The organism is Amycolatopsis bartoniae (genome assembly GCF_014191255.1).
Taxonomy (GTDB): domain Bacteria; phylum Actinomycetota; class Actinomycetes; order Mycobacteriales; family Pseudonocardiaceae; genus Amycolatopsis_E; species Amycolatopsis_E bartoniae.
On sequence record NZ_JACHWH010000001.1, the window covers coordinates 280897 to 392615 of the forward strand.

The window sequence follows — 111719 nt, forward strand, 5'->3', positions numbered from 1 at the left end:
CCGCCGACCGACCCCTGGTACGAGGACCTGTCGAACTACTACCCGTTCCGTCCCGACGAGGCGAAGGCGCTGCTCGCGCAGGCCGGCCGGCCGAACCTGTCGCTGCGGCTGCGGATTCCGAACCTGCCGTACGCGGTCTCGGCCGCACAGGTGGTCGCGTCGGACCTCGCGGACATCGGGGTCGAGGTGAGCATCGAGCCGCTGGACTTCCCCGCGGTGTGGCTCAAGCAGGTGTTCACCGACCACGACTACGACATGTCGATCGTGCAGCACGTGGAGGCCCGTGACATCACGACGTTCGGCAGCCCGAAGTACTACTGGGGCTACGACAACCCCGAAGTCCAGCGCCTGCTGGCAGAGGCCGACGCCGGCACGCCGCAGCAGCAGGTCGACGACATGAAGACCGTCGCCCGCACGATCACCGGCGACGCGGCGGCGGACTGGCTGTTCCTGGCGCCGAACGTGGTGGTGGCCAAGAAGAAGGTGACGGGTCTGGCACGCAACCAGGTCAGCGAGTCGTTCGACCTGACCGGATTGGGGCGCGCATGACCGCGCTCGTGCGCCGCACGGCGATCCTGGTCGTGAGCGTGTTCGTGGCGTCGATCGTGGTGTTCGCGTTCCTCGCCGTGCTGCCGGGCGATCCCGCGCAGGTCGCGCTGGGCGTCAACGCCACGCCGGAGCTGCTCGCGCAGACGCGGCACGCGTTCGGCCTCGACCGGCCGCTGGTCACGCAGTACTTCAGCTGGCTGGGCGGCGTGCTGCACGGCGACTTCGGCCGGTCGTACGTGACGGGCGAGGCCATCGGCCCCCAGCTGGTCGACCGGCTCGGCGTGACGCTGTGGCTCGTCGGCGCCGGGATGGTGGTGGCGCTGGTGCTGGCGATCCCGTTCGGCACGCTGGCCGCGACGTGGCACCGCCGCGCGTCGGGCGCCGCGATTTCCGGGTTGTCGCAGCTGGGCGTGGCCGTGCCCGCGTTCCTCGCCGGAATCCTGCTGGTGCAGGTGTTTGCGGTGCGGCTGCGGTGGTTGCCATCGGGCGGCTGGACCCCGCCGGACCAGGACTTCGGCGAGTTCCTGCGTGGGCTCGTGCTTCCGGCGCTGTCGCTCGGCGTCGTGCAGGGCGCGGTGCTCACGCGTTACGTCCGCTCGGCCGTGCTGGACACGCTCGGCCAGGACTACCTGCGCACGGCGCGGGCGAAGGGGCTGCGGCCGTATCCCGCCTTGCTGCGGCACGGGTTGCGCAACGCCGCGGTACCGGTGGTGACGGTACTGGGTCTGCAGCTGACGACCCTGCTGATCGGCGCCGTCGTGGTGGAGCGGGTGTTCGTGCTGCCGGGGCTCGGGAGCATGTTGCTGGACGCGGTGTCGTCGCGGGACCTGCTGACCGCGCAGGGGATCGTGCTGGTTCTGGTGGTGGCGGTGCTGCTGGTGAACTACCTGGTGGACGTGCTGTACGTGCTGATCGACCCCAGATTGCGGGTGGGGCGGTGAACCGGAACCTGTGGGCCGGCTCGGTGCTCGTGGGGCTGGTCGTCCTCGCGGCGCTGGTGTCGTTCGTGTGGACGCCACACGACCCGTTGAAGGTCGACGCCGCCGTACGGTTGAGCGGGCCCAGCGCGCAGTTCTGGCTCGGTACCGACAAGTTCGGCCGCGACGTGTTCTCGCAGATCCTGGTCGGGGCGCGGACGACGTTGTACGTCGGGGTGATCGCGGTCGGCGTCGCGGCGGTCGTCGGCACGCCGCTGGGCATCCTCGCCGGGATGTCGAAGCGGTGGCTCGGCGAACTGGTGATGCGCGTGAACGACCTGGTGCTCGCGTTTCCCGCGCTGCTGCTGGCGATCATGTTCGGCGCGGTGTTCGGGGCGAGCACGCTGACCGCGATGCTCGCGATCGGCATCGCGACGATCCCGTCGTTCGCGCGGATCGCGCGCTCCGGAACGCTGCAGGTGATGAGCACGGAATACGTGCTCGCGGCCCGGTCCGGCGGCCGGTCGCGGCCGTTCATCGCGCGGCGGCACGTGCTGCCGAACATCGCGGGGCTGGTGATCGTGCAGTCCTCGGTGTCGTTCGCGATCGCGGTGCTGGCCGAGGCCGCGCTGTCGTTCCTCGGGTTCGGCACGCGCCCGCCGACGCCGTCGTGGGGGCGGATGCTCCAGGAGTCGCAGGAGCTGCTGACCGTGCAGCCGCGGCTGGCACTGGTGCCGGGTGTCGCGATCGCGGTCGCCGTGCTGGGGTTCAACCTCCTCGGCGACGGGCTGCGGGACCGGTTCGACCCACGACTGGAGCGCCGATGATCACCGTCGCAGGACTTTCCGTGTTCGCCGGCGACCGAGCGCTGGTGCGGAACGTGTCGTTCGAGATCGGCGACGGCGAGCGTGTGGGGCTGATCGGCGAGTCGGGCTCGGGCAAGTCACTCACTGCGTTGACGGTGCTGGGCCTGCTGCCCGAGGAGCTGCGGGCGACCGGTTCGGTCCTGTTCCACGGGAAACAATTGCTGTCCGCAAGCGAGCGCGAGCTGTCCCGGCTGCGGGGAAACGCCCTGGCCATGGTGTTCCAGGAGCCGATGTCGGCGTTGAACCCGCTGATGCGCGTGGGACGACAAGTCGCGGAGTCGACAAGACTGCACGGCACCCGCTCCCGGCGGAAGGCGAACGAGAAGGCACAGCGGTTGCTGGAGTCGGTCGGCCTGCCCGATGTCTTCCGGGCCTATCCGCACCAGCTCTCGGGCGGCCAGCGGCAGCGCGTGGTCCTGGCGATCGCGCTGGCGAACGACCCCGCGCTGCTGATCTGCGACGAACCCACCACCGCGCTCGACGTCACCGTGCAGGCCCAGGTGCTGGACCTGATCCTCGGCGGCGTCGCGGAGCGGTCGAGCGCGCTGCTGTTCATCACGCACGATCTCGCCGTCGTCGCCCGCGTCTGCGACCGGCTGCTGGTCATGCTCGACGGCGAGATCGTCGAGCAGGGCAGCACGCGCGAGGTGCTCACGGCGCCCCGGCACGAGTACACGCGGAAGCTGCTGGCGGCGAGTGACCTGGAGGCGGCGTGATCGAGCTGCGGGACGTGCACCGGCGGTACGACCGGGTGCACGCGTTGCGCGGGATCTCGCTCGACGTCGAGGCGGGGCAGCGGTTCGGCATCGTCGGCGAGTCCGGTTCCGGCAAGTCGACGCTGGTACGGCTGCTCGCCGGGCTCGACCGGCCCACGTCCGGCGAAATCTCCTTCCAGGGCCAGCGGATCGACGGGCTGCCCGAACGAAAGCTGGGTTTCCTGCGCTCGGCGTTGCAGGTCGTGTTCCAGGACCCGATGGGCTCGCTCGACCCGCGGATGCGCGTGCGCGACATCATCTGCGAGCCCCTGGGCCGCACCGACCGCGAGCGGGCCGCCGAACTGCTGGCCGCGGTCGGGCTGCCCGCCGACAGCGGCGACCGCTATCCACACCAGTTCTCCGGCGGGCAGCGGCAGCGGATCTCCATCGCCCGCGCGCTCGCGCCGCGGCCGAGCGTGCTCGTCGCCGACGAGCCGGTCAGCGCGCTCGACGTGTCCGTCCGCAAGCAGATCCTCGACCTGCTCGCCGACCTCGTCGACCGCTTCGATCTCACGCTCGTGTTCGTCTCCCACGACCTCGGCGTGGTACGACGGGTCTGCGACACGGTCGCGGTGATGCGACGCGGTGAGATCGTGGAGCGGGGCGAGGTCGCCGAGGTCTACGACGCGCCGCGGCACCCGTACACGCGGGAGCTGATCGCGGCGGCGCCGAACCTGCGGGCCGAGCTCGCCCGGCTGAGAGGAGGAGCGTGAACTACGAGCAGTTGTTCCGCCTCGACGGCAGGCGCGCGGTGGTGCTCGGCGCGGGCAGCGGGATCGGGCGCGAGGCCGCCCGGGCGTTGCTGGCGCACGGCGCGGAGGTCGTCAGCGCGGACCGGGATCTGGCCGCGGCAAAGGAGACCGGCGGGCAGGCGTACGAGCTCGACCTGCTGGAGCCCGGTGCCGTCGAACGGGCGGCGCGGGAGCTGGGCGAGGTCGATGTCGTCGTGCTCACCGCCGCGGTGAACGTGCGAAAGCGCTTGCTGGACTACTCGCGCGCCGAGTTTGACCGGGTCGTGGAGCTGAACCTCGGCGCCGCGTTCGAGGTGGTGCGGGCGTTCGGCGCGGGCATGGTCGAGCGGCGGCGGGGCAGCATCATCGGGTTCTCCTCGATCCGCGGCACCACCGTCGAACCCGGGCAGGGGCCGTACGCGGCGACGAAGGCCGGGCTCGTCCAGCTGCTGCGGACGGCCGCCGCGGAGTTCGGTCCCGCGGGCGTGCGCGTCAACGCGATCGCGCCCGGAGTCGTCGAAACCCCGTTGACGGCGCCGATCAAGGCGAGCCCGGAGTGGTACGACGCGTACGCGGGCAAGAGCGCGCTCGGCCGCTGGGCGCGGCCGGAGGAGATCGCCGGTGCCGTGGTGTTCCTGGCGTCGGACGCGGCCAGTTTCGTCACCGGTTCCGTGCTCACCGTCGACGGCGGCTGGACCGCGGTCGACGGCCGCTACGCCCCACCGGAGTAGGAGGGTTTCGTGTTCGAGAGCGCCACCGAACTGCTGGCGGGCTACCGGAACGGAACGCGGTCGCCGGTCGAGGTGACCGCCGCCGTGCTGGACCGGATCGACCGGCTCGAACCCCGGCTGCACGCCCTCTACGCCTACGACCCGGAACAGGCGCGAGCGGCGGCGAAGGCGTCCGAGCAGCGGTGGCGGTCCGGACGGGCTGGCGGGCTCGACGGAATTCCCTTGACGCTCAAGGAGAACATCGCGACTCGCGGCACCCCGGTGCCGCTCGGCACCGCGGCCACCGAGCTCGTGCCCGCCGCCGCGGACGCGCCGGCCGCCGCACGGGTCCGCGAGGCCGGTGGCGTGCTGCTGGCGAAGACCACGATGCCCGACTACGGGATGCTCACCTCCGGCCTGTCGAGCTTCCACCCCGCCACCCGCAACCCCTGGGACCTCGCGCGCACGCCCGGCGGGTCGAGCGCGGGAGCGGCGGCGGCCGCCGCGGCGGGGTACGGCCCGCTGCACGTCGGCACGGACATCGGCGGTTCGATCCGGCTGCCCGCGGGCTGGTGCGGGCTCGTCGGGTTCAAGCCGAGCTTCGGCCGCGTGCCGGTGGACCCGCCGTTCCTCGGCCGGGTCGCGGGGCCGCTCACCCGCACGGTCGCGGACGCCGCGTTGCTGATGAGCGTGCTGTCCCAGCCTGACTCGCGGGACCACCTGTGCCTGCCGCCGCAGGAGCTGCCGTGGCTGGACCTGGACTCCACCGTGCGCGGACTGCGGATCGGGCTGCAACTGGAAGCGGGGGTGGGCCTCGCCGTGGAGCCGGAGATCCGCGACGCGGTCGTGGCGGCGGCACGGCTGCTGGAGTCCGCGGGAGCGGTCGTCGAACCGGTCGAACCGTTCCTGACCCGCGAAATGCTCGACGGGCTCGACACCTTCTGGCGCGTGCGGGCCTGGTGCGACATCAGCGCGTTGCCGGAGGAACGGCAGGCGAAGGTGCTGCCGTACATCGCCGAGTGGGCCCGCGGCGGCGCGGACGTCTCCGGTGCCGCGACCTACCGCGGCTTCTCGCAGATCGATGCGATGAGCGTCGCCGCGCTGCGGGCCATCGAGCCGTTCGACTTCGTGTTGTCCCCGACTTGTCCGGTTTCGCCGCCGCCCGCGGACTGGGCGTCTCCGACGAACGACCCGAACCGGCCGTTCGAGCACATCGCGTTCACCGTGCCGTACAACATGTCCGGTCAGCCCGCGTTGTCCCTGAACTGCGGTTACACCTCCGAGGGCCTGCCGATCGGGCTGCAGGTCGCGGGCCGGCGCTTCGACGACCCCGGCGTGCTGCGCCTCGCTGCAGCATTCGAAGGAATTCGGAATCCGCAGCGGACGCCTGAGGTGTAATCGGCCGCGGAAATTGAGACCATCGACCCATGCGCATGGTCTACACCGGAGCGGACGAAGAGGACTTCATCGACGCTCGCCGGCGCCTGCTCGTCGAGCTCGACGCGTGGTCGGAGATGCGGCAACGCGTGGTCGACCCCGTGGTCGCCGGCGCGCTGCTCGACTACCGGTTCGAGCGGGACGGGCTGCTGGGCCGGTGGACACGCGAGGTGCTGCGAGGTGCGCTGCTGACGTGGTTCCCGCGCAAGGTCGTGCTGCTGGACCCCCACTCGTCGGCGGTGCTGTCCACCGTCGAGGCGCTGCTGGACTTCTTCGACGACGCCGACCTGTTCGACGACCGCAGCGAGCCGCCCGGCGTGCTGCGGACGTTCGTGCGCGGCGTCGCGGACCGCTTCGACGAGGCGATGCGGGAGCCGTCGAACTTCGGGCTCGCCAAGTTCTGGGCGGTCGCGATGGCCGAGCACGGCGTCGACCCGCTCGACGAGTTCGAGGCGCAGGAGTTCCTCGACCGCGTGCAGGAGGGCGAGGTCGAGGTCGACCAGGAGCTGTTGCAGGACATCGCCTACCGGCACTACGAGGGCGACACCGAGGTGGAGCCGCTGGAGCCGACGCCGGTGTTCGCGCTGGCCTCGGACCAGGAGCTGACCGGCGACGCGGCGGAGACCAGGGTGGTGCGGCGGCTGCGGCGGTTCGTCGACTGGGTGGGCGACGGGCGGGAGCTGGCGGCCAAGGGCAGGCTCGCGGAGTCCGACGCGCGCGACCTGGCCGACCGGCTCGACGAGCCGGACCCGACGGAGCTGGTGTCGCTCGCGAAGACGGCGGGCGTGGTGCGCGTGCTGAAGGGCAGGCTGGTCCGGGTCAAGCGGGCCGCGCCGCTGCTGGAGGACCCGCTGGCCCTGTGGCGGGTGGCGGTCCCGCACGTGGTCGCGGACTGCCGGGAGCCGCTGCGCCGCTCGGCCGAACGGCAGCTGGCGTACGAGCTGCTGGAGTCGATCCAGGCGGACAACGACTGCGCCACCATCCCGATGCTCATCGAGATCCTGGACGACCTCGGCGACCTGAACTGGCGCTGCGCCGACGCGACGCCGGTGCTGCGGGTGCTCGGCAGGCTCGCGGACTTCGGGCTGGTGGAGCTGTTCCCGGCCACCGAGGAGCACTACGAGGACCTGCTCGACTTCGCGGGCGTGGACTCGGTGGACGACGTGCCCGAGGAGGAACGGCAGGTCGTGCGCATGCGCCCGCTCGGCACGCGCGTGATGTACGACGCGAGGGTCCAGGCCGGAATCCCGACGCTGACCCTCGGCGACCTCGCGGGCGAGACCGCGGAGGTGTTCCTGGCGCGCGTCGGCCCACTGCCGCAGGAGGCGTTCGAGGAGGGCGCGCGGCTGTGGCTACGGGCGCGGCACCCCGAGCGGGCGATCGCGGAGCTGTCGGAGGTGGCCAGGCGCACGGACGACTTCGAGCACCGCATGCTGGCGTTCCAGCTGCTCGCCGAGTACGGGGAGCAGGGCGTCTCGGCAATTTCCGAGCTGCGTGATCACTCGGCCGCTGGTCCCGCCGCGTTGAGCTGGCTGTTGGACGCGGGGCTGATCGATCCCAGCGAGGTTCGGGGGCGGGAGCGGACGTACGGGATGGTTGACGTGCTCGCTGCCGGAATCCGGTCAGCGGGGCGGAAGAAGGCAATGGAGGAGTTCGCCGCGCAGCCACGTCAGGCGCAGTTGTTGTTCCTGGCGGATGCGACCATTTGCGGGCATCCGCATACTCGGGAGGTTTTGGAGTCGATGGTTTTGGCCCATCCGGACCGGGCGGTGTCGAACGCGGCTCGGAAGGCTTTGGACTGGCTGCACGAGCCGGAGGGCTAACCGCCCAGCGTCTCTGCCAGTGCCAGCACCCTGCGGGCTTCTTCCACGTGCAGGTTTTCGATCATCCTGCCGTCCACCGTCACCACGCCCTGGCCTGCTTGCTCGAAAGCCGTGATCACCTTGCGGGCGTGCTCGATCTCCTCCGCCGAGGGGGCGAAGATGCGGTTGCACGGGTCGATTTGGCTCGGGTGGATCAGCGTTTTGCCGTCGAAGCCGAACTGCCTGCCCTGACGGCATTCCGCCTCGAAGCCTTCCACGTCCTTCACGTCGTTGTAGACGCCGTCGAGGATGACTTTTCCCGTGGCGCGGGCGGCGAGCAGACAAAGCGACAGGCCGCCGAGCAGTGGGGCCCGGCCTGGCACGAACTCCGCGTGCAGCTCCTTCGCCAGGTCGTTCGTGCCCATCACGAGCACCGTCAGGCGGTCGCTCGCCGCCGCGATTTCTTCCGCGTGCAGCATCGCCACCGGCGTCTCGACCATCGCCCAGATCTTCGTCGACTCCGGTGCTCCGCCCAGCTCCAGTGCGCGCTCGATGTTGTGTACGTCGCGGGCCGAGTTCACCTTGGGGACGACCACCGCCGCCGGGGCGGCCTGGGCCGCTGCGCGCAGGTCCGCGTCGTGCCACTCGGTGTCCAGGCCGTTCACCCGGATCGCCACCTCGCGCGAGCCGTAGTCGCCCGAGGAGGCCGCCGCGCACACCCGGTCCCGGGCGGCTTCCTTCGCGTCCGGCGCGACGGCGTCCTCCAGGTCCAGGATCAGTGCGTCCGCGGGCAGCGTCTTCGCCTTCTCCAGCGCACGTTCGTTCGCGCCGGGCATGTACAACACGGACCGCCGTGGCTTCAGCTCGGTCACGCCAGCGCCTCCTTCGTCGCTTCGTCGTAAGCCGCCCTCAGGTCCGGGTCACGTTCGGCCAGCTTGTCCGCCAGCTCCGCCACCACCCGGCACTGCTTGAACGACGCGTCGTCCTGCATCTTCCCGTCGATCATGACCGCACCGGTGCCGTCCCCCATCGCGGCGATCACCCGGCGCGCCCACGCGACGTCCTCCGGCGCGGGCGAGAACACGCGCTTCGCGATGTCGATCTGCACCGGGTGCAGCGACCAGGTCCCGACGCAGCCGAGCAGGAACGCGTTGCGGAACTGGTCCTCGCACGCCACCACGTCGCGGATGTCCCCGAACGGCCCGTAGTACGGCAGGATCCCGTGCAGCACGCACGCGTCCACCATGCGCGCGATCGTGTAGTGCCACAGGTCCTGCTGCGAGGTGGTGCGGCCCTCGTGCAGGTCCTCGCCCACCGGGTCGGTGCGCACGAGGTAGCCCGGATGCCCGCCGCCGACGCGGGTGGTCTTCATGCGGCGGCTTGCCGCGAGGTCCGCGGGGCCGAGCGAGATGCCCTGCATGCGCGGACTCGCCCCGGCGATCTCCTCGACGTTCGCCACACCGCTCGCCGTCTCCAGGATCGCGTGCACCAGCAACGGTTTCCGCAGTCCGGCGCGGGCTTCCAGCTGCGCGAGCAACCGGTCGACGTAGTGGATGTCCTGCGCGCCCTCGACCTTCGGCACCATGATCACGTCGAGCTTGTCACCGATCTCCGTGACCAGCGTGAGCAGGTCGTCGAGCACCCACGGCGAGTCGAGGCTGTTGACGCGCGTCCACAGCTGCGTCGAGCCGAAGTCGTTGGCTTTCGCGATGTCCACGAGCCCCTGGCGCGCGGCCTCCTTGCGGTCGGCGCGCACCGCGTCTTCGAGGTTGCCGAGCAGGACGTCGACCTTCTTCGCGAGGTCGGGGACCTTCGCGGCCATCTTCTCGTTGCTCGGGTCGAAGAAGTGGATCATCCGCGACGGCAGTGCGGGAATCTCCCGGACCGGGTCCGGGGCCCCGACCGCGAGCGGCGCGAAGAAGTCCTTCGGCGAGCGCATCGATCCTCCAAGCAGTGGTAACGGGGAGCAACCCTAGCTCCCGGCTAAGCCGCTGTGCTGCGGTGAAGCTCACGCCCCGGCGTCTACCTGCGGTTCCGGAATCCGGTTGCTCCGTTCGGCGGTACGGAAATCCGCTCAGTAGCACCGTTCGACTGGCCGTCACCCGTTCGGTCGCAGGGTCGGACTGAAGTCCGATTACCGCTCATCGACCGGTCACCGACCGTCGGGCGCCGCCGATCGCAGCCGGTCTCCCAACCCGAAGACCCGCGGCGCGCGCACTGGTACTCAATTCATGTGCCCGTTTTCACGAGGGGGAACGGCACGCAAGACGCAGGCAGGGCAAGAAGGAGGCGGACTCGTGGCGGTTACACCAGGGCACACCGGCGACGCGGTGGTGGCCGGCGGAACCCGGTCATTTCCCACCCGGGTGGTGCCGCCAGTCGAGCTCCCGGCGAGCACGTCCTACCTGGCCGCCGCCGCGGCCGCGCAGCTGGGCTGGAAGGGCGTAGTGCTGCCCGAGGTGACGATGCTCGGCCGCCGCGTGTGCGTGGTGGCGCGGCTGCGCACCGACGTGCACGCCGAGCGGATCGCGTGCGGCATCGGCCCGGTCGCCGACCGCACGACGGTCTCCACGTGGATGTGGCCCGAGTTCGCGCCGACCGCCCCGGCGCCGGCGGCGGAGATCGTGGGCGTGCTGTCCGTCGCCCGCCACTGGCGCACCGGCATGGCCGCCACCGTCCCGTTCGCCCGCTACGGCGAGGCCGCCATGGTGCTGCCGACGCCGGCGGTGCTGAGCAAGGACTACGTCGACAACTGCCTGCCGCGCGCCCGGTCCTACGGCCTGTCCGTCGTGTCCGCCGACAGCGACGCCTCGGTCGCGCTGGACGTGTCCGACCGCCGCGAGCGCACCCTGCTGCCGCAGGACGCGGTGTCGCGCTGGATGAACGAGATGGTCTACGAGCAGCTGCTCGCGTCCTACGACCTGCCGGTGGCCTGAGCCCCGCCTAAAGTCCAAGCATGCGAGTAGTCATCGCCGGAGGGCACGGAAAGATCGCGTTGCGCCTGGAGCGGCAGCTGGCCGCGAACGGCGACCAGGCGGTGGGCATCATCCGGAACCCGGAGCACGCGGCGGACCTGCGGGACTCCAGCGCCGAGCCCGCGGTGCTCGACCTGGAGAGCGCGTCCGTCGAAGAGGTCGCCGAGGTGCTGAAGGGCGCCGACGCCGCGGTGTTCGCCGCCGGCGCGGGCCCGGGCAGCGGGGTCGAGCGCAAGGACACTGTGGATCGTGGTGCGGCGGCGCTCTTCGGCGCTGCCGCGGAGCTCGCGGGCGTCCGCAGGCACGTGCAGATCGGTTCGATGGGCGTGGGCCGCCCGCCGCGCCCGGGGACGGACGAGGTGTTCGCCGCGTACCTGAAGGCGAAGGAAGCCGCGGAGGACGACCTGCGCGGGCGAGATCTGGACTGGACCATCATCCGTCCCGGCCGCCTCACCGACGATCCGCCGACGGGCGAGATCCACCTGGCCGACGAGGTCGACTACGGCGAGATCTCCCGCGACGACGTGGCCGCGGTGATCATCGCGCTCCTCGAAGAGGGCCGCACCTTCCGCCGCACGCTCGAACTGGTCGGCGGTCACACGCCGATCGCGGAGGCCATCGCCCGCGTCTAACCCAGGACGCGGTCCAGGTACGGGTTGCTGAACACCCGCGCGGAATCCACCTCGTCCCGCACGCGGACGAAGTCGTCGAAGTGCGGGTACAGCTTCCGCAGCGCCGGGGCGTCGAGGTCGTGCATCTTGCCCCAGTGCGGGCGGCCGCCGACCTCGGCGACGATCGCCGCGAAACCCGCGAAGTACTCGCGGTACGGCATGCCGACGAACTGGTGGATCGCGACGTACGCCGAGTCGCGGCCGTATGCGGTGGACAGCCAGATGTCGTCCGCCGCCGCGACCCGCACTTCCACCGGGAACGCCACCGGGTCCCGCAACCGGGGCACGAGCGCACGCAGCTCGGTGAGCACGTGGTGCAGCGACTCCCGCGGCACGGCGAACTCGGACTCGACGAACCGCACGCCGCGGTGCGTCACGAACACCCGGTGCGAGTGGTCGGCGTACTCCCGCGTCGAGAGGGCCGCCGAGGCGAACCGCCCGAGCGGCTGCGTCAGCTTCGGCACCGCGCGGCCCACCCGGCACAGCGTGCCGAACGCGACGTTCTCCATCACCTGGTAGTCGTAGAACTGCCGGAACCGGCTCAGCGGCCGGTGTTCGTCGGTCCGGTTGTTGCGCTTGACCAGCGCGTTCTTCCCGTACGGGAACCAGTAGAACTCGAAGTGGTCGTTCTCCTCGGCGAACGAGTCGAAGCCCTCCAGCACCTGCTCCAGCGGTTCGGGCCGTTCCTGCGCGGAGAGCACGAACGACGGTTCGCACTGCAGCGTCACGCTGGTGATCACGCCGAGCGCACCGAGGCCGACACGCGCGGCGGCGAACAGTTCGGGCCGCTCGTCCGCCGAGCACCGGACCAGCGAACCGTCGGCGAGCACCAGTTCCAGCGCGACGATCTGCGTGGCCAGGCCCCCGAGCCGCGCGCCGGTGCCGTGCGTTCCCGTCGACACCGCGCCCGCGATGGTCTGAGCATCGATATCACCGAGGTTGGTCATCGCGAGCCCGAGCCGGTCGAGCTCCGCGTTGAGGCGTTTCAGGGTGGTGCCCGAACGGACGGTGACCTGGAAGGCACCCGCGTCGAGGGCCTCGACGCCGGTCCACTCGTTCAGGTCAATCGCGTCGGACTCGGCGACGGCGATCGGCGTGAACGAATGACCGCTGCCGCGCGGCCGGACGCGGCGGCCCGCGGTGGCCGCACTCGCCACGACCTCGGCGATCTCGGCCACGCTGCGCGGGGTGTGCACGCGCTGCGGGGCGGCGGTCGCGGTTCCCGCCCAGTTGGTCCACCGGTTCATGGGTTGCCCGTTCGTGTCGAAGTGGGGAAAACTTAAGTGAAAGAAATTCGCTTTTCAAGTCCTGCTGTCGTACCGTAACTTGCATGACCTCGCCGGACGCGGCTATCTACGACCAGGCCACGAAGGACCTCGACCCGCCCTTCGCGGTCATCGATCTCGCCGCGTTCGACGACAATGCCGACGATCTCGTCCGCCGCGCGAACGGCACGCCCATCCGACTGGTGAGCAAGTCCGTCCGCTGCCGCTACCTGCTGGAACGCGCCCTCGCGAAGCCCGGGTTCGCCGGGCTGATGTGCTACTCCCTCGCCGAAGCGCTGTGGCACGTCGAGCAGGGCACCAGTGACGACATCCTGGTCGCGTACCCGACTGTCGACCACGGTGCGCTGCGCCGGCTCGTCGCCGACGACCGTGCCCGCGAGATCGTCACGATCATGGTCGACTCGGTCGAGCACCTCGACGTCGTCGACGCCGCGGTCGGGCACGCGCACGGTGACGTGCGGGTCTGCCTGGAGCTGGACGCGTCGTGGCGGCCGCTCGGCCTGGTGCACGTCGGCACCCGCCGGTCGCCGGTGTTCACCGTGCGCCAAGCCGCCGAACTCGCGCGGAAAGTCGTGACTCGCAAGGGTTTCCGGCTCGTCGGGCTGATGGCCTACGAGGGGCAGATCGCCGGGTTCCCCGACGCGACCGGCTCGCGGACCGACAGCGCGGTGCGGTGGATGCAGCGGAAGTCGGCACGCGAGCTCGCGCGCCGCCGGGCGGCGACGGTGCGGGCCGTGCGCGCGGTGGCGGACCTGGAGTTCGTGAACGGCGGCGGATCGGGCAGCCTCGAAACGACCGGCGCGGAACGCGTCGTGACCGAGGTGGCCGCGGGCTCCGGACTGATCGGCTCGACCCTTTTCGACAGCTACACGCGGTTCCGGCCGCGGCCCGCCGCGCTCTTCGCGCTGCCAGTTGTCCACAAGCCGACGAACAACATCGCCACGCTGTTCTCGGGCGGTTACATCGCGTCGGGACCGCCCTCGGCGTCCCGGCAGCCGTCGCCGTACCTGCCCTCCGGGCTGAAGCTCCTGTCGCTCGAAGGAGCGGGCGAGGTGCAGACGCCCGTACGCGGAAAAGCGGCCCGTGACCTGCGGCTGGGCGATCGGGTGTGGCTCCGGCACGCCAAGGCGGGGGAGCTCGCGGAGCGGTTCACGCACTACCACGTGGTGGTGGACGGCCGGGTGGAGCGGACCGTGCCCACCTACCGTGGGGAACACCAGAACTTCGGGTAGTGACCGGAGCAGTTGTCCACAGGGGTGTGGACTACTCGCCGAGCCGGTCGGCGAGGTACAGCTTGATCACGTGCTTGGTCTCGTCGACGATCTCCTGGTCGCCCTGTGGGTCGCGCGCGAAGGCGAACTTCAGCAGCGCGTCCGCCATCTCGATCGCCACCGCGACCGCGAGGGCCAGCCGGTCGCCGGGCGTCTCGATGTAGTTGCGCACCAGCTCGGTCAGCGAGTCCGCGATGACCTTGTTGTTGTCGCGGCTGTCGTCGAGCAGCTGCCGGTCGACCACGTCGCCGAAGTGCACCTTGGCGAAGCCCGGCACGGCGCGGTGCATGTCGAGGTAGATGTCCAGGATCGAGTCGACCACGTCCCACCAGTGCGACGGGTCCTCGCGGGCGAGGCGTTCGCTGACCGCGACCATGAACCGGTCGAGGTTGCGCTGGGTCAGCGCCTGCACCACGGCGCGTTTGTCCGGGAAGAACTGGTAGAGCGAACCGACCGCGACCCCGGCCCGTTTCGCGATCAGCGTGGTGGTGAGGGCGTCGTAGCCGACCTCGTCGATCAGCTGGGCGCTGGCGTCCAGCATCTGCTCGACCCGTTTCGCGCTGCGCTGCTGCACGGGCTGCCTGCGCAGTGGGGTCGCCTGGGTGTCCGCCACGGTTCGCTCCTCCTGGTGCTCTGAACTGCGACTTTAGCGTGCTGAAACGCTTCCCCCCGGTCGAGGGAACGGGCTATCGTATGAGAAGTTTTCACGTTTGCTCGGCGAAGGGGTCGCGCGGCAGTGGAAGACCTGATCTTTCCGGCGGAGTTCCTCTGGGGCGTGTCCACCTCAGCGTTCCAGATCGAGGGGGCTCCGCGCGAGGACGGGCGTGGACCGTCCATTTGGGACGATTTCGGCGAGGTGCCCGCCGGCGCCGCGACCGACCACTACCACCGCTACCTCGACGACATCGCGTTGATGGCTGACCTGGGCGTCGGCGCCTACCGGATGTCCTTCGCCTGGCCGCGGATCCAGCCCGGTGGTTCGGGGAAAATCAACCCCCGTGGTCTGGACTTCTACGACCGGCTGCTCGACGGGGTGTGCGCGGTCGGCATCGCGCCGGTCGGCACGCTCTACCACTGGGACCTGCCGCTCGAACTGGAGGAAGCGGGCGGCTGGCTGAACCGGGACACCGCGCTGCGGTTCGCCGAGTACGCCGCGGTCGTGGGCGAAGCCTTCGCCGATCGGGTGAAGATGTGGATTCCGCTCAACGAGCCGATGGTCACGACCGTCTACGGCTATGCGATCGGTGAATACGCGCCCGGTCGCACACTGCTGCTCGACGCGTTGCCGACCGCCCACCACCAGAACCTGGCCCACGGTCTCGCCGCGCGGGCACTGCGCGAGGTGGGGGCGACGAACATCGGCACGGCCAACCACCACTCGCCCGTGTGGCCCGCGAGCGACGGCGAAGCCGATCGGGCGGCCGCCTGCTGGCTGGACGCGCTGCTCAACGGCCTGTTCGCCGATCCCGTGCTGCTCGGGCGGTATCCGGACGAGATGCTGCCGTTCCTGCCCGCGGACGCCGTCGACGACCTGCCGGTGATCGCGCAGCCGCTCGACTTCTACGGGGTCAACTACTACGAGCCGCAGGGGGCCGCGGCCCCGAGCGAGGGCAACCCGCTGCCGTTCGAACTACGCCCGATCGAGGGTTTTCCGCGCACGACGAACGACTCGCCGATCGTGCCCGACGGGCTGCGGGAGTTGCTCGTCAGCTTCGCCGAGCGCTACGACCTGCCGCCGGTGTACATCACCGAGAACGGCTGCAGCTTCGACGGGATCTGCGACCGGCAGCGGATCGACTTCCTGGCACGGCACCTCGCGGCGCTGCGGTCGGCGATGGACGCGGGGGTCGACGTGCGCGGGTTCTTCGTGTGGTCGTTGCTCGACAACTTCGAGTGGTCGAAGGGTTACGCTCCCCGTTTCGGCCTGGTGCACGTGGACTACCGCACGCAGCGCCGCACACCGAAGGACTCCTTCGCCTGGTACCGGGAACTGGTGAGCCGATGACCGACACGGACCTGCCCGCGGCGCTCGCCGAACCGGTCACGCGGGTGCGCCCGGGCTGGACGAGCCTGCTGTTCCTCGCGAACATCGGCCTCTGGCTGGGGATCTACGCGCCGATCCAGGTCCTGCTGCCGGAGCAGGCCGAGCTGCTGGACGCGGCGGACAAGGAGCTGGTGTTCGGCATCGTCACGGGGGTCGGCGCGGTGGTCTCGCTGTTCGCGAACCCCCTGGTCGGGCTGGCGTCGGACCGCACCCGTTCACGGTTCGGCCGCCGTCACCCGTGGACGCTGCTCGGTGCGCTGGTCGGCGCCGCGGGTCTGGTGGTGCTGGCGCTCGCGGCCAACGTGTTCGTGATGACGGTCGGCTGGTGCGTCGTGCAGGCGGGGCTGAACGGGATGCTGGCGACGCTGACGTCGGCGGTGCCGGACCGGGTGCCGGTGGAGCAACGCGCGCAGATCGGCGGCCTGGTCGGGATCAGCCAGATGCTGGGCACGGTCCTCGGTGCGGTGCTGGTGACGGTGCTGGTCACGAGCCTGCCGGGCGGGTACGTCGCGTGTGCGGGTCTGGTGGTGCTGGGCGCGGCGGTGTTCGTGCTGCGGACGCCGGACCTCGCGCTGCCCCGTGGCTGGCGACCAGCACACGGCTGGCGCGAGGTGCTGGCCGAGCTGTGGGTCTCGCCGCGTGCGCATCCGGATTTCGCGTGGGCCTGGAGTTGTCACTTCCTGATCAACCTCGGCAACGCGCTCGGCACGTTCTTCCTGCTGTTCTTCCTCAAGGACGCCGTGCACTACCCGGATCCGGACACCGGCCTGCTGATCATGATGGGCCTGTACGGCGCAGCTCTGGTGGTGGGCGGCCTGACGGTGGGCTGGCTGTCGGACCGCAGCGGCCGGCGTAAGCCGTACGTGTGGCTTTCGGTGCTGGTGATGGCCGCCGCGGCGTTCACGCTGACTATCTGGCAGACCTGGCCGGCCGCACTCGCCGCGTCCCCACTGCTGGGCGTGGGCTTCGGCGCGTACTGGGCGGTGGCGCTGGCGATCCTCACCCAGGTGCTCCCGGCCGCGCAGGACCGCGCCAAGGACCTGGGGGTCATCAACATCGCGAACCTGCTGCCGCAGGTCATCGCCCCCCTGCTGGCCACGGTGATCCTGTCGAACCTGGGCGGCTACCCGGCGCTCTTCGCAGCAGCCGGAGTGGCAACGCTGGCCGCGGGCGCCGCGGTGGCGAGGGTCAAGAGCGTGAAGTGACGGGTTTTGCGACTGAGCAAGTGGAACCGCGGGCCGGTGCCGGTCGGGGGAGGGGAGTGCAACGGCACCGGCCCGCGGAGTTCTAGGGGGTCACCGCAAGTGCGATCTGCAAATTCGCACCGGGCGACCATGATGATCAACATAGCGGCGGAGGGGACTGTCCGCCAGGGGTCTTGAGCTAGTTTTTACGATTAATCGACGAACGGTCAGTGCGCTGCGACCTGCGGTATAAGCGCGTGACGGCCCGTCGTCTCGACCTGGGTGGGCTTGGGGGCGCGGCTCTGGTTCGGCACCGTCGCGCGGGTCCGGCGCGAGGAGCGGCGCAGGTCCTGCTGCGGGGCGAGGCCGCCGGCGACCAGGTGCTCGTGCGCCACCTGCCACACCGAGCACGGCGCCTTGCAGCGGTGCCAGCGGGTCGAGCAGGTGGGGCAGTCGCCGCGCTCGTCGGGCTCGTGCGCCGACAGCATGGCGCGCCAGCCTTCGGTCAGGCGGGGCAGCTCCGAACGGGCCACCGAGACGAGTGAGTCCGTGTCCGCGCGGGTGGCGAGGTCGGCGAGCATGTCGAGGCGCTCCCACACCGCGTTGCGGAGCACCTGCCCAAGAATCTGGTCCACTTCAGAACTACCTTTCCGTCAGCTTCGCAGCTTCGTTGAGCGCCGCCCGCAGCTGGCCGAGCTGGCCCGCCGTCAGTCGCGCTGTCTCTCCCGGTGGCCCCACCAGCACCACCTGGTCGTCCTGGACGAGCACGGTCACACAACGCTCCCGGTTGATCATGTCGCCGCACTGCACGCGCCACACCAGCTGACCGCTCTCGTACCGGCGCACCTGCGCCGCACGGGGGTCCGTCACGGCCGGCACCGCGGAGCGGGGCACCGTCCGCACCGGCCCGTGGTGGTGAGCCTGGGCGGCCGCACGTGCTGCCGGGATCGAGTCCATGAACTCCACCACGTCAACTCCGCTCTGTCGATCTCGGGTCTGTCGTGTCTTCCGTCGCTCTGTGTGATCGCGGGGTGTGCCCGCTCGCTCACGGAGAACTGAGAACTAGATTGCGATGAACCGGACCCGAAGAGAAGCCGAACCGGCAGCACAGCGGCGACCGGCTCGGGGTACACGGTGAACGGTCAGGAGAGTTCGGCCGGGCTGATCAGACTCGGCAAACAGCGTTTCGCAGGGTTGAATGAGAATGCCTACGCTGCGAATCGACGCCCGAGGTGAACGGTGAGGGGGCGCAATGGACGCCAGTAGCGCTGCGGAGGCCCGGCAGGGCCACCCGATCAGCTCTGATGTCTGGGAGAAGCGCGAGATGCGGGAAGCGCTGGCCGCACGAGAGATCAGTGCGGTCTACCGCAACCTCCGCAAGGAGGGCATCTCCCAGCGCCAGATCGCCGCACTCACCGGCCAGTCACAGTCCGAGGTCTCGGAGATCCTCAAGGGACGGCAGGTCATGGCCTATGACGTGCTCGCCAGGATCGCGGACGGCTTGGGCGTCCCCCGTGGATACATGGGCCTCGCCTACGACGAGGCCACCGAGATTCAGGTCGTCGGCGCGGCCGACGAGCAGCAGGCTGAGGAGGACGAGTCCGTGAAACGGCGGAACTTCCTCGCGCATGCCGCCCAGGTCACGATGGGGGCGGCGGTCTTCGGATCGTCCCCGCAGGCATGGGGGGCTTCTCCCGCGAGGACGCCGGCACCGGGGCACATCGGGATGACCGACGTGCGCCAGGTGGAGGCAGCGACGAGAGCGCTGCGGGCACTCGATTACCAGTACGGCGGCGGTTTCTGCCGCGACGCGGTGGTGGCGCAGCTGTCGTGGGGGCAGCAGATGCTGGACTCCTCCGCGACCACCCCGGTCAAGTCCAGGCTCTTCGTGGCGCTGGCGGACCTGCACAGCCTGGCGGGCTGGACGTCGTTCGACACCGGCCTGATGGACTCCGCGCGCGGCCACTTCGCGAACGCGCTGGAGCTGGCCAAGCAGGGCGACAACAACCCGCTGGTGGCGAACATCCTGTACCGGATGGGCCGCGTCTACCTGCACCAGGACGCCCCCAACGACGCGCTGAAACTGTTCCAGCTGGGCCAGATCGCGGCGCAGGAGTCCGGTTCGGAGCTGGCCATCTCCGTGCTCGCCGCCAACCAGGCGTGGGCCTACGCGATGATGGAGAACGAGGACCAGGCGCTCAAGCTGCTGGGGCTGGCCAAGGACGAGTTCGCGCGGGCGAACCTCGCCGAGGCCGAGGACTGGGTCAAGTTCTTCAACGAGACCGACGTGTACGCGATGATCGGCACCGTCCACACGGTGCTCGCGCGCAACGTGGACCTCAAGCACACGACGTATGCGATACCGGCGCTGACCAGGGCCGTCGACGCCTACGGCGAGGACATGCAGCGCAGCAAGACCTTCAACCTGAGCGCGTTGGCCACGAACCACCTGCTCGAAGGCGACATCGACCACGGTGCCCGGGTTGGGCGAGCCGCGCTCGAAGCGGCCGAGGGCCTGAAATCGGCCCGCGTGAAGGACCGGATGAAACCCCTCAGGGAAGAGGCGGAGAAGCGTAAGAACAACCCGGACGCGCGGGATCTCGCCGAGCGTCTCGGCACCTTCTTCGCCGCCTGAGCCTGCCGCGAAAGGTGGGTGCACCATGCCTGCCGCGACTCTCGATGGCCGTTTCACCAGGGAAAAGCTCGCCGAGGCGCTGACCGCGGCCGCCGGGCTGCTCGGGCTCGACCCGCGCGGCGCCCGGCTGCTGCGGTTCACCAACAACGCCGTCTACCGGCTGGCGAGCGCGCCCGTCGTGCTGCGCATCGTCGGGTCGCGCAAGCTACGCCACCGCGCGGACCGCGTGGTGGCCGTGGCCCGGCACTTCGAGCGGCACGGCGTGCCGGCGATCCGGTTGCTGCCGGGCGTCGAGCAGCCGATCCACGTCGGTGAGCACGTCGTCACGGCGTGGGAGTACGTCCGGCCGACCGGTCGTCGCGCCACCGCGAAGGACCTGGCGCGGCTGCTGCGGCGCGTGCACGAGCTGCCCGTGCCCGACGGCGTCGGCGAGTGGGACCCCCTCGCGGACGTGCGGGCGCGGGTGGCCGACGCCGAGGAGCTCGACGCGGGCGACCGGCGGTTCCTGCTGCGGCGCTGCGCCGAGGTGCAGGCCGCGCTGCGCGAGCTGGAGTTCCCGCTGCCCAGAGGTCTGATCCACGGCGACGCGCATCCCGGCAACGTGATCGTGGGCCCGGACGGGCCGGTGCTGTGCGACTTCGACTCGTCCTGCGCCGGTCCGCCGGAGTGGGACCTGACGCCGCTCGCGGTCGGGCGTGAGCGGTTCGCCGACCCCGCGGGCAGGTACCGGATGCTCGCCGACAGCTACGGCTTCGACGTGACGGCCTGGGACGGTTTCCCGGTGCTGCGGGCCGCGCGGGAGCTGAAGCTGACCACCAGCGTGCTGCCGATCCTGCGCAGTCACCCACAGGTGCGAGACGAGCTGCGCCGCCGCCTGACGGACCTGCGGGACGGCGGCAGCGATGGCCCATGGGTGCGTTACCGCTGACCACGGAACGACGGCGTTCGCCGACGACAGGTGTCCGCTCGTCGTTTCCCGGATGCACGTGCATCCGGTCACAAATTCGGCTCGGCTAGTCACCCCGAACGGTCCAGTCGCTACTCCCGTGTTGCAAGTTGCGACTACCCGGTGTTAGGAGACCGGCGCGCGCGTCAGGACGACGGCGAAACCGAAGGCCAGACCCATCACGGTGAGTTCCAGGCTCGCCCACACGGCGAGCGCGGTCCGCTCGTGCTTGGAGATGCGCGGCATCAGCCGCCAGCGCACGTTCGCGCCGAGCACGCCGATGGCCGCCACGCACAGCACCTTCAGCAGCACCAGCCGACCGTAGGGGGTGGTGAACAGCGCGGACCAGAACCCGATCGTGGGGTTGAGCGCGATCTCGATGACCGCGTTGAACACGCCGGTGACCACCGACAGCGCCAGGCACAGCGTCGCGAGCTTGGAGAACCGGGGCAGCGCGTGCGCCAGCAGCGTCCGGTTACCGACGAGCAGCACCGCCATCGCACCAAGCCCGCCCGTCCACGCGACGGCGCTCAGAACGTGCAGCTCCATCGAGACCATCGTGTAGTCGTGGTAGTTCCAGTTGGACGCGTGACCGGTGACGGGCAGCGGCAGCAGCGCGAACAGGCCGAGCCCCACGCGCACCTCGGCGGGCACCTTCTCGCCGTGCCGCAACGCGAGCACGCCGAGCCCGGCGTGGGCCAGCGCGAGGACGGCGACGACGAGCAGCGCCTTGCCCGCGCCGATCTGCGCGACGTAGGCCCCGATGTCGGCGAACGACACGGTGGACGCCTGGGGGCGGAACTCCGCGGTCTGCAGGACGAGGGTCACCAGCGCCGCGGCGGCCCACACCAGTGCGCTCGCCACCGCGGCCGGCCGGGCCAGCGCGAGCACCGGTTCGGTGAGCTTCGGCCGGTCGTAGCCGACCAGCACCGACAGCAGGCCGAGCCCGACGGTGGTCACGGCCGCGAGGTCGAGCAGCACCCGCACGACCGGGATCGCGACCGAGACCACCTCGCTGACGTCCGCCACCCCCGGCACCGGGGTCGTGGCGGTCAGCGCGACGCCGACCAGCACACCGGCCAGCGCCGCGACGACCGTGGCGGCGAGGGTGGAGTAACGCGGCGAGGCGGTCTCGGTCTTGCTCACTCGGTCTTCTCCCGGCCCGTCCGCAAGGCCAGCGTCAGCCCGATCGCCAGCAGGACGACCGCGCCGAGGACCCACACCCACACCGGAACGCCACCGCCCGAGGAGTTCCCGGAGTCGGCGGCGACGCCCTTCGCCGCCCCGGCCGTGGCCGGGGTGCCGTTGCCCGCCTTGGTGAGGGTGAACGAGTACTCACCCTCCACCGGGTGCCCGTCCGCGGACAGGATCCGATAGCCGACCGTGTAGGTCCCGGCGGGGCCGAGCGGTCGCACCGGTGCGCTGATCTTGTTGCTCTCGATGTCGACCGTGCCCTCGGCCCACTGCGACTTGTCCGGTCCGAGGACGGAGACCTGGTTGATGTCCCCGCCCTGGATCGGCGCGTCGAAGGTGAGTGTGATGCGGGCCGGACCGGTGTCGAGCCGGGCGTCCTTCGCCGGATCGGTCGAGATCAGCACGTTGTGGGCGAGCGCCGGGGTGGCGGTGGCGAGCAGAGCCGCCACCGCCACGCCCAGCACGGTCAGGACCTTGCGCATCACTTGGCCGCCCTGCGGCCGCGCAGCACCGCGCCCGCTCCGGCGCCGAGGCCCAGCGCGCCGACGACGAGCCCGGCGCCGCCGAGCCACCGCGCGGTGTCGTCGGTCGAGTCGGTGCTCGCGGTGCCCCCGCCGGTGGACATGCTCGCGTGCTCGTCCGAGCCGCTGCTCGCGGCGGCCAGCTGCACGGTGGGCGCGGGGTGCTCGGGCTCGGTGTCGCCGGTCTGCACCTGGTCCCAGTTCACGACCTGGCCGTCGTCGTAGGTCTGGATCGCGGGCAGCACCAGCTCGTCCACGTTGGACGGCAGGGTGGACGCGGTGATTTCGAACTCCTGCAGCTCGGTGTCGCCCTTGGCGATGCCGCCGCCGGGCTGCGCGGTGAACACGATCTTCGTGACGGGGTCGGTCACGTCGAGGTTCTTCCCGTTCTTGACGGGGCTGGGCAGCGTGGTCTTGGTGACCTCCGCGGTCCAGCCGGGCACCGGCTTGTACCGCACGGAGCTGATCGCGTACTCCGGCTTGAAGTCGATCTCGACCTTGACGGTGCCGGCGTTCTCCTCCTCGTTGGGCACGCGGAAGACGATGGCGGCGTTGCCGCCCTTCTGCGGCTGGCTGCCGTAGATGTTGGCGGTGACGTGGGCGGACGCGACGCCCGCTCCGAGGAGTCCGGCCGCCCCGAAGGTGGCGGCCAGCACGGTCGCGCGCAGGGCGCGGTTGTTCGACATGGGGTTTCTGCTCCTGAACAGGGGAAAGTGGACCGGACGGCTGAGGCGCCCGGCTGGGGAGTCGTCGGTTCAGGAGAAGGCCGGGGGACCGCGCCGCCCGTGTACCCGGCGAAGGAGCACCGAAACGAGTGACGTGGCCGGGTCGGTGCTGGGCAGGACGGGCGCGGGAGCGGCGGCGACCGGCGCGGGCCGCCACACCACGGGCAGCAGCAGCCACAGCCGCGCGACCGCGACCCGGATCATCGCTTCCGCGTGCCAGAGCAGCCCGGCGGTGAGCGCGGTCGCGACCCCATGCGCCAGGAACATCCCGGCCGCCGGGGCGGCGTGCCCCATCAGCTCGGTGAGCACGAGGTGCATGGCGAGCTGCGCCGTGCCGAGGACGGCGAACACGCCGAGCGGGCCGCGGGTCCGCTCCGCGAGGGCAGCGCCCGTCCAGCCGACCAGCGCGGTGAGCAGGAGGGTGAGCGCGGTGTCGGGCAGGCCACCGTCGGCGAGGGCGTGCGCGGTGATCCCGAGCCCGGCGGAGCAGAGGGCGAGCAGCGCGCCACGAACGGCGCGTGACGCACCGTGACTTCGTGGCCGCCTGTTCACCGCCCCAGCGTAGGAGACCGGACACCCGGCCCGGCAGGGCGTCTCGTGTGGTGAACACGACGTTCACGAGAAACCCGAAAATATGTGTACAAACGTTGTCTTCCCTGGTCAGGTGCCATCCAGTTGGGTGATCTCCACCCTCCGCCGCCCGGGCGAAAGTTGCTGATCACGAAAGAATGCGGAACGGTGGCTACGCCGAGTACCGGCTTCTTCGTTCATCCGAACGAGTGATCCGACCGGAGGGAGGCCGCCCCGCGTGAACCTGTTCGACTACATCGCGGATCGGTGGAGCAGGCTGTCGCTGCAGGCGTGGTTGCACGTCAGCGAAGTCGTGCAGGCCACCGTCATCGCCGCGGTGATCGGTGTGCTCATCGGCGTCGCGGTGTACCGCAGCCCCATCGGCTCGGCACTCGCCACCGCGCTGGCCAGCACGATCCTCACGATCCCGTCCTTCGCGCTGATCGGCCTGCTCATCCCGATCGTGGGCCTCGGCGTCGCGCCGAGCGTCATCCCGCTCGTGGTCTACGCCCTGCTGCCGATCGTGCGGAACACGATCGTCGGGCTGTCCGGCGTCGATCCCGCGATCACGGACGCCGCCCGCGGCATCGGGATGAACCGGCTGCGCGTGCTCACCCGCGTCGAGCTGCGGCTGGCCTGGCCCGCGATCCTCGCCGGGATGCGGGTCGCGACCCAGATGCTGATGGGCATCGCGGTGATCGCCGCCTACGCGAAGGGGCCCGGCCTCGGTTCCGAGGTGTTCTCCGGGCTCACCCGCGCGGGCAGCGCGAACGCGACGAACCAGGCGCTCACCGGCACCATCGGGGTGGTCGTCCTCGCGCTGATCCTCGACGGCATCTACGTCCTCATCGCCCGTTTCACCGTTCCGAGGGGTGTCCGTGTCTGAAACGATCGCAACTGCATCCGCCACCGCGGCCGACGGCGCCGTCTCCGGCGTCGAGATCCAGCTGGAGCACGTGACGAAGCGGTACCCGGGCACGCGGCAGCCCGCGGTCGAGGACGTCACGATGACGATCCCCGCCGGGAAGATCGTCATCCTGGTCGGCCCGTCGGGCTGCGGCAAGACCACCACGATGCGGATGATCAACCGGCTGATCGAGCCGACGTCGGGGAAGATCACCATCGGCGGCGAGGACGCGTTGAAGATCGACCCGGACCGCTTGCGCCGCAAGGTCGGCTACGCGATCCAGCAGGCCGGGCTGTTCCCGCACTTCACCGTCGCGCAGAACATCGCCGTCGTGCCGGGGCTGCTGGGCTGGAACAAGAAGAAGGTCGCCGCGCGCGTCGAGGAGATGCTCGACCTCGTCGGCCTGGACCCGGAGCAGTTCCACGACCGCTACCCGCGCCAGCTGTCCGGTGGGCAGCAGCAGCGCGTCGGCGTGGCACGGGCGCTCGCCGCCGACCCGCCGGTGCTGCTGATGGACGAACCGTTCGGCGCGGTCGACCCGATCACCCGCGGCAACCTGCAGGACGAGCTGCTGCGCCTGCAGTCCGAACTGCACAAGACGATCGTGTTCGTGACGCACGACTTCGACGAGGCCGTCAAGCTCGGCGACAAGATCGCGGTGCTCGGCCCCCAGTCGTCGATCCTGCAGTACGACACGCCGGACGCGATCCTCGCCAACCCGGCCGACGACACGGTGGCGGGCTTCGTCGGCGCCGGCGCCTCGCTGAAGCAGCTGACGCTGCAGCGGGTCCGCGACGTCGAGCTCAGTCAGAAGACCGTCACCGCGTCGGCGGACGACACGGTCGAGGCGGTGCGGCAGAAGCTCGCCGAGCGCAAGGCGAACTACGCGCTGATCCTCGACGCGCGGCGGCGCCCGGTCCGCTGGGTGCACGCCCGCGAGCTGCGGTCGGCCTCGTCGCTGGCCGGGCTGGGCAAGCCGCTCACCGACTCGGTCAGCCTCCAGTCGACCCTGCAGGACGCGCTCGAGGCGATGCTCGTCGAGGGCGGTGGCGTCCCGGTCACCGGTCAGCGTGGCGAGTTCGCCGGGATGATCGAGATGGACACGGTGATGGCGACCATCCAGCGACTGCGGGAGGAGCACACCGAGTCATGACGACCACGGTAGAAAGCGGTTTCTCCACCCGTTCCGGTTCACGCCGGGCCGAACGCGGCCGGTTCATCGCACAGCCCGTCGCGGTCGTCCTCATCGTCGGGGCCGTGCTGATCTGGGCGCTCACGCGCGACAACGACGCGATCGAGGCCGAGAACCTCAACATCAGCACGCTGCTGTCCGACACCTGGGCGCACCTGCTGATCACCATCGCGGTCGCGGTGATCGTCGTGCTGGTCGCGGTGCCGCTGGGCATGCTGCTCACCCGCCGGTGGGCGCGCCGCGTCGCACCGGTGTTCCTGACCATCGCGAACATCGGCCAGGCCGCGCCCGCGCTCGGCATGATCGTGCTGTTCTTCCTCTGGACCAGCTGGGAAGGCTTCTGGTGCGCGGTGCTGCCGCTCGCCTTCTACTCACTGCTCCCGGTGCTGCGCAACACGATCGTGGGTATCGAAGCGGTCGACCCGGCGCTCACCGACGCCGGCCGCGGCATCGGGATGTCGGGCGCCGGGGTGCTGTGGCGGATCGAGATGCCGCTCGCGGTGCCGCTGATCCTGGCCGGCCTGCGGACGTCGCTCGTGCTGGCCGTCGGTACCGCGACGCTCGCGTTCTTCGTCAACGGCGGCGGGCTCGGCGAGCTGATCGACACGGGGTACAAGCTCAACCGCGTGCCCGTGCTCATCACCGGCGCCGTGCTCGCGGTCGGCCTGGCACTGCTCGTCGACTGGGTCGGCGCGGTGCTCGAACAGGTTTTCGGACCGAGGGGGCTCAAGTGAAGCACCGGTTGAAGGCACTGCTCGGCACCGTCCTGCTGGCCTCGTCGCTGACCGCCTGCGGGCTGAACGTCAACGCGGCGCTGCCCTACGACGTGCAGCCCGGCTCGATCCGGCCCGTGCCCAGCCTCGAGGGAATGACGGTGACGGTCGGGTCGAAGGACTTCACCGAGAACATCATCCTCGGGTACATGGCGGAGCTCGCGTTGTCGGCGGCCGGGGCGCACGTCATCGACCTGACCAACATCAGCGGCTCGAACAGCGCCCGGCAGGCGCTGCTCAACGGGCAGATCGACCTGTCGTGGGAGTACACCGGCACCGGCTGGATCTCCTACCAGGGCAACACCGAGCCGATCCCGGACGAGCAGCGCCAGTACGACGCGGTGAAGGCGGCCGACGAGAAGCAGTACGGCATCACCTGGCTGGACTACTCGCCGCTGAACGACACCTACGCGTTCGGCGTCCGCGAGTCCTACGCCGCCGAGCACAACCTCAAGACCAATTCGGACATGACGGCGTTCCTGAAGGAACACCCGGACCAGGCCGTGTTCTGCGTCGAGACGGAGTTCGCGAGCAGGCAGGACGGGATGCCCGGCGTGGAGAAGACGTACGGCTTCTCGCCGACGCAGCTCAAGACCTTCGGCACCGGCGCGATCTACACGGCGGTCGCGAACAACACCTGCAACTTCGGCGAGATCTTCACGACCGACGGCCGCATCGCCGGGCTGAACCTGCGCGTGCTGGACGACGACAAGAAGTTCTTCCCGCAGTACAACGCGGCGGTCACGCTCAAGCAGTCGTTCCTGCAGGCGCACCCGGCGCTCGCCGACGTGCTCGTGCCGGTCGGCAAGGCGATGGACAACAAGCAGATGGTCGAGCTGTGCAAGGAGGTCGACGTCGACGGCCGCGACGCCGGTGAGGTCGCCCGCGACTGGATGGTGTCGAAGGGCTTCATCAAGTAGTGCGTCAGACGCCGAGGCGGCGCAGGATCTCCGTTTCGAGGCGCTCCAGCTCCCTGGCCACGGCCTGGTGCGCGGCGCGGCGGCGGGACGACGGCATGCGTTCCGCCGCGCGGACCGCCGCGGTGAGCTGCTGCAGGGTCGCCCGGGCGTCGGCCCCGAACTTGATGGTCTCGTTGTCGGCGCGCGGGGCCTCGATCAGCTCCGTCACCGCCTCGGACACCCCGGCGATGCGGGCGAGCAGCCCCGCGCCGCGCCCGGTGAACTCGGACAGCCGCTCGACGGGCACGCCCAGCTTGCGGGCCTGGTACCGGTCGTAGGCCTCGCGCGCGGCACCCGCCGCCTTGATGGCGACCGGCGCGAGCACCGGCGCCACCGCCGGCACCACGACCTTGGCCACGGAGACGGCGTTGCGGGCCTTCTTCGGGGTGAGGCCCTTTTCGGCGGGCTTCTTGCGTGCCATGCGCAAGAACTTACTGGTCCGGTCGGGTGCAGGCACACCGGACGCGCGCGATTTCTGTCGGTGGGTGCTTCTAAAGTGGTTCACGTGGAAACAGAGGTGCTGTTGGACGCCGGAGCGGTGAGCCGCTGCCGGCGCCGCGTGCACCTCGAAGCCGACCCGGCGATGCGCGCGGTTCCGCTGGCTCCGCCCGATCCGGCGTCCGAGCAGCGGATGGCCGACGCGGCGGGGCACCGGGAGGAGATCCGCCGCCGATTGGTCGAGGCCATTCCGGGGGTCTGGGCCACGGTGCCGCGCGAGCTGCCGCCGGACGAGCGCGTCCGGCTCACCGAGCAGGCGCTGGCGGCGGGAGTTTCGTACGTCTGGGGGGCGTTGCTGCCGCCGGATGTCGAGGGCCACCGGCGTGGCGGCGCGGAGCTGCTGGTCCGATCGGGCGAGGGTTACCTGCCGGTGCTGGTTGTGCGCCACCGCATCACCGACCCGGGCACGGGCGCGGTCACCACGGCGCCCATCGATCTCGACCCGGCCCACGCGGTGGTCGACGAGGAGCGGAAGGTCCGTTCGCACGCGCGTGACCAGCTGCGCCTGGCGCACCTGCGCCGGATGCTGGAGGCGCTGGGTCTTGGCGCGGCCCGCCCGCTCGGCGGGGTCATCGGGCTGGACGCGGACGTGGTGCTGTGGCACGACCTGGCCGCGCCCACGTGGCCGGGCGGCCGCAGCGCGCTGGCCGAGTACGACAGCCGGTTCGCCGACAGGGTGGCGGTCGCGCTGGCCGCGGCACGGGGGGAGCCCGCGCTGGCCGAGCCGTCGCGCGTCCTGGAGTGCCGCACGTGCCCGTGGTGGCCCAACTGCGAGGCGGAGCTGCGCGCGGTGCGGGACGTGAGCCTGGTGGTCCGCGGCGAGGACGCGATGGAGCTGCGGCGCGCCGGAGTCTCCACTGTGGACAAGCTGGCGGCGCTGGACCCGGCCGACGAGCCGCCGATCGTGTGGACGTCCGGCACGTTCCCCGACGCCGTCGCGCTGGCCAGGGCGTGGCTCGCGGACCTGACGGTGGTGCGCCGCGTGCCCGAGGTGACGGTGCCGAGGGCCGACGTCGAGGTCGACGTGGACATGGAGAGTTTCGGCGAGTCCGGCGCGTACCTGTGGGGCTGCCTGCTGACGGGGGCGGACATCGGGCTGGCGCACGGGTACCGGGCGTTCGTCACGTGGGACCCGCTGCCCACAGTGGACGAGGCGCGGTCGTTCGCGGAGTTCTGGGCGTGGCTGCGGGAGGTCCGGCAGCGCACGGCCGCGGCGGGTCTGACGTTCCGCGCGTACTGCTACAACGCACTGGCCGAGAACCGCTGGCTGTTCGGCTCGGTGGAGCGCTTCGCAGGGCGCCCGGGCATCCCGGAGCGCCGCGAGGTGCAGTCCTTTGTGGACTCCGACGAGTGGGTGGACCTGTTCCGCGGGGTGTCCGACCAGTTCCTGTGCGCGCGGGGCAAGGGGCTGAAGGTGGTGGCCCCGGTCGCGGGCTTCACGTGGCGCGACGCGGAAGCCGGCGGCGAGGCGTCGATGCGCTGGTACCGGGACGCGGTGGGCATGAACGGCACACCCCCGGACCGGGGCCAGCGCGAACGCCTCCTCCGCTACAACGAGGACGACGTCCGCGCCACCCAGGTCCTGCGCGAATGGATGTCCGGCCCGGCGAACGACATCCCCTACATGGGAGACCTGTAGCCCCAGGTCAGGAAGCGGTAGTGCAGTCCGGTCGCGGACTCCTGCCACTCCCCGGCGGAGTCCGGTTCGCGCGCCACGTCCGGCGCCTGCGTGTCGCCGTCGAAGTGCTCCCGGATCTCGGTGACCACGATCCGGTCCGCGAACGGCAGCGCCGCCCGGTACACCGCGGCCCCGCCGATCACCCAGACGTCCCCGTCCACCGCGGCGAGCGCCGCGGGTAGGTCGGGGAACGTCTCCACGTCCTCCTGCGGCGTACGTGACAGCACGAGGTTGCGCCTGCCCGGCAGCGGCCGGAACCGCGGAGGCAGCGACTCCCACGTGCGGCGGCCCATGAGCACCGTGCCGCCCGCGGTCAGCGCGCGGAAGTGCTTCAGGTCCTCCGGTAGGTGCCAGGGCAGCGCGCCGTCGCGGCCGATGACCCCGTTCGCCGACTGGGCCCAGACCAGCCCGATCACACCGCCACCGGCGCCTTGATGGCGGGATGCGGGTCGTAGCCCTCGATCGTGACGTCCTCGTAGGTGTAGTCGAACAGGCTGTCCGCGGGCATCAGGCGCAAGGTGGGAAACGGCCGCGCTTCGCGAGCGAGCTGCTTGCGTACCTGGTCGACGTGGTTGTCGTAGATGTGGCAATCGCCGCCGGTCCAGACGAAGTCACCCACGCGCAGACCCACCTGCGCGGCGAGCATGTGCGTCAGCAGCGCGTAGCTCGCGATGTTGAATGGCACGCCGAGGAACAGGTCGGCGCTGCGCTGGTACAGCTGGCAGGACAACGAGCCGTCGGCGACGTAGAACTGGAAGAGCGCGTGGCACGGCGGCAGTGCCATCCGCGGGATGTCCGCGACGTTCCACGCGGACACGATGATCCGCCGCGAGTCCGGGTCCTCGCGCAGCGTGCGCAGCACCTCGGCGATCTGGTCGACGTGGCCGCCGCCGGGGGTGGGCCACGAGCGCCACTGCACCCCGTAGACCGGGCCGAGCTCCCCGTCGGGAGCGGCCCACTCGTCCCAGATCGTGACGCCGTTCTCCCGCAGCCAGCCCACGTTCGAATCGCCGCGCAGGAACCACAGCAGTTCGTACGCGACCGACCGGAAGTGGACCTTCTTGGTCGTGATCAGCGGGAAGCCGTCGGACAGCCGGTAGCGGAGCTGGTGGCCGAAGACCGACCGCGTGCCCGTACCGGTGCGGTCCGCCTTGCGGGCGCCCGCGTCGAGCACGCGGCGGAGCAGGTCTTCGTACTGCGTGTCCGGCATGTCCGCGAGCGTAACTAGCGAGGCGCCATCCGGAGGGAGCCATCCATGCGGATGACCTCGCCGTTGAGGTAGTCGTGCTCGATGATGTCCAGTGCGAGCTGTGCGTACTCGTCCGGGCGGGCCAGGCGCTTCGGGAACGGCACGCCCGCCGCCAGTCCGGCGCGGAACTCGTCGCTCACCGTCGCCAGCATCGGCGTGTCCACGATGCCCGGCGCGATGGTCATCACCCGGATCCCCTGCGACGCGAGGTCCCGCGCCGCCGGCAGGGTCAGGCCGACGACACCGCCCTTGGACGCCGAGTACGCCACCTGTCCGATCTGCCCGTCGAACGCCGCGACCGACGCCGTGCTGATGATGACGCCCCGCGCGTCGTCCGCCAGCGGCTCCGTCTTCGCGATCGCCTCGGCGGCCAGCGTCATCACGTTGAACGTGCCGATCAGGTTGACCTCGATGACCTTCTTGAACAGCCCGAGGTCGTGCGTGCCCTTGCGCGACAGGATGCGCGCCGACGGGCCGATGCCCGCGCAGTTCACCACGGTCCGCAGCGGCACCCCGGCGCCCGCGGCCTGCTCGACGGCGGCCCGGACCTGCTCGGGGTCGGTCACGTCGGTGCCGACGTACGTCACGCCGGACACCTCGGGCGCCTTCTCGATGCCGGCCGGGAGGTCGAACGCGAAGACCCGCGCACCCTTCTCCGCCAACGCCCGCGCTGTCGCCCCGCCGAGCCCGGAAGCCCCACCGGTGACGATCGCCGCCGTGTCCGCAATACGCATTTCGTCCCCTTATCGTCGCCACACTGCCGATGTCAGGTTAACGTTCGTTCGCACGCGCTCCCGGTGGTGCTCCTCACCGTCGCGCGGAGTACCCGGCGGCGACCACTGGCGTTAGCACGGCCGTCAACTCCGGCTGTCACCTTCGCAGCATGGGCTCAGCTCGGATCGTCGTCATCGGCACCGGATACGTCGGCCTCACCACGGGCGCCTGCCTCGCGAGTCTCGGCCACCGCGTCACCTGCGTGGACGTGGACTCGCTCAAGGTCGCCAGACTCGCGGCCGGCCAGGTGGACATCCTCGAACCGGGGCTGGAGGAGCTGGTCTCCCGCGGCCTCGCGACCGGCAGGCTCGACTTCGTCGTCGGGTCGCGGCAGGCCGTCGTGGACGCCGAGGCCGTGTTCCTCTGCGTGCCGACCCCCATGGGCGCGGGCGGCGCGGCCGACCTGCGTGCGGTCGAGGCGGTGATCGACGAGGTCGCGGGCGCGTTGCCGCCGGGCTGCGCCGTGATCACCAAGTCGACCGTTCCCGTCGGCACCGCGCAGCGCATCCGCGGCCTGCTCGGCCGCACCGACGTGCCCGTGGTGGCGAACCCGGAGTTCCTGCGCGAGGGCACCGCGGTCGGTGACTTCCTCAACCCCGACCGGATCGTCGTCGGCTCCGACGACCAGCCCGCCGCCCACTGGGTGGCCGGGCTCTACGCCGACCTCGCCGCGCCGAGCGTGGTCACCGACGCGGCGAGCGCGGAGCTGGTCAAGTACGCCGCCAACTGCTTCCTCGCGATGAAGCTGTCCTACGTGAACGCGGTCGCCGAGCTGTGCGAGCGCCTCGGCGCGGACATCGAGTCGGTCACCGAGGGCATGGGTTACGACCGGCGCATCGGCCGCTCGTTCCTCAAGCCCGGGCCCGGCTGGGGCGGTTCGTGCCTGCCGAAGGACACGCACGCGCTCGTGCAGGTCGCCGAGTCCGTCGGGTTCGACTTCTCGCTGCTGTCCGCCGCGATCCAGGAGAACATCGCGCAGCGGGACCGGATCGTCGCGAAGATCGCCGGTGCCGTCGGCGGCAGCCTCGCCGGGGCGCGCGTCGGCGTCCTCGGCCTGGCGTTCAAGGCCGGGACCAACGACCTGCGTGACTCGCCCGCGCTGTCGGTGACCGCGATGCTCGCCGCCCACGGCGCCGAGGTGACCGCCTACGACCCCGCGGTCGGCGGCGAGCAGCCCGGCATGCGCATCGTCGACGACCCGTACCAGACCGCGAAGGGCGCCGACGCGATCGTGGTGCTGACCGAGTGGGACGAGTTCCGCAGGCTGGACTGGACCTACGTCGCCGAGCTGATGCACGGCGACGCGGTGGTGGACACCCGCAACCTGCTCGACCCGCAGTCGGTCCTTTCGGCGGGCCTGTCCTGGCTCGGCCTCGGCCGCCCGCGGGCGCGCGTGCTCGCTCCTTAGGGCTGCCAGAGCCAGAACTCGATGCCCTGGTTGTCCACGCACTCGGCGGACAGGCCGTACGGCTGTCGTTCGACGTCGCCGGCCTGACCGCCGAGTTCGCGCACCCGCGCCAGCGCCGCGTCGAGGTCGTCGACCGCGTACATGACCTTCCAGCCGACCTGCCGTCCCGGCCCGCCCCACAGGCCGCCGAACAGGCCGTTGCCCTCGATGCCCCAGCCGTGTTCGACGTGGCCCGGCGAGAACTGCCAGCCGAGCACCCCGCCGTAGAACTCCTTGGCGGCTTCGTCGTCCGGGACCTGGAAGGTGAAGTACCCGGCTTCGCCGTGCCGGGGAGCTTTCCCGGCCGAGGTCCGCGGCGGGGCCTGCGCGACCAGCCACCGCTGCCCGAACGGGTCGCGGACGGCCCCGCTCAGCCCGTGCCCGGTGTCGGCGACGGGGCGCAGCAGCTCCGCGCCGCGAGCCACCGCCCGGCGCACCGCTCCTTCCACGTCGGGCACCTCGATCCGCACCGACGCGCCACCCGGGGCGGCGACGTGGCCGACGTCCTCGGACTCCTCGGCCAGCATCAGCACCGAGTCGCCGACCGCCAGTTCGGCGTGCCCGATCCTGCCGTCGGACATGACGATCGGATCGCCGCGGCGGGTCGCGCCGAACACCTCGACGTAGAAATCGAGCGCGCGGCGCGCGTCGGACACGGCGAGGTACGGGGTCAAGGAGTGCAGTTCGGCCCGTGCGGGCGCTTCGGTGGTGGTCATCTCTCCTCCGTTCAGGATGGCGAGCTGCAGCTTCTGGCGTAGTTCGGCGGCGAACCGCGGATCGGGATCGGCGGGGCGCGAGGGTTCGCGGAGGGCGTCGAACGGGTCAGTCATGGCAGCCCTCCTTTCCCCGGTACGCGGTGCGGAACGCGGCTTTCGCCCGCACCAGCAGGGCTTCCGTGGCGTGCACGGTGCGCCCGAGCAGGCGTGCGACCTCCGGCACGGGCAGTCCGTCGAGGTACCGCAGCGTCAGCGCGGCCCGGTGGTGCCCGCCCAGCTCGGCGAGCACCTCGCGGGCCAGCAGCGCGTCGATCTCTCCCTCCCACGGGTCCACGGTCTCGGTTTCACGCACCAGCCGCAGCCCGCGCTCCTCCCGCTCCCGGCGGCGCCAGTGGTCGACCAGCTTGTGCCGGGCGACGCCGATCAGCCACCCCGTGCTGACCGGCGGCGCCTCCGTGGCACGGCAGGCGGAGACGGCACCGAGGAACGTCTCGGACGTCAGCTCCTCGGCGACCGCCCGGCTGCCGCACCGGGACAGCAGGTAGCCGTACACCTCCGGCAACGCCTCCTCGTAGAGCTCGAGCAGGGCGAATGCCGGGTCCGGTCGTACCCGCGGTTCGCTCACACCCCCATCGTCGTCCGGGCGCCCGGTTTTCCGACGGGGCGGAACGGACTTTTTTTCGACGGCACCGGGCGTAGCCGTGGAAGCCGCTTTCGGACGGACGCGCTCGGTGGCCTGCGTGCCGTAGCTTTCCCGGTGTGTGGCGAACGAGCCGGTACCCGGTGGACGTGCTGGTGACGCTCGTGCCGATGGTGTTCGTGCTCGGCGCGACGACCCTCGCCGGGCACTTCCAGCCAGGCAGGGCGCTCGACCTGCCCGGGTACCTGTGGCTCGCCGGCGCCGCGCTGCCGCTGTCGCTGGTCCGGCGTTTTCCGCTGCCGGTGTTCCTGGTGACCGGCGCGGTGGTGCTGGCCTACTACCGCTCGTCCTATCCGAACGGGCCCGCGCTGCTGTTGCCGACGATCGCGTTGTTCACCCTGACGCGGACGCGGGGACTGCTGGTCGCGGGGGTCACCGGTGGGGTCGCGTTGCTCGCCGCGTTCGGCGTGTACTTCGGCACGGGTGGCGCGTTGACGGCGAACACCCCGGTGGCGCTGCTTGTCGTGTGGCTCGCCGCGGTGCTGGGCATCGGCGCCGCGGCCCGCAACCGGGCGGCGGCGGTCCGGGCCGCGCGGGAGCGGGCCGCCGAGCACCAGTACCGGATGGCGGAGCGGGAGCGGCTGACGATCGCGCGCGAGGTGCACGACGTCGTGGCGCACAGCCTGGCGATGATCAATGTGCAGGCCGGGGTCGCGGCGCACGTCGCGGACCGGCGGCCGGAGCAGGCGGTCGAGGCGCTGCTGGCGATCAAGGAGGCGAGCGCGGCCGCGCTGGCGGACCTGCGGGCCACGGTCGCCGTGCTGCGGTCGGGGCAGGGGCTGGGCCCCGCGCCGAGCCTGGACCGGCTCGACGAGCTGCTGGACCACGCCCGCGCGGCCGGCCTGCGGGTGACCGTGCACGGCGAGCCGGGCGAGCTGCCCGCGCCGGTCGACGGGGCCGCGTACCGGATCCTGCAGGAGTCGCTGACGAACGTGGTCCGCCACGCCGCCGGAGCATCCCAAGTGGACGTCCACTTCGGACGCATCAACGGCTCGTTCACGCTCGCGGTGCGCGACGACGGCGAGTCTCCGGCGGATCCGTTGCCGGGCAACGGTTTGCGGGGAATGGCCGAACGGGCCGCGGCACTGGGCGGCCGGGTGACCGCGAGCCCGGTCGAGGGTGGTTTCGAGGTGCGGGCGGAACTGCCCGTCGAGGAGGACCGATGACGGTACGCGTCGTGCTCGCCGACGACCAGGCGCTGGTGCGGGCGGGTTTCCGGGTGCTACTGGACACCGAGGACGGTTTCGAGGTGTGCGGCGAAGCGCGCGACGGCGGTGAAGCGGTGGAACTGGCCCGCGCCACTCACCCCGACGTCGTGGTGATGGACGTCCGCATGCCGGGCGTGGACGGCCTGGAGGCCACCCGCCGCATCACCGCCGACGAGGACCTCGCGGAGGTGAAGGTCCTGGTGCTGACGACGTTCGACATCGACGAGTACGTGTACGAGGCACTGCGCGCGGGCGCGAGCGGTTTCCTGCTGAAGGACACCGAACCGGTCGAACTGCTGCGTGCCCTGCGGGTGGTCGCGGCGGGCGACTCGCTGCTGGCGCCGACCGTCACGCGCCGGCTGATCGCGGAGTTCGTCGGCAGACCCGAAAACCGCCGTGTGGACAACACCGCGGTCCGGCAGGTCACCGACCGCGAACGCGAGGTGCTGGCACTGGTCGCGGGCGGCCTGTCCAACGACGAGATCGCCGCCCACCTGGTGATCTCCACCGCGACGGCCCGCACGCACGTCAGCCGCATCATGACGAAGGTCGGCGCCCGCGACCGAGCCCAGCTGGTGGTGCTGGCCTACGAATCCGGACTGGTCACCCCGGGCCGGTGAGATCCCGGCCCGGGGCGGCGGTCACGAGTTGCGCTGCGTCGGCGGCGCGTGGTCGACCTGGTCCTGCAGGAGTGAGGTGAACAGCTGCTGCGCGGCCGCCCGGTCGGGCCCGAACGTCTCGACGATGATCACCCGGTCGTAGAGCACGTAGACCGCGCGGAAGACGCCCTGCGACGACTTGGCCGAGGTGCTCAGCACCGGCACGCCCTGCATCGACAGGTCACGGTTGGCCGACAGGCCGCCCCGCCGCTGGTTGTCGGCGTACTCGTTCGCGACCGTGGTGGCGGCCGACGGGCTGGGCAGCGTGAGCGAGAACAGGCCGATCGTCGACCCGCCCTGCGTCGAGGTGTTCAGCCGGCCGCTGGTCATGCCGCCCTGCTGCAGCGCGGCGATGACCGAGTCCGGCAGGAGCTTGTTGGACTGCAGGGTGGCGAGGGTGAAGTCCCCGCCACCGGCGCGCGGCGTGCCGGGCGCGGTGATCAACGCGTCGGCGTCGCTGCTCGGCTCCGGCTTGGTGGGCGGCGGTTCCGGCAGCGGCTTGCTCGTGGCGGCGGGCGGCTGCTGGCCCGGGTTCGCCGCCTGCACGTCCGTGCTGTTGTCGCGGCCGAAGAGCAGCCAGACGGCCACCCCGAGCCCGATCACCACGATCGCGGCGATGGCGGAGAACAGGATCTTCCGCCCGTTGCCCTGGGACTTCTGCTTCTGTTCGCCCTGCTCCGGGCCCTGGGACACCCACTCGTAGCCACCCTGCGGCGCGATCGGCGGCAGGTCACCGCCGCCCCACGGCGGGGTCGAGTCGCTCTGCGCGGCGTGCCACGCGGGGGGTTGCGCGAACCCGGCGGGCGGGGACTGCATGCCGGGGCCCTGCGGGTACTGGCCCTGCCACGGCTGCACCGCCTGCGTCCGCTCCGCGGAACTGTCGTAGGAGGGCACGACCTGCGTGGCCTCGGAGTTCTGCGGCACCGGCCCGGAGGGCTGCGCGTTCTGCTGCGGGGGCTGGTTCTGCTGGGCGGGCGGCTGCGGTACGCCGCTCGGCGGCGACACCGGCTCGATGATCTGGGTGGAGTCGCCCTGGCCCGGGGTAGCCGGGGCTTCGGGAGGTGCTGCGGTGACCGCGGCGGAGAGGATCTGGTCGCGCCGCTGGCGGTAGGCGTCGGCCGAAAGTGAGCCGTTCGCCAGGTCTTCGTCGAGCTTGCGCAGCTCTTCCTGCCAGGTCACCCCGGCACCCCCTTCGGGATCGGTGTTGCGAATGCTTGCGGCTGGAAACCGGAACGTAGCCGCACCCGACTACGGCACATTGTGCACCCCGGCCTCGGGCCCGTTGGCCCCTACCTGGGGTGACTCGCCAGTACAGCGGCGATCTGGTCCACCACGGAATCCCGCAACAGTGGACTCGCTCCGCCGACCGCATTCCGTTCCGCGAGTTCCACCACGATCACGTCTCGATCGGCCAACAATTGCAGTGCGTTGGCGGTCGTGTTCTGCGCCATCGTCTCCGCGTGCACGATCGTCAGGTTCTGGAAACCCGCGGCCAGGAACGGACTCGCGAACTGGGTGAACGAGTCCGCGATCACCGCGGTGTTCCCGCCGATCACGCCCGGCGCGGGAGCGCCACCGCCCTGGTCGAGGTGCAGCGGCGCGCGGAAGTCGCTCGCCACGTAGCGGGCCCGGTCGGTCTTGCCGTCCGGGGCGAGGGTGTAGGTCTGCAGCTGGCGGTACTCGGACCGGCCCAGCAGCGTCGGCAGGTCGGCGGGCCAGGCGTTGACCTGGCGCTTGCCGACGGACCAGGTCGACGTGACGCCCGGCTGCAGCCGCTCGGCCAGCGCGTACGTCATCGTGAGCCCACCCTCGTACGTCCAGTGCGTGTCGTACGCGTCGTAGAGCGGGTGCCCGACCCGTGTCGCGGTCGCCGTGAGGCTGGGCCGCACGTCGATGTCGCCGAGCTTCGTCGTCGCGTTCTGCCAGAACTCGGCGGACGCTGCGCGGGCGCAGTCCTTGCCCGCGTAGGTGGCGGGAAGGTGCTCCGGCGCGGCGGTGGACTTGTCGGGCGCGATCACCAACTCGAACCGGCGCCCGGACGCCTCGACCGCCGCCCGCAGGCGTTGGAAGGTCTCGACCACCTGGTCCGGCTGGAGCGTCGGGACGCACTTGTTGCTCATGTCGGCGCCCAGGTACAGCCAGTTGTCAGAGCCGTAGATGAGCGGCGGGTAACCCCCGGCGGGCAACGTGTCCTTCGGCGCCGCCGGGCCCTTCGGCTCCAGCCCGATCGGGCCGCCGGTGTCGGTCTGGCCGGTCTGGGGCGGGTCGCCGAAGACACCGGAGCTGACCGCGCCCGCGGCGTCGACGCCGGCCTTGCGCAGCGGCAGGTGGTCGGTGGCCCAGCCGGAGAACGAGGTGAAGAAGTCCCAACCGTCGCCCGGCGACGGGAACGCGTGCAGCGCCCGGTTCTCGAACGCCGTCGGCCGCACGCCCAGCACGAAGGCCAGCGCCGGGGTCAGGAAGAAGATCAGCGCGCAGGTCAGCGCGCTGCGCTGGCGCCTGCTGTGCCGGGGCCGGTAGAGGCTGTGCTCCCGCGGTAGCCACGCCTCGGGAGTGGGTGGCAGTCCGCCCGGCGGCTGTTGCGGGGCTCCGGGACCGGCCTTCATGGTCGGTAGGTTACCGAGGGCCGCCCGCCGCCGTGGTCGTTCCCGCTAACCTGCTCCCCATGGACGCGGGGAGCACTGGTGAGCGCCTGATCGAGTGGACCGGCGAGCGGTGCGTGCCGTGGACCGACGACCACCAGGTGATCTACGAGCACTACCACCGGTACGCCCTCGCGCTGCGGTACGTGGCGGGCAAGCGGGTGCTGGATCTCGCCAGTGGCGAGGGCTACGGCGCCGCGTTGCTGGGTGAAGCGGCCGCCGACGTGGTCGGGCTCGAACTCGACCCGGTCACCGTCGAGCACGCGACCAGGCGCTACGGCTCCAAGGCGCTGCGGTTCCACGTCGGGTCCATCGAGGACCCGGAAGCGCTGCCGGACGAAGCACCTTTCGACGTCATCACGTGCTTCGAGGCGATCGAGCACGTCGAGCACCAGGACCTCGTGCTGCGGCTGGTCCGCAGGCTGCTGGCGCCGGGCGGGATCTTCCTGTGCAGCACGCCGGACATCGAGGTCTACACCCACGACCACGGCAACGAGAACCCGTTCCACGTGCACGAGCTCGACGAGCAGGGCTTCCGCGACCTGCTCGCGGGCACCTTCGAGCACGTCGAGATGCTCCGGCAGAACGTGGCGGTCGGTTCGCTGATCGTCGGGGACGGGACGGGCGCCGACCTGCACACGCTGCACCAGGACTCGCCGGACGACTGGCGGGTGCGCCCCGGTGTGCCGCACACGTACTTCGTCGCGGTCGCCTCGGACGAGCCCGTCGAGGTGCCGGGCACGTCCGTGCTCACCGACGAGAAGCTCACCCTCATCGCCAAGGCGCTCGCCGACCGGGCGGCCGCCGCCGCGGAAGCCGGGCGGTCCGCCGAGGACGCGCAGCGGCTCCAGGACGAGCTCGCCGCGGAGTCGGCGCGAGCCGAGCGCCTGACGGCTGAGCTGGGCGGCGTGGTGCGGGAGCGCGACAGCGCGCAGGAGCAGGTGCGGAAAGTGCGGCGCGCGCAGACGTCGCTCGCCGCGGAGCTGGACCGCGAGCGGCGCAAGGCCGAGCACCAGCAGGCCAGGCTCACCTGGCTGGACGAGACCAATGCCAGGCTCCGGCGGACGGTGCACGAGCTGGCCACCGAAAACGCGACCCTGCACGCCGAAGTCTCCGCCATGGGGCAGCGGCTCATCAGCCGCTATCGCGCCTCCATCGAGCGGTACGCGCCCCGCGGCACCCGCCGCCGGGACGTCTACGAGCGGGCGCTGGGCCGTCCTGCCGGGGTGCTGCCGGACGCCGCGCCGGAGCTCGGCCCGGTGGGTGTCACCACGAGCGAGCAGCCCATCGTCAGCGTGGTCATCCCCGTCTACGGGCACTGGGACTACACCCGCCGTTGCCTCGAGTCGATCGAGGTCTCCCGGCCGCGCACGCCGTTCGAGGTGATCGTCGTGGACGACGCCTCCGTCGACGACTCGGCCGACCGGGTCGCCGCGTGTCCCGGCGTCCGGCTGGTGCGGGCTCCCCGCAACCTGGGCTTCATCGGGGCGTGCAACCTCGGCGCCGAGCAGGCGCGGGGCGAGCTCGTCATGTTCCTGAACAACGACACCGAGGTCCGGGCGGGCTGGCTGGACGAGCTGGTGACCGTCGTGGAGGACCGCGCGGACGTCGGTCTGGTGGGCAGCAAGCTGGTCTACCCGGACGGCCGGGTGCAGGAGAGCGGCGGCATCGTCTGGGCGGACGGGACCGGCTGGAACTACGGCCGCAACGAGCCGGAGCGGCCGTGGTTCGAAACGGTCCGCGACGTCGACTACTGCTCCGGTGCGGCGCTGCTCGTCCGGCGCGACCTGTTCGAGCGCATCGGCGGCTTCGACCAGCGGTACGCGCCGGCGTACTACGAGGACACCGACCTGGCGTTCGCGGTGCGGGCGGCGGGGTACCGCACGGTCGTGCAGCCGGCGTCGGTCGTGGTGCACCACGAGGGCGTCTCGAACGGCACGGACCTCTCCTCCGGCGTCAAGCGGCACCAGGAGCTCAACCGGCAGGTCTTCGTCGACAAGTGGGCCGAACAGCTCGCGGCGCACCTGCCCGAGGCCAGCCCGCGCAACGTGTGGCTTGGCCGTCAGCGCACCGCCGCAGGGCACGGGGGCGGGATCGTGCTGGTCGCGGACTACCAGGTGCCGCGCCCGGACGAGGACTCCGGTTCGGTGCGGATGAGCAGGCTGCTGTGCCAGCTCGCGGAGCTCGGCGAGCGCGTGGTGTTCTTCCCGATGAACCACGCGCTGCCCGAGCGTTACGTGCGGCCGCTGCACCTGGAGGGCGTCACCGTGGTCGCGGGCGAGGAGCACCAGCAGGCGTTCCTGCGGGAGGCGGGGCCCGCGCTGAGCGTGGCCGTGCTGTCGCGCCCCCAGGTCGCCTGGCAGCTGCTGGAGCAGATCCGCTCGGTGTCCCCGCACTGCCGCATCGCCTACGACACGGTCGACCTGCACTTCCTCCGGCTCGGGCGGCAGGCCGAGCTGGCGGAGCGGGAAGGCCGCGACGACGAGGCGACCTCGTTGCGGCAGCGGGTCACGGCACTGCGCGAGATGGAGCTCGGCCTGGTCCGCAGCACCGACGTCACGCTCGTGGTGTCCGAAGTGGAGCGCGAACTGCTCCACCGGCTGGTGCCGGACGCGAACGTCACCGTGCTGTCCAATGTGCACGTCGTGGACGAGACCGAAGCCGTGCCGGAGGACCGGTCCGGGGTGCTTTTCGTCGGCAGCTTCGACCACACGCCCAACCGGGACGCGGCCACCTGGCTGGCGCAGGAGATCATGCCGCTGGTGCGGAGGTCCCGGCCGGACGCGGTGGCGCACGTCGTCGGCAGCAACCCGCCGCCCGAGATCCTCGCGCTGGCTTCGGAAGGCGTGGTCGTGCACGGCTGGGTGCCGGAGCTCGCCCCGCACTACCGGGAGGCGCGGGTCGTGGTGGCGCCGCTGCGTTACGGCGCCGGGGTGAAGGGCAAGGTCGGCGAGGCGCTGGCCTGCGGTGTCCCCGTGGTCGCGACGCCGGTGGCCGCGGAGGGGATGCACCTCGAACACGGCGAGAGCGTGCTGATCGGGGAGACCGCGCGGGAGCTGGCGGACCACATCCTGACGCTGCTGGGCGAGGACAAGACCTGGCAGGAGCTCTCCGAGCGCGGCAAGGTGGCGGTGGAGCTCCAGTTCGGACCGGACGTCGCGAAGCGGGCACTCCAGTCGATCCTGAGGTGAATTCTCAACGCTGTTCCCCCCTATCCGGTGACGTAATCCGTTAGCATCAGCGGCCATGCGAGCCGTGAGCAAGACCTACGCCGATCCCAACATCGGGTTCGCGTGGCTGAGAACGATCGGCGCGCTCATCGTCGTCATCGATCACTGCTCGCCGCTGCTCCACCCGGAACGGCTCACGATCTTCCCCGCGTCGTGGGGGGCTTCGCCGGGTTACGTGGCGCTCATGGGTTTCTTCGCCATGAGCGGCTACCAGATCCAGGACAGCTGGGCGCGCGACCCGTCGTGGTGGCGGTTCAGCGCCCGCCGGCTGCTGCGCATCCTGCCGCCGGTGGTGCTGGTGGTCGCGGTCACCGCGCTCGTCATCGGTCCACTCGTGACCAGCTGGCCGCAGGCCGACTACTGGGCCTCCGCGCAGACGTGGCGCTACCTGGTGGGCACCACCCTGCTTTTCCTGCTGCAGCACCGGTTGCCCGGCGTGTTCGACTCGAACCCGTACCCGTGGTCGGCCAACGGTGCACTGTGGACGCTGCCGATGGAGATGCTCGGCTACGTGATCGTGCTCGTCGTCGGACTGGTCATCGCGCTCGGCGTCTCGCGGCTGTTCCTGTTCGCGGTGCTGGCGGTCATGGTCTTCGCCGACAGCCAGACGCTGGCCACCTTCGGCGACCACGGCCGCGGTGGCTCGCTGCTGGACGTGCCGGTGGGATCGACGATCGCCTTCCTGGTGCCGTTCGTGCTCGGCGTCATCCTGCACACCTACCGGGACCGGATCCCGTTCCGGCCGGTCGCCGCGATCGCGTTGCTGGCGGTGTGGGTGGCGCTGAACCACACGCCGGTGGGCCGGTATGCGCTGGTCGTCGCGGCGTCGTACGGGGCGATCACCTGGGCCCGCCACTGGCCGACGCGGCTCGAGAAGGCGGGGGACTGGGTCTACGGCAGCTACGGCACCTACATCTGGGCGTTCCCGATCCAGCAGCTGCTGATCATGGCCGGGGTGCGGAACGTGGCACTGCTCGTGGCGCTCGCCGTGCCGCTGGCCTTCGCGGCGGGTCAGCTGTCGTGGCGGTACGTGGAGAAGCCGACGCAGCGCCTGCGACGGCACCTGCGGCGTCCGGCGCCGCGCCCGGTTCTGCCGGTTCCGCCCCGGCCGGCGCCGAGGCCGATGGCGCGTGCGGTCCGGTGACGGTGGGGTCTGTGACGTCGCCGATTCGCTGAACCGCACCGAAAGGGGTTGCCGCTCCGTTAGCATCGGTTGGCGATGCTCAACTCCTGCACGAAGGTCCATGCCAATCCGCACGTCGGTTTCGCCTGGCTGCGCACGGTCGGCGCGCTGCTGATAGTCCTGGACCACTGCTGGGCGTTGCTGTTCTCGGACCGCTCCACCATCCTCCCGCCGTCCTGGCACGTGGCGCCCGGTTACGTCGCGCTCATGGGTCTGTTCGCCATGAGTGGGTACCAGATCCAGCACAGCTGGTCGCGTGACCCGTCGTGGTGGCGCTTCGCCGCCCGCCGGCTGCTGCGGATCCTGCCGCCGCTGGCGCTCGTGGTCTCGGTGACCGTGCTCGTCGTCGGGCCGTTGGTCACCGTCTGGCCGCAGGCCGACTACTGGACCTCGGCCCAGACCTGGCGGTACCTCGTGGGCACCTGCCTCGTCATGCTGCTGCAGCACCGGCTGCCGGGGGTGTTCGACTCGCTGCCGTACCCGTACTCGGCGAACGGTTCACTGTGGACACTGCCGATGGAGCTGCTGGGCTACGGCCTCGTGCTGGTGGTCGGGGTGCTGGTCGCGCTCGGCGCGTCGCGGCTGGTGCTGCTCCTGCTGCTGGCGGCGATGGTCTTCGCCGACGTGGTGCTGGGGGCGAGCTTCGAGTCGCAGGGTGAGGTGTCGGTGCTGAACATCCCGCTCGGGTCGACGGTGTCGTTCCTCGTGCCGTTCGTGCTCGGCATGGTGTTGCACGCCTTCCGCCACCGGATCCCGTTCCGGCCGTCGGTCGCGGCGGTCCTGTTCGTGGCGTGGGTGGCCGTGTGCCGGACGGAGTGGAACCGTTACGTGCTGCCGCTGATGGCCGCCTACGGGGCGGTGACGCTGGCGCGCCACTGGCCGCAACGGCTCGGGGGCGTGGGGCCGTTCGTGCTCGGCAGCTACGGCATCTCGATCTGGGGCTTCCTGGTCCAGCAGCTGATCATCCTGGCCGGCGTCCGCGACCCGTGGGTGCTCGCGGTCCTGTCGCTGCCCGCCGCGTACCTCGCGGGGCAGCTGTCGTGGCGGTTCGTCGAGGAACCCACGCTGCGGCTGCGCCGGTACCTCAAGCCGCGGCGGGCCGCGGTGCGCGCGGAACCGGTGGTCAGCTCGGTGGCAGAGCCGCTCGCAGTTCCGATCGCTCCTGGTCGAGATGTTGCCTGAGCTGGTCCTCGGCGCGCCCGGCGGGCTGTGACACCCACAACACCACCGACACGTCACCCGAGGAGTACCAGGTGCCGTTCATGGTCCGCCCGGACTTGGTCCCGGTCGCGACGGACGGGTCGGCGGGCAGCACGGTGTACCCGCTCGACAGCGCGCCGCCCCGCATGTAGTTGGTGACGGCCTGCGCCTGGCTCGCGGAGCCCGCGTGGATCACGAGCAGGAAGTACTGCTCGTCGCCCTCCGAGGAGGCCCGGTAGACGATCTCGCTCACGCCGTTGCGCTTGTAGACGTCGGCGGCCTCGACGGGGTAGAGCCCCAGCTCAACACCCTTGTCGACGGAGACAGTCGAGTTGTTGGGGTCCGGCGTGCCCGGCAGTGCGGGCACCCGCTGCTCGACCGGTACCGCGGAGGAGGTCTGCGGCGCGGCGGCGGTCGTGCCGCCCGCGGTGGTGTTGCTCGTCTCGCGGTTGCCGAGGAACCACGTCGCGCCGCCGATCAGGACCAGCACCAGGAACACGCCCAGGGCCAGGAACAGCCACGTCGGCTTGCGGCGGTCGGGGCGTTCCGGGCGCGTGGGGAGCGGCGGCACCTCGTCGCGCGGCGGGGAGAGCGGGACGAGGCTCGGCAGCGTGCCGTGCGGGATGGCGGGCGTGATGACCGTCGGGGCCTCGTGGATGGGCGGGTAGCGCATGGAGTCGGTGGGACGGTGGTCGGCGGGGCTGGGGGCGCTCGTCGGCACGGAGGATTCCAGCAGCGCGGCCGAGCGGCCCTGCGAAGCCGGCGCCGCAGCGGGAGCCGGGGCCGGGGGCGCAGGCGGTTCCGGCACCGGTTCGGCGGTCGGCCAGGCGGGGACGGCCTCCTGCGCCGCGGGCATCCGCGGCGAGGTGAACGGCGACGGCGCGACCCCACCGGACGCGGCGGCGAGCAGCTCCTCCCGCTGTTTGCGGTGCTCCCGCAGGCTGATCCGGCCGGCGGCAAGGTCCGCGTCCAGACGGCGCAGCTCTTCCTGCCAACTCATCCGTGCTCCTCGGGGGTCGTGTCTGGCCTTACGTTAGCGCCAACGAGTGAATCTTGGCCCTCACGATTCAGAACAAGGTCAACGGATCCGTGGGGAGCGGTTCGGGGAGCGGCGCGACCTCGGGAACGCGGGCTCGCACCTCCTCGTGGAAGCGACGTGCGAGGGCCAGCGCCCCGGCGTTGTCGGGGGTGTGGACGAAGATCGTCGGGGAGCGGCCCTCCCGCAACCAGCGGACGACCGTGTCGAGCCAGTGCTGCCAGCCCTCGGCCGTGCGCGCGTCGTCGTCGCGGCCGATGTACCTGACGACCGGGTGCGTGGTGAGTGCGTGCGACCGGCGGGGCAGGCGCGGCTTCTTCTGCCAGGCCTCCTCCTCCGCCGCGCTGGTCGGCGGTGCGCCGAACAGGACCGTGGTGTCGAACAGCACCTGTTCGGCGCCGACGGCGTCGAGCGCCTCCGCCAGCCGCGCCGACCAGCGCTCGTCCTCGAAGAACGCGGGGTGGCGGACCTCGACCGCCTTGCGGCGCTCACGCGGCAGCCTGCGCAGGAAGGCCGCCAGCACGTCGAGGTCCGTCGGCCCGAACGACGCGGGCAGCTGCACCCACAGCGCGTGCACCCGTTCCCCGAGCGGTTCGATCGTGTCCAGGAAGGCCCGGACCGGCCCGGCGACGTCGGCGAGCCGGCGTTCGTGCGTGACGAGTTTCGGCAGCTTGAGCAGGAAGCGGAACTCCGGCGGCGTCTGCTCCACCCACGACGCGACGGTGCTCGCCGCCGGGGTGGCGTAGAACGTCGTGTTGCCCTCCACCGCGTTGCAGTGGCTCGCGTACGAGCGGAGGCGTTCGCGCGACGGCAGCTCCCGCCCCGGCCACGCCGGGTGGGTCCACATCGCGCAGCCGACGTGCACCTCCATGCCCCGGAGGCTACCCACCTCAGTCGTCGAGATAAGCCGCCGCCTGGAGGGTGAACAGGTCGGCGTAGTCGCCACCCAGGCGCATCAGCTCCTCGTGCGTGCCCTGCTCCGCCAGCTTCCCGTGGTCGAGCAGCAGGATCTTCTCCGCCTGCCGGACCGTCGAGAACCGGTGCGAGATGTAGAGCGTCGTCCGGCCCGCGGCCAGCGCCCGCAGGCGCGCGAACAGGTCGTGCTCCGCCTGCGCGTCCAGCGCCGACGTCGGCTCGTCGAGGATCAGCAGCGGCACGTCCCGCATGAACGCCCGCGCCAGCGCCACCTTCTGCCACTCCCCGCCGGACAGGCTCACGCCCTGGTCGAACCACCGGCCCAGCGGGCTGTCGTACCCCTTCGGCAGCCGCTCGATCCGCTCGGCCGCACCCGCCCGGTGCGCCGCGTTCTCGATCCGCGGGCGGTCCTCCAGCGCGGTCAGCTCGCCGAGCCCGATGTTCTCCGCCGCCGTGCCCTGGTACGTCACGTAGTCCTGGAACATCGCGCTGATCAGCGTGCGCAGCTGCGTCGGGTCGAACTCGCGGATGTCCACGCCGTCGAGCAGGATCCGGCCGCCCGTCGGGTCGTAGAGCCGGCACAGCAGCTTGATCAGCGTCGACTTCCCGGCCCCGTTGCGGCCCACCACGGCGACCGTCTCCCCGGGCCGGATCTCGAAGCTCACCGCGTCCAGCGCCGGTTCCGCCGCGCCGGGGTAGGTGAACGACACGTCCTGGAACTCGACGTGCCCGCGCACCCGTTCCGGCAGCGGCCGCGGCCGTTCGGGCGCGGTGATCTCCGGTCGCGTGCCGAGGAACTGGTACAGCGTGTCGAGGTACAGGTTGTTCTCGTACATCCCGGCGAACCCGGTGAACAGCCCCGACACGGCCGTCTGCACCGCGGCCGCCGCGCTCGTGTACAGCGCCAGGTCGCCGATGGTCAGCCGCCCGTGCACCGCTTCCAGCGCGATGTACAGCGCGATGCCCGAAGCCGCCGCAGTCGACAGGAGGCTCCACGCCGAGCCGACGAGGTTGCGCCTCGTCGTCAGCTTGCGCTCGCGCGTGTAGTAAGCCTTGCCGAGCCGCTGGAACCGGTCCACCAGGTAGTTCCCGAGCCCGAAGAGCTTCGTCTCCTTGGCGTAGGTGTCGGTGGTGACGAGGTTGTTCAGGTAGTCCATGCGCCGCCGGATCGGAGACACGTACAGCGCCAGCATGAAGGCCCGCGATCCGTACTTCGACTGCGAGACGAACGCGGGAATCGGCGCCACCAGCGCGACCACGGCGAGCAGCGGGCTCACCGCGACCAGCAGCGCGACCATGCTCGCGAACGTGATCCCGGTGCGCACCAGGCCCAGCGCCGACGTCAGCATCGACAGCGGCCGCGACGGCGCCTCCTGCGACGCCTGGCGCAGCAGGTCGTAGGACTCCGAACCCTCGAAGAACGCCAGGTCCAGCGTCGCCGCGTGGGACATCACCTGGTGCCGGATGGTCAGCGTCATGCGCTCCTGCAACAGCTGCTGCGCCACGTTCGTCACGGCCGTGCTCACCGCGGTGAACGTGAGGACCCCCAGTTCCAGCAGCGTGATCTCCACGATCCGCTGGACCGATCCGTGCCCCTGCACCGCCGCGACCACCGCGTCCAGCAGCAGTTTCGAGATGTACGCGGTGAGCGTCGGCAGCACCCCACTGACCACTGTGGACAGTGTGATCAGTACCGTCAGCACCCGGCTGGCCTGCCACGTCAGCCGGATCACCTTGGGCAGCCCGCGCACCGTGCCGCCCGCGGACGTGCGGAACCGGTGCAGCCGCGCCCGCAGGTCCTTCGGCTCGTCGGCGGGCTTCGGGTCCGGGATCTCGATCGGGCCGGTCAGCCCGCTGTCCGGCACCGTGCTGCTGACCTGCCGCAACCGCCGTCTCAGCCCGAGCGGCGGGCCTCCTCCGTGCATCACTTGGCGGTCACCGCCCCGTGCAGGAACACGTCGACGAGCTCCTCGACGGCGACGACGTGCTGGTCGCTCCGGGTCCGGCTGAGCAACAGCGACATGAAGAGGCCGCCGAGCTGCTCGGGAGACAGCCGTAGCCGATCGCGTTCCGGTTCGAACAGCTCGGCGACCGCCTCGCGCATCCTGGTGAACGACTCCTGCCGGTCGCCCTTCGGACCGCCGGATCGGCGCCTGCCGGACGCATGCAGGGCTCCCAATATCGCGCCGATGCGTTCCAGGTGCGCCGACAGCACGTCCGCGGCTTCGGTGAGCCGCTTCGCGAGCGGCTGGTCGAGCGGGATGTCCGCGAGCAGTTCGAGCATCCCGTCCGGGCGCAGCGCCTCGTGCACGCACGCCTCGACCAGCTCGTCCTTGTCCTTGAAGGCGCGGAAGATCGTGCCTTCGCCGATACCGGCCGCGCGGGCGATCTGGGCCGTGGTCACGGCGGCCCCGTGTTCGACGATGAGCGGCAGCACGGCCTGCACGATCATCTTGCGGCGTTCCTCGGGGCTCATCCCCGGAGCGCGTCTCCTCACTTCGGTCACGGCATCCAGTGTGCGGAGTGAGCGCTCACTCCGTCAAGCGGACAAACGAAAACCGGCCCCGTGCGGGACCGGTTTTCGTGGTCAGTACGTGATAGCCATCGCCGGATCGGCCAGTATCGCGCCGACGTCGGCGAGGAACTGCGAGCCCTGCTGCCCGTCCACCAGGCGGTGGTCGAAGCTCAGCGCGAGCTGCAGCACCTTCCGGACGGCGAGCTGCCCGTCCACGACCCACGGCATGTCCTTGATCGCGCCGAAGGCCAGGATCGCCGCCTCGCCGGGGTTGATGATCGGCGTGCCCGTGTCCACACCGAACACGCCCACGTTGGTGATCGTGATGGTGCCGCCGAGCATGTCCGCGGGCGGCGTCTTCCCCTCGCGCGCGGTCGTGGTCAGCTGCTCCAGTGCGGTCGCCAGCTCCGCCAGTGACATCGCGTCGGCGTCGCGGATCTTCGGCACCACGAGCCCGCGCGGGGTCGCCGCGGCGATCCCGAGGTGCACGTAGTCCTTGTAGACGATCTCGCCCGCCGCCTCGTCCCAGGACGCGTTGACGTCCGGCGTCCGCTTCGCCGCCAGGCACACGGCCTTCGCCGCGAACGCCAGCGGGGTCAGCTTCACGCCCGCGAACGACGGGTGCTTCTTCAGCTTTTCCCGCAGCTCCATCATCGGCGTGACGTCGACGGTCAGGAACTCCGTGACGTGCGGCGCGGTGAACGCGCTACTGACCATCGCCTGCGCGGTGGCCTTGCGGACGCCCTTGATCGGCACCCGCCGTTCGCGCGCCCCGGCCTGGACCGGAGCGGCTTGCACCGGCGCGGCCTGCGTCGGCGCGGCGGCCCGCTGGACGTCCTCGCGCGTGATCACGCCGTCGACCGAGGAAGCGAGCGCCCTCAGGTCGACGCCCAGCTCCTTGGCGAGCTTGCGCACCGGCGGCTTGGCCAGCGGCACGTAGCCCCCCTTGGCGACGGGAGCCACCTCGGGCGCCTCACGGCGAGCGCGGCGCTTGGTGGTGACCGTCTTCGAGCCGTACCCGACGAGCGGCTTCATCTCCTCCTCCGCCGCGGGCGCGGACCCGTTGACGGCACCGCCGTGCGGATCGACGTCTACGGTCAGGATCGGAGCACCGACCTCGACCGTCTGCCCGGGCTCGACGAGGACCTCCGTGACCCTGCCCGCCCACGGGATCGGCAGCTCGACGGCGGCCTTCGCGGTCTCCACCTCGCACACGACCTGGTTGACCGTCACCTCGTCGCCGGGCTTGACCCGGACGCTGAGGATTTCGGCGTCGGTGAGCCCTTCCGCGGTGTCGGCGAGCAGGAACTGCTTGAACTCCGGCACCCCTCACCACCCCATCGAGCGGTCGACGGCGTGCAGCACCCGGTCCAGGTCCGGCAGGAAGTGCTCTTCCAGCTTGGCTGGCGGGTACGGGGTGTCGAACCCGGTCACCCGCAGCACCGGCGCCTCCAGGGAGTAGAAGCACTCCTGCTGCACGCGCGCGGCGATCTCCGAGGCGATGGACGACTCCGACGGCGCCTCGCTCACCACGAGGAGCCGGCCGGTGCGGCGCACGGACTCGAACACCGGGCCGAGGTCCAGCGGCGAAAGCGTGCGCAGGTCGATGACCTCCAGCGAACGGCCTTCGTCGGCGGCCGCGGCCGCCGCGTCCAGGCACACCTTCACCGAGGGGCCGTACGCGACCACGGTGGCGTCGGTGCCCGCACGCAGCACGCGCGAGGCGAACAGCGACCCCGGCGGCGCGGAAGTGTCCACTTCGGACTTCACGTGTCCGTTGTGGTACAGGCGCTTCGGCTCGAAGAACAGCACCGGGTCGTCGCACGCGATGGCCTGCTGGATCATCCAGTAGGCGTCGGCCGGGTTCGAGCACGACACGACCTTGAGCCCCGGGATGTGCGCGAACAGCGACTCCGGCGATTCCGAGTGGTGCTCGACGGCCCCGATCCCGCCGCCGAACGGCACGCGCACGACCACCGGCACCTTGATCCGGCCCTGTGAGCGGTAGTGCAGCTTCGCGAGCTGGCTGGAGATCTGGTCGAACCCGGGGAAGATGAACCCGTCGAACTGGATCTCGCACACCGGGCGGAACCCGCGCACGGCGAGGCCGACCGCGGTGCCGATGATGCCGGACTCCGCGAGCGGCGTGTCGAGCACGCGCTGTTCGCCGAAGTCCTTCTGCAGCCCGTCGGTGATGCGGAAGACGCCGCCGAGCTTGCCGACGTCCTCACCCAGGATGATGACCTTGTCGTCGGCCTCCATCGCGGCCCGCAGGCCGAGGTTCAGCGCCTTGCCGATCGTCAGCGTCTGCACGGCGGCGGGCGTCTCGTCCACTTTGGACCTCACCGGGGCGGCCATCAGCGCTCACCCGCCGTCGCGAAACCGTCGAGGTAGGAGAGGTACTCCTCGCGCTGGGCGTCGAGCACCGGGGAGTTCTCCGCGTAGACGTTGGCGAACACTCGTTCCGGTGGCGGTTCGGGCATGTTGAACGTGAACTCGCGCAGCTGCGCGGCGAACTCGTCGGCTTCGCCCTGGACCTGGTCGAAGTACGACTGGTCGGCGTGGCCGTTGCGGGCGAGGTACGCGCGCACGCGCTCGATCGGGTCCTTGAGCTTCCACGCCTCCAGCTCGTCGGAGAGCCGGTAGCGCGTCGGGTCGTCGGTGGTGGTGTGCGCGTCCATGCGGTAGGTGAAGGCCTCGATCAGCACCGGGCCGTTGCCGTGCCGGCACTCGTCGAGCGCCCAGCGCGTGACGGCGAGGCAGGCCAGCACGTCGTTGCCGTCGACGCGGATGCCGGGGAAGCCGTAGCCGCGGGCGCGCTGGTAGAGCGGCAGGCGCGACTGGCGTTCGGTCGGCTCCGAGATGGCCCACTGGTTGTTCTGGCAGAAGAACACCAGCGGCGCGTCGTAGACCGCGGACCACACGAAGCCCTCGTGCACGTCGCCCTGGGAGGTGGCGCCGTCGCCGAAGTACACGATGGTGGCCTCACCGTCCTCGTCGCCGACCTTCCCTTCGAACTTCTGGCCCATCGCGTACCCGGTCGCGTTGAGCACCTGGTTGCCGATGACGATGGTGTAGGGGTGGAAGCCGTGGGCCTTGAAGTCCCAGCCGCCGTGGTCGGTGCAGCGGAAGATGCCCATCAGGTCGCGGAAGTCCACGCCGCGCGCGTAGGCGACGCCGTGCTCGCGGTAGCTGGGGAACGCCATGTCCTGCGGCTTCAGCGCGCGGCCCGAGCCGATCTGCGCCGCCTCCTGGCCGAGCAGCGGCACCCAGATGCCCAGCTGGCCCTGGCGCTGCATGGCGTTGGCCTCGCGGTCGGCGCGGCGCACCAGCACCATGTCGCGGTACAGCCCGCGCAGCGCCTCGCCGTCGATGTCCTGGACGTAACGGTCGAACTGGGGTGAAGCGACCCGTTCGCCCTCGGGCGTGAGCAGCTGGGTCAGCTCAGCGCCACCTTCACTCGTTGCTCGCAAACCCGCGATCACCTGCTCCGGGGACGGTTGTGCGGCCTCGGCCGCCGGTCCTTCGCCGGGCTCCGGGTGCGTCCACTGTTCGGGGGACGGCATGCGCGTTCTCCTCGGTGTCGTGCCGCGAAGCCACTTGTGGCGGCCTCGGCGGGCGAGACCGGCGGCCACCAGCGCATTCGGGTCCGAAGCGCTCGGGCAGCCGTCGGCCGTGACGGCTTTACGCCGTCATCCTGACACGAAGGAGGGGTCACAGGTCAGTACCGGTGGCTGATTTGTTGCTGAGAAACCATGGCTGAGCTGCGCAAACACTAGGACTACCGACGATGTGGGCGCCGAAAGTCGGCCTTGCACACGGGGTGTGAGCAGCCGGTTGGGTGGGCTCCGCGGAGCGTGTGCCGGGTGGGCGCTGCTGAACGGGAAGCGATCGTGAGCTGCGCCACACCAGGCAGGCGCTGGCAGAATGGCCACGTGGATCAGACAACCGTGCGTGAGACCGTGTCCCGGCTGTGGGAGAGCGAGGTCGTGCCGAGCCTGTCCGGGCTGGTGCGGATCCCCGCGTTGTCCCAGGCGTTCGATGCCGACTGGGCTGCCAACGGCCACCTGCAGGCGGCGGTCGAGCACGTGCGGGGCTGGATCGCGGGGCGCGACCTGCCCGGCGCGACGCTGGACGTGGTGCGGCTGGAGGGTCGCAGCCCGGCCCTGGTGGTCGACGTGCCCGCCACGCCGGGAGCGGAGGGTCGCGGCACGGTGCTGCTGTACGGGCACCTCGACAAGCAGCCGCCGGTGGGCGGCTGGTCCGAGGGCCTCGGCCCGTGGCAGCCGGTGGTGCGGGGCGAGAAGCTGTACGGCCGCGGCTCGGCGGACGACGGCTACGCGGCGTACGCGGCCACGACGGCGCTGGAAGCGGTGCACGCGGCGGGCGGGCAGCACGCCCGGTCGGTGGTCCTGCTGGAGACGGGTGAGGAGTCCGGCAGCCCGGACCTGCCCGCGTACCTGGAGCACCTGTCGGCGCGCCTCGGCGAGGTGTCGCTGGTGGTCTGCCTCGACTCGGGCGGCAACGACTACGAGCGGATGTGGCTGACCACGAGCCTGCGCGGCATGGTGCACGTGAACGTGACGGTGCGGGTGCTGCGGTCCGCGCAGCACTCCGGGCTGGCCAGTGGTGTCGTGCCCAGCTCGTTCCGCGTGCTGCGGCAGCTGCTGGACCGGATCGAGAACGCGGAGACGGGCGAGATCAAGCTGGCCGAGCTGAACGTCGAGATCCCGGCGAACCGCCTGGATGAGACGCGGGCGACGGCCGCGGTGGCGCCGGGCGCGATGGCCCGAGCGTTTCCGCTGGTCGAGGGCATGCGCCCGGTCTCGGACGACGAGGTCGAGCTGATGCTGAACAACAGCTGGCGGCCCACGTTGTCGGTGATCGGCGGGGCGGGCTTCCCGGAACCGGCGAACGCGGGCAACGTCCTGCGCACCGCGACGACGCTCGCGCTGAGCTTCCGCCTCCCCCCGACGGCCGACTCGGCGGCGGCGCTGAACGCGGTGGAGAAGGCGCTGACAACGGACGTCCCGTACGGCGCGCAGGTGGAGCTCTCGGGCGTCGAGCACGCGGGCGGCTGGAACGCGCCCGACCCGGCGCCCTGGCTGTCGGCGACGCTGGAGAAGGTGAGCACGGAGGTCTTCGACGCCCCGTGGCGAGCAGTCGGCCTCGGCGGCTCGATCCCGTTCATGGGCCTGCTGGCGGAGAAGTACCCGCGGGCACAGTTCCTGGTGACGGGCGCACTCGGCCCGGACTCGAACGCCCACGTCCCGGACGAGTGGCTGCACCTCGGACAGGCCCGCCGCGTGACGGAAGCGGTGGCGCACACCTTGGACGCCCACGCGCGAGGGTAATGACCTCTCTTTGCGCAGGTCACTAGAGACCTGTCGAAGTGGACCCGGCAGCCTTCCGGACGGTGGGCGGGCCGGGTTTCGCGTTTTCAGACGACCCGTACTTCGGGCGCCCATCGCGGCCGCCGTCACGAAGTAGCCGTTCTGCTTCGTCTCGTCGACGAACACGGTCTGAGACACCTAGAGATTGTCGGTGATGGTTTCGACGGGCCACCGCGTCGTTCCACGTCACACCTCCACTGTGGATCGCTGCGCCGCTGGGACGTGTCCGCTGCGCCGTCCGGTCCCGAAGCCCCGGCGTGCGGAGTTAACCCCCCGTTACCGCCCGGTTGCCCGCGTTGTCGACATCACGCCGTGACCTCCCTGGTGCTGCGGAGGGAGCCATTCGGATGGCAGGATGCGTGGACTCATCCGGTATGACCTACTAGGAGTGACGAACGTGGCGCGTGCAACATCCTTCAAGGCGCTTGCCCTGCTGCCGGCCTTCGCACTGGCCGGCCTGACCATCGGTTGCGGTTCCGGTGGCAACGGGTCGGGTGGCACGGGGCCCAGCGCCGGCGCGCCCGCCGCACAGGAGATCCCCGCCGAGGCCAAGGACGCGAAGCTCGCCGCCATGGTGCCCGCCGGGATCGCCGCCGACGGCAAGATCGTCGTGGGGCAGGACCAGAGCTACGCGCCCAACGAGTTCGTCGACAACGGCAAGGTCGTCGGCTTCGACGTGGACCTCGGCAACGCCATCGCCCAGAAGCTGGGGCTGACCGCGGAGTTCCAGAACGCCGCCTTCTCCGGCATCATCGCCGGCGTCGGCTCCGGGCAGTACGAGCTGGCGATGTCGTCGTTCACCATCAACGCCGAGCGGCTGCAGACCGTCGACATGGTGTCCTACTACAGCGCGGGCACCTCGCTGGCCGTGCCGAAGGGCAACCCGGACAAGATCAGCCTCGACGACCTGTGCGGCAAGAACATCGCCGTCCAGCAGGGCACCGTCCAGGTCGACGACCTCACCAAGCGCTCGGACGACTGCGTCAAGGCGGGCAAGCCCGCCATCACGATGCAGCAGTTCCAGGCCCAGACCGACGTGAACCTGCAGGTCCAGACCAAGCGCAGCCAGGGCATGCTCGCCGACTCGCCGGTGATCGACTACGCGGTGAAGCAGACCGGCGGCAACGTCGAGGTCGTCGGCCAGCCCTACGACAGCGCCCCGTACGGCATCGCGCTGAAGAAGGGCCAGGGCACCTACGCGCAGGCCATCCAGGGCGCGGTGCAGGCGATCATCGACGACGGCACCTACGCCAAGATCCTCGCCAAGTGGGGCCTCAACACCGCGGGTGCGGTCCAGAAGGCGGAACTGAACCCGGCCGTCAGCTGATCCCATGACCGACACCGAAAACCGGACGCACGCCGAGGACATCCGGGCGGTCCCGGTGCGCCACTACGGCCGCTGGGTAGCCGGGGTGATCATCGCGTTCGTCGCGTTCATCGTCATCCGCAGCGTCGTCACCAACGCCAACATGCAGTGGGACGTCGTCGGCCAGTACCTGTTCAACGACCGGGTGCTCGAGGGCCTGGTGAACACCCTCAAGCTGACCGCCATCTCCATGGTCATCGGTGTGGTGGGCGGCATCCTGCTCGCCGTGATGCGGATGTCGCCGAACCCGCTCGCGGCGGGCGCGTCGGGCACGTTCATCTGGCTGTTCCGCGGCACTCCGCTGATCACGCAGCTGGTCATCTGGAACTACCTCGCGCTGTTCTACCCGCGGCTCGGGATCGGCATCCCGTTCGGACCCGAGTTCGTCAGCGCCGACACGAACTCGCTCATCTCGCAGCTCTCCGCCTCGCTGCTCGGCCTGGGGCTGAACGAGGCGGCGTACATGGCCGAGATCGTGCGCGGCGGCATCCTGTCGGTCGACGCGGGGCAGCTCGAAGCCGCGGCCGCGCTCGGCCTGTCCCGGTCGAAGACCCTGCGGCGGATCGTCCTGCCGCAGGCGATGCGGGTGATCATCCCGCCGACCGGCAACGAGACCATCGCGATGCTCAAGACGACCTCGCTGGTCGTCGTGATCGGCTACTTCGAGCTGATGGTCGCGACGCAGCAGATCTACTCGCAGAACTACCGGATCGCGCCGCTGCTGATCGTCGCCGCGTTGTGGTACCTGTTCATGACCTCGGTGCTGACGCTGATCCAGATGCAGATCGAGAAGTACTACGCGCGCGGCACCTCGCGGGCGACGGCCACCCGCCAGAAGTGGGCGAACCGGATGCTCGGCTTCAGGTTCGGCAACCGGGACCAGGGAGGGCAGCGGTGACGCCCGTCGTGCAGGCCCAGGGCATCCACAAGCGGTTCGGCCGCCTGGAGGTGCTCAAGGGCATCGACTTCGAGGTCGCCGAGGGCGAGGTCGCCTGCCTCATCGGCCCGTCGGGCTCGGGCAAGTCCACGCTCCTGCGCTGCATCAACCACCTGGAGAAGATCAACGCCGGGCGGCTGTTCGTGAACGGGCACCTCGTCGGCTACCGGCAGCGCGGCGAGAAGCTGTACGAGCTGCGGGAGAAGGAGATCGCGGCGCAGCGGCGGGACATCGGCATGGTGTTCCAGCGGTTCAACCTGTTCCCGCACATGACGGCGCTGGAGAACATCATCGAGGCGCCGGTCCAGGTCCGCGGCGAGAGCAAGGCCGAGGCCCGCGAACGCGGGCGGGAGCTGCTCGCCAGGGTCGGCCTGGCGGACAAGGAGAGCTCCTACCCCGGGCAGCTGTCCGGCGGGCAGCAGCAGCGGGTGGCGATCGCGCGGGCGCTGGCGATGCGGCCGAAGCTGATGCTGTTCGACGAGCCGACGTCCGCGCTGGACCCGGAGCTGGTCGGCGACGTGCTGGGCGTGATGCGGCAGCTCGCGGCGGACGGCATGACGATGATCGTCGTGACGCACGAGATGCAGTTCGCCCGCGAGGTCGCGGACAAGGTGGTGTTCATGGACGACGGGGTCGTGGTCGAAGCGGGCCCGCCGGATCAGGTCATCGCCAACCCGCAGCACGAGCGGACGCGCGGGTTCCTGTCCCGGGTGCTCAACCCGAACGCCTGACGTCGTAGGTGGAGGGCGCCACGCGGACCAGCCGGTTGGTGGCGTTCAGGGCGTTGCGCAGGCCCTCGCGGGTGATGGGACGGGCGAGGCGGGCGCGGATCTCGTCGAGGTGCAGGGGTCTGCCCTCGGTCTCGATGAGCCGCACGGCGTTCTCCGTGCTGGAGCCGCCGGGCTCGGCGTAGGGCTCGATGTGCCAGGACTCGAGCGCGAAGGTGCTCGGGGCGACCCGGACGAAGCGGCTGTCGGCGTTGAGCCGGTTGTACAGCGGACCGCGGCTGTACTGCCGGTCCATGCGCCGCAGCAGCTCGTCGAGGTGCAGTGGCTTGCCGGCCTGGGTCAGCAGGTCCGCCGCGAGGTCGGTCGCGGTCGGGCCGCGGGTGGTGCGCTTGCCCGGCGAGATCCGTTCCACCGCACGGTGCAGCGCCCGCCGTGGCTGGTGCAGCTCGGTCTCGGTGACGCGGTAGCCGCAGTGCGCGAGCCAGCGCACCAGCTCCTCGTCGGTGAGCGAAAAACCGCGTGCGGCGAAGATCTCGGCGGGAGCTTCGGCACGCAGCGCCTCGCCGAGCGCGGTCACGGCGTCCCGGGTGGTGGCGACGGCGCTCGGCAGGTCCGGCACCGCGGCCCAGCCGTGGTCGACCTCGAACACCCCGCCGAACCGGGCCAGCACGCGCCACGCGGCGACGTTCGGAGCGATCACCGGGTAGTCGAGCGCCGGGTACCTGGCGAGCAGCCGGGCCAGCGGCAGAACGGGCTCGATTTCGGCGCGCAGCCGGTCGGTCCACCGGCGCAGGTCGCCGTCGTGGCACAGCGCCGCCTTGACGCGCTCCTCGAACCCGGCCTCGATCGCGTCGCGGTGTTCGGGCGCGGGAAGGTACTGGCCGAACCAGCGGTACGCGTCCTCCTCGTCGGCCCACAGCCGCCGCCGGAGGGTGGCCAGCTCGCCGTAGGTCACGCCCTCGGTGACCGCTCTCAGCTCCGCGAGGGCCTCCATCCCTCGACGATAACCGCGTCCGGCGGTCACCTCAGCGAAAGCGCACAACCGGAGTAACGCGACGGCTAAGGTCGGTTGCGCGCGGAACCGGAGGAGGGGTGGATGGCGAACGGGCAGTCTTGGCCGGTGGACAGCGACCTGCCGCCGCTCGACCCGTTCGCGGGCGTGCCGGACGCGCGCTACCACGTCTCCGCGGCCGACCTGCTCCGGCCGTTGCTCGAACCCGGTAGCGGCGGGCTGTTGCGGTGGCGCAGGCACAGCAGCAACGCGCCGATCGTGCCCGTGGAAAGCGCTTACATCACCGGGCGGCTGGACCTGCGCGGAGCGGACCTGGACTGTCTTTTCCGGTTCGAGAACTGCCGGTTCGAGCAGGCGCCGGACGTGCGCGAGGCGAAGCTGCTGGGACTGGTGTTCCGGCGCTGCTGGTTGCCGGGGCTCAAGGCGCGGAACCTGCGCAGCCGCAACGACATCCGCCTCATCCGCAGCGTCGTGCAGCCGTTCCCCGGCGGCACCGACGACGGCGAGACCGCCGTGCAGCGCGGTGACACCAGGGAACGCGGCGTGCCGGACGCGGCGATCAACCTGACCGACGCCGTGATCGAGGGTTCGCTCGTGCTGACGCGCACCCGCATCGCGTCGCACGGCCGCGCGCTGCAGGCCGACCGGCTCAAGATCAGTGGCGCGCTGCTGGCGTACCGGCTCAAGGCCGACGGCGAGGTCCGCGTGCCGGGCATGTGGACGGGCGGCAACGTGAACTTCTCCGGTGCCACGCTCAGCAATCCCGGCGGCCTGGCGCTCGACGCGAACGGCGTGCACGTCGGCGGCAGCCTGCTGTGCGAGGTCGACAACTTCGGCTCGGCCGACCGGCGGCAGCCGTTCACCGCACGCGGGGTGCTGCAACTGCCGAGCGCCCGCGTCGACGGCGACATCGTGTTCCGCGGCGCCGACCTCGCGAGCCCGCAGCGCGGCTCGATCGCCGTCGACGCCTGGAATTCCAGTGATCCGTACGTGGATCCGTGGCCCGCGCTGGTCGCGGACCGGATGCGGGTCGAGGGCAACGTCGAGCTGTCCGACGAGTTCTCCGCGGTCGGCACCCTGCGCATGATCAACACCCGGATCGGCGGCACGCTGCGGCTCGCGGGCGCGCGGCTCAAGGTGCCGCGCGGTGGCGTCGAACCGTTCTACGACCGCGCGCTGCACCTGGACGGCAGCGAGATCGACGGCGATCTGGAGGCGACGGCGTTGCGCGTGCCGTCGGGGCAGCTGCGGATGGCGGACGTCCGGATCGGCGGCAACGTGCTGGCTTCGCGTGCGCACCTGCAGCACGCCGGCCGGGACGTGTTCTCCGCGCGGCGCATGAAGATCGCCGGGAACCTGCACCTGACCGACGCGACGATCGAGGGCACGGTGCGGCTGCAGGGCACGGAGGTCGGCGGCAGCATCGAGCTGTACGGCTCGCACGTCACGGAGCCCACGATCCGCACGCAGACGAGCTATTCGGTCGATCTGCGCACGGTGCGGGTGGGCCGCAACATCAGCCTCACCGAGTCCCGCGAACGGCACTTCCGCGCTTCGGGTGGGGTGAACATGGACGGGGCGAGCGCCGCCCGCCGGGTGGATCTGACCGCGGCGGAGCTCGATGCGCTGCCGGGGCACGAGATCGCGCTCGACGCGAGTGACCTGACGGCCGACGAGCTGCTGCTCACCCCCGGCGCGCGTCCCGGTGGCCGGATCCTGTTGCGGCACGCCCATTGCCGGACACTCGGTGACAACGACGCGTTCTGGTCGGCGCGGGGCGGGATCGAGCTGGAGGACTTCCGCTACGACGTGCTGAACCACCCGATCGAGATGAAGGACGATCGGGCGGTGGACAGGCGCATCAGGCAGCTGCGCGAAGCGATGGACGGCTACCGGCCGGGCCCGTACGACCAGCTGGCGACGATGTTGCGTAGCAGCGGCAACGAGGAGCACGCGGACACGGTGTTGTTCCGCAAGCAGCAGTACCGGTACGAGGCGCTGGCGCAGGGCTACCGGGTGCTGGGGCCGGGTGTGCGGCTGTGGAGCTGGTTGCAGCGGTGGATGGTGGGCTACGGCTACCGGCCGGTGCGGGCGCTGGGGTGGCTGGTCGGGCTGCTCGTGGCGGGCAGCCTGTACTTCTGGCTGGGCGACGACTCGTGCGTGTCGGACCCGGTGCGGTACATGGTGAGCGGCCCACGCTGCGCGGTGGACCAGCAGGAGACGGGCCTGCAGTGGAACCCGTTGCTGTACACGGCGGACCTGCTGGTGCCGATCGTCGACTTCGGCAACAAGAACCGCTGGTACATGCACGGCCTGGACAAGTGGGTCAGCGACGCCTTCATAGCCGCGGGCTGGATCCTGGCCACCACAGTAGCCGCAGGCGCCGGCCGAATGATCCGCCGAGACACCCAAAGCAAATAAACCGAAGCTCCGCGACGGGAAGTGGGCGGTCACCAAGCCGAACCCACCCACCCAACGCAACCACAGGCAGGGGGGTGCAGGGGGGCGAAGCCCTCCCTGCCGGGGGTTCGGGGGTCCGACCCCCGATGAGATGGCGAAGGGGCCAAGGCTCGCGCGTTCCGCGAGCACACGTCCCCCAGCCCCGAGCGGACGACGGGATTCGAACCCGCGACCCTCACCTTGGCAAGGTGATGCGCTACCAGCTGCGCTACGTCCGCACGCCCCGTTAACCGGTGCGTCGCCCACTTTATACCCTGCCGCTTGGGGGCGTTACAGGCACCCGGTCGGAGGTAACTCTGTCACTCCCGGAGTACAAGGGGTGACGCCAAGCGTTTCGCTCCGTATGGTGTCTCCATTCAACCGAACGGGTTAGTCCCGCCCGGGGAGGAGGTGCCTGGCCGGATGACGGAGGAAGCGACGGTACCGGAGCAACGCACGGTATCGGCCGATGAGCAGGCTCTTCTGCGTCGGCTCCGGGCGGGCGAGGACCGCGCGTTCAGCGAGCTGTTCGAGCTCCATTCGGGAGCCGTGCGGCGCCTGGCGCGTGGGATCGCCAGCGACGCGTCGGAGGCGGAGGACATCACCGCCGAGACGTTCTTCCGGGTGCTGCAGGCCCTTCGCCGTGGGGCGGGGCCGCGGGACCACGTCCGCGCCTACCTGCTGACCGTGGCGCGCCGCGTGTCGTGGGAGTGGCACGGGGCCCGCCGGGACGTCCCGGTCACCGACGACGAGCTGACCGTGCGCGCGGGCGCCGGTGCGGACGCGCATGCCCGCACGGCGGAGCACTCGCTGATCGCGACTGCGTTCACGAGCCTGCCAGAGCGCTGGCGCACCGTCCTCTGGCAGACGGAGGTCGAGGGGGAGCAGCCCGCCGTGGTGGCCCCGCACTTCGGCCTGAGCGCGAACGCCACCGCGGCGCTCGCCCGCCGGGCGCGCCAGGGGTTGCGCGCGGCGTACCTGCAGGCGCACCTGGCGATGAACCGCACCTCGGACGTTGGTTGCCGGGGGGTGATCGAAAAACTGGGCGGGTACACCGCCGGCAGTGTCACCGGGTCCGAGGCGACCCGGATCCGTACGCACCTGCTGGGCTGTGCCTCGTGCCGGTCGATGCACGCCGAGCTGCGCGACGTCTGTTCCTCGCTGCGGGCGCACGCCGGTGTCCTGGCGCTGCTCGTGCCTTCGACGGCCGCGATCGCGGCGGCCGGTGCGGGCAGCGGGGCGCTGACGACCCTCAAGGGCCTGCTGCTGTCGAAGCTCAAGATCGGCGTCGCGCTGGCCTCGACGGCCGCCGCGGGTGTGGTCGGCGTCGCGGTCGGTCCCGCGCTGCTCGACGCGCACCACTCGCAGCCGATCGGCCTGCCGCAGAGCGGCGTGGAGCTGCGGATCGCGCCGACCCAGCCGTCGCTGCTCAGCTCGCCGCCGCAGGAGCCCGTTCCGCCGGGTGAGGCGACGCTGCAGCTGCCCGGCAAGCCGGCGACGGTGCAGCACCAGTCCACCGTGGACCGGCCCGTGAGCGGGGACGACCAGGCCGTGGTGCCGCCGCCGCAGACGGCTCCGGCCACGGCGAGCGGGGACTCGTCGAGCAGCTCCGGTTCGGTCGGGGCCAGGGACGACCTGGGCTCGACGGACACGTCGACCCAGAGCTCGAAGCCGGGCAAGGGCAACCACGGGGCGAACAACCCTCACCGCGGCGACGACGAGACCTACAGCTCCCGGTCCGACGACACCCCGGACAACGACGTGAAGATGACCGAGACCACCGACACGGCCAAGCCCCGGCACTCGACGTTCTTCTGGTGGCTGTGGGGCGGGTCGGCGCAAACGGACGAAACTTCCGCGCCCAGCAGTGGATCTTGAGCCGCGTCCCTCGCGCGGTGCACCCGGGCCGCGCTACCGTTGATCCGCTCAGGAACGACGGAGCGTGCCCGGGAGGCCACGAACGATGAACCGGCGGGTGCAGGGTACGGACGGCCGGGAGTGGATCGTCCGGGCGCAGATGGAGTGGCGCCGCCCCGCGACCGTGGAGGACTTCGAGCACGACGTCGCAGGCAGCCCCGCGTCCGGGGTCGCGATGTTGTCCGTCACCCTCCTGCTCGCGGTTATCCTGGTGGCCTGGCTACCCGACGGGGTCGTGGTTCCGGCGTGGGTGGTCTGGGGCCTGCTGCTGATCGCGCTGTTCTTCCCGCTGCGGTGGGTGCTGAACCGGCCGTGGGGGCTCGTGGCGGAGACCGACGGGGATCCGCTGGGCGAGCACCCGCCGGAGCGCTGGGTCGGCGTCGTCACCGGGATGTTCCGGGTGCGCGGCGAAGTCGCCAAGGTCGCCAGGACCATCCAGCGCGAAGGCCTGCCGGACTTCGACGGCCCCCTGCACCCGATGGAGTGACCGATGCCCGAGTTACCCGAGGTCGAGGCGCTCGCTTACCACCTGCGTGAGCACGCGGTCGGCCGCACGGTGACCCGGGTCGACGTGGCGTCGTTCGGCGTCCTCAAGACCGTGACTCCGCAGTGGACGGAGCTGCATGGCCGCACGGTCACCGGCGCCGGCCGCCACGGCAAGCACCTCGACCTCGACTGCGACGGCCTGCATCTCGTGGTCCACCTGGCCCGCGCGGGCTGGCTGCGCTGGTCGGACTCGTTGTCCCCGGTGCCGCCGAAACCCGGGCGCGGGCCGCTCGCGCTGCGGGTGCACCTGGGGGGCCCGGGGTTCGACCTCACCGAGGCGGGCACGAAGAAGGGCCTCGCGGTGTGGATCGTGCGGGATCCACAGGAGGTGCCGAGCATCGCGAGGCTGGGGCCGGACGCGCTGGAGCTGACCCGCGAGAAGCTCGGCGAGCTGCTCGCCGGCCGCACCGAGCGGCTCAAGAACGCCCTCACCGACCAGTCGCTGATCGCCGGGATCGGCAACGCGTACTCCGACGAGATCCTGCACGCCGCGAAGCTCTCCCCGTACGCGACGCCGGGCAAGCTCACCGAGGACACGCTGGACAGGCTGTACGAGGCGATGCAGCAGGTGCTCACCGACGCCGTCACGCGCTCGGTGGGGCAGGACGCGGCGCGGCTGAAGGGGGAGAAGCGCTCGGGCCTGCGGGTGCACGCGCGGGCCGGGTTGCCGTGCCCGGTGTGTGGCGACACGGTGCGGGAGATCTCGTTCGCGGACAAGGCGTTCCAGTACTGCCCGACGTGCCAGACCGGCGGGAAACCGCTCGCCGACCGGCGGATGTCGCGCCTGCTCAAGTAGCAGCGGGTGAGTGAGCTTTTCACCCGTTGAGCGTCTAATTGCGACACACGGTTGGTCGATTCGGCGGTTCCTGCGCGGCGGGTAAGGTCCCTCTTACCCCAGGGTGTTGATACCTACACAGAAAGTGGGCTGGAAGCCTTGCACCCGGTCGAGCGAGCGCAGAGCATTGACGCCGTGTCCGACTTGCCGATCGCGCAGATCCTCCCGTGGACGCTCGCGGGTGTGCTGCTGATCGTCGTGATCACGCTGGTCGTCCGCGCCCGCAAGCCGAGCAGCTTCGTCGACGACGCGGTGCTCGAAGCCGTCTACCACATGTCGAAGGCGGCGCCTGACCTGCGCGAGGGCTTCGACCAGGCGGCCGCCGACCGGATCACCTCCCAGCTGCTGGAGCTGCTCAAGTGCGTCGCGGTCGGGATCACCGACCCGGAGGGCACGCTCGTCTCGTGGGACGGCGAGGCCAACGACCACTACGTCGACCTCACCGGCCCGATCAGCATGGCGATCCGCAAGCACCGGCGCGAGGTCGTCTCCCACGACGACGTGCCGTGCGACCACCGCGGGACCTGCAAGATGCGGACCGCCGTGATCGTGCCGCTCATCGTGGACGGCGAGATCGAGGCGGTGCTGATCGTCGTCGGGCGCACGAAGGGCAAGCGCCTGGTGCAGATGGCCGACGCCGTCGCCCAGTTCGTGTGCACCCAGTTCGAGCTGGCCCGGCTCGACGAGTCGAAGCTGCAGCTGCAGCAGGCCGAGATCAAGGCGCTGCGGGCGCAGATCTCGCCGCACTTCATCTACAACGCGCTCAACACGATCTCCGCGCTGATCCGCACCGATCCGGAGGAGGCGCGCGAGCTGCTGCAGGAGTTCGCGGACTTCACCCGCTACTCGTTCCGCACCTCCGGCATGTTCACCACGCTCGCAGACGAGCTGCGCAACATCGACCGCTACCTGACCATCGAGCGCGCCCGCTTCGGCGGCAGGCTGGAGGTGCGGCTCAAGATCGCGCCCGAGGTGTTGTCGGTCGTGGTGCCGTTCCTGATCATCCAGCCGCTCGTGGAGAACGCCGTGCAGCACGGGCTGGCGAACAAGCCCAGCGGCGGCATGGTCACCGTGACCGCGCAGGACTACGGCACCGAGGCGCTGATCAGCGTCGAGGACGACGGCATCGGCATGGACCCGAACCGCCTCGCCGACCTGCGCAACTCGCACCGCACGGGCGCGCACGTGGGGCTCGGCAACATCAACGCCCGCATGCGGCAGCTGTTCGGCGACGAGTACGCGCTGATGGTCGAGACAGCGCCAGGGGCGGGCATGAAGGTGACGCTGCGGGTGCCGAAGTTCGCCCCCGGCGTGCGCACCGAGCTGCCGGACTACACCGCGAACGTGCCGCCGCAGACGAGCCGCAACGGGTCACCTGCACACGCGAGGAAAGGCACGTAACCTCTCGGCATGAGTGCGAGCGTCACCGACCTACTGACCAGCCGGATCCCGCGCATCGGCGACCGGGGTGACCGCACCGACGTGGTCGCGGTCGTCAAGCTGCACGGCGTCATCACGCCGACCCCGTCGCCGCTGGCGCGTGGCAGCATCAACCTTGCGGCCATCGAGTCGGCGCTGACCAGGGCGTTCGACCACGACCGGCTCAAGGCCGTCGCGCTGCTGATCAACTCGCCGGGCGGCGCGCCCACGCAGTCCGGGCTCGTCGCCGAGCGCATCCGGCAGCTCGCCGCCAAGAAGCCCGAGGTGCCGGTGCTGGCGTTCTGCGAGGACGTCGCCGCGTCGGGCGGGTACTGGCTGGCGTGCGCGGCCGACGAGATCTACGCGCACCGCACGTCGCTGGTCGGCTCCATCGGCGTGATCTCCGGCGGGTTCGGCTTCACCGGGCTGCTGGAGCGGTTCGGCATCGAGCGGCGGCTGCACACGGCGGGCGAGAACAAGTCCCGGCTCGACCCGTTCAGCCCGGAGAAGCCCGAGGACGTCGAGTGGCTGGGGAAGATGCACGCCCAGCTGCACGAGCTGTTCGTCGGCTGGGTCAAGGAGCGCCGCGGCGACCGGCTCGCGAGCGACGCCGACCTGTTCAACGGCGACGTGTGGCTTGGCGAGAAGGCCAAGGAGCTGGGCCTCGTCGACGGCCTCGGCAACCTGCGCGAGGTGGTCGAGGACCGCTTCCCGGACGCCGAGATCCGCGTCGCGGAGCCGAAGAAGCCGCTGCTCGCGCGGCTCGGCGTCGGTGCGCCCGCGGCGGCGTTGCTGGAAGCGGTCACACAGCGGGTTCTCTGGAGCCGCTACGGGTTGTAATGCGTTCGCCCGTGCGCGGTATGGACAGCAGGCCGATCACTGGGCAGGATGCGAACCACTTATGAGTGCGCACAACGAAACCCGGCGATTGGTCGTGCTCGCCGTGGACGACGAACCCCACGGGCTGAGCCTGCTCGTCGAGGGCCTGCAGTCGAACCCGCACATCGGGCGCGTGTTCGCCGCGGTCGACGCGGCGGAGGCCCTGCGGCTGCTGGCTTCCGACGACGAGGAGCTGCGCCGGCGCAAGGAGCGCGGCCTGCCCCCGATCGACGCGGTGTTCGCCGACCTGCAGATGCCCGGCCTGTCCGGGATGGAGATGGCCCGCGTGTTCTCGGCGCTCAACCCGGCGCCGGTGCTCGTCTTCGTGACCGGGCACGCGTCGGAGGCCGTGAACGCGTTCGACCTCGGCGCGGTGGACTACCTGCTCAAGCCGTGCAACCAGAGCCGCCTCGACCGGGCCGTGGACCGGGTGCTGGAGAAGCTGCGCACGGTCCCGGCCCCGAGCGGGGGGCAGCCGGGCGCGGCCGCCCCGGCCAAGCCGGACGACGACGAGGTGATCCCGGTCGAGCTGGCGGGCACCACGAAGCTCGTGCCGCGCTCCACCGTGCGGTGGGTCGAGGCGCAGGGCGACTACGCGCGGCTGTTCACCACGGACGGCAACAGCCACCTGGTGCGCATCCCGTTGACCCAGCTGGAGGAACGCTGGGAGAAAGCGGGTTTCGTGCGTATCCACCGGTCGTTCCTGGTGGCGCTCAACCTGATCACCGAGCTGCGCATGGGCCAGGGCGGCTACCAGGTGGTGATCGGCAACGACGAGAAGCTCCTGCCGGTGTCGCGACGGCACACGCGTGAGCTGAAGGACCGCTTGACCGGGCGATGAACGGCGAAGACTTCTACCGGCGGGTGGACGGGGTCCGGGTGCCGGACCCCACCCTCGGGAAGAACTACGCCCGGCACGAGCCCGCGACGGTCGAGCGGGTGCCCGCCGCCCCTGTCGAACCCCCGCCGGAACCGGAACAGCAGGCGAAACCGCCCAAGCGGCAACGGGTCGTGCTCGCCGACCCGCGTTCGCGGTCCACGCCGACGCTGCGGGCCCGGGTCGAGCTGGAGGAGCAGACCAGCTGGGGCACGCTGCTGGTGGACGACCTGGTGAAGCGGCAGCTGCGCGCCGGGCTGGCGCTCACCGCGCTGGTGGTGCTGCTGCTCGGCGGCCTGCCGCTCGCGTTCTACCTGGCCCCGGCCTTCGCGGGGGTCAGCGTCATCGGCGTGCCGCTGGCGTGGCTGTTGCTGGCGATCCTGCCGTTCCCGCTGCTCCTGCTGGCGGGCCTGGCGTACAACAGGCTCGCCGAGCGCCACGAACGCGACTTCGTCGACATGATCGAGAATTGAGAAGTGATCATGGCTTGCGTAGCGGTGCGGGTAGCGGAACCTGAGAAGGCCCCTCAGAACCCGCGGCGGTGCGAGCTGCCGCTGGGGGAACGAGCCGACCCGTGATGCCACACTGTCAGCCGTGCAGCTGAACGCGTGGGCGCTCACCGGCATCGTGCTGGTGGCCGCGATGACCTTCTACCTCGGTCATCGCTCGTCCCGGTTCGCCAGCTCCACCCACGACTTCCTGGTCGCGCGCCGGACCGTGCGCTCGCGCCGCAACGCCGCCGCGATCTCCGGTGAGTACCTGTCCGCCGCGTCGTTCCTCGGCGTCGCCGGGATCGTGCTCAAGGAGGGCGCCGACGGGCTGTGGTACCCGATCGGTTTCACCGCGGGCTACCTCGCGCTGATGCTGTTCGTCGCCGCGCCGTTGCGCCGGTCCGGCGCCTACACCCTGCCGGACTTCATCGAGGCGCGGCTCGGTTCGGTCGCGCTGCGCCGCTGCGCCACCGCGTTCGTCGTGGTGATCGGGATCCTGTACCTGGTGCCGCAGCTGCAGGGCGCCGGTCTCGCGCTGAGCATCGTGCTGCCCGTGCCGTGGTGGGTGGGCGCGCTCGCGGTGATGGTGCTCGTGCTGACGAACGTGCTCGCCGGCGGGATGCGCGCGATCACCGTGGTCCAGGCGTTCCAGTACTGGCTCAAGCTGTTCGCGCTGGCCGTGCCCGCCTTCGTGCTGTGCGCGGTCTTCGTGACCAGCGGTCACAACGGGCCGTCCGGCTCGCTCGGTTCCCCCGCGCCGCCGACGTTCCCGGCCGACACCACGGTGCGCGTCGAGACCAACGTGGGCCTGCGGGTCACCACGGTCACGCCGGTGCGGGTGCGCCTGCCCGGCGAGGCCGACGACCGGATCGTGGTCTGGGCCAAGGGCGCGACCGAGCAGGTCGCCGAGGGCACCGAGCTGCGCTTCGCCGCGGGCACGCCGGTGCCGGTGGTCTCGGACGCCGCGTCGGCCAACAGCGACTGGCTGCGGCCCGGCCGGGGCGGCGTGGCCGACCTGCTGCAGACGTACTCGCTGCTGCTGGCGACCTTCCTCGGCACGATGGGCCTGCCCCACGTGCTGGTCCGCTTCTACACCAACCCCGACGGCAAGGCCGCCCGCCGCACGGCGGTGCACGTGCTGCTGCTGCTCGGGTTGTTCTACCTGTTCCCGACGCTGCTCGGCGCGATGTCCCGGATGTACGTGCCACAGCTGCTGGTCACGGGGCAGACCGACGCGGCGGTGCTGCGGCTGCCGCAGGCCGTGCTGCCCGGCGTGGGCGGCGACATCCTCACCGGCGTGGTGATGGCGGGTGCGTTCGCCGCGTTCCTGTCCACCTCGTCGGGGCTGCTGGTGAGCGTCGCCGGTGTGGTCTCGACCGACCTGTTCAAGGGCCGGGTGCGGGACTTCCGCTGGTCCGCCGGGCTGGTCGGCATCCTGCCCGCTCTGCTCGCGCTGACCATGCGGGCCACGGACCTCTCGCTCAGCGTCGGCATGTCCTTCGCGCTCGCCGCGTCCACGTTCTCCCCGGTGCTCGTGCTGGGGATCTGGTGGCGCAGGCTCACCTGGCCCGGCGCGATGACGGGGATGATCGTCGGCGGCGGCCTCGTGGTGGCGGCGTTGGTGCTCAACACGATCAGCGGCTACACCGGCGGCTGGGCCCCGTGGCTCGCCGACCAGCCCGCGTTGATCACGGTGCCGGTGGCGTTCGCGGTCACTGTCCTGGTCAGCCTCGCCACCCCGGACGGCAAGCCCGCCGACGTCAACAACGTGATGCTCCGGCTGCACGCGCCCGACCCCCTGGGCTTCATGCGGGATCGCGCGGTCGCGCGCTTCGGACAGGTCGAGAACCGCCACCGTGCTGGCCGGGGACGGCACCGCAAGTAACCGTACGGGTGCAATCTGAAGTTCCAAAACGGACATCGTTGTCATAATGGGGCCGTAATTTAGCCCACAGTGAGTAATCTCATTCACTCGAAAGGATTAACAACTTATCTCCGCTTTACCGGCAAGATCTACCGCAGCCACCGACCGGGAGAGGGAGAAATCATGGAGAGTGAGGTTGTCCCGTGAGCACCACCGACCAGGGCCTGGAAGGCACGGGCCCGGGCAGCGACTGGAAACAGGTGCAGGAGAGTCCGGACTTCGTCCAACTGAAGCACCGGCTCCGCACCTTCGTCTTCCCGATGACGGTCCTCTTTCTGGCTTGGTACCTGCTCTACGTCCTGCTCGCTGACTACGCGCCGAAGTTCATGGCGACGAAGATCGCCGGGAACTTCAACGTCGGACTGCTGATCGGCCTGCTGCAGTTCGTGTCCACGTTCGTCATCACCGGGCTGTACGTCCGCTACGCCAACCGGAAGCTCGACCCGGTCTCGGACCGGATCCGCGGTGAGATCGAGGGCGAGCGGCTCGAGACGGTCGAAGGAGACGCCGAGTGAAGACACTGGCGGCGGGCGTCGAGGGCAGCAACCCGACGCTCAACATCATCATCTTCGCGATCTTCGTCGCGATCACCCTCGTCATCGTGTTCTGGGCCAGCCGCAACACGAAGACGGCGTCCGACTACTACGCCGCGGGCCGCGCCTTCACCGGTCCGCAGAACGGCATCGCGATCTCCGGCGACTACCTGTCGGCGGCGTCGTTCCTCGGCATCGCGGGCGCCATCGCGGTCAACGGCTACGACGGCTTCCTCTACTCGATCGGGTTCCTGGTCGCGTGGCTGGTCGCCCTGCTGCTGGTCGCGGAGCTGCTGCGCAACACCGGTAAGTTCACCATGGGCGACGTGCTGGCGTTCCGCATGAAACAGCGCCCGGTGCGCGCGGCGGCCGCGATCTCGACGTTGATCGTGTCGATCTTCTACCTGCTCGCGCAGATGACCGGTGCGGGCACACTGGTGAACCTGCTGCTCGGCGTCTCCGGTGACGTGGGCCAGGACATCGTGATCGCCGTCGTCGGCGTGATCATGGTGCTGTACGTGCTGATCGGCGGCATGAAGGGCACCACGTGGGTGCAGATCATCAAGGCCGCGCTGCTGATCATCGGTGCGCTCGCGATGACCCTGTGGGTGCTCGGCCGGTACGGCTTCAACTTCTCCAGCCTGCTGCAGCACGCGGTCGACAAGGCCGGCGGCGGCGCGAAGGGCGAGGCCCTGCTCGGCCCCGGCAAGCAGTACGGCAAGACCGGCACCTCGAAGCTGGACTTCCTGTCGCTGGGCATCGCGCTGGTGCTCGGCACGGCGGGCCTGCCGCACGTGCTGATGCGCTTCTACACGGTGCCGACCGCCAAGGACGCCAGGAAGTCCGTGGTGTGGGCGATCGTGCTGATCGGCGTGTTCTACCTGTTCACGCTGGTGCTCGGCTACGGCGCCGGCGCGCTGGTGGGCGCGGACAGGATCAGCAAGGCGCCCGGCACGACGAACTCGGCGGCCCCGCTGCTCGCGCTCGAACTGGGCGGCCCGGTGCTGCTCGGGTTCATCGCGGCGGTGGCGTTCGCGACGATCCTCGCCGTGGTCGCGGGCCTCACGATCACCGCGTCCGCGTCGTTCGCGCACGACGTGTACGCCAACGTGATCAAGAAGGGCAAGGTGGACAGCAAGAACGCGGAGGTGCGCGTCGCCAGGATCACCGCGCTGGTGATCGGCGCGATCGCGATCGTCGGCGGCATCCTCGCCAAGAGCCAGAACGTGGCGTTCCTCGTCGCGCTGGCCTTCGCGGTGGCGGCCTCGGCGAACCTGCCGACGCTGCTGTACTCGCTGTTCTGGAAGCGGTTCAACACCCGGGGCGCGCTGTTCAGCATCTACGGCGGCCTGGTCGTCACCATCGTGCTGATCGTCTTCTCGCCCGCGGTGTCCGGTGAGTCCACGTCGATGATCAAGCACGCGGACTTCCACTGGTTCCCGCTGTCCAACCCGGGCCTGGTGTCCATCCCGGTCTCGTTCTTCCTCGGCTGGCTCGGCACGGTCCTGTCGAAGGAGACGAACGACGCGAAGTACGCCGAGATGGAGGTGCGGGCGCTGACCGGTGCCCACGCCGAGAAGGCCACTGCGCACTAGCTCACGTGCGCCTGATGGAGGCGCGTGGGAAACTGGCCGCGTGAACCACCCTGGTCAGCCTCCCACCGCCTCCGTCTCCGAACTCCCCGCCGACGACGTCACGTTGCTCGACGTCCGGGAGGACGACGAGTGGGCCGCCGGGCACGCGCCCGGCGCGCTCCACATCCCGCTGGGCGAACTGCCCGCCCGTGTCGACGAGCTGGCGAAGCTGCCCGACGACAAGCCGATCTACGTGGTGTGCCGCAGCGGCGGCCGCTCCGCCCGCGCCACCGCCTGGCTCAACGCCAGCGGCTGGGACGCGGTGAACGTGGCCGGCGGCATGAAGTCCTGGCACGCCGAGGGCCGTCCCGTGGTCGGCGACCACGCGGACGTGCCGCCGGAGATCCTCTAGCCCGTGCAGTCCGGCCGTCACCACTTCCGCCCGCGTGTGCGGTGGGTCGCCTCCCCACCGCCCGGCGCGCTGCCGCCCCGCCGGGTCCGCCCGGTCGAGCGCTACGCCGGCCCGCCCGCGTACCCGGTGCCGCCGCGCTGGGGTTTTCCGAACCTGACGTGGCGTGAGCCGACGACGGTGCCCGGCACCCCGTCCGGCTACCCGCGTCCGGTGGAGCGCGTCCGGGTGCTGTCGCGCAACGCCGTCACGATCCTGTGGTTCCTCGTGGGCCTGGCGCTGGCCGGGGCGGCGTCGGAGTACTGGCGTTACGCGCTGCTGGTGATCAGCCGGAACTCGGCGCTGGACACCGACGTGGTCGCGATGTCGGACTCGCTGGAGATCATCGCGTCGCTGCTCACGGTCATGTTCGGGTTCCTCGGCATCGCGTCGGCGCTGTGGTGGCTGCTCGTCGCACGGCAGGCCGCGGCGGACGAGAACGGCCAGGAGCCGCCGAGGCCGACGCGCCAGGTCCTGCTCGGCACGCTCGTGCCGGGGCTGAACCTGGTGATGGCGGGCTCGATCCTCGCCGAGCTGGAGCACACCGTGCTGCGGCGGCCCGCCGACCAGCGCCCCAAGCCGTCGCGGCTGGTGCTCGCCTGGTGGGCGGCGTGGGTGCTGGACGCCGTGGTGATGGTGCTGGTGATCGTGTGGCGGTTCCGCGACGGCGTGCAGGCGCAGGCCGACGGGGTGTTCCTCACCGGGCTGCTCGACCTGTCGGCCGCGTTGCTGGCGGCGCTCACGGCGACGGCCGTGCACCGGCTCACCAGCCTGCTCGCGCCCGTCTCGCTGGAGAAGCTGCGGCTGCGCCGCGTGGTGGAGGTCAAGGGCGCGCCGGCGCCGGTGCTGCGGCCGGTGCGGGCGAACACCTCACGCTGACACCGGCAGCGTCCGCAGACCGCGGATGACGAACTCCGGCCGCCGCTGCGGCTCGGCCGTCAGGTGCAGCTCCGGCATCCGCCGCGTCAGCGCAGCCAGCGCGGCCGCGATCTCGATGCGGGCCAGCGGCGCGCCGACGCAGTAGTGGATGCCCGCGCCGAAGCCGAGATGCTGGTTGGGGGTGCGGCCGAGGTCGAGCGCGTCGGGGTCGTCGAACACCTTGGGATCCCGTGCGGCGGCGCCGAGCAACGCGGCGATCTTCTCGCCCTTGGCCACCCGGAAGCCCGCGATCTCGACGTCCTCGGTGGCCGTGCGCTCGAACAGCTGCAGCGGCGAGTCGTAGCGGATCAGCTCCTCGACGGCGGAGTCCAGCAGCGCGGGGTCCTCGCGCAGGCGCCGCCACTGGCCGGGGTTGCGCAGCAGGGCACAGACGCCGTTGCCGATGACGTTCACCGTCGCCTCGTGCCCGGCCATCAGCAGCAACACGGCGGTCGCCACCACTTCGTCGCCCGTGAGGTCGCTCTGCACGAGGTCACTCACGAGGTCCTCGCCCGGGTGGCGGCGGCGTTCCTCGACGATCTCCCGCAGGTAGTCGGAGAACTCCTGGGCGGCCTGCTCCGCCGCCCGCTGCCCCTCCGGCGGCAGGCCGTACTCGTACATCTTCACGATCGCGTTCGACCAGGGCACGAGCCGCGGCCGGTCGGCCTCGGGAACGGCCAGCAGCTCGGCGATCACCGCGACGGGCAGTGGCTGCGCGAGGTGTTCGAGCAGGTCACCCTCGCCGCGTTCGGCCAGCTCGGCGACCATCCCGCCGGCGAGCGCGGCGACGGTCGGCCGCAGCCGTTCGACGTGCCCGCGCCCGAAGGCCGACGAGATCGAGCGCCGCAGCCGCGTGTGCGCGGGCGGCTCGTTCTCCAGCAGCGAGTTGCGGTGCAGCAGGTTGAACGACACGAACTGCTCGGCGGGCTGGGCGTCGGTCCAGATCCGGCCGAGTGAACGGTGCCGCAGCACGGCGGACGCGGCGGCGTGGGACACCGCGACCGCCAGCCCCAGCCCCTCGTGCCGGTGCACGTCGCCGGTCTCCCGCAGGCGCGCGAACGCGGGGTACGGATCGGCGAGGAAGTCGGGGTCCCGTGGATCGAACACCCGCCGACCCTAACCCGATCGTGGCTTCGGTAGCGTCTGCGGCCGAGCTGTCTAGGAGGACACGATGGGCAAGGCCTCGCGGAAGAAGAACAAGGCCCCGAAGGTGCGCGACGTCTTCGTGGCGCAGCCGTTCGAGGGGCTGGCCGCCGAACCCGAGCTGATCGCCCTGCGCGAGTTCGTGCCGTCCGCCACCGCGAAGCTGACGCTGCGCGACAGCGACCGGGAGATCACCCTCGCCACCGTGCTGCCCGGCGCCGCCGCCGCGTTCGTCCGTACCGACGAACGGGTGTTCGTCGGGCTGCAGGTGCAGACCCGCTCCTCGGACCTGAGCCGCGACCTGGGCCGGTCGGTCAAGTGGGCGCTGGAGGCCAAGCCCGGCGACGTGCTGAACGTCCCGGACACCACGTCCGCTCCCGCCGACGGGGAGCGTCTGCAGGACCTGCTGGTCGCCGACGCCGAGCTGGACGTCACGCTGCACGAGAACTTCGACTGGTGGCTCCCCGAGGACGCCGCCGCCGAGGGCGAGGTCAAGCTCTCCCTCGACCGCGCGAACGAGGCGATCATGCCGACCGAGCGGCTCGGCAAGGGCTCGTACTGGGTGCTCGCCGGGGAGAAGGCGCACCTGCGCTGGGTCCGCCCGGAGCCGGAGAACAAGCTGCTGCAAGCGCTTGCGCGGCTGTCCGCGGCCGGTGAGCTGAACCTCGGCGAGGGCTCCCGCTACGCCGGCTCCTTCCGCGCCCACGGCCTGCTGGTCCCGGTGTGGGACCTCGACCCGGAGGCACACGCCCGCGAGTGGGCCGAGCCCGCGGAGCAGCTCGGCGCCCGGCTGGAGAAGGCGCTGGCCTCGCTGGACTCCGAGCCGCTGGACGCCACCGAGCGCCGCGCCCGCGACGGGCTGATCGGACGCCAGCTCACCCTGCGGTGATCCTGCACATCTGCGCCGAGGCGGACTGGACGGGCGGCGAGTACCGCCCGTCCTCCCTCGACACGGCCGGGTTCGTGCACTGCTCCGACCCCGGCACCACCCACCTGCCCGCGAACGCGCTCTACGCCGGGCGGACCGATCTCGTGCTGCTGGAGATCGACCCGGCCCGCCTCGGCGTGCCCGTGCGCTGGGAGGAGGGCGATCCTCCGCACCCGGCGGGCATCTGGTTCCCGCACGTCTACGGCCCGATCCGGCCCGAGGCCGTCGTCGCCGTGCACCCGTTTCCGCCCGGCCCCGACGGCCTTTTCCGGCTTCCGGACGCGGTCGCCAACCGATGAGCCCCACCGCGCGTCCTGTTCGGCGGAGGAACGAGCTGAGGGGGCTGTCGTGGAAGGCGCTACGGTGGCGACGATCGTCCCGGCCGGCGGAGTGCGGCCGGTGGGGAGGGAGTCGCCGATGGCCGGTGAGCTCACGGACTTCGAGGAGTTCGTGCGCGCGAACCTGCCAGGGCTGCTCCGCTACGGGCACGCCCTGACCGGCAACCCCCACGACGCCGCCGACCTCGTGCAGACCGTGCTGGAGAAGATCGGTTCGCGGTGGACGCACGTCCAGCGCAAGACCGGGGACCCGCTCGCGTACATCCGCCGGTCGATGGCGAACGCGCACATCAGCCGCTGGCGCCGCACCCGCAGGGAGAACCTGGTGGCGGACGTGCCGGACGGCCGCGTGGTGTCCCCGGCGGACCCGTTCGAGCACGAACCGCTGTGGCAGGCCCTACGCGAGTTGCCGCCGAGGCAACGCGCCGTCATCGTGCTGCGTTACTACGACGGGCTGTCCGAGCTGGAGATCGCGCAGGCGCTCGGGATCAGCCAGGGCACGGTGAAGAGCCAGGCCAGCAAGGCGATCACGAGCCTGCGCGGCAAGATCACCGGAGGGAGGGAAGTGGGTTGACCGACCAGGACGAGCTGGAAGTGCAGCTGCACCGCCTGTTCGGCGACGAGCGGCTGGACGTGCGGGCGCGGAAGGACGCGCCCGAGGCGATCCTCGCCGGTGCCCGCCGCGTCCGGCGCCGCCGCCGGGCGCTGACCGCCACCGGCGGGACGCTCACCGCGCTGGTGCTGGTCGCGGGCGGCCTGGTGCTGGGCGACCTGCGGTCCACCCGGACGGACACCGCCGCGCCGGTGCCGAGCACGATGCTCAGCGCCTCGACCACCGCGCTGCCGCCCAGCTCGATACCCCTCGCGCCCCAGCCCGGCAGCTCCTCGCCGGACGTGGCCTCCGGCAGCGCCTCCGGGTACACCTCCCCGGAGACCTCCCAGCACGTGGCGCCGCCGTCGCGCGCGCAGGACAGCACTCCGCCGTCGACGCCGAGCGCCAAGACATTCGCCGGCCCCGTGCTCGGACCGGTGGGCTACGGCAAGCTCGTGCTGGGCATGCCCTACGCCGCGGCCGTGCGCACCGGCCAGCTCGCCGCCACCGCCGCCCCGCAGAGCGGCTGCACCCAGTACCCGCTCGCCGAGGGCTCCGCGAACATCCGCACCGTGACCATCTCGGACACCCAGGGGATCGTGAGCTTCGAGGCGAGCGGCGCGCGGACCCCGGAGCGGGTCGGCATCGGCTCGTCGAAGGACGACCTGGAAGCGGCCTACCCGTCGCTGGCCGAGAGCGCGACGGGGTACACGGCCGCGGCCGGTTCCGGAGCCACCTACGTGTTCTCCGTCGACGACCGCAACCGCGTGACCGGCCTGCGCCTGGTCGGCCCCGCGAGCTGCTGAACTACAGCGCCCCGCCGGCCACCGGCGGCATTTCGGCGTCCGGGGCATCGCCGCCGAGGGCCTCGCGGACCAGGTACGTCTCCACGTCGAACAGGTTGCCGTTGCTGCGGCGCACGACGTTGAGCAGCGTGCTCATCGTCGAGACCTCCTCGACCTGCTCCTTGAGGAACCACTGCAGGAACTGCTCGCCCTGGTAGTCGTCCTCCTCGCGGGCGGCCTTCATCAGCGTCCGGAAGTCGGCGGCGACCTCCTTCTCCTGCTCCAGCGCGAGCTCGACCAGTTCGGCCGCGTCGGTGAAGTCGTTGCGGATCTCACCGGTCCGGGGGATTTCGACGTGGTGCTCGGTGTCCATCAGGTACTGCGTGATGGCGAGCGCGTGGTTGCGCTCCTCCAGCGCCTGCCGGTAGAAGAACTTCGCCAGCTGGGGCAGGTCGGAGTTGTCGAACCACACCGCCAGCGCGACGTATTGCTGGGACGCGGTGAACTCGTTCTGGATCTGCTGTTGCAGCAGCTCGTAGAACTTTGAACGGGGTTCCTTCTTCAAGATGGCCATGAATCGAGAATAGGGTAGGAAAATGGGGGCCGCAGATGAAGGAGAACCTATTTTCGATAAGCCTTCCCTCAATTCGGAAAGGTTAGGCTCCCCTCATTCCAGTGCGTCGCGCACGATCGGGCACGACATGCAGCGCGGCCCGCCGCGGCCCGATCCCAGCTCGGAACCGGCGATCGGCAGCACCTCGATGCCCGCCTCCTCCAGCCGCGCGTTCGTCTCCACGTTGCGCTCGTACCCGACCACCACGCCGGGGGCGAGGGCGAGCGTGTTGTTGCCGTCGTCCCACTGCTCGCGCTCGGCCGTCACGGGGTCGAGGCCGGTGTCGATGACCCGCAGCTTCTCGATGCCCATCGCCTCCGCGGCGGCGTGCAGGAACGGCTCGGGACCGCTCACCGACAGCGAGCCGTCGCCGTCCGGGCGCATGGTGAAGGCGACGAGGGAGTCACGCGCCAGCGGGTACATCACCACGGCGTCGCGGTCCACCATCGTGCACACCGTGTCCAGGTGCATCGTCGCCCGCTCCTGCTGGATGGGCACAGCGAGCACGGTGTGCGCGAGATCGTCGGCGAACAGCGAGCGGGCGAGCGACTCCGCGCCGGCCGCGGTGGTGCGCTCGCCGACGCCGACGGCCAGCACGCCGGGCGCCAGCAGCATCACGTCGCCGCCCTCGACCGGCGCCGAATGCGCCCCGTACGCGCGGCCGGCGTGGCAGAACCGCGGGTGGTAGGCGTAGATCAGGTCGAGCAGCATCGTCTCGCGGCGGCGGGCCGGCATGGCGAGCGACGAGATCGCCACGCGGTCGGCGATCCACACCGACGAGTCGCGGGTGAACAGCAGGTTCGGCAGCGGGTCGACCGCGAAGTCGTGCGGGTGGTGCATCTTGCGCACCAGCGACGCGCCCTCCGCCGCGGGTAGCTCCTCGTACGTCAGACCGCTCGTGAGCACCTCGGCCAGCGCGGCCGCGTCCACACCGGACAGGTGCGAGCGCAGCGAGTCGGCGAGGCTCTGGCCAAGGCGCAGCTCGTCCACGGCGGCGCGGACGCCCGCGGCGTGGGCCCGGTCGTCCTCCAGCGCCTCCTTCAGCACGTCGACCAGGAGCAGCACCTCGACCCCGCGGCCGGTCAGCACCCCGGCGAACGCGTCGTGCTCCTGCTGGGCGCGGTCCACCCACGGGATGGAGTCGAACAGCAGCTGGTCGTTGTTGCGCGGGGTGAGCCTCTTGAGCTCGTTGCCCGGCCGGTGCAGCAGGACGGCACGCAGTGGTCCGACCTCGCTGTCCACCCTCGGTTGAGTCATGCCCCGCAGATTACGGCAGGAACGACACGTGGCCCTTCAACAGCGAGTAGCCCACGAACGACACGACGTCGAGCAGCGTGTGCGCGACGATGAGCGGCCACAGGCGGTTGGTCCGCTGCCACACGCGGCCGAACACCAGTCCCATCACCAGGTTGCCGACGAACCCGCCGAAGCCCTGGTAGAGGTGGTACGAACCGCGCAGGACGGCCGCCGCGAGCACCGAGTTGTTCTCGCGGAACCCGAGCTGCCGCAACCGGGTCAGCAGGTAGCCGATCACCAGCATCTCCTCGGCGAAGGCGTTGCCGAACGCCGAGAGCACGAGCACCACGGGCCGCCACCACGTGTCGTTCAGCGTGGAGGGAGCGACGGCGAGGTTGAAGCCGAGCTTCCAGCCCACGAAGTACAGCGCGAGGCCGGGGATGCCGATCAGCGCGGCGAGACCCGCCCCCCACAGCGCGTCGTGGCCACGCCAGCCGAGGCCGACCGACCTCAGCCGCACCCCGGCACGCACGAGCAGGTAACCGCCCAGCGCACCCCAGCCGACGAGCTGCGCGACGCTCAGCAGCTGCGCCAGCAGGTCGAGCAGGCTCAGCACTTCCTGCGGCTTGTTGAGCACGACCTGCTGCTGGCTCAGCGGAATCGGCTGCAGCAGCGAGTCCAGGAGCGACACCAGGCTGCGCGCGCCCGACAGGCCGAGGGTGATGCCGAAGACGATCAACAGTTCGACCTTGACGCGCGTGCGCTCGGCCGCGTCGTCCACGATCGCGGGGCGGTCCGGGCGCTCCGGGCGCAGCCAGTCGCGGGCGACGCTACCTTGGGTGTTCATGGCACCGAAAATAGCGACGGCGGACCGCGTCGGGCGTGAAGAGCTCCTCCAGTTCCTGCGTCCGCGCCACCGCGCGATCCTGATGACCAGCCGCGCCGACGGCACTCCCCAGCTCTCGCCGGTCACCGCGGGCATCGACACCGAAGGCCGTTTCGTGGTCTCGACCTACCCGAAGCGCGCCAAGGCGGTCAACGTCCGGCGCAACCCGGCCGTGTCGGCCTGCGTGCTGTCCGACGAGTGGAACGGCGCGTGGGTGCAGTTCGACGGGCAGGCGGAGGTGATCGACATGCCGGACGCCGTGGAGCCGCTGGTCGAGTACTTCCGCTGCATCTCCGGCGAGCACCCGGACTGGGACGAGTACCGCGAAGCGATGCGCAAGCAGGGCAAGTCGCTGATCCGGGTGACGATCGACCGCTGGGGTCCCATCGCCACCGGGGGGTTCCCGGCCGAGGTCGCTCAGTCGCTCTGACGCTGCTTCGCCAGGAACGGGCAGCCGATCAGCCGGCGCAGCTCGCCGGACAGCTGGGCCGGGTCGGCGACGGGGCGGGAGAACGCGAGCCGGACGTCGTGGTCGTCGGTCTCGGTCTCGACCCGCAGCCGCAGGCCGAACCGGTCCAGCCCGAGCGGCCGGATGCGGCCGCCGCGCAGCTCCTCGGGCACGTGCCGGGCGAGCTGCCCGACCACGTCCGCGTGCTCGGTCTCCAGGTGCCGCAGCCAGTTCGCCTCGTAGTCGGTGAACGGGTCGGCCGCGGCGGCGCTGAACATGTGCGGGCGCAGCGAATGCGTGCCCTCGGCGTCGGCGAGCACCAGTGACGCCGGAGTGAGCCGCAGCAGGCGCAGGCCGTGGCCGAGGTCGAGCAGCCGCGGGTCGGGCCGCTGCTCGGCGATGGCCAGCGCGCGGGCCCTGGCCGCGGCCTCGCCGAGCGGGCGCAGCCAGCCGGTGATCCACAGCAGCCCGCGTACCGGCTCCCGCAGCTCGACGGGCGCCTCGTCGGCCAGTTCGAGCATCACGGCGACCTCGGCGTCGCAGGCGCGCACGACCAGCGGGTCCCCGTCGGGCAGCAGGATGCTGACGCTGCCGCTGGAGTGGACGTGGTGCAGGACGGGCACCACGCGTTCGCCGCCTTTCCCACCCGTGGGCACGAGCGTGGCGGGGCAGTCACGGGTCGCGAGCGTCTTGGCGCGCTCGGCGGGCGCCGGCGCCGGGGGACGCCGGGTGGAAGTCTGGGTCACGGGCCACCTCCTGGTTAGGTGAGCCTAACCTGTGTAGCGGGAAAGCGGAAGTGATCTCCTTGGCCCATCCGGCGTAGTGGCGCGGGCTCGTGCGGACCCGGGCGATGTCCGCCCTGCGGACCCGTTTGTCCGGCTGTCGTACGCTACTAGCGTGTCCCTTGTGTCAAGCGCTGTGGAACTCACGCCCCCCGGCCCCCGCGGAATTCCCCCGCTGTTCGCGCGGCTCGTAGACGACTCGGCGCTGTTCCCCCCGGGGACCGCGACCATGCCCGAGGCGCTGCGGGCGCACTTCGAGGCGCGCGCGGGCGACCGCTCGGCGATGCTCGGCGTCTTCCTCTGCCAGGCGTCGCGCCTGCCGGAGCTGATCACCGAGCTGATCAAGGTGAAGCCGAAGCAGCCGCTGCCGCTGTCGCTGATCATCGACACCGGGCTCGGCGGGGTGCCCAAGGCGATCTCGATCGTCGAGTCCCGCAGCGAGCTGCTGTCCCTGCGCATGGTCGAGATGCCCGCACCGTCCGATGTGGACGAAGTGTGGCTGGAGCGGGTGTCGGAGTTCGTGCCGGAGGACGTGATCCGCGTGGTCGAGCCGCGCCGGGGCGTGGGCTGGCTCGACGGGGTGCGCAAGGTGATCGAGCACGGCAGCTGGCCGAAGATCCGCTGCGGCGGCGTGTCCAGCGAGAACTTCCCCAGCGTGGACGAGGTGGCCGACTTCCTGGCCGTGCTGAGCGGGTCGCCCGGCGCGTCGTTCAAGGCGACCAACAGCCTGCACCGCGCGGTGCGCCACGAGGACCCGGAGACGGGCATCGCCCACCACGGCTTCCTCAACCTGCTCGTCGCCGTCGCGCGGAGCCTGTCCGGCGGGGACGTGCGCGCGGCGCTGTCGGCCACCGACGGGCAGCAGCTGGCCGAAGAGGCGCGCGCGTTGTCCGAGCCGGCGGCCAAGGCGGTGCGGGCGCTGTTCGCGTCCTACGCGTCGGCCACCTTCGCCGAGCCGATCGCGGACCTCGAGGCGCTCGGGCTGCTGTGACGGCCGAGGGGTCGCTGACGCTGGACCGCGGCCTCGCCCTGCTGCAGGCGGTGGCGGACGCGGGCGGTGAGGCGGCCACGATCTCGGAGCTGGCGACGAGGATCGGGGCGAGCCGGGCCGCGGTGTACCGGCTGCTGGTGCCGCTGGGCGAGCGCGGGCTGGTGCGCCGCGACGGCAACAAGGTGCGCCTCGGCGTGGCCGTGCTGCGGCTGGCCGGGCAGGTGGTGCCACAGCTGCGGGAGGTGGCCCGGCCGGTGCTGCGGGCGCTCGCGGAGCGCACGGGCGCGACAGCGCACCTGTCGATCGCCGAGGGCGACCAGGTCGAGGCCGTCGCCGTGGTGGAGCCGTCCTGGACGAACGTGCACGTGGCCTACCGCGTCGGCACGCGGCACCCGGCGGGCACGGGTGCGGCGGGCAAGGCGCTGGCGCTGCGTCAGAGCGGCCGCGGCTGGGCCGTGTCGACGGGGGAGATCCAGCGCGGGGTCACCGGGCTGGCCGCGCCGGTGCGGGGCGTGCCCGGGCTGCGGGCGAGCGTCGGCGTCCTGGCGCTGGGCCGGATTCCGGCGGAGACCACGGGCCCCGAGGTGGTCGCGGCGGCTACCGAGCTGGCCGCGGAGCTGAAGTAACGGTCACCACGGGATCGCCTGCCACACGGCGACCGCGGCGAGCGCGGCGAAGACGAACCCGGCGATGCGCTGGATCAGCTGCGGCCGGATCCGGCTGCGGATCTTCCGGCCCAGGAACACGGCGAGCCCGGCCACCCCGACGAGCGCGGCGAAGGCACCGACGGCCACCGCGACGGGCTGCCCGTAGCGCGCCGTGAGCCCGGCCGTGGCCAGCTGCGACGCGTCCCCCCACTCGGCGGCGAACAGCACCCCGAACGACGTCATCGCCGACCGCAGGAACGTCGTCGCCCGCGGGCCCGAACGGGCCGCGTCCTCCGCACCGTCAGGCTTCGAGGAGAAGCCCTCGCGGAGCAACATGAACGCGCCGAGCCCGAAGAGTACGGCCACCACACCGGCCACCAGGTTCCCCGGCAGCAGGGTCAGCACGTGCCCGAACAACACCGCGATGACGCATTGCACGGCGAATGCCGCGGACACCCCGGCGAACACCGGCCATGCCCGGAAGCGCGTGGTCAGGACGAGCGTCGCCACCAGCGTTTTGTCGGGTAGCTCCACGGCCAGGACCAGGGCGAACGTGCTGACGAGCGCCAGCAGCGCGGTACTCATGTCGGAATCGCACCCCTTTCACTGCAACGATAAAGGGGAGCGACCGGAAAAGGCCAGCAGATCGATCTCGCGAATTGTCCGGGAAGTACTCGCCAAACTCAGTTTTCGGCGCGCCGAAACAATTTCTGAGTGGCGCCTGTCCGCGTCAGCCAGGTCTCGAACGTCATCAGCTCCGGGTGCAGTTTCCGCAGCTCCGAGAAGTCCGCGGACGGTTCGGGCATCGAGTTCATCAGCTCGTACCCGCGCGCGAAGCGGGGGTTCACCTTGCGCAGCTCCTCGATCGGCAGGTGCACGTACGGCACCTCGCGTCCGGTGGCGGCGCTCACGGCCGCCGCGATCTCGGGTGGGGTGAGCGCGTCCCCGGCGAGGTCGAGCGTGCGGCCGCGCAGGAGGTCCGGTTCGGCGAACGCGAGGGCCGCGAAGGCGGCGATGTCGTCGACGGCGATGAGCTGCTGGCGGGTGCCGGGGTTGAGCGCGGTGCGCAGTTCGCCGCCGAACAGGCCGAACCGCGGGTCGAGGTAGTTCTCCATGAAGGAGGACGGGCGCAGCACCGTCGCGGAGACGCCGAGGTCCGCGATGAGCTGTTCGACCGCGTGCTTCGCGGGTTGCGAACGGTCCGCGCCGAGCGCCGAGCTGTAGACCAGGTGCGCGTCCCCGGCGGCTTTGACCACCGGTTCCAGGTCGGCGAACTCGTCGAGCTCGGGTGCGAGCGGTCCTGGGTGCACCGCGAACACGGCCTCGACGCCGCTGAACGAGGGCGCCGTCACCATCTCGACGCCCTGGGCCGCGAGGGCCTGTGCCCTGGCGCCCGACGGGTCCCGCGTCACCCCGCGCACCTGCCAACCGTCCGCGAGCAGGCGTCTCGCGACCGCGCCGCCCTGCTTTCCCGTCACACCGAGGACCACCACGCGCATGTCCACTCCTTCTAAGCGGGTTGCTAGTTCCGCTTAAGACGATACGGAACGAGCGCCCCGCTTGTCCACGGCAGGACCTAGGTCCCGCCAAGATCAGGACTCCGGGACCTGATGAAGGAGGAGTCCCGCGAGCAGGCTGGACAGCGTGGACGTACTCCAACTGGCGAGGTGGCAGTTCGGGATCACGACCGTCTACCACTTCCTCATGGTTCCGCTGACGATCGGCCTGTCCGTGCTCGTCGCGGGAATGCAGACCGCCTGGGTCCGGACCGGGCACGAGCGGTACTACAAGATGACCAAGTTCTGGGGGAAGCTCCTGCTGGTCAACTTCGCGATGGGCGTGGTGACCGGCCTCGTGCAGGAGTTCCAGTTCGGGATGAACTGGAACGCGTACTCGCGCTTCGTCGGCGACGTGTTCGGCGCGCCGCTCGCGATGGAGGGGCTCGTCGCGTTCTTCGTCGAGTCGACCTTCCTCGGGCTGTGGATCTTCGGCTGGGACCGGCTGCCCAAGCGCGTCCACCTGGCCTGCGCGTGGGCGTTCTCGCTGGCCACGGTGGCATCGGCCTACTTCATCCTCGCGGCGAACTCGTGGATGCAGCACCCGGTCGGCGTCGACTTCGTCAACGGCAGGCCGACCATGAACTCCATCTGGGCGGTGCTGACGAACAACACCGCGCTCGCCGCGATCCCGCACACCATCGCCGGGGCGTTCTCGGTGGCCGCAGCGTTCCTCGTCGGCGTCGCCGCCTGGCACCTGTGGCGCAAGCGGAACGGCGACGACGAGCACCGGAATGTCTGGCGGACCTCGCTGCGGCTCGGCGGCTGGGTCGGCGTGGTGGCGTTCGCCGCGCTGGCGATCACCGGGGACACGCAGGGCAAGCTGATGTTCGAGCAGCAGCCGATGAAGATGGCCTCGGCCGAGGCGCTGTGCCACACCGAGCAGCCGGCGAGCTTCTCGATCATCGCGGTCGGCGACGTCTCGAAGCAGAACTGCGAGGACGTCAAGACGTTCAACGTGCCCGCGCTGCTGTCGTTCCTCGCGCACAGCGACTTCAAGACCGAGGTCAAGGGCGTGGAGGACCTGGTGTCGCAGTACCAGGCGAAGTACGGGACGAACTACCCGGACGACCCGGCGCTGGGCGAGCTGGCCGGCAAGCCGATCGACTACACGCCGAACCTGCCGGTCACGTACTGGGGTTTCCGGATCATGATCGGCTTCGGGGCGATCTCCGCGGGCATCGGCGTGCTGGCGCTCTGGCTGACGCGGAAAGGCCGCGTCCCGGACTCGAAGTGGTTCCCGCGCCTGGCGCTGCTGGGCATCGCGACCCCGTTCATCGGCAACAGCGCGGGTTGGGTGTTCACCGAGATGGGCCGCCAGCCGTTCGTCGTGGTGCCGAACCCGTCGGGGGTGGACGGGGTGTGGATGTTCACCGCACAGGCCGTGTCGCACCTGTCCGCAGGCGAGGTGTGGACCTCGCTCGTCGCGCTGACGTCGCTGTACGCGGTGCTCGGCGTGGTGGAGGTGTTCCTGATGCGCAAGTACGTCCGCGGCGGGGTCGAAGGCGTGCTGCCACCTCCCCGGCAGGACGAGTCGAAGACGGACTCGCTGTCCTTCGCCTACTGACCTGTGGACAACTAGGGATATCTGTGCACAAGCCTGTGGATAGAAGTGAGGAGGACGCGCGATGAGCCTGGCGACCCTGTGGTTCTGCATCATCGTGCTCTTCTGGCTGGGCTACCTGTTCCTCGAAGGCTTCGACTTCGGCGTGGGCATGCTCCTGCCGGTGCTGGGCCGGAACGACACCGAGCGGCGGGTCCTGATCAACACGATCGGCCCGGTGTGGGACGGCAACGAGGTGTGGCTGATCGTCGCCGCGGGCGCGACGTTCGCCGCGTTCCCCGGCTGGTACGCCTCGCTGTTCTCCGGCGCGTACCTGCCGCTGCTGCTCGTGCTGCTCGCGCTCATCGGGCGCGGGGTCGCGTTCGAGTACCGCGGCAAGGTGGACTCGCCGCGCTGGCGGCGCAACTGGGACCGCGTGATCGTGCTGGGTTCGTGGATCCCGCCGCTCGGCGTGGGACTGCTGCTCACCACCAGCGTGCTCGGCCTGCCGCTCGACGCGTACGGCAACCGGATCGGCTCGGCGTTCGCGGCCGTGCGGTGGGACACGCTGCTGGGGGCGCTGGCCGTGGTCGGGTTCTCGCTGGTGCACGGCGCCGCGTTCCTGGCGCTGAAGACCAGCGGCGACGTGCGGGAGCGCGCCCGCCTGCTGGCGGTGCGGATGCTGCCGGTCGCGCTGGTGCCGTTGCTCGTGCTGCTGCTGGTCGTGCAGTTCCGCGAAGGCGCGTTGTGGACGCTGGTGCCGCTGGCGGTGGCTGTCGGCGGGGCGGTCACGGCGTGGCAGAAGCTCGCCGCCGACCGCGACGGCCAGGCGTTCGCCGCGCTGGGTGTGACGATCGCGGCCGCCGTGGTCACGATGTTCGGGGCGCTGTACCCGGACGTGCTGCCGTCCACAATGGATGCAGCGAACTCCCTGACCGTGCACAACTCGTCGTCGAGCCCGTACACACTGAAGGTCATGACGTGGGTCGGCGCGTTCGGCGCCCCCGCGGTGCTCGTCTACCAGGGCTGGACGTACTGGGTGTTCCGCAAGCGCGTGAGCACCGCGCACATCCCGCCGGTCCACACACCATGAGGTTTCCCGGTCGCACCACCCTTCCCGCCGAAGTGTCCACAACGGACACAGTGCGTCTGGGAAAGGGGCCGCTCGGCGCGCTGCCCGCCCTCTCCGGGGCGGCGCGCCGGGCGCTCGCCCTCGCCGCTGTCCTCAGCCTGCTCAACGCCGCCGCGCTGGTGGCGCAGGCCTTCCTGCTCGCGTCGGTCGTCGCCGGGCGCGAGGTCACGAACCTCGCCGTGCTGCTGGGCGTGGTCGTCGCCCGGGGGTTGATCGCGTGGGCACTGCGCGTCGTCGCCGCGCGAGCCGCCGCCGGAGCGAAGGAGGAGCTCCGCGCGAAGGTCGTGGACCACGTGCTGCGCCTCGGCCCGGAGGACATCGCCGGCCGCGGTCCCGCCGAGCTGACCGCGCTGGTCACGCGGGGTCTCGACGCGCTCGACGCCTACTTCACCGACTACCTGCCCGCGTTGGTCACCGCCGCCGTGGTGCCGCTCGGCGCGGGTGCCGCGATCCTGTTCGCCGACTGGCCTTCCGCGGTGATCATCGCGCTGACCGTGCCGTTGCTGCCGGTGTTCGCGATCCTGGTCGGCAAGTACACCGCCGCCCGCGCGGCCGCCGCGACCGACGCGCTGCACCGGCTGTCCGGGCAGCTGCTGGAACTGGTGCGGGCACTGCCCGTGCTGGCCGCGTTCCGCCGGGCGGAGGCGCAGGCGGAGACCGTCCGCGTGGTGTCCGAGCGGCACCGCCGCGCGACGTTGAAGACCCTGCGGGTCGCGTTCTCGTCGGCCTTCGTGCTGGAGCTCGCGGCGACGCTGTCCGTGGCGCTGGTGGCGGTGCTCATCGGGGTTCGGCTGGTGAACGGCGACCTGCCGCTCGCGATCGGGCTGGGCGTGCTGATCCTCGCGCCGGAGTGCTACCAGCCGCTGCGCCAGGTGGGCGCGGCCTTCCACGCGAGCGAGGACGGTGTCGAGGCCGTGCGCCGCGTGGCGGAGGTCCTCACGCAGCCGACCCTGCCCGACGGCACCGTGGTGCCGGCGCCCGGCGTGGTCCGCGTCGAGGGCCTGAAGGTCGCGCGCCGCAACGGTTTCGCCCCCGACGGCGAGTCGTTCACCGTCCGCCCTGGCGAGATCGCGTGGCTGCGGTCGGCGAGCGGTGTCGGCAAGTCCACGACGCTCGCCGTGCTGCTGGGCTTCGTCCGGCCCGCGGCCGGCAAAGTCACCATTTCGGATGTCGATCTTTCGGACGTCCAGATGTCAACATTCAGAACACAGGTCGCTTGGGTGCCGCAGTTGCCGGTGTTCACCACCGAAACCGTGGGTGAGGAGCTGGCCGGGGCGTCGCCCGAGCTGCTGGCCGAGCTGAACCTGGCGGGTTTCGAGTCGGCGCGGCTGGACCAGCTGTCCCTCGGCCAGCGGCAGCGGGTCGCCGTCGCGCGGGCGCTCGCGCGGGACGCGTGGCTGCTGCTGTTCGACGAGCCCACCGCGCACCTCGACGCCGCCAACGCCGCACGGGTCATGTCGGCCATCGAGACCGCGCGCAGCCGGGGCGCCGCGGTCGTCATCGCCGCGCATGACCGGCCGGAGGCGGTGGTTGTCGCCGGAACCAGTGGAGTCGTGCCCACCGAACAGCCGACGACTCCGGGCGGCGGGAACGTGCGAGGGCTGGTCGGAAAGCGCTTTCTCGCCGGTGCGGCGCTCGGCGCACTGGCACTGCTCGCGGGCCTCGCGCTGACCGCGACGTCCGGCTGGCTCATCGCCAAGGCCGCGGAACAGCCGCCGATCCTCACGCTCACGGTTGCCGTCGTGGCGGTGCGCGCGTTCGGCCTCGGCCGCGCGGGCCTGCGCTACGCCGAGCGCCTCACGACGCACGATGCCGCGTTCCGCATCGCCGGGCGGCTGCGCGTCGACCTGTGGCGCGCGCTCGTCCGGCTCGGCCCCGCGCACAGCCTCCGGCACGGCGAGAACCAGCGCCGGCTGGTCGCCGACGTCGACACGGTCCGTGACCTGCTGCCGCGCGTGCTCACGCCGCCGGTCGTCGCCGGTCTCGTGCTGGCGTGCGCGGTCGCCGTGCAGACCGTCGTGCTGCCGTCTGCCGGGCTGGTGCTGGCGGTCGCGGTGCTGCTGGGCGCGTTCGGCGCTCCGCTGCTCGCGTTGCACCTGGCCCGCCGCGCCTCCGCGGCCCTCGCCGACGGCCGTCGCGCGGTGGCCGCCAAGGTGCTCGCCCTGTTCGAGAGCGCGGCCGAACTGCTCGCGTTCGGCAAGGCTCGCGCCCGCCGCGACGACCTCGCCGCGGCCGATGCCGAACTGGTCCGCCAGGCGCGGCGGCAGGCCCTCGGCGCCGGTGCCGCGGACGGGCTGATCGTGCTGCTCACGGGGATCGCCGCGGTCGTGAGCACCGCACTCGCCGTCGGGCGGATGGACCCCGCGCTGGTGCCGGTCGTCGCGCTGGTGCCGCTCGCGCTCGGCGAGGTCCTCGCACTCCTGCCGCCGGTCGCGCAGCACTGGGACACGCTGCGGGACGCGCGGGCCCGGCTGGCTCTGGACATCCCGGCCGCGGAAGAACCCGAGCACGGCGACCACGTCGTCATCCGGGACGCGGACTTCGCCTGGCCCGGCGGCGCTCCCGTGCTGCGGGGTGTCGACCTGGAAATCCCGACCGGCACGCGGGTTGCCGTCGTCGGCGAGTCCGGCGCGGGGAAGTCGACGTTGCTCGCCGCGTTGCTGGGCTTCCTGCGGCCGGTGCGCGGCAGCGCGGTGGTGCCCGCCGAGGTCGCGTGGGCGCCGCAGGACCCGCAGCTGGTCTCGACCACCGTCGCGGAGAACCTGCGCCTCGCCGATCCGCACGCCGACGACGAGCGACTGTCCGACGCCCTGCAGGCGGTGTGCCTGTCCGAACTGGACCCCGGCACCGTGCTCGGCAGCGCGGGCAGCGGGCTGTCCGGCGGCCAGGCGCAACGGCTCGCGCTCGCCCGCGCGCTCGTGGCGCCCGCCGGTCTGGTGCTGCTCGACGAACCCACCGCGCACCTCGACGAGGCGACCGCTCGGGAGGTCCGGGCGAACCTCCGCGACGCCCTCGCCGGCCGCACCGTCGTGCAGGTCACGCACCACCCCGAGGAGGCCGCCGATGCCGATCTGGTGCTCGAAGTGCGGGACGGCCGCGTGACGGCGGGGGTGCCGGAAGGCGTCTACTCTTGACCTCGCTCATGGAACCGACCCTTGCCGCCCACGCGCTCACCGCGGCCACCGACATCACCACCGCGGCCCTGTCCGGCGACGAGCCCGACGAGGTGCTGCCCTCCGTCGTGCAGAAGGCCGCGGAGCTGGCCAGGGCCGACCTCGGGCTCGTGATGGTGCGCGCGGACGACGGCAGCGTGGTGGTCGAGGCGGCGTACGGCTCGCACCCCAAGGACCTGCGCGGCCTGCTGCTGCCCGCCGACTCGGTGGCGGGCAAGGTCGCCCGCGGCGGCGAGACGGTGGTGACCGACGACTTCACCGTCGACCCCCGCACGGCGCCGCACGTGCCCGGTGACCTGCGCCGGTACGGGCCGTTCGCGGCAGCGCCCTTCGGGGCCGGCGGCCGCGTGCTCGGCTCGCTCGTCGTCTACCGGACGAGGGGCAGCGAAGGCTTCTCGCCCGGCACGGTCGAGGTGCTGACGGCGTTCGCGGCGCAGGTCGGCGTGGTGCTGGCTCTCGCGGAGGGCGCCAACGCGCGGCATCGCGTGACGCTGTACCAGGAGCGAGAGCGGATCGCGCGCGAGCTGCACGACGTGATCGTCCAGCGGTTGTACGCGGCCGGGATGCAGCTCGACCGCGTGCGGCGGCGGATGCGCAAGCGGTTCGCGGGCACCGACGCGGCCCGGCTCGGCGAGGCGATCGACCAGCTCGACCAGACCATCGAGGAGATCCGCGCGACGGTGCACAGCCTGCGCTCGCCCGCGCCGGAGCCGGAGCAGGCGCCGCGGACCGACCTCGCCGAGTCCGCGCGTGACGAGGTCCGCATCGCCGAGGAGCTGCTCGGCTACCCGCCGACGCTGGAGCTGTCCGGCGAGTTCGCCGACATCCCCGCCGAGCGGGCCGACCACATCCGCGCCGCGCTGCGCGAGGCACTGTCCAATGTGGTCCGCCACTCGGGGGCGAGCGAGACGCGCGTGAGCCTGCAGCGGGAGGCGAACGAGGTCCGGCTTCGCGTGCGGGACAACGGCGCCGGTGTGCCGCAGGGAGTCGCGACACGCGGCCTGCGGCACCTCGCCGAGCGAGCGGAGAGCGCGGGCGGGAAGTTCTATCTCAACTCCTCGCCCAGCCTCGGCACGCTGGTGGCGTTCGACCTGCCGCTGGAACCGGACAGGCGCGCGAGCTGATCGCGGGACGCCGCCGCCACGTTCGCGGGCACGCCCAGCTCGCCGAGCATCTCGGCCGCGGCGGCCATCTCCTCGGTGCGGCGCTTGGCGTGCTTGTACGAACCGGTCACCAGCCGGTCCACTGTGGACGCATTCGCGTTCGTCAGCTCCTCGACGATCACGCCGCGCAGCCAGTCCTCGACACCCGCCGCGCGCGCCGCTTCGAGCGCTTCGACGACCGCGGCCGACATGCCCTTGAAGAACACGCTGCGCAGGAGCTTCCGCTCCGCCGCCAGCCCCGCTTCGCCGTCCATCACCTCGACCGACGCGCCCAGCGACGTGAGGATCTCCGCCGTGCGCTTCGCGGCGGGACCGCTGGCGAGCAGTGGCACCTTCAGCCCGCGGCCCGGCACGGGCGCCATGATCGCGATGTCCGTGAACGGCACGTCGCCCGCGACCTGCGCCAGCTGCCGCTTGAGCCCGGGGGAGCCGGTGTTCAGGTCGGCCCAGATGCCGGTGGTCCTGGGCAGCCCGGCGCGCAGCGCGTCCACCGCGACCGAGGCGCTGTTCACGCTGAGCACGAGGTCGGCGCCGTCGGCCGCCTCGGCCTCGGAACCCGTGTCGATGATCCCGTCGGTCGCCGGCACCGCGGGGTCGTACCCTCGCACGACGGCACCCGCGGCGAGGAGGTCTCGCGCCAGCGCGCCGCCCGCCTCGCCGAGTCCGAGGACGGCGATCGTCACTGGCGTACCGGGCATAACGGACTCCTTGAGCTTCGGGAAACAGGCACTACGATCGATTGAACGAGACCCGCGACAAAATTGTCAACAATCGCGGCCAGAGGAGTGGGGAAGCAGTGACGGAAACCCTGGGCGACCAGCCGGTGGTGGTCGCGATCCGCGACGCCATCGTGCGCGGTGACTTCGTCCCCAACCAGCGGCTGGTCGAGGCCGATCTGTCCGCCCAGTTCTCCGCGAGCCGCGCGAACGTACGGGCCGCGCTGATCGAGCTGGCGAACGAAGGGCTCGTCGAGCGGGTCCAGAACCGCGGCGCCCGCGTGCGGGCCGTGTCGATCGAGGAGGCCGTGGAGATCTCCGAGGTCCGGATGATGCTCGAAGCGCTGTGTGCGGCCAAGGCGGCGGAGCGGATCAACGACGAGGAGATCGCGGAGCTGGAGCAGCTGGGCGAGACCATGCGCCAGGCCGTCGCGGGCGGTGACGTGGTCGGTTACTCGGGGCTCAACCAGCGGCTGCACCGGCGGGTCCGCGAGATCAGCGGGCAGCGCACGGCGGGGCAGGTGCTGGAGCGGCTGCGCGGGCAGAGCGTGCGTCACCAGTTCCGGCTCGCGATGCGGCCCGGGCGCCCGTCGGTCTCGCTGCCCGAGCACCTGGCGATCATCGAGGGCATCTGCGCGCACGACCCCGAGCGTGCCCAGGCCGCGATGCGGGCGCATCTCGAAAGCGTGATCAAGGCCCTGCGTGAGGCCGACGGCGATCCCCTGCGGGGCTAGACGCTCAACCCCTCCACGGTCTGCAGCACCGTCCCCAGCAGGCCGGCCAGTTCGGCTCTGTCCACTTCGGACAGGTTCGCCAGCGCGCTGCGCTCGGCTTCGAGCTGGCGGGGCAGCAGGTCGTCGATCAACGCGGTGCCCTTGTCGGTGAGCCGGACCTGCACCACGCGACGGTCGCGTTCGCTCGCCGTGCGCGTCACCAGGTCCATGCGCGCCAGCCGGTCGAGGCGTTTCGTGATGGCCGCGCCCGACGACAGCATCTCCCGGCTGATCTGGCCCGGGTTCAGCACGCCGTTGCGCCGCAAGGCACACAGCACGTCGAACTCGGCCCTGGTCAGCTCGTGCCCGGCCAGCAGGTCGTCGGTGTCCCGGCGGATCAGCGACGCGAGCCGCAGCACGCGCCCGATCACGGCCATGCCCGAGGTGTCCAGGTCGGGCCGCACCTCCCCCCACTGGCGCTGGGCTCTATCGATGAGATCGCTCACCGGACTGCTCCTTCGCGCAGAAAGCTTCGGTAGTATTTTACTCGTGAAATATATGGATCGTTCCGACCTGCGCCGCGCGCTCGCCCTTCGGGGCTGGTGGCGGTTGCGCCCGGTGACGGGACCTGCCGGCACATCGGCGTTGCGAGCCATGACCGGGGCGAACATAGTCCTCGCCGCTGTCGTGCTCACAGGGCACACCGCTCTGGCTCCGGCGGCCGCGTTCGGCGGAATGACGGCGGTCCACGGACGCTTCGAGCCGTACGCGGTGCGTAGCCGGCTGCTCGCGGCCGTCGGCGCGGGGCTCGTGCTGTGCGTCGCGCTCGGCAGCGCCGCCGCCGCGGCCGGGTGGGGGCCGGTGCCCGTGACGGTGCTCGTCGCGGTCGTCGCGGCGCTCGCGAAGCTGCTCACCGACGCCGTCAGCGCGGGCCCGCCGGGCGGGCTGATCTTCGTGTTCGCCGTCGCCACCACCGCCGTCCTGCCGGTGTCCTGGGCGCAGGCCGGCGCGCAGATCGGGATCGCGGCCCTCGCGGCGGTCGTCGCGTGGTGCGTCGGGATGGTCGGCTGGTTGTTCTTCCGCGAGCCGGCGGACAAGCAGATCTCCTGGCGCGAAGGCCTCCGCTCGGCCGTGCGGCTGCCTTCGCACGAGCTGCCGCGCGCCACGAAGGTCGGGGCGGGCGTGCTGGCGGCCGGGCTGCTCGCGCACTTCCTGGACCTGGGCCACCCGTACTGGACGATGATCGCGGCCGCGGCGGTGCTGCAGTCCACGCACCTCAACCACACGCTGCACCGCACGGTCCAGCGGATGCTCGGCACGCTCGCCGGCGTCGTGCTCGGCGGCCTGCTGCTCGCCGCGCACCTGCCCACGCCCGCGAAGCTCGCGTGCATCGTGATCGCCCTGCTGTGCGGAGAGCTGACGGTGATCCGCAACTACGCGCTGGCCATGCTGTTCATCACGCCGCTGACACTGCTGCTCAGCTCACTGCTGACCCCGCCGGACGTGCTCGGCCTGGCGTCGGACCGGCTGCTCGACACCGTTCTCGGCGCGCTGGTCGGCCTGGTCGCGGCGGTGGTCCGGCCAGGCCGCGGCTACCACCTCGCCACCGCGTAGCTACTTGCCGCGCCGCGCGACCCACGCCGCGGCCTGCGTCCGCCGCTGCATGCCGAGCTTCGCGAGCACCGACGTGACGTAGTTCTTCACGGTCTTCTCCGCGAGGAACAGCCGTTCGGCGATCTCCCGGTTGGACAGTCCGTCGCCGATCAGTTCGAGCACGCTGCGTTCCCGCTCGGTGAGCTGGTCCAGCTCGTCCTCCCGCGGGTGGCGCAGCTTGTCGAGCACGCGCGCGGTGGTTAGGGGGTCGAGCAGCGACCGGCCGGCGGCGACCTCGCGCACGGCGTTCACCACGTCCTGTCCGCGCACCTGTTTGAGCAGGTAACCCGCGGCGCCGGCCATGATCGCGCCGACCATGGCCTCCTCGTCGTCGAACGCGGTGAGCACGAGGCACTGCGGCGGGTTCGGCTTCGACCGCAGCTCCCGGCACAACGCGACGCCGTCGCCGTCCCCGAGCCGCACGTCGACCACGGCCACGTCCGGCTCGACGTGCATCGCGACGGCCAGTGCCTCGTCGGCGCTGCCCGCCTCGGCGACCACCTCGATGTCCGGCTCGTCGCCCAGCAGCTCCTTCAGTCCGCGGCGGACGACCTCGTGGTCGTCGACGAGCAGCACCTCGATGGCCATATCCCCAGGTTAGCGGGCCCAGATCCGCCGTGACGCGCCTTCGGGATCGGACTTCACGGAGATCTGCGTGTCCCAGATCCGGGCGAGCCGCTCGCCGGGCTCGTACTCGGGCCAGCCGGGGTCACCGGTGGTCGCGAAGGATGTCCAGGCCTTGCGGATCTCCTCGGAGATCGTCCGTGCCTCGGGCGGGATCGGGTCGCCGAGGACCATCGCACCGAGCTGGCCGTCGAAGTTGCCGAAGGTCAGCGGCAGGTCGAGGGCGTGGCAGCAGCGCAGCATCCCGCCGAACGCGGGACTCGGCCAGGTCAGCTCGTACAGGTAGCTGCGGCCGGGGTGGTTCTGTGCGCACCACGTCGTGGGCATGCGGAAGATCACGTCGGACATCATCAGCACGTACAGGTCCGGGTCGGCGAGGTCCGGGTACGCCGTGCGGTAGGCGTCGACCGGCACGCCGAACGCGGCCGCGGTGACCGCCGGGTCCTTGGTGCTCAGGTCCTCGTTCACGGAGAACAGCCGGTACTCGTCGCGGTTGAACCCGGCGACCAGGTCGACCTCGCCACGCAGGTTCTCCCACGGCACGCCGGTGAGCAGGTCGCCGTCGAGGACCGGGCCGAAGGGCGTGATCGTGCCGGGCAGCGTCTGCACGCCGTGGATCGCCTCGGACGGAAGCTCGCCGAACGCGTCGGCGGTGAGGTCCGTGCCCAGCGCCGCGGCGATGCGCTCGGAGGTGGCGCGGGCGGTGTCGACGGACTGGAAGCCACCCGCGATGCTCTGCCCGATCGCCCGGCGGAACAGCCCGCGCCCGGCGTCGGCGGAGGTCAGCGCGGCGACGGCGGTGGCGCCGGCGGACTCGCCGAAGATCGTGACGTTGCCGGGGTCGCCGCCGAAGCCGCGGATGTTGTCCTGCACCCAGCGCAGGGCCGCGAGCTGGTCGAGGAACGCGCGGTTGCCGGGCGAGCCGGGCAGCCAGCCGAACCCCTCGAACCCGACGCGGTAGTTCAGCGTCACGACGACCACCCCGCCGCGGGCGAGGTTCTCGCCGTGGTACTCGGGCTGGCGCGAGGTGCCGATGAGGAACGCCCCGCCGTAGATCCACACCATCACGGGCAGCCCGCTCGCCCCCGGATCGGGCGTCCACACGTTGACCGTCAGCGACTCGGTGTCGTCCCCCGGCGTCCAGGACGAGGGCACCCCGGGCAGCAGCGTGCCCTGCGGGGTGTCCGCACTGAACCGGAACGCGTCCCGCGTACCGTCCCAGGACTCGGGCGGCTGCGGCGCCAGGAACCGCCGGACCCCGTCGAGGGGAGCCGCGTAGGGAATGCCCTTGAACGCACTGACGCCATCGGCCGTCCGGCCCCGCACTGCCCCGTGCGCTGTCTGCACCACTGGATCCACGTCCCCTGGATACCAGAATCCCGTTCGGTGCGGGCCGGCCCACTGGTCACCCCGCCGGAAACCGCTGCTCGTTGCGGTCGATCTTCGCCGCCGCGGCGGTCAGCAGGTCGACGCCCAGGACGTCGGCCAGGCGGAGCAGGTAGAGGGTCACGTCGGCGAGCTCGTCGTGCACCTCGGCGGACAGCGCCGGGTCCTCCAGCGCCCGCGCGGACTCCTCCGGGGTGAGCCACTGGAACAGCGCCGTCAGCTCGCCGACCTCCCCCGACAGCGCCATGACCAGGTTCTTCGGCGTGTGGAACTGTTCCCAGTCGCGGGCGGCGGCGAAGTCGCGCAGGCGCTGGACGAGGTCGTCGAGGGTCACGGGCACCGAGTATGGCCTGTGTGAGGTGCGTGTACTCCATCCGTGCCTGCGCCACGGATGCGGTATCACTGTGTGTATGTCGCCGATCCCGGAGCTCCAACAACGGCAGATCGATCGTTGGTGTGAACGGCGCGTACCGGCGGACAACCGGATCGTGTCCCGCTGGCGCGGGCGCATGGTGACGCTGGTCGAGAAGCGCCCCGAGTGGTCCGAGCAGGCCGAACGGCCCTTCGCTCAGCTCCGCTACGGCGTGGACGGGATGTGGACCCTCTACTACTGGTCGGACGAGATGGGCCGGTGGCGGAAGTACCCGGACAGCGTCCGCGAGAACTCGCCCGTACCGTTGCTCGCCGACATCGACCGAAGTACCTACGGCGAGTACTTCTTCACCGGTTGAGCTGACGGAGCGTGGCCGTGACCTGCGAGAAGTCAACGCTCGTGGGTGACGGTGACACTCCTTCGGGTCCGGCAGGATAGGCCCGTGCATCCGGCCCCCGACCTCCGCGCGTACCTGCGCACGCTCGACGCGGAGACGCTGGCCGAGCTGCTGCACGCCGAGGCCGAGCGGAACCCCGAACTGCGGCGGGAGCTGGAGCGGCGCGCCGCCGCCGCGGCCAAGGCCGGGCCCGCGCTCGACATGCTGCAGCGCCTCCTCGACGCCGGCACCCAGGCCGACCTCACCCCGCTCGCCCGCCGCACCCTCGACCGCCTGGAGCACGCGACCACCGCCGAGCGCCGCCGCGCGATCGCCCTCTACGCGCGGGCCTGCGCCACCCACCCGCCCGACGCGGTGCTGCTCGTCGACTGGATCCTCGGCGTCGCGTTCCACCGCCCGGACTGGCCGGAGCCCCGCATCGCCGACTTCGCCGGTGCCCTCGGCGAGCGCGGCCTCGACCGGCTGAAGTCCACAGTGGACAGGGTGCTCGCCGAGCGGGCCGGCCCACGCCGGAACGTCGCCCGCCGCCTCGCCGAACAGCTCGCCGAGGTGACCGGCGACGTCGACACCCTGCTCACCCTCCTCGCCGAGGAAGCGCCGACGCCGGAGGTCGACCTCCGCATCGTCCGCGTGCTGCGCGCCGCCGGGCGGCACGGCGAGGCGGTCGCGCACGCGGCCCGGACCCTCGTGCACCGCGACCGCCCGCAGGGCGGGCTGCTCGCCCTGCGCCGCGCCGAGTTCCGCAGAAACCCTGACACCGCAACGTATTCCGCCCTGCGCCAGGCCGCGGGCGAGCGCTGGCCGGAGGAACGCGCCGCCGCGCTGGCCGCGCTCGAACCGGCGGACGCCATTCCCCTGTACCGGCTGTACGTCGAGGAACTGATCGCGCAGAAGGACGTTTCCCGCTACCAGGAAGCGGTGCGGGTGCTGAAGGAACTGCGTGGGTTGCACCGCCGCACCGAGACGCCGGACGAGTTCACGCACTACCTCGCCGACCTGCTGGAGCGGCACCGGCGCAAGACCCGCCTCGTCGTGGAGATCCGGAACGCGCGGTTCGCGATGCCGAAGGCGGGAACGCACCGCAAGGCTGACACCATGAGCGCATGAGTCCGGTCAGCCGCGGTCGCAGGACCAAACCCCAGAAGAAGAAGCCCGCCCTGGACGCCGGGCTGCGGGCCGGGTTCGACGAAGCGCTGGAGGCGTTCGCCGAGGTCGCGGCCTCCGACGACGTGCTGGACGTGGAACTGCTGACCGCCGAGGTCGTCGGGAGCTTCTGGCTCGTCGGCGAGCCGGAGGCGGCCACCCGCGAGGTCGGCTTCCCGCTGGTCGGTTACGCCGCGTCGCGCCAGAGTGCCGCCGGTTTCGCGTTGCTGTGCGCGCTGCAAGCGCTTTCTCCCGGCGCCGAACTGCGGGAACGCGCCCGCGCCGCCGCGGCCCGGCTCGCCGCGCTGGGCATGAAGGAGCCGAGCTGGGCCGGGGCGTTGTCCGAGGTGACGGTCGTGGAGTGCCACCAGCAGACCGACGTCTACGGCGACCAGTCGTTCCTGCTGTTCCGCTGCGAGCGCGGCGGCCGGGAGCACGCGCTGGTGGTCGAGACCGACCGCTACGCCGGGGTGCTGGAGGCGTACCTGACCACCCAGCACGAGGAGATCCTGGCCGAACTGGACGAAAGCAGCCACGAGCTGCTGGTCACGGGTCCCGTTCCGCTCGCCCGCGCGCGCCGGGTCCTGGAGGACGCGATGGCGGTCAACGACGGCGTCGCCGCGCAGCTGCCCGAGCCCGCCGAGGACGACCCGCTGACCGACGCCCGCGTTCCCGTGCTCGCCCGGTTGCGGGCGATGCCCGAGGCCGAGCCGCCCGCGCCGGCGCGGCAGGACGACGGCGCCGTCGAGGAGTTCCTGGCCACGGCCCAGGACGTCGACGCCGAGTTCGTGCACCTGCTCGCGGAGTTCGGCGAGGACGTCGACGAGCGTGAGCCGCTGCACGTGAGCCCCGGCAAGTTCGAGTTCTTCTTCGACGAGCTGCTGCACACGCGTGACCTCGACGACAAGGCCGTCGAGTCGCTGCGCGACACGCTGCTCGCGTGGGCGGGCTGGCAGGGGCCGCGCCAGGGCCTGTCGGCCGCGGCCGTCGAGCACCTGCTCGCCGACGTCGAGGACATGTTCGACGACTTCTTCGAGCACGAGCGGGAAGCCGAGGCGGCCGAGGTTCCCCCTGCCCTGCGTGGGTAGGCCAGGATGTGCCGGTGACCGACCTGCAGGGCTACCTCCGCTCGCTCGACGCCGAGACCCTCGCCGGGCTGCTGTACGAACAGGCCGAGCGCGACCCCGAGCTGCACGCGCGACTGCAGCTGCGCGCCGGTGGGGAGGAGCCCGCCGAGGTCGACCGGCACGCGGGTGAGGTCACGAAGATCGCCGCGGTACTGGACACCGTGCAGCGCCTGCTCGACTCCGGTTCCCCGGCCGACCTGGCCCCGCTCGCGCGGCGCACGGTGGAGCGGGTTCTCAAGGCGCAGCAGGATGATCCGGCCGTGGTGCGGCGCGCGGTCGCGCTCTACGCCCGCGCCTGCGCGAACCGGCCGCCGGCCGACCTCGCCGAGTGGCTCGCGTCGGCCGCGCTCGACCACGGAGCAGAGATCGACCTGGCGGCCTTCGTGAAACCGTTGGGAGACAGCGGTCTCACGCAACTCAAGTCCATAGTGGACAAACACCATGGGCCGGCCGCCGAACGGTTCGCCGAGCAGCTGGCGGAACTGTCCGGTGACGTCGACGCGCTGCTGGAAATCCTGTCCCGCCGCCCGCAACGGCTCGACGTGCGGCTCAAGATCGTCCGCGTGCTGCGTGGGGCGGGACGCACGGCGGAGGCCGTCGCGTACGCCGCCCGTGCGCTCAACCAGAACGACGACGCGGTGAAAACCCGTGGCACCGAATTCCGGCGCGCCCCGTCGGAAAAGACTTTCCTCGCGTTGCGCGAAGCCGCCGTCGAACTCGGCCGCTGGGAAACGGAACGGGAATCGGCGCTCGCCGTGCTGCGGAAATCCGCGGAGTCGGACGAGGCGGCCGCCGACGAGCTCGTGCGGGTGCTGCTCGCCGAAGAACGCCCCGAGGAGGCGTGGCAGGCCGCGCGGCGGTACCCCTGCTCGCTGCCGGTGCTGCTCCAGGTCGCCGAACTGCGGGAAGCCGAAGCGCCCGGCGAGGTGATCGACGTGTACAAACTGTTTGTCAATCACCTGATCGAGCAAAAAGGCGCGAGCCATTACGAACAGGCCGCGAAGCGGCTGCGCAGGATCCGGCAGTTGCACCGGAAGGCGGGCACCGCGGACGAGTTCGCGCCCTATCTCGCCGAGCTCGTGACCACCCACAAGCGCAAGGCCCGGCTGCTCGCCGAAATCCGGCAGGCGCGGATCGCGCTGCCCAAGGGGTGAAGGTGGCACCGCCCGGCGCCGGTGCCACTATGTGACTCATGACCGAGCTGCCCCAGCAGGAATCGAGCGAAGACGCGGCGAGCGGAAGCGAGCTGCTCGAAGAGGTGCTGCGTGAGTTCGCCGAGCTGGACTCGGCCGCCGATCCGCTGCGGGTCGAGCTGGTGACCTCCGAGATACTGGGCGAGTGGTGGGAGGCCGGTGACGACCTGGCCGCCGAGCTGATCGAGTTCGCCGCCGAGGCGCCCGAGCCGGAGCGCCTGGTGGCGCCGCTGGCCGCGCTGCGGTCGCTGGCGCCCACCGAGGAGCAGCGGGAGGCCGCCGGGCTCGCGCTGGACAAGCTGGGGCTCGGCGAGCCGGACTGGGCCAGGGCGCTCAACCAGGTGCAGGTCGGCGAGTGCTGGCGGACCTCCGATGTGTACGGCGACGAGACGTCCGTCCTGTGTGTCTTCGGCGAGGGCGAGTCCGCGCACGGGTTGCTGGTGTCGATCGGCTACGCGCTGTTCGGCGGCTGGGCGGACGAGGCGGTCATCGTCGAGTCACCCGCTGAGGTGATTTCCGAGATGCAGAGCCAGGCCGCGGAGAGCGGGAACCTCGTGACGTGCGAGCCGATCACGCCCGGTCGCGCGCACCAGCTGCTCGCCGACGCGTTCGTGGGCACGGAGCTGCAGACCGAGCCCGAGGTCACCGACGACTACGTGCGCTTCCGCGCGCTCGCGATGGCCCGCACGCGGTCGCTGCCCGAGCCCGAGCCGGTCGACCCGCCGCGGGTCCTCTCCGCGGAGGAGGAGGCCGAGACGATCGACGAGTTCTTCCGCGCGGCCCTCGACCTGGAGGACACCGAAGCGGCCCGCGTGTGCGCGCTGCGGCTGATCGAGTTCGGCATGGAGCACGACCCGCGCACCCCGCTGCGCGTCGGCCCCGACAAGCTCGCCTCGTTCGTCGACCTCGTCGACGACGGCGCGATCGAGCTGACCGACGAGCAGGACGAGGTGCTCGACGCGGTGCTGCCGGCGTGGGCCCGCTGGGGCGCGCAGCGCGACAGCCTGCCCGCGGACGCCGTCGAGCCGCTGATCGAGGCGGTCGAGGACCGCATCTACGAGCGCAGCCTGGAGACCGAGTCCAGCCTCGACGCGTACCTCGAGGACGCCGAGGACCTCGATGAGCAGGCCGCCGCCGCGGTGCTCGAACGCCGCCAGTTCGCCATTCCCTCGGTGTACACCGAGATCGCGGGCGAAGAGGTGGAGCTCGACCCGTCGGACCCGGAGCAGCGGCGCCTGCTGGTGATCGGCGAGCACCCGGACTTCCAGGACTCGCTCGCCGAGGACGACCTCGACGAGGAGTCGTTCCTGCGCCTGGCCGCGCACACCACGCTCGTCGACCAGCTGTGGGACGACGAGCCCGCCGAGGTGTGGCAGGCCGCCCAGCGGCTGCTCACCCGTGGCCTCCAGCGCACCGAGGTGATCGCGCAGCTGGCCGCGGCGCTCGAAGAGCGGCTGGAGACCGGCGAGGGCGACGGCCTCGAGTTCGACCTGGACGACTACCTGCGCGCCCTGGAAGAGCTCGGCTGACGGGTCAAGGCCCCGCGGTGCCTTCCGGGGCCTTCTCGGTGCGGGCCGCGAGCGCGTCGTCGAAGTCGACGACGAACGCTCCGGCCGCCATCGCCAGCAGCACCACGATGCCCAGCACCGCGCCGATCCACGTGAACACGATGGTCGCCATCGGTGTGCCTCCTCCCTGGTCGGGGTGCAATTCCTGTTTCAACCAGGGTGCGGTCCACGCGATGTGCGCGGTATCGGCCAACCGGTTACTGACCGGGTGACAACATCAGCCGATCGGCCGATCGGGCGCCTACAGCTTGCGCAGGCGCACGCGGTTGATGGAGTGGTCGGCGTCCTTCCGGAGGACGAGCGTGGCCCTCGGCCGGGTGGGCCGGATGTTCTCGACGAGGTTCGGCTCGTTGATGGTCTTCCACAGGTGCCGGGCCTCGGCGCGCGCCTCGTCGTCCGGCAGGCCGGCGAAGTGGTGGAAGTGCGAGGCCGGGTCGGAGAACGCGGTCTGGCGCAGCTTGAGGAACCGCTCGACGTACCAGTGCTCGATGTCCTCGGTGTGCGCGTCGACGTAGATGGAGAAGTCGAACAGGTCCGAGACCATCAGCCGGGGGCCGGGCTGCAGCACGTTCAGGCCCTCGATGATGAGGATGTCCGGCTGCCGGACCACCTGCTCCTGACCGGGCACGATGTCGTACGCGAGGTGCGAGTACACCGGCGCGCTGACCTCTTCGGCGCCGGACTTGACCTCGGCGACGAACCGCAGCAGCGCGCGCCGGTCGTAGCTCTCGGGGAAACCCTTGCGGTGCATGATGCCGCGCCGCACGAGCTCGGCCCGCGGGTACAGGAACCCGTCGGTGGTCACGAGGTCGACGCTGGGGTGGTCGGGCCAGCGCGCGAGCAGGGTGCGCAGCAGGCGGGCCGTGGTCGACTTGCCCACGGCGACGCTGCCCGCGATGCCGATCACGTACGGCACCTTGGTGCCCCGGCAGTCCTCGCCGAGGAACGTCGTGGTCGCTTCGTAGAGCCGTTGCCGCGCGGCGACCTGCAGGTTGATCAGCCGGGACAGCGGGAGGTACACCTCCGCCACCTCGGTGAGGTCGACCTGCTCGCCGAGCCCTCGCAGGCGCAGGAGCTCTTCGGCGGTCAGCGGGAGTGGGGTGCTGCGGCGCAGCTCCCGCCACTGTTCCCGGTGTAGCTCGACGTAGGGGCTGAGCTCACGAACCCGTGGCATTCCCACACTCCTTGCCCGTCGGTGGGCTGGCGGCGACGTCTGCTTAACGCTCTTCCAACGGTAAGTCGAACGCGCGTCGAACGCCCTGTGAGTTACTGCACGCCGCCGAAGACCTCGGCCCACGCGGCGGCGACCTGACGGGCGCAGGTCTCCGGGCTCACGCCCCCGACGCCGGTGCCGAGGCCCGGCATCGCGATGGTGTCGACCACGTGGCGGACTTCGGCCCCGTGCTCCAGCTTGCCGTCGCGCCACTTCAGGAACACCGCGCGCGCCGCGAGGTACGGGTGCACCGTGTCCTCGGGCAGCCGCTCGCCCGGCTCGCGCATCGTCGGCGCGCTGATCAGCCAGGCGGGCGCGGGCTCGCCGGTGGGGACGATCACGGACTCGCCGATCGGCAGCTCGCCGCCGTGGTAGGCCAGCACCGCGCTGCGCACGTTCTGCTCGACCTCGGGGAACGCCCGCGCGTACACCGCGTCGATGCCGCCGCGCATCCAGCCGTAGGAGTTGGCCGGGCTCACCACGGCCTCGGCGGCCACGTCGAGCACCGAGCCGTGGTGCACGCGCGCGGCACCGTCCACCCGGTCCACGACCGACTGCCAGGCCCGGGCGAGTGGTTCGTCGATGGCGCACAGCACCAGGGCCGGAGTGTGGGGGGAGACCAGGTCGTCGGTGCCCTTCGAGGTGGCGTGCGTGCCCGAATCGGCGGTCACAGGTACACCATGCCAAAAAACGCCACCCAAGGTAACCGTGCGAACTCGGCACCGCCTGAACAGAGCAGCGCTTCCGCAGGTGCGTAGCCTGGCGGAGTGGCAAAAATCGCATACTTCGGCCCCGAAGGGACGTTCACGGAGCAGGCGGCCCGTGGACTGGCCGCGGACGGCGACGAGCTGATTCCATTTGAGACGATCCCGCTCGCGCTCTCGGCCGTGCGCAAGGGCGAGACCGACGCGGCGTGCGTGCCGGTGGAGAACTCTGTCGAAGGAGTGGTCCCGGCCACTCTCGACGGTCTCGCCGAGGGGGACCCATTGGTCGCGTTCGCCGAAGGGTTGCTGCCCGTTCACTTCAGCGTCCTGACGCGCCCCGGGACGGAGGAGATCCGCACCGTGGCGAGCCATCCGCACGCGCTCGCGCAGGTGCGGCTGTGGGTCGAGGCGAACCTGCCCGGCGCGAAGCCGGTGGCCACGTCCTCGACGGCCGCGGCCGCCGTGGCCGTGCAGCGAGGTGACTTCGACGCGGCCGTGACCGCTCCGGTCGCGGTGCGGCACTACCCGTTGGAGGTCCGCGCGACGGAGGTCGCCGACGTGCGCGACGCCCGCACGCGGTTCCTGCTGGTCCGGAAGCCGCAGCAGCCGCTGCCGGAGCCCACGGGTGCCGACCGGACGTCCATCGTCGCCGCGGCCGCGAACCGCACCGGTGCGCTCGCCGAGCTGCTCACCGAGCTTTCCGGCCGCGGCATCAACCTGACCCGCCTCGACGCGCGGCCCGCCCGCTCGAACTTCGGCGAGTACCGCTTCTTCTTCGACTTCGAGGGCCACATCGCCGAGCCGCGCATCGGCGACGCGCTCGCGGCGCTCCGCCGCCGCTGCCGCAACGTCCGCTTCCTCGGCTCGCACCCGCGGGCCGACGGGGTACGGGCCACCATCGCCGAGGCGGCCGGCAACGAGGACTTCGTCGACGCCGCCGACTGGGTCGCGGCCGTGCGCAGGGGGGAGCTGGCGTGAAGCTGTACCTGATCAGGCACGCCGAGAGCACGGCGAACGTGCGCAAGATCCTGGACACCGCGCTGCCGGGGCCGCCGCTGACCGACCTGGGGCGGATGCAGGCGCAAGCGCTTGCGGATCGCCTCTCGGGCGAACCGTTCGCGGCGGTCTACGCCTCGCGCGCCACCCGTGCGCAGCAGACAGCCGCTCCGCTGGCCGCGGCGTTGACCCTGTCGGTGCAGGTCATCGACGGGGTGCAGGAAGTGAACGTCGGTGACCTCGAAGGCCGCGGGGACCGCGAGGCGCTCATGGCGTACGCCGGGACGGTGCACCCGTGGACGCGGGGTGACCTGAGCGTCAGCATGCCGGGCGGCGAGAGCGGGGAGCAGGTGCGCGCCCGCTACACCGCGGCGGTCGCCGAGCTGCGGGAGAAGCACGAAGGCGACGAGGCGATCGCGTTGGTCAGCCACGGCGGCGCGATCCGGTTGGCGGCCGAGTGGCTGTCCGACAACGTCCGCCCGGAGCTGGCCGACCAGGGGCTCATCCCCAACACGGGTGTCGTCGAGCTCGACTCGCGGCCCGAGGGCGGGTGGACCTGCCTCAGTTGGACGGGCACGAAGATGTGAACCACCGTGTGGTGTTTTCACCTCGTGCGGCGACTTCTCGTAACAAAATGGCGTGGTCTGCACAACCACGTGCGTGGCCCGCACGTCTCCCGGGTAGTGCTCGAACAGCACAGGGAGGCGAAAACATGGTGCGAGTGAGGATCTCTCGGATCGGGCTGGCGGCCGCGGTGGCCGGCATGGCGGTCGCCGTCACGGCCTGCGGGCAGGGCACGCAGAACGCCCAGCCACAGCCCAGCACGACGACCACCACAGCGACTTCGGAGAGCACGTCGGCGAGCCCGAGCCCGACGACGTCCACCGCGTCGGTCGAGCAGGGGGCGCCGGCGGCGACGCAGGCGGACAACGGGATGTGCAAGGCGAGCGACCTGAAGCTGTCGCTCGGACAGGGGGACGCGGCGGCGGGGACCGTGTACCGGCCGCTGGTGTTCACGAACATCAGCAACCATTCCTGCGTGATCCAGGGCTTCCCCGGCGTCTCGTACGTCGGTGGGGCGGACGGCCACCAGGTGGGCCCGGCGGCGTTCCGCGAGGGCACGAAGGGCGCGCCGATCACCCTGAACAAGGGCGAGACCGCGTCGGCGGCGATCGGTTTCGTCAACGTGCAGAACTACGACACGGTGACGTGCCAGCCGCAGCCGGTGCGGGGCCTGCGGGTGTACCCGCCGCAGGAGACGGCTTCGGAGTTCGTCGACTTTCCCACCACGGGCTGCGGGAACGACAAGATCCCGGGCAACCAGCTCACGGTCAAGTCGATCGTCAAGGGCAGCAACGCGCAGTAGCGGTCAGACCTGGGCGCACAGCCGTTGCGCCAAGGTCAGGTGGCGGCGCCCGGCGGGGTCGGCGAAGTTGAGGCTGATGACCATCCGGCTGACTCCGTCGAGGTGGTCGGCCAGTTCCTGGTAAACGGGATTCTGGTCGGCCGCCGCGGCGGACAGGTCACGGGCCGCGGTGATGCGCCGGACCACCCCAGGCGCGAGCACAGCCTGACTCACGTACCCGGACGGCAAGGTCCCGGCCCGCTCCAGCGCCTTGCACGCGGCGCGAGCGTCGTCGGCAGCGGGGCTGCTACTGGTGGCCCCGATCCACAACAGCCCCATCACGAGCATCCCGATGAGGAACCCGGCCACTCCCGCGACCACCAGAGGCCGCCGAGAAGCCACCGGTTCGTCCGGCGCCAGGTCCTCGGGATCGGTCAGCATGGGCCATTGCAACACCAGCGGGCGCGCACAGCCCAGCATTGCGTCCAGGCTGTTATCAACACGGCGAAGGACACCCCGCAACGATCCGCAACCCCAGGCCCCACCGCCCGGCCCCCACCCGACCCCGATCCCCAGCTGCATTAGCGGTTGGCTCGCCGGGTCAGGGGTGGCGAAGCCATCGCGAAGCGACGCCGCAGGCGCCCTTGACGCGGTGAGCCAACCGTTAAACGGGGCGGGGGTGGGCCGGGCAACGAGGGCGGCCACGCCCGGTCAAATCCGCACCCGAAGCGACCACGACCCACGCGCTCAGCGCGTCAACCCCACCCCAGCTCGTGCAACCGCTCGTCGTCGATCCCGAAATGATGCGCGATCTCGTGCACCACGGTGACCAGCACTTCCTCGACGACCTCGTCCTCGGTCTCACACACCGCCAGAATCGGCTCCCGGTAGATCGAGATCCGATCCGGAAGCACCCCGCTGTAGTCACTGGTCCGGGACGTCAACGCCACCCCGTGGTACAGCCCGAGAATCCCGGGCGCCTCTTCGTTGAAGTCCTCCACCAGCACGACGACGTTGTCCATCGCCTGCGCGAACTCCTCCGGCACGGCGTCGAGCGCGTCCGCGACGAGCTCCTCGAACCGGGCGGCGGTCATCTCGACCGGCACCGCGTCACCCACTGGCCTTGCTGGTGGGCGGGGCCGACGACGCCGGCGGAGCGTCCTGTGCCTGCTGCCGGATGCTGCCCGTCACCGGCGCGAGGCCGCTGTTGTCCGGCAGCTTCGCGGCCACCTTGCAGTTGACCAGCGTGGACCCCGCGTCCCAGCTCTCCTGTTCCCGCAGGTCCCACGTGAGGATCAGCTTCTGCGCGTCGAGGTCGACGCCGCCCGCGTAGCCCTGCACGTCGTGGTTGCATTCGGTGTCCAGCCACGTCGCCTGGTCGTTCTGCGCCGGGTAGCCCCCGGTGAAGTGCGTCTTCAGGTCCACCGTCGCGACGATCTCGTACGCGTGGGGCTGCGCGCAGTCGATCGGGTTCCCGACCGTCTTGTCCGCCAGCGCCAGGCAGGTGCCCGGCTCCCACACCGCCGCCTGCGACTGGCCCGCCGCGTTGCCCGTCACCGGCTGCAGCGCGCCGCCCGGCGCGGCCCACTGCAGGACGCACCGCATGTCGCGGTCGCCGTCCGCCCACTCGTCGGTGCCGGGGCGCAGCGCGCTGACCGTGAACTTCCCGAACGGGTCGAGCTGCTTGCCGAGGTACTTCTCGGCGCCGTCGGTGCACCGGCCCATCGCCAGGTCGCGCCACTCGTCGACGCTGGGTGCGGGCGCGCCCTGCGGGTACTTGTCGCCCACGCTCACCACGCCCGTCACCTCGTACAGGTGCGGCTGCGCGCACGGCACGGTGTGGATGTCGCTCGCGTCGGGCTGCACCCAGTTGAGACAGGCGCCCGCGTTCGCGTGGAAGGCCGCCTTCGCCTCCGGCGACTCCTCGACCTTCCCGCCGCCGGCCACGCCGCCACCCCACGAGAAGGCGACGCTCAGCGACAGCGCGACGACCGCGCCCAGGAACACACCGATCATGACGAGTCGGGTGCGCACCGTGTTCGTTGCCAAGCCGTGTCCGAGCATCGCGTCAATAATGCCCGCGTCTGCCCCGCAAGACGACCCTCGGGTGGTTAGTGTGTTCGCTGATGACCGAAGAGACCCCGCCGGAGGGGGAGCAGTCTCCGGAGCAGGCACCCCAGCGCGGTTCCATGCGGTTCCAGGACCCGGAGTCGACCAAGCCGCGTGAACCCACGCTCGCGGAGCAACGTGCCCGTCGCAAGGCGCTCGCGGAAGAGAAGGAGCGCACGGAGGCGGCGAAGCAGGCGTACAAGGAGGCCGAGCGCAAGGCCGCCACCCGCCGCAAGGTGATGATCGGCAGCGGGGTCACCGTCGGACTGGTGGGTGTCGTCGCGGCCTGGTACCTCGTCGGCACGCCCGACACCGTCAACGCCGTGTGCACGGACGCCAACGGTGTGGTGCAGAACGACGAGTACTGCGACGACAACTACGTCGCCACCCACGGTGGTCATTACGACTCCGGCAGCGGACTGTGGATCATCCCGTTCGGCATCGGCGGTGGCCAGTACCGCTACAACTACGGCGGCACCGGCACGATCGGCCAGCACGTCTCGGGCGGCACGTACACCAAGCCCTCGGGCAGCCCGACGATCAAGACCAACTCGGGCAAGACGGTGCAGCGCGGCGGGTTCGGCATCAGCGGCAAGAGCAGCACGGGCGGCAGCGGCAAGTCGGGGGGCTCGTAAGTGCGGAGGGGAACCAGCGCCCCGCGGCGGGACTGGCAGCGCATCGTCGAGGAGCAGGGCCTGGTGTTCGGCACCCCCGCGCGCTACGGCTCCGGCAAGGACCGCCCGTACTGGGACGAGTCCGTGCACTACGTCCTGGAGATGGACGAGGTGCTGTCCCTGGAGGCCGACGTCGAGCTGCTGCACTCGATGTGCCTGGAGGCCGTCGAGCACGTCGTGCTGACGGAGCAGTACGCGAGGTTCGGCATCCCGGAGTGGGTGTGGCCGCACATCGCCGAGTCGTGGAAGCGGCACGACCCGCACGTCTACGGCCGGTTCGACCTGCGCTACGACGGCGGCGGCCCGGCGAAGCTGCTGGAGTACAACGCCGACACCCCGACGTCGCTGCTCGAAGCGGCGGTGCTGCAGTGGCACTGGAAGACCGAGGTCTTCCCCGAAGACGACCAGTGGAACTCGATCCACGAGAAGCTCGTCGAGCGCTGGCAGGAGATCGGCACGCAGCTGCCGTCGAAGGAGCTGTACTTCACGTGGTCGTCCGCCGACCCCACGGGCGAGGACCACATCACCACCTCCTACCTGCAGGAGACCGCCGCCGAGGGCGGGCTGGACACCGTGGGGCTGGCGATCGAGGAGATCGGCTGGGACCCGGTGCTCAAGCGGTTCGTCGACCTCGAAGAGGCGCCGATGAACACCGTCGTGAAGCTCTACCCGTGGGAGTGGGTGGTCGACGAGGAGTTCGGCCGCTACGCGGTCGAGTCGCTGCCGCGCACCCTGTGGGTCGAGCCGCTGTGGAAGATGCTGCTGTCCAACAAGACGCTGCTGGCCGTGCTGTGGGAGAACTACCCCGGCCACCCCAACCTGCTGCCCGCCTTCGCCGACGACCCCGGCCTGCTCACCGAGTACGTGCGCAAGCCGAAGCTGGGCCGCGAGGGCGCGAACGTGTCGATCGTGGCCCCTGGCTACGAGACCGAGACGCCCGGCGTCTACGGCGAGGAGGGCTACGTCTACCAGGCGTTCGACCCGCTGCCCGAGTTCGACGGGTTCCGGCCCGCGCTGGGCGCGTGGATCGTCGGTGACAGCTCCGCCGGACTGGGGATCCGGGAGACCGCGGGCCTGGTCACGGATGACGGTGCGGCATTCGTCCCCCACCGCATCCCGGAATCGTGATAAACACCCCGCGACACACTGACCGACCCTGGGAGACTCGATGACCCTCGCGCTGGCCGACACCTTCGGCTCCGACCTCGTCAAGGGGATCGGCGCCATCCTGCTGTACGGCGTCGTCGGGCTGCTGCTGATGCTGGTGGGCTTCTACGCGATCGACTGGACCACGCCCGGCAAGCTGTCGTCGCTGGTGCACCGCGGCCTGCCGAACGCCGTCATCGTCACCGCGTCGGGCATGCTGTCGATGGCGTTCATCGTGGTCGTGGCCATCTTCAACTCGGCCAGTGACCTCACCGAGGGCCTCATCACCTCGCTGGTCTACGGCCTGCTCGGCATCATCGTGCAGGTGCTGGCGGTGCGGCTGCTGGAGTGGGCGACGCGGATCGACGTCGGTTCCACCATCGAAAGCGAGAAGTTCGCCCCCGCCAGCATCGTGGTCGCGGCCGCGCACATCGCGTTGGGGCTCGTGGTGGCGGTCGGAATCTCCTAGGGTCGGGGTGTGCGCCTCCTGAGGACTCCCGAAGACCGGTTCGCCGACCTGCCAGAGTTCGACTACCCAGCGCTGTACGCCGACATCGACAACCCGAGAGACGGCATCGTCCGGATCGCCTACACCGAGGCCGGACCACCCGACGGACCGCCCGTGCTCCTGCTGCACGGCGAGCCCAGCTGGTCTTTCCTGTACCGCAAGATGCTGCCCGTACTGGCCGACGCCGGCCTGCGGGCGATCGCGCCGGACCTGGTCGGCTTCGGCCGGTCCGACAAGCCGGTCGACATCGCCGATCACACCTACGCCCGGCACGTGGAGTGGATCCGCGCGTTCGCCTTCGACGCGCTGGACCTGCGGGGCGTCACGGTGGTCGGCCAGGACTGGGGCGGGCTGATCGGGCTGCGCCTCGTCGCCGAGCACCCGGAGCGGTTCGCGCGGGTGGTCGCCGCCAACACCGGGCTGCCGACGGGCGACCAGGACATGCCGGCGGTGTGGCACGAGTTCCGCCAGGCGGTGCAGAAGGCACCGAAGCTCGACATCGGCCGCTTCATCCAGTCCGGCTGCCGGACGAAACTGTCCGACGAGGTCCGCGCCGCCTACGACGCGCCCTTCCCCAACGAGATGTACAAGGCCGGGCCGCGGGCGATGCCGAACCTCGTGCCGATCCGCCCGGACGACCCGGCGAGCGAGGCCAACCGGCGGGCGTGG

Annotated in this window: 112 protein-coding genes and 1 tRNA gene (2 of these 113 only partly in view); 68 read left to right on the forward strand and 45 right to left on the reverse strand. The window is 71.2% G+C overall.

Annotation, left to right across the window (positions count from 1 at the left end; translation table 11 throughout):
• The 8 genes in view from FHX82_RS01445 to FHX82_RS01480 are tightly spaced (at most 29 nt apart) and all read left to right on the forward strand, a layout consistent with a single transcriptional unit that may run on beyond the window.
• Positions 1–549, forward strand: the 3' portion of a protein-coding gene (locus FHX82_RS01445; RefSeq protein ID WP_183176422.1) for an ABC transporter substrate-binding protein. The gene continues 936 nt to the left of window position 1, outside the view; only the last 549 of its 1485 coding nucleotides appear in the window; the start codon falls outside the window, past its left edge; the stop codon is at positions 547–549.
• Positions 546–1490 (forward strand): ABC transporter permease, encoded by a 945-nt coding sequence (locus FHX82_RS01450; protein ID WP_145939085.1) that lies wholly within the window; start codon positions 546–548, stop codon positions 1488–1490. The genes FHX82_RS01445 and FHX82_RS01450 overlap by 4 nt, the downstream gene beginning before the upstream one ends.
• On the forward strand, positions 1487–2293 hold the full coding sequence (locus FHX82_RS01455) for an ABC transporter permease (protein ID WP_145939084.1): 807 nt from the start codon (positions 1487–1489) through the stop codon (positions 2291–2293). The genes FHX82_RS01450 and FHX82_RS01455 overlap by 4 nt, the downstream gene beginning before the upstream one ends.
• Positions 2290–3048: an ABC transporter ATP-binding protein gene (locus tag FHX82_RS01460; protein WP_145939083.1), complete on the forward strand. Its 759-nt coding sequence runs from the start codon at positions 2290–2292 to the stop codon at positions 3046–3048. Before FHX82_RS01455 ends, FHX82_RS01460 begins: the two co-directional genes overlap by 4 nt.
• The gene (locus tag FHX82_RS01465; RefSeq protein ID WP_145939082.1) at positions 3045–3800 is read left to right on the forward strand and encodes an ABC transporter ATP-binding protein; all 756 of its coding nucleotides are present in this window, start codon (positions 3045–3047) and stop codon (positions 3798–3800) included. Before FHX82_RS01460 ends, FHX82_RS01465 begins: the two co-directional genes overlap by 4 nt.
• A complete protein-coding gene (locus FHX82_RS01470) occupies positions 3797–4549 on the forward strand; it encodes an SDR family NAD(P)-dependent oxidoreductase (RefSeq protein WP_145939081.1) in 753 nt (250 codons plus the stop codon). Before FHX82_RS01465 ends, FHX82_RS01470 begins: the two co-directional genes overlap by 4 nt.
• A gap of 9 nt (positions 4550–4558) precedes the next feature.
• Positions 4559–5926, forward strand: coding sequence for an amidase (locus FHX82_RS01475; protein ID WP_145939080.1), 1368 nt, complete (start codon positions 4559–4561; stop codon positions 5924–5926).
• A 29-nt stretch (positions 5927–5955) separates the two neighbouring features.
• Complete coding sequence (locus FHX82_RS01480) at positions 5956–7788, forward strand: hypothetical protein (RefSeq protein ID WP_183176423.1); 1833 nt, start codon at positions 5956–5958, stop codon at positions 7786–7788.
• Here FHX82_RS01480 and FHX82_RS01485 read toward each other — a convergent pair.
• Together FHX82_RS01485 and FHX82_RS01490 are read right to left on the reverse strand one after the other, a co-directional pair.
• Positions 7785–8630, reverse strand: coding sequence for an HpcH/HpaI aldolase/citrate lyase family protein (locus FHX82_RS01485; RefSeq protein WP_260171922.1), 846 nt, complete (start codon positions 8628–8630; stop codon positions 7785–7787). The two genes, FHX82_RS01480 and FHX82_RS01485, sit on opposite strands and share 4 nt — an antisense overlap.
• 5 nt (positions 8631–8635) lie before the next feature.
• Positions 8636–9706, reverse strand: coding sequence for an HpcH/HpaI aldolase/citrate lyase family protein (locus FHX82_RS01490; RefSeq protein ID WP_145935048.1), 1071 nt, complete (start codon positions 9704–9706; stop codon positions 8636–8638).
• Positions 9707–10064: 358 nt separating this feature from the next.
• Between FHX82_RS01490 and FHX82_RS01495 the strand changes: the two genes are divergently transcribed.
• On the forward strand, positions 10065–10703 hold the full coding sequence (locus FHX82_RS01495) for a hypothetical protein (RefSeq protein ID WP_145935047.1): 639 nt from the start codon (positions 10065–10067) through the stop codon (positions 10701–10703).
• A gap of 20 nt (positions 10704–10723) precedes the next feature.
• Complete coding sequence (locus FHX82_RS01500; protein ID WP_145935046.1) at positions 10724–11374, forward strand: NAD(P)H-binding protein; 651 nt, start codon at positions 10724–10726, stop codon at positions 11372–11374.
• Here FHX82_RS01500 and FHX82_RS01505 read toward each other — a convergent pair.
• Positions 11371–12660 (reverse strand): D-arabinono-1,4-lactone oxidase, encoded by a 1290-nt coding sequence (locus tag FHX82_RS01505; RefSeq protein WP_145935045.1) that lies wholly within the window; start codon positions 12658–12660, stop codon positions 11371–11373. The genes FHX82_RS01500 and FHX82_RS01505 overlap by 4 nt on opposite strands.
• Positions 12661–12743: 83 nt before the next feature.
• Between FHX82_RS01505 and FHX82_RS01510 the strand changes: the two genes are divergently transcribed.
• Positions 12744–13931 carry an amino acid deaminase/aldolase gene (locus FHX82_RS01510; RefSeq protein WP_145935044.1) on the forward strand — a complete coding sequence of 396 codons (1188 nt, stop codon included), beginning with the start codon at positions 12744–12746 and terminating at the stop codon, positions 13929–13931.
• A 31-nt stretch (positions 13932–13962) separates the two neighbouring features.
• Here FHX82_RS01510 and FHX82_RS01515 read toward each other — a convergent pair whose 3' ends face one another.
• Entirely contained in the window at positions 13963–14583 is a 621-nt protein-coding gene (locus FHX82_RS01515; protein ID WP_145935043.1) for a TetR/AcrR family transcriptional regulator, read from the reverse strand.
• 123 nt (positions 14584–14706) lie between these two features.
• Here FHX82_RS01515 and FHX82_RS01520 point away from each other — a divergent pair, with 123 nt between their 5' ends.
• Both FHX82_RS01520 and FHX82_RS01525 read left to right on the forward strand, forming a co-directional pair.
• The gene (locus FHX82_RS01520) at positions 14707–15975 is read left to right on the forward strand and encodes a GH1 family beta-glucosidase (protein WP_145935042.1); all 1269 of its coding nucleotides are present in this window, start codon (positions 14707–14709) and stop codon (positions 15973–15975) included.
• Complete coding sequence (locus FHX82_RS01525) at positions 15972–17219, forward strand: MFS transporter (RefSeq protein WP_145935041.1); 1248 nt, start codon at positions 15972–15974, stop codon at positions 17217–17219. The genes FHX82_RS01520 and FHX82_RS01525 overlap by 4 nt, the downstream gene beginning before the upstream one ends.
• Positions 17220–17425: 206 nt before the next feature.
• Here the strand turns inward: FHX82_RS01525 and FHX82_RS01530 are convergent, their stop codons facing one another.
• Both FHX82_RS01530 and FHX82_RS36500 read right to left on the reverse strand, forming a co-directional pair.
• Positions 17426–17833 carry a hypothetical protein gene (locus FHX82_RS01530; protein WP_145935040.1) on the reverse strand — a complete coding sequence of 136 codons (408 nt, stop codon included), beginning with the start codon at positions 17831–17833 and terminating at the stop codon, positions 17426–17428.
• Positions 17834–17840: 7 nt separating this feature from the next.
• Positions 17841–18164 (reverse strand): hypothetical protein, encoded by a 324-nt coding sequence (locus FHX82_RS36500; protein ID WP_145935059.1) that lies wholly within the window; start codon positions 18162–18164, stop codon positions 17841–17843.
• A 286-nt stretch (positions 18165–18450) separates the two neighbouring features.
• On the opposite strand from FHX82_RS36500, the gene FHX82_RS01540 reads away from it, so the two are divergent.
• Positions 18451–19833 (forward strand): helix-turn-helix transcriptional regulator, encoded by a 1383-nt coding sequence (locus FHX82_RS01540; protein ID WP_145935039.1) that lies wholly within the window; start codon positions 18451–18453, stop codon positions 19831–19833.
• A gap of 25 nt (positions 19834–19858) precedes the next feature.
• Positions 19859–20761 (forward strand): phosphotransferase enzyme family protein, encoded by a 903-nt coding sequence (locus FHX82_RS01545; RefSeq protein ID WP_145935038.1) that lies wholly within the window; start codon positions 19859–19861, stop codon positions 20759–20761.
• A 144-nt stretch (positions 20762–20905) separates the two neighbouring features.
• Here FHX82_RS01545 and FHX82_RS01550 read toward each other — a convergent pair whose 3' ends face one another.
• The 4 genes from FHX82_RS01550 to FHX82_RS01565 form a co-directional block, all read right to left on the reverse strand.
• Complete coding sequence (locus FHX82_RS01550; RefSeq protein ID WP_145935037.1) at positions 20906–21925, reverse strand: CopD family protein; 1020 nt, start codon at positions 21923–21925, stop codon at positions 20906–20908.
• A complete protein-coding gene (locus FHX82_RS01555; RefSeq protein WP_145935036.1) occupies positions 21922–22455 on the reverse strand; it encodes a copper resistance CopC family protein in 534 nt (177 codons plus the stop codon). The genes FHX82_RS01550 and FHX82_RS01555 overlap by 4 nt, the downstream gene beginning before the upstream one ends.
• Positions 22455–23180, reverse strand: a complete 726-nt coding sequence (locus tag FHX82_RS01560) for a YcnI family copper-binding membrane protein (RefSeq protein ID WP_145935035.1) — start codon at positions 23178–23180, stop codon at positions 22455–22457. Before FHX82_RS01560 ends, FHX82_RS01555 begins: the two co-directional genes overlap by 1 nt.
• Positions 23181–23249: 69 nt before the next feature.
• Positions 23250–23771, reverse strand: a complete 522-nt coding sequence (locus FHX82_RS01565) for a hypothetical protein (RefSeq protein ID WP_145935034.1) — start codon at positions 23769–23771, stop codon at positions 23250–23252.
• A gap of 256 nt (positions 23772–24027) precedes the next feature.
• On the opposite strand from FHX82_RS01565, the gene FHX82_RS01570 reads away from it, so the two are divergent.
• The 4 genes from FHX82_RS01570 to FHX82_RS01585 are packed head-to-tail and all read left to right on the forward strand — an operon-like array spanning position 24028 to position 27581.
• Positions 24028–24675 carry an ABC transporter permease gene (locus FHX82_RS01570; protein WP_145935033.1) on the forward strand — a complete coding sequence of 216 codons (648 nt, stop codon included), beginning with the start codon at positions 24028–24030 and terminating at the stop codon, positions 24673–24675.
• Entirely contained in the window at positions 24662–25849 is a 1188-nt protein-coding gene (locus FHX82_RS01575) for a betaine/proline/choline family ABC transporter ATP-binding protein (RefSeq protein WP_229880778.1), read from the forward strand. The genes FHX82_RS01570 and FHX82_RS01575 overlap by 14 nt, the downstream gene beginning before the upstream one ends.
• On the forward strand, positions 25846–26622 hold the full coding sequence (locus FHX82_RS01580) for an ABC transporter permease (RefSeq protein ID WP_145935032.1): 777 nt from the start codon (positions 25846–25848) through the stop codon (positions 26620–26622). The genes FHX82_RS01575 and FHX82_RS01580 overlap by 4 nt, the downstream gene beginning before the upstream one ends.
• A complete protein-coding gene (locus tag FHX82_RS01585) occupies positions 26619–27581 on the forward strand; it encodes a glycine betaine ABC transporter substrate-binding protein (RefSeq protein ID WP_145935031.1) in 963 nt (320 codons plus the stop codon). Before FHX82_RS01580 ends, FHX82_RS01585 begins: the two co-directional genes overlap by 4 nt.
• A gap of 4 nt (positions 27582–27585) precedes the next feature.
• Here the strand turns inward: FHX82_RS01585 and FHX82_RS01590 are convergent, their stop codons facing one another.
• On the reverse strand, positions 27586–28041 hold the full coding sequence (locus FHX82_RS01590) for a DUF6474 family protein (RefSeq protein ID WP_145935030.1): 456 nt from the start codon (positions 28039–28041) through the stop codon (positions 27586–27588).
• An 84-nt stretch (positions 28042–28125) separates the two neighbouring features.
• Between FHX82_RS01590 and FHX82_RS01595 the strand changes: the two genes are divergently transcribed.
• Complete coding sequence (locus tag FHX82_RS01595; protein ID WP_145935029.1) at positions 28126–29757, forward strand: TM0106 family RecB-like putative nuclease; 1632 nt, start codon at positions 28126–28128, stop codon at positions 29755–29757.
• Here FHX82_RS01595 and FHX82_RS01600 read toward each other — a convergent pair.
• From FHX82_RS01600 to FHX82_RS01610, 3 genes are read right to left on the reverse strand one after another with little or no spacing between them, the layout of a single operon-like run.
• Positions 29739–30212, reverse strand: a complete 474-nt coding sequence (locus FHX82_RS01600) for a dihydrofolate reductase (protein ID WP_145935028.1) — start codon at positions 30210–30212, stop codon at positions 29739–29741. The two genes, FHX82_RS01595 and FHX82_RS01600, sit on opposite strands and share 19 nt — an antisense overlap.
• On the reverse strand, positions 30209–31006 hold the full coding sequence (locus tag FHX82_RS01605; RefSeq protein WP_145935027.1) for a thymidylate synthase: 798 nt from the start codon (positions 31004–31006) through the stop codon (positions 30209–30211). The genes FHX82_RS01600 and FHX82_RS01605 overlap by 4 nt, the downstream gene beginning before the upstream one ends.
• 14 nt (positions 31007–31020) lie before the next feature.
• Positions 31021–31779, reverse strand: coding sequence for an SDR family NAD(P)-dependent oxidoreductase (locus FHX82_RS01610; RefSeq protein ID WP_145935026.1), 759 nt, complete (start codon positions 31777–31779; stop codon positions 31021–31023).
• A 149-nt stretch (positions 31780–31928) separates the two neighbouring features.
• On the opposite strand from FHX82_RS01610, the gene FHX82_RS01615 reads away from it, so the two are divergent.
• Positions 31929–33227 (forward strand): UDP-glucose dehydrogenase family protein, encoded by a 1299-nt coding sequence (locus tag FHX82_RS01615; RefSeq protein ID WP_145935025.1) that lies wholly within the window; start codon positions 31929–31931, stop codon positions 33225–33227.
• On the opposite strand, the gene FHX82_RS01620 is transcribed toward FHX82_RS01615, so the two are convergent.
• Both FHX82_RS01620 and FHX82_RS01625 read right to left on the reverse strand, forming a co-directional pair.
• Positions 33224–34096 carry a VOC family protein gene (locus FHX82_RS01620; protein ID WP_145935024.1) on the reverse strand — a complete coding sequence of 291 codons (873 nt, stop codon included), beginning with the start codon at positions 34094–34096 and terminating at the stop codon, positions 33224–33226. The genes FHX82_RS01615 and FHX82_RS01620 overlap by 4 nt on opposite strands.
• Positions 34089–34607, reverse strand: coding sequence for an RNA polymerase sigma factor (locus tag FHX82_RS01625; RefSeq protein WP_145935023.1), 519 nt, complete (start codon positions 34605–34607; stop codon positions 34089–34091). Before FHX82_RS01625 ends, FHX82_RS01620 begins: the two co-directional genes overlap by 8 nt.
• Before the next feature lie 185 nt (positions 34608–34792).
• Between FHX82_RS01625 and FHX82_RS01630 the strand changes: the two genes are divergently transcribed.
• On the forward strand, positions 34793–35848 hold the full coding sequence (locus FHX82_RS01630; protein WP_145935057.1) for a sensor histidine kinase: 1056 nt from the start codon (positions 34793–34795) through the stop codon (positions 35846–35848).
• Entirely contained in the window at positions 35845–36510 is a 666-nt protein-coding gene (locus FHX82_RS01635) for a response regulator (RefSeq protein WP_145935022.1), read from the forward strand. The genes FHX82_RS01630 and FHX82_RS01635 overlap by 4 nt, the downstream gene beginning before the upstream one ends.
• 21 nt (positions 36511–36531) lie before the next feature.
• Here FHX82_RS01635 and FHX82_RS01640 read toward each other — a convergent pair whose 3' ends face one another.
• Positions 36532–37728 carry a flagellar basal body-associated FliL family protein gene (locus FHX82_RS01640; protein ID WP_145935021.1) on the reverse strand — a complete coding sequence of 399 codons (1197 nt, stop codon included), beginning with the start codon at positions 37726–37728 and terminating at the stop codon, positions 36532–36534.
• Between the two features lie 110 nt (positions 37729–37838).
• A complete protein-coding gene (locus FHX82_RS01645) occupies positions 37839–39155 on the reverse strand; it encodes an alginate O-acetyltransferase AlgX-related protein (RefSeq protein ID WP_145935020.1) in 1317 nt (438 codons plus the stop codon).
• 59 nt (positions 39156–39214) lie between these two features.
• Between FHX82_RS01645 and FHX82_RS01650 the strand changes: the two genes are divergently transcribed.
• From FHX82_RS01650 to FHX82_RS01660, 3 genes are all read left to right on the forward strand, one after another.
• A complete protein-coding gene (locus FHX82_RS01650; protein ID WP_145935019.1) occupies positions 39215–42382 on the forward strand; it encodes a glycosyltransferase in 3168 nt (1055 codons plus the stop codon).
• A gap of 55 nt (positions 42383–42437) precedes the next feature.
• A complete protein-coding gene (locus FHX82_RS01655) occupies positions 42438–43565 on the forward strand; it encodes an acyltransferase family protein (RefSeq protein WP_145935018.1) in 1128 nt (375 codons plus the stop codon).
• Positions 43566–43640: 75 nt separating this feature from the next.
• Positions 43641–44786 (forward strand): acyltransferase family protein, encoded by a 1146-nt coding sequence (locus FHX82_RS01660; RefSeq protein ID WP_145935017.1) that lies wholly within the window; start codon positions 43641–43643, stop codon positions 44784–44786.
• Here the strand turns inward: FHX82_RS01660 and FHX82_RS01665 are convergent.
• From FHX82_RS01665 to pdhA, 7 genes are all read right to left on the reverse strand, one after another.
• A complete protein-coding gene (locus FHX82_RS01665; protein ID WP_145935016.1) occupies positions 44728–45804 on the reverse strand; it encodes a hypothetical protein in 1077 nt (358 codons plus the stop codon). The genes FHX82_RS01660 and FHX82_RS01665 overlap by 59 nt on opposite strands.
• 67 nt (positions 45805–45871) lie before the next feature.
• Positions 45872–46711 carry a DUF72 domain-containing protein gene (locus FHX82_RS01670; protein ID WP_145935015.1) on the reverse strand — a complete coding sequence of 280 codons (840 nt, stop codon included), beginning with the start codon at positions 46709–46711 and terminating at the stop codon, positions 45872–45874.
• A gap of 19 nt (positions 46712–46730) precedes the next feature.
• Entirely contained in the window at positions 46731–48680 is a 1950-nt protein-coding gene (locus tag FHX82_RS01675; protein ID WP_145935014.1) for an ABC transporter ATP-binding protein, read from the reverse strand.
• Complete coding sequence (locus FHX82_RS01680) at positions 48680–49231, reverse strand: TetR/AcrR family transcriptional regulator (RefSeq protein WP_145935056.1); 552 nt, start codon at positions 49229–49231, stop codon at positions 48680–48682. Before FHX82_RS01680 ends, FHX82_RS01675 begins: the two co-directional genes overlap by 1 nt.
• 111 nt (positions 49232–49342) lie before the next feature.
• Complete coding sequence (locus tag FHX82_RS01685; protein WP_145935013.1) at positions 49343–50596, reverse strand: dihydrolipoamide acetyltransferase family protein; 1254 nt, start codon at positions 50594–50596, stop codon at positions 49343–49345.
• A gap of 3 nt (positions 50597–50599) precedes the next feature.
• Entirely contained in the window at positions 50600–51628 is a 1029-nt protein-coding gene (locus FHX82_RS01690) for an alpha-ketoacid dehydrogenase subunit beta (protein WP_145935012.1), read from the reverse strand.
• On the reverse strand, positions 51628–52836 hold the full coding sequence (pdhA, locus tag FHX82_RS01695) for a pyruvate dehydrogenase (acetyl-transferring) E1 component subunit alpha (RefSeq protein ID WP_145935011.1): 1209 nt from the start codon (positions 52834–52836) through the stop codon (positions 51628–51630). The genes FHX82_RS01690 and pdhA overlap by 1 nt, the downstream gene beginning before the upstream one ends.
• A gap of 369 nt (positions 52837–53205) precedes the next feature.
• Here pdhA and FHX82_RS01700 point away from each other — a divergent pair, with 369 nt between their 5' ends.
• From FHX82_RS01700 to FHX82_RS01715, 4 genes are all read left to right on the forward strand, one after another.
• The gene (locus tag FHX82_RS01700) at positions 53206–54624 is read left to right on the forward strand and encodes a M20/M25/M40 family metallo-hydrolase (protein ID WP_145935010.1); all 1419 of its coding nucleotides are present in this window, start codon (positions 53206–53208) and stop codon (positions 54622–54624) included.
• A gap of 436 nt (positions 54625–55060) precedes the next feature.
• The gene (locus tag FHX82_RS01705) at positions 55061–55990 is read left to right on the forward strand and encodes an ABC transporter substrate-binding protein (protein ID WP_229880780.1); all 930 of its coding nucleotides are present in this window, start codon (positions 55061–55063) and stop codon (positions 55988–55990) included.
• Positions 55991–55994: 4 nt separating this feature from the next.
• Positions 55995–56927: an amino acid ABC transporter permease gene (locus FHX82_RS01710; protein WP_145935008.1), complete on the forward strand. Its 933-nt coding sequence runs from the start codon at positions 55995–55997 to the stop codon at positions 56925–56927.
• Positions 56924–57697, forward strand: coding sequence for an amino acid ABC transporter ATP-binding protein (locus tag FHX82_RS01715; protein WP_145935007.1), 774 nt, complete (start codon positions 56924–56926; stop codon positions 57695–57697). Before FHX82_RS01710 ends, FHX82_RS01715 begins: the two co-directional genes overlap by 4 nt.
• Here the strand turns inward: FHX82_RS01715 and FHX82_RS01720 are convergent.
• The gene (locus FHX82_RS01720; RefSeq protein WP_145935006.1) at positions 57681–58688 is read right to left on the reverse strand and encodes a winged helix-turn-helix domain-containing protein; all 1008 of its coding nucleotides are present in this window, start codon (positions 58686–58688) and stop codon (positions 57681–57683) included. The two genes, FHX82_RS01715 and FHX82_RS01720, sit on opposite strands and share 17 nt — an antisense overlap.
• A 102-nt stretch (positions 58689–58790) precedes the next feature.
• Between FHX82_RS01720 and FHX82_RS01725 the strand changes: the two genes are divergently transcribed.
• Positions 58791–61127: a translocation/assembly module TamB domain-containing protein gene (locus FHX82_RS01725; protein ID WP_183176424.1), complete on the forward strand. Its 2337-nt coding sequence runs from the start codon at positions 58791–58793 to the stop codon at positions 61125–61127.
• 184 nt (positions 61128–61311) lie between these two features.
• On the opposite strand, the gene FHX82_RS01730 is transcribed toward FHX82_RS01725, so the two are convergent.
• Positions 61312–61384 (reverse strand) — tRNA-Gly (locus FHX82_RS01730).
• Positions 61385–61568: 184 nt separating this feature from the next.
• Here FHX82_RS01730 and FHX82_RS01735 point away from each other — a divergent pair.
• The 12 genes from FHX82_RS01735 to FHX82_RS01790 all read left to right on the forward strand — a co-directional run bounded on the left by FHX82_RS01735 (position 61569) and on the right by FHX82_RS01790 (position 73467).
• Complete coding sequence (locus FHX82_RS01735; RefSeq protein ID WP_229880781.1) at positions 61569–63023, forward strand: sigma-70 family RNA polymerase sigma factor; 1455 nt, start codon at positions 61569–61571, stop codon at positions 63021–63023.
• A gap of 85 nt (positions 63024–63108) precedes the next feature.
• Positions 63109–63549, forward strand: a complete 441-nt coding sequence (locus FHX82_RS01740) for a DUF983 domain-containing protein (protein ID WP_145935005.1) — start codon at positions 63109–63111, stop codon at positions 63547–63549.
• A gap of 3 nt (positions 63550–63552) precedes the next feature.
• Positions 63553–64404 (forward strand): Fpg/Nei family DNA glycosylase, encoded by an 852-nt coding sequence (locus FHX82_RS01745; protein WP_145935004.1) that lies wholly within the window; start codon positions 63553–63555, stop codon positions 64402–64404.
• Positions 64405–64569: 165 nt separating this feature from the next.
• Entirely contained in the window at positions 64570–65844 is a 1275-nt protein-coding gene (locus FHX82_RS01750) for a GAF domain-containing sensor histidine kinase (protein ID WP_145935054.1), read from the forward strand.
• Between the two features lie 9 nt (positions 65845–65853).
• Positions 65854–66702, forward strand: a complete 849-nt coding sequence (locus FHX82_RS01755) for a S49 family peptidase (protein WP_145935003.1) — start codon at positions 65854–65856, stop codon at positions 66700–66702.
• A 61-nt stretch (positions 66703–66763) separates the two neighbouring features.
• A complete protein-coding gene (locus tag FHX82_RS01760) occupies positions 66764–67582 on the forward strand; it encodes a LytR/AlgR family response regulator transcription factor (RefSeq protein WP_145935002.1) in 819 nt (272 codons plus the stop codon).
• A complete protein-coding gene (locus FHX82_RS01765) occupies positions 67579–68091 on the forward strand; it encodes a hypothetical protein (protein WP_145935001.1) in 513 nt (170 codons plus the stop codon). Before FHX82_RS01760 ends, FHX82_RS01765 begins: the two co-directional genes overlap by 4 nt.
• Before the next feature lie 121 nt (positions 68092–68212).
• On the forward strand, positions 68213–69994 hold the full coding sequence (locus FHX82_RS01770) for a sodium/solute symporter (protein ID WP_145935000.1): 1782 nt from the start codon (positions 68213–68215) through the stop codon (positions 69992–69994).
• Between the two features lie 182 nt (positions 69995–70176).
• The gene (locus tag FHX82_RS01775) at positions 70177–70548 is read left to right on the forward strand and encodes a DUF485 domain-containing protein (protein WP_145934999.1); all 372 of its coding nucleotides are present in this window, start codon (positions 70177–70179) and stop codon (positions 70546–70548) included.
• Entirely contained in the window at positions 70545–72161 is a 1617-nt protein-coding gene (locus FHX82_RS01780; RefSeq protein ID WP_145934998.1) for a monocarboxylic acid transporter, read from the forward strand. The genes FHX82_RS01775 and FHX82_RS01780 overlap by 4 nt, the downstream gene beginning before the upstream one ends.
• A gap of 40 nt (positions 72162–72201) precedes the next feature.
• Positions 72202–72552: a rhodanese-like domain-containing protein gene (locus FHX82_RS01785; protein WP_145934997.1), complete on the forward strand. Its 351-nt coding sequence runs from the start codon at positions 72202–72204 to the stop codon at positions 72550–72552.
• 3 nt (positions 72553–72555) lie between these two features.
• Positions 72556–73467 carry a DUF4328 domain-containing protein gene (locus FHX82_RS01790; RefSeq protein ID WP_229880783.1) on the forward strand — a complete coding sequence of 304 codons (912 nt, stop codon included), beginning with the start codon at positions 72556–72558 and terminating at the stop codon, positions 73465–73467.
• On the opposite strand, the gene FHX82_RS01795 is transcribed toward FHX82_RS01790, so the two are convergent.
• Positions 73459–74613, reverse strand: a complete 1155-nt coding sequence (locus tag FHX82_RS01795; protein ID WP_145934996.1) for a cytochrome P450 — start codon at positions 74611–74613, stop codon at positions 73459–73461. The genes FHX82_RS01790 and FHX82_RS01795 overlap by 9 nt on opposite strands.
• Before the next feature lie 64 nt (positions 74614–74677).
• Between FHX82_RS01795 and FHX82_RS01800 the strand changes: the two genes are divergently transcribed.
• The 4 genes from FHX82_RS01800 to FHX82_RS01815 all read left to right on the forward strand — a co-directional run bounded on the left by FHX82_RS01800 (position 74678) and on the right by FHX82_RS01815 (position 77313).
• Entirely contained in the window at positions 74678–75538 is an 861-nt protein-coding gene (locus FHX82_RS01800) for a DUF5926 family protein (RefSeq protein ID WP_145934995.1), read from the forward strand.
• Positions 75535–75876 carry a DUF952 domain-containing protein gene (locus FHX82_RS01805; protein WP_145934994.1) on the forward strand — a complete coding sequence of 114 codons (342 nt, stop codon included), beginning with the start codon at positions 75535–75537 and terminating at the stop codon, positions 75874–75876. The genes FHX82_RS01800 and FHX82_RS01805 overlap by 4 nt, the downstream gene beginning before the upstream one ends.
• Before the next feature lie 118 nt (positions 75877–75994).
• Positions 75995–76489: a SigE family RNA polymerase sigma factor gene (locus tag FHX82_RS01810; RefSeq protein WP_145934993.1), complete on the forward strand. Its 495-nt coding sequence runs from the start codon at positions 75995–75997 to the stop codon at positions 76487–76489.
• On the forward strand, positions 76486–77313 hold the full coding sequence (locus tag FHX82_RS01815; protein ID WP_145934992.1) for a superantigen-like protein SSL4: 828 nt from the start codon (positions 76486–76488) through the stop codon (positions 77311–77313). The genes FHX82_RS01810 and FHX82_RS01815 overlap by 4 nt, the downstream gene beginning before the upstream one ends.
• 1 nt (position 77314) lies before the next feature.
• Here FHX82_RS01815 and FHX82_RS01820 read toward each other — a convergent pair whose 3' ends face one another.
• The 3 genes from FHX82_RS01820 to FHX82_RS01830 all read right to left on the reverse strand — a co-directional run bounded on the left by FHX82_RS01820 (position 77315) and on the right by FHX82_RS01830 (position 79988).
• Complete coding sequence (locus FHX82_RS01820; protein ID WP_145934991.1) at positions 77315–77866, reverse strand: ferritin; 552 nt, start codon at positions 77864–77866, stop codon at positions 77315–77317.
• 93 nt (positions 77867–77959) lie between these two features.
• Positions 77960–79147 (reverse strand): arginine deiminase, encoded by a 1188-nt coding sequence (locus FHX82_RS01825; protein ID WP_183176571.1) that lies wholly within the window; start codon positions 79145–79147, stop codon positions 77960–77962.
• 25 nt (positions 79148–79172) lie between these two features.
• Positions 79173–79988, reverse strand: coding sequence for a CPBP family intramembrane glutamic endopeptidase (locus tag FHX82_RS01830; protein WP_145934989.1), 816 nt, complete (start codon positions 79986–79988; stop codon positions 79173–79175).
• Here FHX82_RS01830 and FHX82_RS01835 point away from each other — a divergent pair.
• A complete protein-coding gene (locus FHX82_RS01835; protein ID WP_145934988.1) occupies positions 79987–80457 on the forward strand; it encodes a PPOX class F420-dependent oxidoreductase in 471 nt (156 codons plus the stop codon). The two genes, FHX82_RS01830 and FHX82_RS01835, sit on opposite strands and share 2 nt — an antisense overlap.
• Here FHX82_RS01835 and FHX82_RS01840 read toward each other — a convergent pair.
• Complete coding sequence (locus FHX82_RS01840; protein ID WP_145934987.1) at positions 80445–81221, reverse strand: DUF2470 domain-containing protein; 777 nt, start codon at positions 81219–81221, stop codon at positions 80445–80447. The two genes, FHX82_RS01835 and FHX82_RS01840, sit on opposite strands and share 13 nt — an antisense overlap.
• Positions 81222–81393: 172 nt before the next feature.
• On the opposite strand from FHX82_RS01840, the gene FHX82_RS01845 reads away from it, so the two are divergent.
• Positions 81394–82248, forward strand: a complete 855-nt coding sequence (locus FHX82_RS01845) for a hypothetical protein (RefSeq protein ID WP_268247148.1) — start codon at positions 81394–81396, stop codon at positions 82246–82248.
• Complete coding sequence (locus FHX82_RS01850) at positions 82245–82874, forward strand: IclR family transcriptional regulator (RefSeq protein ID WP_145934986.1); 630 nt, start codon at positions 82245–82247, stop codon at positions 82872–82874. The genes FHX82_RS01845 and FHX82_RS01850 overlap by 4 nt, the downstream gene beginning before the upstream one ends.
• 3 nt (positions 82875–82877) lie before the next feature.
• Here the strand turns inward: FHX82_RS01850 and FHX82_RS01855 are convergent, their stop codons facing one another.
• Both FHX82_RS01855 and FHX82_RS01860 read right to left on the reverse strand, forming a co-directional pair.
• A complete protein-coding gene (locus FHX82_RS01855) occupies positions 82878–83480 on the reverse strand; it encodes a TMEM165/GDT1 family protein (RefSeq protein WP_145934985.1) in 603 nt (200 codons plus the stop codon).
• Positions 83481–83578: 98 nt separating this feature from the next.
• Entirely contained in the window at positions 83579–84394 is an 816-nt protein-coding gene (locus tag FHX82_RS01860) for an NmrA family NAD(P)-binding protein (protein ID WP_145934984.1), read from the reverse strand.
• 145 nt (positions 84395–84539) lie between these two features.
• Between FHX82_RS01860 and FHX82_RS01865 the strand changes: the two genes are divergently transcribed.
• From FHX82_RS01865 to FHX82_RS01880, 4 genes are all read left to right on the forward strand, one after another.
• Positions 84540–86018 (forward strand): cytochrome ubiquinol oxidase subunit I, encoded by a 1479-nt coding sequence (locus FHX82_RS01865; RefSeq protein WP_145934983.1) that lies wholly within the window; start codon positions 84540–84542, stop codon positions 86016–86018.
• Positions 86019–86079: 61 nt separating this feature from the next.
• The gene (cydB, locus tag FHX82_RS01870; protein ID WP_145934982.1) at positions 86080–87087 is read left to right on the forward strand and encodes a cytochrome d ubiquinol oxidase subunit II; all 1008 of its coding nucleotides are present in this window, start codon (positions 86080–86082) and stop codon (positions 87085–87087) included.
• On the forward strand, positions 87084–90260 hold the full coding sequence (cydD, locus tag FHX82_RS01875; protein ID WP_145934981.1) for a thiol reductant ABC exporter subunit CydD: 3177 nt from the start codon (positions 87084–87086) through the stop codon (positions 90258–90260). The genes cydB and cydD overlap by 4 nt, the downstream gene beginning before the upstream one ends.
• Positions 90261–90268: 8 nt before the next feature.
• The gene (locus FHX82_RS01880) at positions 90269–91423 is read left to right on the forward strand and encodes a GAF domain-containing sensor histidine kinase (RefSeq protein WP_145934980.1); all 1155 of its coding nucleotides are present in this window, start codon (positions 90269–90271) and stop codon (positions 91421–91423) included.
• Here FHX82_RS01880 and FHX82_RS01885 read toward each other — a convergent pair.
• The gene (locus tag FHX82_RS01885; protein WP_145934979.1) at positions 91345–92160 is read right to left on the reverse strand and encodes an NAD(P)-dependent oxidoreductase; all 816 of its coding nucleotides are present in this window, start codon (positions 92158–92160) and stop codon (positions 91345–91347) included. The two genes, FHX82_RS01880 and FHX82_RS01885, sit on opposite strands and share 79 nt — an antisense overlap.
• Positions 92161–92258: 98 nt before the next feature.
• Between FHX82_RS01885 and FHX82_RS01890 the strand changes: the two genes are divergently transcribed.
• On the forward strand, positions 92259–92912 hold the full coding sequence (locus tag FHX82_RS01890) for a GntR family transcriptional regulator (protein WP_145934978.1): 654 nt from the start codon (positions 92259–92261) through the stop codon (positions 92910–92912).
• Here the strand turns inward: FHX82_RS01890 and FHX82_RS01895 are convergent.
• A complete protein-coding gene (locus FHX82_RS01895; protein WP_229880785.1) occupies positions 92909–93397 on the reverse strand; it encodes a MarR family winged helix-turn-helix transcriptional regulator in 489 nt (162 codons plus the stop codon). The genes FHX82_RS01890 and FHX82_RS01895 overlap by 4 nt on opposite strands.
• Positions 93398–93449: 52 nt before the next feature.
• Here FHX82_RS01895 and FHX82_RS01900 point away from each other — a divergent pair, with 52 nt between their 5' ends.
• Positions 93450–94505, forward strand: coding sequence for an FUSC family protein (locus tag FHX82_RS01900; protein WP_145934977.1), 1056 nt, complete (start codon positions 93450–93452; stop codon positions 94503–94505).
• On the opposite strand, the gene FHX82_RS01905 is transcribed toward FHX82_RS01900, so the two are convergent.
• Genes FHX82_RS01905 through FHX82_RS36725 form a run of 3 tightly spaced genes read right to left on the reverse strand, consistent with a single transcriptional unit; the run spans position 94506 to position 96888 of the window.
• Positions 94506–95132: a response regulator gene (locus tag FHX82_RS01905; RefSeq protein ID WP_145934976.1), complete on the reverse strand. Its 627-nt coding sequence runs from the start codon at positions 95130–95132 to the stop codon at positions 94506–94508. It lies immediately after the preceding gene.
• Positions 95133–95141: 9 nt separating this feature from the next.
• Entirely contained in the window at positions 95142–96527 is a 1386-nt protein-coding gene (locus tag FHX82_RS01910; RefSeq protein ID WP_145934975.1) for a carboxylesterase/lipase family protein, read from the reverse strand.
• 46 nt (positions 96528–96573) lie between these two features.
• A complete protein-coding gene (locus FHX82_RS36725) occupies positions 96574–96888 on the reverse strand; it encodes a nucleotide pyrophosphohydrolase (RefSeq protein ID WP_145934974.1) in 315 nt (104 codons plus the stop codon).
• 76 nt (positions 96889–96964) lie between these two features.
• Here FHX82_RS36725 and FHX82_RS01920 point away from each other — a divergent pair, with 76 nt between their 5' ends.
• The 5 genes from FHX82_RS01920 (at position 96965) to FHX82_RS01940 (ending at position 102316) form a co-directional block, all read left to right on the forward strand.
• Complete coding sequence (locus FHX82_RS01920; protein ID WP_145934973.1) at positions 96965–97285, forward strand: DUF3024 domain-containing protein; 321 nt, start codon at positions 96965–96967, stop codon at positions 97283–97285.
• 84 nt (positions 97286–97369) lie between these two features.
• Positions 97370–98431 (forward strand): hypothetical protein, encoded by a 1062-nt coding sequence (locus tag FHX82_RS01925; RefSeq protein ID WP_145934972.1) that lies wholly within the window; start codon positions 97370–97372, stop codon positions 98429–98431.
• Positions 98428–99555, forward strand: coding sequence for a hypothetical protein (locus FHX82_RS01930; RefSeq protein ID WP_145934971.1), 1128 nt, complete (start codon positions 98428–98430; stop codon positions 99553–99555). Before FHX82_RS01925 ends, FHX82_RS01930 begins: the two co-directional genes overlap by 4 nt.
• A 14-nt stretch (positions 99556–99569) precedes the next feature.
• A complete protein-coding gene (locus FHX82_RS01935) occupies positions 99570–100748 on the forward strand; it encodes a hypothetical protein (protein ID WP_229880791.1) in 1179 nt (392 codons plus the stop codon).
• 38 nt (positions 100749–100786) lie between these two features.
• A complete protein-coding gene (locus tag FHX82_RS01940) occupies positions 100787–102316 on the forward strand; it encodes a hypothetical protein (RefSeq protein WP_145934969.1) in 1530 nt (509 codons plus the stop codon).
• Between the two features lie 4 nt (positions 102317–102320).
• On the opposite strand, the gene FHX82_RS01945 is transcribed toward FHX82_RS01940, so the two are convergent.
• The 3 genes from FHX82_RS01945 to FHX82_RS01955 all read right to left on the reverse strand — a co-directional run bounded on the left by FHX82_RS01945 (position 102321) and on the right by FHX82_RS01955 (position 104239).
• Positions 102321–102467, reverse strand: coding sequence for a hypothetical protein (locus FHX82_RS01945; protein ID WP_183176425.1), 147 nt, complete (start codon positions 102465–102467; stop codon positions 102321–102323).
• 129 nt (positions 102468–102596) lie between these two features.
• Positions 102597–103529 (reverse strand): type I pantothenate kinase, encoded by a 933-nt coding sequence (coaA, locus tag FHX82_RS01950; RefSeq protein WP_145934968.1) that lies wholly within the window; start codon positions 103527–103529, stop codon positions 102597–102599.
• 92 nt (positions 103530–103621) lie between these two features.
• Positions 103622–104239: a macro domain-containing protein gene (locus FHX82_RS01955; protein ID WP_145934967.1), complete on the reverse strand. Its 618-nt coding sequence runs from the start codon at positions 104237–104239 to the stop codon at positions 103622–103624.
• A 96-nt stretch (positions 104240–104335) separates the two neighbouring features.
• Here FHX82_RS01955 and pheA point away from each other — a divergent pair, with 96 nt between their 5' ends.
• The 3 genes from pheA to FHX82_RS01970 all read left to right on the forward strand — a co-directional run bounded on the left by pheA (position 104336) and on the right by FHX82_RS01970 (position 106634).
• Entirely contained in the window at positions 104336–105250 is a 915-nt protein-coding gene (gene pheA / locus FHX82_RS01960) for a prephenate dehydratase (protein WP_145934966.1), read from the forward strand.
• Positions 105247–105855, forward strand: coding sequence for a histidine phosphatase family protein (locus FHX82_RS01965; protein WP_145934965.1), 609 nt, complete (start codon positions 105247–105249; stop codon positions 105853–105855). The genes pheA and FHX82_RS01965 overlap by 4 nt, the downstream gene beginning before the upstream one ends.
• 125 nt (positions 105856–105980) lie before the next feature.
• Positions 105981–106634, forward strand: coding sequence for a DUF4232 domain-containing protein (locus FHX82_RS01970; protein ID WP_145934964.1), 654 nt, complete (start codon positions 105981–105983; stop codon positions 106632–106634).
• A 3-nt stretch (positions 106635–106637) separates the two neighbouring features.
• Here the strand turns inward: FHX82_RS01970 and FHX82_RS01975 are convergent, their stop codons facing one another.
• The 3 genes from FHX82_RS01975 to FHX82_RS01985 form a co-directional block, all read right to left on the reverse strand.
• Entirely contained in the window at positions 106638–107093 is a 456-nt protein-coding gene (locus FHX82_RS01975; RefSeq protein ID WP_229880792.1) for a hypothetical protein, read from the reverse strand.
• Positions 107094–107368: 275 nt separating this feature from the next.
• On the reverse strand, positions 107369–107719 hold the full coding sequence (locus FHX82_RS01980) for a metallopeptidase family protein (protein WP_145936087.1): 351 nt from the start codon (positions 107717–107719) through the stop codon (positions 107369–107371).
• Positions 107720–107723: 4 nt separating this feature from the next.
• Positions 107724–108677, reverse strand: a complete 954-nt coding sequence (locus tag FHX82_RS01985; protein WP_183176426.1) for a septum formation family protein — start codon at positions 108675–108677, stop codon at positions 107724–107726.
• 125 nt (positions 108678–108802) lie between these two features.
• Between FHX82_RS01985 and FHX82_RS01990 the strand changes: the two genes are divergently transcribed.
• The 4 genes in view from FHX82_RS01990 to FHX82_RS02005 are tightly spaced (at most 40 nt apart) and all read left to right on the forward strand, a layout consistent with a single transcriptional unit that may run on beyond the window.
• Positions 108803–109357 carry a cell envelope integrity protein TolA gene (locus tag FHX82_RS01990; RefSeq protein ID WP_145936096.1) on the forward strand — a complete coding sequence of 185 codons (555 nt, stop codon included), beginning with the start codon at positions 108803–108805 and terminating at the stop codon, positions 109355–109357.
• Positions 109358–110524 carry a glutathionylspermidine synthase family protein gene (locus tag FHX82_RS01995; RefSeq protein ID WP_145936086.1) on the forward strand — a complete coding sequence of 389 codons (1167 nt, stop codon included), beginning with the start codon at positions 109358–109360 and terminating at the stop codon, positions 110522–110524. It abuts the gene before it with no gap.
• 40 nt (positions 110525–110564) lie between these two features.
• Positions 110565–111011 carry a DUF350 domain-containing protein gene (locus tag FHX82_RS02000; RefSeq protein ID WP_145936085.1) on the forward strand — a complete coding sequence of 149 codons (447 nt, stop codon included), beginning with the start codon at positions 110565–110567 and terminating at the stop codon, positions 111009–111011.
• Between the two features lie 9 nt (positions 111012–111020).
• On the forward strand, positions 111021–111719 hold the 5' portion of the coding sequence (locus FHX82_RS02005; RefSeq protein ID WP_145936084.1) for a haloalkane dehalogenase. Its footprint extends 207 nt past the window's final position; the window shows 699 of its 906 coding nt (coding positions 1–699); the start codon lies at positions 111021–111023; its stop codon lies off the right edge, out of view.

Coding starts and splice junctions, on each gene's coding strand:
- FHX82_RS01765 (WP_145935001.1), top strand. CDS start 67,579: ATGAACGGCGAAGACTTCTACCGGCGGGTGGACGGGGTCCGGGTGCCG.
- FHX82_RS01675 (WP_145935014.1), bottom strand. CDS start 48,680: ATGCACGGAGGAGGCCCGCCGCTCGGGCTGAGACGGCGGTTGCGGCAG.
- FHX82_RS01820 (WP_145934991.1), bottom strand. CDS start 77,866: ATGGCCATCTTGAAGAAGGAACCCCGTTCAAAGTTCTACGAGCTGCTG.
- pdhA (WP_145935011.1), bottom strand. CDS start 52,836: ATGCCGTCCCCCGAACAGTGGACGCACCCGGAGCCCGGCGAAGGACCG.
- FHX82_RS01710 (WP_145935008.1), top strand. CDS start 55,995: ATGACCGACACCGAAAACCGGACGCACGCCGAGGACATCCGGGCGGTC.
- FHX82_RS01655 (WP_145935018.1), top strand. CDS start 42,438: ATGCGAGCCGTGAGCAAGACCTACGCCGATCCCAACATCGGGTTCGCG.
- FHX82_RS01630 (WP_145935057.1), top strand. CDS start 34,793: ATGGTGTTCGTGCTCGGCGCGACGACCCTCGCCGGGCACTTCCAGCCA.
- FHX82_RS01735 (WP_229880781.1), top strand. CDS start 61,569: ATGACGGAGGAAGCGACGGTACCGGAGCAACGCACGGTATCGGCCGAT.
- FHX82_RS01975 (WP_229880792.1), bottom strand. CDS start 107,093: ATGCTGGGCTGTGCGCGCCCGCTGGTGTTGCAATGGCCCATGCTGACC.
- FHX82_RS01855 (WP_145934985.1), bottom strand. CDS start 83,480: ATGAGTACCGCGCTGCTGGCGCTCGTCAGCACGTTCGCCCTGGTCCTG.
- FHX82_RS01670 (WP_145935015.1), bottom strand. CDS start 46,711: ATGGAGGTGCACGTCGGCTGCGCGATGTGGACCCACCCGGCGTGGCCG.
- FHX82_RS01525 (WP_145935041.1), top strand. CDS start 15,972: ATGACCGACACGGACCTGCCCGCGGCGCTCGCCGAACCGGTCACGCGG.
- FHX82_RS01885 (WP_145934979.1), bottom strand. CDS start 92,160: ATGCCCGGTACGCCAGTGACGATCGCCGTCCTCGGACTCGGCGAGGCG.
- FHX82_RS01650 (WP_145935019.1), top strand. CDS start 39,215: ATGGACGCGGGGAGCACTGGTGAGCGCCTGATCGAGTGGACCGGCGAG.
- cydB (WP_145934982.1), top strand. CDS start 86,080: ATGAGCCTGGCGACCCTGTGGTTCTGCATCATCGTGCTCTTCTGGCTG.
- FHX82_RS01970 (WP_145934964.1), top strand. CDS start 105,981: ATGGTGCGAGTGAGGATCTCTCGGATCGGGCTGGCGGCCGCGGTGGCC.
- FHX82_RS01760 (WP_145935002.1), top strand. CDS start 66,764: ATGAGTGCGCACAACGAAACCCGGCGATTGGTCGTGCTCGCCGTGGAC.
- FHX82_RS01555 (WP_145935036.1), bottom strand. CDS start 22,455: ATGCGCAAGGTCCTGACCGTGCTGGGCGTGGCGGTGGCGGCTCTGCTC.
- coaA (WP_145934968.1), bottom strand. CDS start 103,529: ATGCCACGGGTTCGTGAGCTCAGCCCCTACGTCGAGCTACACCGGGAA.
- FHX82_RS01460 (WP_145939083.1), top strand. CDS start 2,290: ATGATCACCGTCGCAGGACTTTCCGTGTTCGCCGGCGACCGAGCGCTG.
- FHX82_RS01560 (WP_145935035.1), bottom strand. CDS start 23,180: ATGTCGAACAACCGCGCCCTGCGCGCGACCGTGCTGGCCGCCACCTTC.
- FHX82_RS01605 (WP_145935027.1), bottom strand. CDS start 31,006: ATGCCGGACACGCAGTACGAAGACCTGCTCCGCCGCGTGCTCGACGCG.
- FHX82_RS01745 (WP_145935004.1), top strand. CDS start 63,553: ATGCCCGAGTTACCCGAGGTCGAGGCGCTCGCTTACCACCTGCGTGAG.
- FHX82_RS01930 (WP_145934971.1), top strand. CDS start 98,428: ATGAGTCCGGTCAGCCGCGGTCGCAGGACCAAACCCCAGAAGAAGAAG.
- FHX82_RS01450 (WP_145939085.1), top strand. CDS start 546: ATGACCGCGCTCGTGCGCCGCACGGCGATCCTGGTCGTGAGCGTGTTC.
- cydD (WP_145934981.1), top strand. CDS start 87,084: ATGAGGTTTCCCGGTCGCACCACCCTTCCCGCCGAAGTGTCCACAACG.
- FHX82_RS01830 (WP_145934989.1), bottom strand. CDS start 79,988: ATGAACACCCAAGGTAGCGTCGCCCGCGACTGGCTGCGCCCGGAGCGC.
- FHX82_RS01490 (WP_145935048.1), bottom strand. CDS start 9,706: ATGCGCTCGCCGAAGGACTTCTTCGCGCCGCTCGCGGTCGGGGCCCCG.
- FHX82_RS01690 (WP_145935012.1), bottom strand. CDS start 51,628: ATGGCCGCCCCGGTGAGGTCCAAAGTGGACGAGACGCCCGCCGCCGTG.
- FHX82_RS01590 (WP_145935030.1), bottom strand. CDS start 28,041: ATGGCACGCAAGAAGCCCGCCGAAAAGGGCCTCACCCCGAAGAAGGCC.
- FHX82_RS01635 (WP_145935022.1), top strand. CDS start 35,845: ATGACGGTACGCGTCGTGCTCGCCGACGACCAGGCGCTGGTGCGGGCG.
- FHX82_RS01905 (WP_145934976.1), bottom strand. CDS start 95,132: ATGGCCATCGAGGTGCTGCTCGTCGACGACCACGAGGTCGTCCGCCGC.
- FHX82_RS01665 (WP_145935016.1), bottom strand. CDS start 45,804: ATGAGTTGGCAGGAAGAGCTGCGCCGTCTGGACGCGGACCTTGCCGCC.
- FHX82_RS01945 (WP_183176425.1), bottom strand. CDS start 102,467: ATGGCGACCATCGTGTTCACGTGGATCGGCGCGGTGCTGGGCATCGTG.
- FHX82_RS01500 (WP_145935046.1), top strand. CDS start 10,724: ATGCGAGTAGTCATCGCCGGAGGGCACGGAAAGATCGCGTTGCGCCTG.
- FHX82_RS01545 (WP_145935038.1), top strand. CDS start 19,859: ATGCCTGCCGCGACTCTCGATGGCCGTTTCACCAGGGAAAAGCTCGCC.
- FHX82_RS01720 (WP_145935006.1), bottom strand. CDS start 58,688: ATGGAGGCCCTCGCGGAGCTGAGAGCGGTCACCGAGGGCGTGACCTAC.
- FHX82_RS01800 (WP_145934995.1), top strand. CDS start 74,678: ATGGGCAAGGCCTCGCGGAAGAAGAACAAGGCCCCGAAGGTGCGCGAC.
- FHX82_RS01620 (WP_145935024.1), bottom strand. CDS start 34,096: ATGACTGACCCGTTCGACGCCCTCCGCGAACCCTCGCGCCCCGCCGAT.
- FHX82_RS01510 (WP_145935044.1), top strand. CDS start 12,744: ATGACCTCGCCGGACGCGGCTATCTACGACCAGGCCACGAAGGACCTC.
- FHX82_RS01835 (WP_145934988.1), top strand. CDS start 79,987: ATGGCACCGAAAATAGCGACGGCGGACCGCGTCGGGCGTGAAGAGCTC.
- FHX82_RS01480 (WP_183176423.1), top strand. CDS start 5,956: ATGCGCATGGTCTACACCGGAGCGGACGAAGAGGACTTCATCGACGCT.
- FHX82_RS02000 (WP_145936085.1), top strand. CDS start 110,565: ATGACCCTCGCGCTGGCCGACACCTTCGGCTCCGACCTCGTCAAGGGG.
- FHX82_RS01580 (WP_145935032.1), top strand. CDS start 25,846: ATGACGACCACGGTAGAAAGCGGTTTCTCCACCCGTTCCGGTTCACGC.
- FHX82_RS01990 (WP_145936096.1), top strand. CDS start 108,803: ATGCGGTTCCAGGACCCGGAGTCGACCAAGCCGCGTGAACCCACGCTC.
- FHX82_RS01645 (WP_145935020.1), bottom strand. CDS start 39,155: ATGAAGGCCGGTCCCGGAGCCCCGCAACAGCCGCCGGGCGGACTGCCA.
- FHX82_RS01810 (WP_145934993.1), top strand. CDS start 75,995: ATGGCCGGTGAGCTCACGGACTTCGAGGAGTTCGTGCGCGCGAACCTG.
- FHX82_RS01660 (WP_145935017.1), top strand. CDS start 43,641: ATGCTCAACTCCTGCACGAAGGTCCATGCCAATCCGCACGTCGGTTTC.
- FHX82_RS01505 (WP_145935045.1), bottom strand. CDS start 12,660: ATGAACCGGTGGACCAACTGGGCGGGAACCGCGACCGCCGCCCCGCAG.
- FHX82_RS01900 (WP_145934977.1), top strand. CDS start 93,450: ATGGATCGTTCCGACCTGCGCCGCGCGCTCGCCCTTCGGGGCTGGTGG.
- FHX82_RS01540 (WP_145935039.1), top strand. CDS start 18,451: ATGGACGCCAGTAGCGCTGCGGAGGCCCGGCAGGGCCACCCGATCAGC.
- FHX82_RS01985 (WP_183176426.1), bottom strand. CDS start 108,677: ATGCTCGGACACGGCTTGGCAACGAACACGGTGCGCACCCGACTCGTC.
- FHX82_RS01615 (WP_145935025.1), top strand. CDS start 31,929: ATGGGCTCAGCTCGGATCGTCGTCATCGGCACCGGATACGTCGGCCTC.
- FHX82_RS01860 (WP_145934984.1), bottom strand. CDS start 84,394: ATGCGCGTGGTGGTCCTCGGTGTGACGGGAAAGCAGGGCGGCGCGGTC.
- FHX82_RS01940 (WP_145934969.1), top strand. CDS start 100,787: ATGACCGAGCTGCCCCAGCAGGAATCGAGCGAAGACGCGGCGAGCGGA.
- FHX82_RS01920 (WP_145934973.1), top strand. CDS start 96,965: ATGTCGCCGATCCCGGAGCTCCAACAACGGCAGATCGATCGTTGGTGT.
- FHX82_RS01880 (WP_145934980.1), top strand. CDS start 90,269: ATGGAACCGACCCTTGCCGCCCACGCGCTCACCGCGGCCACCGACATC.
- FHX82_RS01755 (WP_145935003.1), top strand. CDS start 65,854: ATGAGTGCGAGCGTCACCGACCTACTGACCAGCCGGATCCCGCGCATC.
- FHX82_RS01725 (WP_183176424.1), top strand. CDS start 58,791: ATGGCGAACGGGCAGTCTTGGCCGGTGGACAGCGACCTGCCGCCGCTC.
- FHX82_RS01740 (WP_145935005.1), top strand. CDS start 63,109: ATGAACCGGCGGGTGCAGGGTACGGACGGCCGGGAGTGGATCGTCCGG.
- FHX82_RS01610 (WP_145935026.1), bottom strand. CDS start 31,779: ATGCGTATTGCGGACACGGCGGCGATCGTCACCGGTGGGGCTTCCGGG.
- FHX82_RS01680 (WP_145935056.1), bottom strand. CDS start 49,231: ATGAGCCCCGAGGAACGCCGCAAGATGATCGTGCAGGCCGTGCTGCCG.